Genomic DNA, 115,343 nt, shown 5'->3' on the forward strand with positions numbered 1-115,343 from the left:
AGCTTCTAATTGTTGTTTTTCACCATTTACTTCTACAACGAAACCTTTTTCGTTACAAGCAACAATTGGAGTAGCAATTTTGAATTCTACGCCACGATCTTCTAAGTAATTAACAGCATAGTTTACAAGTTCATCAGAGAACATTGGTAACATTTTTGGTGCTGCTTCAACGCAAGTTAATTTAACTTTACTTTGATCGATACCATATTTACTACATAATTCTGGAATTCTGTCAGTTAATTCACCTAAGAATTCAATTCCAGTAAATCCAGCTCCCCCTACTAAGATTGATAAGTCTTTATCATCTTTTTCTTTAGAAGCTGCATAATTAGCAAATTTATCTTCAATGTGACGAGATAATTTACGAGAAGTTAATACGTTCTCAATTTGGAAAGCATAGTCTTTCATACCTTCAATGCCAAATGTTTCACTTACGAAACCTAATGCTACTACTAAGATATCGTAGTCATATACACCTTTGTCAGTTTCGACACGTTTAGCATTGCGGTCAATTTTTGTTACTTCAGCAACTACGAAGTTAACTTTATCTTGTTTTACAGCGCTTTCAACTGGATATAATAAATCTTCATAATTGATTGTACCAGCAGAAGCTTCATGTAACCAAGTTGATTCATAGTGATATTCATTCTTATTAATTAAAGTGATTTCTGCTTCTTCTGCAGAAATTTCTTTTTGTAATTTAGTAACTGTTTGTAAACCAGCATAACCGGCACCTAAAACTAGCACTTTCTTACGATCTTGAGCCATCTCTAATTCACCTAAGCTTTCATAATATTTTAACCAAAATGAAGATAAAGGCTATAAACTTATGACAAGGTAAATTGCCCTATCGTTATAGACTTCGTCGACATCTTAAATTATTACGTCTTTTATTAAGGTTAAATCTTCAGTTGTTCACACAAAAGACAATTTTTAATCCAATTCTAATTTTATAGCTTTTACGCTACATTTTCAAGCTACAACAGAGCCAGATTGTGAAGTTTTTAATTTAAATAAAGTAGTTCTAAAAATTAATATAAAAACATTGTAGAGCATACAAAATACGTAATAAAAATAGGCACCCTGTAATAAGGAATGCCTATAATTCTAATACTATACTTTAATTTGACTTATTTAGCACTGTTCAGGGTTACCTGATACTTTAGCCGTTTTAAAAGAACTTCCACAACCACAAGATGCAATAGCATTTGGATTATCTATTTGGAAGCCACCACCCATAAGCGATTGTTTAAAGTCAATTGTTGTTCCATTTAAAACTGGTGCGTCATATTTATCGACAAGTACTTTAAGTCCGAAATATTCTAATACTTCATCATTTTCCCCTGGTGCTTCTTCAGCAGACATTCCATATGTGAGTCCAGTACAGCCGCCACCATTCACTTTAATTTTTAAATAGCCATCAGACATATCATTGCTTTCTAACATATCTTTTACTTCATAAGCAGCTGCTTCAGTTAAAATTACTGTTGGCATATCATTTACCTCCCAATTTCTCAATGAAGATTTAAAACTTCAACATCATTAAATTCCTAATTTATGTTATACATTAAAACATATTTGTAATATCGTTTTCTTCAATGTGTTTATAAATATTATTTAACAAATCGTCTGGTGTATCACCTTCAACGATATCACCATCTACAAGTACATACAACCCACTAGAGCACATGCCACAATTTTGCAAGCATCCATATTCTAATACATCTACGTCTGGATCATTTTCCAATTTTTCATAGACGATATCTCCGCCCTTAGCCATGTTCGACACACAAAATTCTACTAACGGAAACATAAGACACCTTCTTACTATTTATTAGTTTTAACATTATAACAAAGTTCCTAGCTATATGCCTATCGGTCAGCTTGATGATTTCTAGCATTGAATATATACCCTTATTTCTAAAAATTAAATTGTATTCTACATTTGTTTGTAGTCATTTTGAAAAACCGATATAATAATGACATATTCATATTTACTTTCAATTCAGGGGTTAAGAAAGTAAATCGTTAACTATCTATAGTGTAATCGGGCACGTTTTAGAAGATAGTCTAAAAAGGTCTCAATAATTTTAAAAAAATAAAATATATTGAATAAAGGGGTATAAAAAATGAAGAACTTAGTTTTACTAGGCGGGGGCTACGGTAATATGCGAATTATGTCACGCATCTTACCAAATTCAATTCCCGAGGGGTATCAAGTAACGTTAGTCGATCGAATGCCTTTCCACGGTTTAAAACCTGAATTTTATGCGCTAGCAGCAGGTACAAAATCAGATAAAGACGTACGTATGCAATTTCCAGATAATAATCAAATTAATACAGTATATGGTGAAATCAATGATATTGATTTAGAGGAACAAATCATTTCTGTAGGCAATTCTAAAATCGACTACGATGAACTCATTATAGGGCTTGGTTGTGAAGATAAATATCATAATGTCCCTGGTGCTGAAGAATATACTCACAGCATTCAAACATTATCTAAATCACGTGAAACCTTTCATAGTATCAGTAAATTACCTAGCGGAGCACGTGTGGGTATCGTAGGGGCTGGACTCAGTGGTATCGAATTAGCGAGTGAATTGCGTGAAAGTCGTTCAGATTTAGAGATTCTTCTATATGATAGAGGCCCTCGTATTTTAAGAAATTTCCCTGAAAAGCTAAGTAAATACATATCAAAGTGGTTCTCTAAACACGATGTTACTGTAGTACCAAATTCAGTTATTGATCGTGTTGAACCCGGTAAGATATATAATAATGGTCAACCCGAAGATATCGATTTAGTTGTTTGGACAGCAGGAATACAACCTGTTGAAGTTGTACGAAATTTACCTATTGATTTAAGCAATACAGGGCGTGTCATTCTTAATCAATACCATCAAGTTCCAACTTATAAAAATGTGTATGTCGTAGGAGATTGTGCTGATCTTCCTCATGCACCTAGTGCTCAACTAGCCGAGCTACAAGGTGATCAAATCGCCGATGTACTTAAAAAGCAATGGAATAATGAATCACTACCTGATAAGATGCCTGAAATTAAAATTCAAGGTTTCTTAGGTTCTCTTGGTGATAAACAAGGCTTTGCATATATTATGGATCGTACAGTCACTGGTCGTTTAGCTTCTATATTAAAATCTGGAGTGCTTTGGCTATATAAATATCATAATGGTTAAACAACTTATTAAAGGCAAGTTCTACTCATGTGAGAACTTGCCTTCATTTTCTATATTAAACTACTCTTTAAAATGTGCTTCTACAAAGCGCACTACTGGTTTCATTTGAATATAACCGTCAGCAACGTACTCATCGTTCATCGTCACTAATGGGTAAAATAACTCTTCCTCTTGAATCCTCTCAATAAATTGTTCATCATGGTCTGTTAAATTCTCTGTATCTTTATTAATATCAATATATGTAAATTCAAAATGATGTTTAGGAAACTTTCGTTTAAGCAAGGGTTGGAGCCATTCAAAAGTATCTTTCGAAGTTGGTGCGTTAACACAACTTGCGCAAACTACATCAGCTCCATACACCACGACACTTATCTTTGTCATTAAAATCCCCCATCTTGTTTTATAGATTTTTACTACTGAATCTATTATAATGAATTAATAATGATTATGAAATAAATGACTTGAAAGGAGACATGTCACATGCCTACTGAGAATGCAACGATGTTCGACCAAGTAGCTGAAGTCATTGAACGCTTACGTCCATTTTTATTACGCGACGGCGGTGACTGTACACTTGTAGATGTCGAAGATGGTATTGTTAAATTACAATTACACGGTGCTTGTGGTACATGCCCAAGTTCTACAATCACTTTAAAGGCCGGTATTGAACGTGCACTACATGAAGAAGTTCCTGGTGTTATCGAGGTAGAACAAGTATTCTAATTGAATATGTAAATATAGATTGAGGCTGGGACATAATTCTCAAAATAGCAGCAGTAAGATGATTTCAATTAGAAATTGTCTTACTGCTTTTTTATATTCAATACTTCGAATTAGCATATAATTTTAAATTGATGTACTTTCAAAGTTAAGTCAACGTTTATATTAAAAAAGCCAGAAACTACTATTCTGTAGTCACTGGCTTTATTATTATAAATTATTCTTCGTGATGTTTCTTTTCATGGTGGTCATGGGCTTTGTGGTCTTTATTTGGTGGCTGATTCTTAGAGTAATCAACTTTATGATTTTTAGGGTCTTTACCATTCATATGTTTAGCAATTTGTTGGTCTACATAAACCCAACCTTTCCATCCAATATGGACAGCATCACTAATAACATATTTCTCGTAATCTTTATTTGTCATATCATAAATTTTGCCACCATTATCTACTACAGTAGAATGGATTTTTTTATAAACAGATTCACGTCTGTCCTTATCTATACCAATATGGTCATACCATCTACCATTTGATGGAATACTTACATACTGAACATCTGCACCTGCTTCATGCAATGTCTGTACTAATAATTGTAAGTCTTGGAATTCTGGAGAATCAATATTGAATTCATAATCACGTTTTATTTTACGTTTATTTTCTTTAATTAACTTCCAGTATGGGTCTCTAATATCAAACTTGTTAGATTTAGTATTAGCCTTCCCAATATCAATAGCCTTATCTTTCATCTCATTCCAAGAAGCATCTTCCTTAGTAGCAGGTTTAACATGTGCTAATGGAGGCTTTTTAAATGAGAATAGAGATTTAATTGCTTCAATTTTTATAAGTTGGTTTTCTTTAAATGCTGAAATATAGTTACCTGAAACGTCTCCAGGATGTTTCGCTTGCTCTCTTAAGTATGGTTTATTGTGAGCATGCGGGAATTGTAATAATCTTTGAGCATAACGTTTCTTTAAGTCAGCAGGCATATTCTTTTGATTGAACATCTGGTTGATTTGAGTTTGAGACATACGAGCATCAAAGTTTTGATTTGTTAAACCATGATTAGTAAACCATTGAGGAGAAATAATAAATGTTAATTTCTTCCCTTTAAGGTTATCGTATTGTGATGCTAATTCAACAGCGTTAATCAAATCCGTTGATCCTCCAGTCCCGAGTAAAAACGTTTGTTTGCTTGAATTGTGTTTATTCAATGCAATACCTGGGTTAAAAGGATCATCTTTACCAAGTTCACTTGAACCGTATATAGGATAATACTTATCCGACTCAAATAGTTTATTTTGAATGAGCGTGCCTTTTAAAACTTGATCTGTTAAAGAAATTCTATTATCAGCCAGTGTTTTATCCGTTACTAATCCCGTAAACCAGCTTGCTGGTAATAGGACGAAGATTACGAATATCACACCACTGATTAAGATAGGTAAGAAAGGTTTAAATTTCATCGTAATTCTTCTAAAGCTTCTACAATTTTATTAGGAGTTGCCCACTCATCTCTATCAAAGTCCATAATTGATACTTCAATATCCAATTTATTTTGAATCTCTAAAAGTAAACCTACAGTTTGGAAAGAATCAATAATACCTTCTTCAAAAATTTCTACATCTGGTTTTTCTTTTACAATATCATTTTCAGCTACTTCTGCTAATAAGTCTAAAACTTGATCTCTAAATTCCATAATTAATTACTCCTTTATTAAATAAATTTACCTGAGAAAATTAAGAATCCAAATGTTACAAAATGGAAAGTAATGATAATACTTAAAGCTGTAGTAAATCCATTTTGCCAACGTGGTGGATGATTTTTACGCCAACGTTCATAGTAACCGTATCCGATGAACAAGGCCGCATGATATAAGCCATAAACAATGTAATATACTTCAAGACCATGCCATATGCCCATAATAAAGAAATTTAAGAAGAATGCCATATTAGACATTGCAAATTGGCTTTTTAACAACTTCTTACGAGACATATAAAATAATGATCTCATGTAAATACAATCTCTAAACCAGAACGATAATGTCATATGCCATCTGTTCCAAAAATCTTTAATATTTTTAGCCTTAAATGGTTGGTTAAAGTTAGGTGGTGTTTTAATTCCATATAAATAACTTACTGCAATCGCGAACAAGCTATAACCCGCAAAGTCAAAGAATAGGTATAAGCTGTAAGCATACATATAAAGCCACATATGTGTGAAACCGTGTAAGTTTAATTGTAATGGATTAACTGCATATACTTGGATAAAGTAAGCAATAATATACTTATACAGGAACCCTAACATAATCATGTGGATAGCTTTAAGAACAAGCTCTCTATACTCTCCACTAGTAGGCACCTTCTTATCGTCTTTAACAAAGCGTTTATAACGATCAATAGGTCCTGATGAAATTGTTGGGAAGAATGATATAAATTGAATCAACTTCCAAACTTTGATTTCTTTAATTGAACCATCTCTAATTTCCATAATAAGTTGAACGCTTTTAAACGTTACGTATGATATACCTAGGAAGCCGACAAATTCGATTAATTTACTTTCATGAAAATGAATCTGATGTCCGCCTAACCATGAACTTTGAAGAATCTTCACAATCGCTAAAGGTAGGATAGATAACACCATCACAGTGGTAAACTTAGTAAATGTATTATTCTTTTGACGAGACTTATAATAGAACATGATTAATGCGACTTGCCAAATCACATAAATAATAAAACTTAACAATTGTACACTTAAATACTTCTGACCTAGAAGGTTGTGTTTATCTGAAGAGAAGATAAGTACAATCATAATGGCAGTACTTATACCGTTATAAATATAACTACGCTTACCTAAAAATCCGAGTACAATAACAGGTATAAGCACGATAAAAGCAATTAAGAAGAAGGTAAACGTTCCATATGGAATCATCCGTTAACTACCTCTGCAATCTTTTTACGATCTAATTTACCATTTGAAGTAAGTGGTAATTGTTCCATCCATTCGAACTTTCTCGGAATCATATACTCTGGTAAGCGTGATTTAAGTTCGTGTTTGATGTTCGTTGTCATTTCTAAGTTGTCTTCAACTTTTTCATGAGGTACAACTGCACCAATGAGATGTACAACTTTACCATTTTTATAAACTGGTACGACAATTGTTTCTCTTACATATTGTGATTGACGTAATTGTGTTTCAATCTCTTCCAATTCCATTCGATAACCGTTTAACTTAATTTGGAAATCGATTCGTCCTTGAATAAACCATAATCCGTCTTCTTCTTTAGCTTTATCTCCAGTGTGATATGTTCTAACACAATCTTCAAAGTTGAATACCGCTGTGGTCTTCTCCTCATTCTTAAGATAACCTAAACTTACACTTTGCCCTTCAATAACAAGCTCACCTTCATCAGTAGTTGATAAAGTTGTACCTGGTCTTGATACACCTACTGGCAGAGGATTGTATTGCTCTAATACCTCTTGGGTGATTTGAATACTTGTTACAGCAACAGTGGCTTCTGTAGGTCCATACGTATTATAAATTGTGGCATTAGGATATCTATTTACTAAAGCTTTAGCTGTTTTATGAGGTAGAATCTCTCCGCAGAAGAAGAATTGATTTAAACTACTATATTGTTCCTCATTAAGATTAGGTAATAATAAGCACATTTCTATAAACGAAGGTGTAGATACCCAAACGTTTATTGGTGTATTCATTAGCATCTCATTTAGCAGTTTAGGTTTTTTAATCATATCTTTATCCACTAAATTAAGCGTACCACCAGATGTTAAGCATGGGTATATCGCCATTACAGATAAATCGAATGAGAAAGGTGCTTGGTTTAGCCATTCTTTACCTTGGCCTGCTTTATTTAGTGATACCATCCACTCTGCAAATTCAATAAGGCTTGCATATTCGATTTGTACTCCTTTAGGTTCCCCTGTCGAACCTGATGTAAAGATAGTATACACAACATCGTTATATTTCATTTGACTATCGAAAATAACTGGATCCTGTGATTCTTTAATATCTTTGATAGAAATTTCTTTACCAATAGATTGATTTAAAGTTTCATCTGATGTGTTAAAAATAAATTCTGGTTGAACTTTTTCGATAATCATTTTCACACGTTCTTCTGGTACTGATGTATCGATAGGTACATAACCACATCCCGCTTTAATTGCTCCGAACATCCCTACAATCATATATGGAGACATGTGCCCATATAATATCATTGGTTTTTTACCATCTTGTAATCGATGTGCCAATTTACTCGAAGCTTCATCTAATTCTTTATATGTTAAGACATCCTCTGTATGTCTAACTGCTATCTTATCTGGCTGTTCTTTAGCGAAATGGTTTAACGTATTAATAATTTCTGCCATCATTACTCTCCCTCATTAGAATTCATTATAAATGAAGTTATTATGTGTATCGCCACTACCATATATTAAGTATAAAGCTATAAATATAGCTAAATATAATAATGTAAGTAAGTAAGGCTTCATTTTTCCAAAATACTTATTAGGTTCTTTACTTTTAGTTTTCATATAGCACCTCTTAAACTTCAATTGCTTACTACATATATAATATATTCGTTAAAATTTAAAGCTCTCTCGAATCATTAACATAAAAATACAATGTTACTTCTATATTTTTGTTTTACGATTCATTATAGTCACAATTGAATTATAATTCAATTCTATTTTTTATAATTGTTGCATGTTCAACTTGGCTAGCAACTCATTGTAAAACATTTTTCGTTACATAATGAGAACAGCTTAACGTTCTCTTTTAATTAGAACAACATTATTTTAAGACTAAAGCATTTATTAAACAATTACAGACCGACTAACAAAATTGTTAGATTAGGTCACTAAAAACTCACGCAACCTAAAAAGGATCATCATCCCTAGTTTACGTGAGTTTAGATATCTTATTTAGTTATTAACTTTTACCGGTGTGATAGGTAGTTGCTTATTTAAAACAGCTACAATATTGTTAACACAAAGTTGTACCATTCGGTCTCTTGTGAGACGTGATGCACTTCCAATATGAGGTACAATAACAACATTGTCAAATTTTAATAGAGGATGATTCATATCAATGGGTTCTTGACGTAGAACATCAAGTCCACAACCTAAAATATCTTTATTCCGCAGCGCTTCGACCAAAGCAGTTTCATCAACAATTGCACCTCGACCAATATTAATAAATATGGCATCATTTTTCATCAATTTAAATGCATTTGATTCGAATTGATTCTCAGTTTGTGGCGTTAATGGTGCTGTACAAATAACGTAGTCACTTTCTTTTAATAAAATTTCAAATGAAACATATGTCGCATTTAATTCATTTTCAGCATCTTGATTCTGAGTACGATTATGATACAAAATACGAGTATTAAACCCTTTTAAACGACGCGCAAACGCTCTACCGATATCACCCATACCATATATACCAACTGTCGAATCGTGAACATCTTTACCAGAGAGTAGATAAGGCCCCCAACTCTGCCATTGACCTTCTTGCACATATCTTTCCGCTTCAACTATACGTCTAGCAACAGTTAACATAAGAGTAAAACCTAACTCAGCAGTTGTTTCAGTTAATATATCAGGTGTGTTAGTTACAGTTATGCCATTGTCATTCGCTTTTTGAACATCGATATTGTCATACCCTACAGCCATATTTGCAATGATTTTAAGCTTTGATGCTTCCTTTAAAACTTCTTCGTCTATGCTTTCACTTAAAGTAATAAAACAGGCAGTGGCGTCTTTAACTTCACTTAAGAATGCTTCTCTAGGCATTGGTGTTAATTCTTTATCCCACATGACAACATGGCCAATTTGTTCTAATTGTTCAATAAATTGATGCGAAATCTTTCGAGTAATTAGTATTTTTTTCATCCATTCACCCCAGTTTATCTTTACATTTTCCTTTATATAATGCTTACCATTGAAATTTATCACACGGCTTTAAGGGTTACTTTTCAAGTTCAGCGATAGCAACATTTAAATCTGCGAAAGAATATGTTGGTGGCACTTCTTTAGTTTGAATTTCTTCATAAGTAGTTACGCCTGTTTGAACGTGAATCGTATCAATGCCTACATTAATACCTGACATAATATCTGTATCATACAAGTCCCCAACCATTGCTACATCTTCTTTGTTTAAACCTAGTATGTCTAAAGCTTTATCCATAATAATCGTTTCAGGTTTACCGATAAATTGTGGTTGTACCCCAGTAGAGACACTGACCACACTTGTGATAGCACCATTTCCTGGTAAGAATCCTCTTTCTTTAGGAATAGAGACGTCAGGATTAGTAGAGAGGAATTTGGCACCATTCCTAACTCCTAATGTGGCTACTGCAAGTTTCTCATATGTAACTTCTTCATCTAAACCAATTACCACATAATCTACGTCTTCATCAGTTTTTACAGTTAGTCCTGCTTCAGTTAAAGCTGTTTTCAAGCCATTCCCGCCGAGCATGTAAACTGATGCATTTGGATGCTCTTCTGATATAAAGTCAGCAGTTGCAAGTGCTGAAGTCACAATTTCATCAGGGTTCGCATCGATTTTCATTTCACGAAGTTTCTTCACGACTTGTTCCGGAGTCTTCGTTGAATTGTTTGTTACGTATAAATGCGGTATATGATTACGATTCAAATAATCTATAAATTGCGCGGCCCCATCGATTTCATCTGTACCTTTGTACATCGTACCGTCTAAATCGATTAAATAGGCTTTATAATTCTTCACTATTGGTTCTCCCCTTTTCCAAATGCAGTAATTGGAACGTTCTCACTTTCAAGAAATTGTGCAACTTCTTGGATAAATTGCTTATAATAAGGCAACGCTTTATCAAATAGAGGCATAATTTCTTTTACATCCAATTCTGTATAGTTGTGCGCAAATTGTTTTCTAACATCTACAGTGTCATTAATATGGGTTTGAGTCTCTTTAGAAATTACATTTTCTAATTCTAAAATATCAATCACGTCTTTATAGTTGCCAGGATCTCTTAAAATAAACCCATCTATAATCATATTCCCAATATCTACAGATGATTCAATTAACATTTGAGCAATACGTTCATACGCATATCGATTATCTTTATTTTTATCATAATCTTTTGTTAAACCTTGTAAATAGGTCAATTTCTGAGTTAACTTTTCTTTATCTACGAAATACATTCCTTCGTCACCTCTTCATACATCTATCATGCTTATCATATCATAATTTTGCAGTCCTCTTCATTTGTCGTTATACTTAGACGTAACACTTTTTGGAAAATAAAGGAGCGCATAACGCATGATTGATATGTACTTATATGATGACGAAGAACAGAGCCAAGTTCAGTTCGTAGGTTTTGTTGGTGAACACAGTCGTTATGATTTAATGCTCGTTCAAACTGACAGACACTACGGGAAAACACTCGTATTAAATATGCAAACTAATAAATTCGGAATTATTGGAACAGATGATATTGAAGAAGAAGGATATATTGCGCATATACTAGGCGTCACTGAAGAAGAAGGCGATGAAATTATTGAATACTTGAACGAAGTGATTCACTAAATAAATCTGTTAACAGAATGAGATTTCTCTACAACAGTGAGTAAGAATTCTAAATATATCAACTTATAAAATGCATAAAAGTCCATTAAATCGAGGTAAAGTACTCGACTTAATGGACTTTTATTTATCTTTAGTATCATGTGGTTTCTCAGTATCTTGAATGGTGGGTTGTATTTTAACATCATGAAGTTTATCTATTAGATCCTCTTCATCCTCTACTTCATCTACGAGTTCATCTTCGGGTATGTGTCGTACTACAAAATATGGGCAACCAAAATTACAATATTCTAGCAAATAATCTTGAATACTTGAAAATCGTTTACTAATTTCAGCTTTCTTATTACTATCTTTATAAAAACCTTTTAAACGTAACTGATCATAACCAAAATCACCAACTACGTAATCATATTTATTTAAAATATCTGAGTATCTCGCTGCAAATGTTTCCTCATTAAAACAATCTCTATATTCTTCAATTAATTCAAAGTATTGTTCTTCTACTTTAATCATCGTTTCACCTAATTTAATTAATATAAAAACTTAGGTTGATGACGAACCAACCTAAGTTTCAGAATATATATAACATCTTATTTACTTAATTGTTCTTCACCTTGGCGTTGTCTTTCTTTAGCTGCTTCGTTAACTTGTTCATCTGCGTGATATGAACTACGTACAAGCGGACCTGCTTGGCAATGTTTGAAGCCTTTATCCATAGCAACTTTTCTCATTTTACCAAATTCTAGTGGTGTGTAATATTTCTCAACTTTAAGATGTTTACGAGAAGGTTGCAAGTATTGTCCAATTGTTAGGATGTCTACATCATTTGCACGTAAATCATCCATTGTTTCATAAATTTCTTCCATTGTTTCCCCTAAGCCGACCATAAGACTAGACTTCGTTGGAATATCAGGTTGTAATTCTTTTGAACGACGTAGAAATTCTAACGTACGATCGTACGTGGCACGCGCACGTACTCTAGGCGTTAAGCGACGAACTGTTTCAATATTATGATTTAAAATGTCAGGTCTTGAAGCCATTAGAGTTTCAAGCGCCTCATAATCTCCACCCATATCTGATGGTAAAATTTCAATCGTTGTAAATGGGTTTCTCTCTCTCACTTTACGCACTGTTTCAGCGTAAACATTTGAGCCTTGGTCTCTTAAATCGTCACGTGCTACTGCAGTAATAACCACGTGTTTTAAGTTCATTAACTCTACTGATTCAGCGACACGTTCTGGTTCATTTAAATCTAATTCATTTGGTAAACCAGTTTTAACAGCACAGAATCGACAAGCTCTTGTACAAACAGCACCTAAAATCATAAACGTAGCTGTACGTCTTGCTCCCCAACATTCGTGTATGTTTGGACACTTTGCTTCTTCACAAACTGTGTGTAAATTTTTCTCACGCATCATCTTTTTGAGACCAGTGTAGTTTTCGTTCGTGTTAAGCTTTATCTTCAACCAATCTGGTTTACGTAAAATTTCTTCATTTTTAGTCGCCATAACAACGCATACCCTCCTGTTTAATATCTCTCCGTTTATTATAACGAAATTAACAATAAATTAAAATCTAATATACGTTAAATTTAAAATCTAAGCAACTTTTCTTTAAAAATGTCTCTTAAAAATTCTGGCATGATATAATCTGTTGGCAAGCCTTTTAAAATCGGGAAATATCTACCAAATGTATACATATCAACAGTACCTAACGTGTATTGGCGATCTGTTTGAATTTCTTCACCATTAATGAAGTATCTATTTTCAGATTCTATAAAACCAAGATTGTAAAGAATATAACCACCGAAAATGTCCCCTCTAAAACCTAATCCTTGAGCATGTTCATGCATATATTCCTGTTCCTGGCTCTTTTTAATGACTCTTATTAATTCTTCACCTGTTAAACGAACCCTCACTAAGTTAATTGGATGCGGCAGCATACGATGAATATCATATTCTGTGACTTCATCAGCCTCTATACTATTCACAATTAATCCAGCATTAACTAATGCACAATCTGCATGTGTAAATTCATAAACACTCTCCGCTAATAAGTAAGAAGTTTCAGTAATAACATCCGTTTTTTTCTGTAATTTAACATGATGATCGATGACAGGTTCACTTAATAAAGCTTTACCTTCTTCGTCAAAGTGTGTTTCAACTTGTGGTAACGCATCGAGAGGATGTAATTTAGCTTTTTTATCAGTGACTCTACCATGTTCGATGGTTAAATTGACTTCCCCTAAGAAATGACCATATTTTCCAGCTGCAGCCATAAGTACACCATTATTAAGTTCACCATTTTCAAAGTAATGATGTGTATGGCTCCCGAAAATGACATCAATTTCTGGGATTTCTTGACATAATTTCTCATCAAAGAATACGCCAACATGGCTCATAACAATGAGAACATCAAACTGACCCTCATGAGCTTCAATTTCATCTTTAATTGCCGCTAATGGATCAGTCACTACCCAATCAAGCGCTCTATAAAAAGGAGTGAAAGGTGCGGTTGCTGCTACGAATAATATTCGGCTCTCTTCAATTTCTTTAATATACGAAGACGTAATATGATTAGGTAACTGACCCTTCTCATCAAACACATTTGCACATATGACTTTAAAATTCGCTTCAGTGTATAAATTTTGTAGTGCTTCATGAGAGATTGTCATACCTTCATTGTTACCAATCGTCGCAATATCACAATGTGCTTTGTTTAGTAATTCAATATTCTTTTTACCAATCGTTGCTTCTGTGACTGGAGCTGATAAATCGACATGATCACCAATATCTAAATAAAGGGAGGGATGTTGAAGTTGTGGTCGATGGCTAGCCATATAATCTTGAATACGAGCATATTCATTTAAGTGACTGTGAATATCGTTGGTATGATAAATTGTTAATTCCATGACACGTCCCCCTCTCAAATTAATAAATCAAATATACTTATTAGTTACTTTAGCATTTAAATTCTCTATCTAAAAGTAGAAGTGCTTAGTGTATTACAAGAGAGATTTAATTATTAAGTATGCGCCTAATAATAACATGACCGTTCTTAATAACATGACTACTGTATCTGATTTTAATGAACGATTCACTTTAACTCCTATTTGCGCGCCAATAATACTAGAAATAATCAATGCCACCGAATAGCCCCAAGCGACATGACCTTGTACAATATGTCCAACAGAACTCATTACACTTGAAAAGAAAATCATCATCATGCTCGTTCCTACGGCAACATGTGGTGGAAATCTAAATACAATGAGCATTAATGGAGTCATAAGTGCTCCTCCACCAATACCAAATAAACCTGTGAGTATGCCTATAAATAAAGTTGCTACAAATGCAAAAAGTGGTGGCACACTGTAATGATAGGTTTTACCTTCTGCATCAACGTATGTACGTTCATATTGTGGTTTATCGAATATTTTGAAAGGTTTAATTTTATGACGCACCATAAGCAATATTGCTACGCAAATCATAAAAATACCAAAGTATAAGTTAAATGAATCTAAAGTTAAGAATTGACTTAAAAACGATCCTATAAGAGACCCCGGTAATAAGCCAAAAAGAAAAATAGACCCGTTTTTTATATCAACCTGTTTCGTTTTTAAATAACCTAACGAAGATGATAATCCTGTAACGATAAGGATAACTGAAGATGTACCAATAGCAATCTGCGGTGTGATGCCATGAAGTAAGTGATGATTCACTCCTAAATATACAAGAGTTGGCACGATAATAATGCCGCCTCCTATACCTACAATTGACCCTAAGATTGCTGAGAGTCCACCTATTAAAACCAGTAAAATAATAGTTAATAACATGATATTCGCCTCTTAAAATAATTTTAATTGTTGCGGAGCTAAACCTTCATAATCAATACCTAGTATGTCTTGATATGTTTTAGCATTTTGAGCAGCATGCCCACCTGAATTATTATTAAAAATTACATAAACCTTTTTAGCTTTTTGATTTAAGATTTTAACCTTTTGTGCTAAATCCTCAAGTTCTTCTCTACTGTAATCATACAAATATCTAACATCTCGCCATTCTTGATCTGTCATATCTTTTTTCGTCCAGCCATGACGATTACGTCCATGATAACGTACAAAAGCAACTTGATTTGTAATTCTGTTAACGAGAGGGATACTACCTTCTTTGACTTGAGGTTCATCAACTACAGAATGTATGATTTGATGGTCCGTTAGAAATGATAACGTTTGCTCTTTAAAACGTTCGTCGAACCATGATTGATGTCTGAACTCCACGCACATAGGCACATTTTCTAATTGCTTTCTAACATATAGTATGTAGTTAATATTTTGAGCGTTGCAATCAAACCATGGTGGAAATTGAACCAAGACCATCGCAAGTTTATTATGTTCTTTAAGAGGCTCGAGCATCTCTTTAAATTGTACGAATAATTCACTACGTGTTTCAGCGTATTCTTTATAATCAGCATGAAGCGTCAATGCTTGATGTATTTTTACGATAAATTGAAAACGTTTAGGCGTTTCATTTATCCATTTCATTATGTTTCGTTCTGGTTGAATTGCATAATATGAGGCGTCTAATTCCACTATGGGAAAATGGCTAGCGTAAGTCTTTAACTTATCATTCTTACGTTCTAAATCCTCATATAATGTATCATGGTCTCCCCAACCAGTAAGACCTATTTCTATCATTTTTATCACCATCAACATGATACCACACTATAATAGAGTGGTTCACTCTAACAATATAAACTTTACATATTCTTTAATATTATAAAAATCAATGATTAATATATAAAAAGAGAAGGAACATCCGTTAATATTTAAGGACGCTTCCCTCTCCTAATTTATCTATGATTATATAAGTTGTAATTTCTTTTCCACTTGTGATATTACTTTATCCATTACCATTGAAGCATGCATTCTTTCAGCAAGACGTGGAGATTGTCCGCTCCACATATGTGTAAGTTCTCGACTACCATTTTGCGCCGCAGCTTTTCTGATACTATTTGTCAGTTGATTTTGAATTGGGTAATCTGGGATTTCACCGTCATATTGATTCATTTCATGAATAAACTCATTATGAATTCCACGTGCAAACTTACCACTAAATACTTTAGTAACTACAGTATCTGTTTCTTTGCTTCCTAGTATAGCATTTTTCAATAAATCACTCGCAGCACTTTCGTCAGAAATTAGGAATGCTGTGCCCATTTGCACCCCTTGGGCACCAAGCATCATGCTCGCAAGTAAACCTCTACCATCCATTATACCTCCAGCAGCTACAACCGGTATAGATACATTATCTACCACTTGCGGTACAAGTGACATCGTCCCTATCATAGGTTCTTCATCACTATGATTTAAAAATGAACCTCTGTGTCCACCTGCTTCGCTACCTTGGGCGACAATGATATCCATTCCAGAACGCTCATTTTCAATTGCTTCATCTACACTAGTAGCCGTTCCAACTAAAGTGACATTCGCTTCTTTAAGTTTTTGAATTGTTTCTTCATCCGGAATACCAAATGTAAAACAACATACTGGCACATGATACTTAATAATTAAATCGATTGCTTGTTTAAACTGTTTTTCTTCAGTGACGTTGACAACAGGTTCTTCTAAATTAAATGCACGTCTATATGGTTTCAACCATGCATTCATATGTTCGATCTGATCTGGTAGATAACGATTTATACTTGGAACAAAAAGATTCACTCCAAAAGGTTTATCAGTCAATCGTTGCACTTCTTGAATTTCACTTTCCAACTTTTCAGCATTAAAATAACCAGCACCAATTGTACCTAAACCACCTCGTTCGCTTACAGTAGAAACAAGATGAGGCGTCGTACTACCAGCCATCCCCGCTTGGATAATAGGATACTGCACGCCCAATATTTTCGTCATTTCATTTTGATTCCACATCTTACTTCACCCTTCGTTATAAAGTTATCGACTTTTCACACTCTGAGGAAACCTTTGATTTTTCAACTTTTCTTCCTCTTCTTGGTCCATTTCATCCTCTATTTCCATGCCCAATAACTCTTCTATTAAATCTTCATGAGACACAATTGCATCGGTGCCGCCATACTCATCTAGCACAATCGCTAAATGCTTACGCGTCACAGTCATTTTACGAAGCACCCATTCCGCTCGATTGTGCTCGTTCACAAATAGTGGGCTTGATGCATAATTCGTAATCTTATCATCTTTATGTTTACTCCATGATAATAAATATTTTGAATGAAATACCCCGATAATATCATCAATGTCTTCATCATACACCGGATATCTTGTATAAGGTTCGTTCATAACTGTTTCATATGCTTCATCATAAGTGACTTCTTTAGAAAATGCCACCACCTTCACACGTGGTGTTGTATCTACATCAGTTATCTTTAATTTCTCAAAGTCCATAACATTTTGTAAACGCGCATTTTCAACTTCATTAAATGCACCTTCTCGCCCTGCAATATTTAATAAAGTACGTATCTCTTCTTTTGAAAAGCGCTTTTCAACAGGTTTCCCTCGGGAAAACAAATGGTTAATACCATCTGTCATTTTATTCAACACAAATGTTATCGGCTTTAAAATAATAACTAAAATATTGATGATAGGATATACCAATCGTGAAATTTGATCTGGAAATGTCGCAGCAATTGATTTCGGGATAACCTCTGAAATTAAAATAATTAATATTATTATAATTACAGATGCAACTATGATATTAACTCCCTTTTGTATGGCTAAAATAGTCACTAGAATAGGTAAAATAATATTTGCTACGTTATTGACTATAAGAATAGTTGTAATAAATTCACTAGGTTTATCAAGTAATTTCGAAAGTCCTTTAGCTTTTCTGTCACCATTCTTAGCATCAGTTTGAAACTTAGTACGATTTGCAGCAGTTAAAGCTGTTTCACTTCCAGAGAAGAAAAATGAAACTAGAAATAAAATGATAATCGAGACAATCATGATGTATTCTCCTTATAAATTAATCATTGTGAACGTTTATAAACTATTTCCCAAGAAATAAACATTCGAAACGATAAACTACAACGATATTAAAAGAATTAAATAAATAACCTGCCAACAACTCTGATATAAAGTTGCTGGCAGGTGTGAAATTCTTAATGATTCAACTCATAACTCTAGTATATGATTAACCGATTGAACCTTCCATTTCGAATTTGATTAATCGGTTCATTTCTACTGCATATTCCATTGGTAATTCTTTAGTAAATGGTTCAATGAATCCCATAACAATCATTTCAGTAGCTTCTTCTTCAGAAATACCACGACTCATTAGATAGAATAATTGTTCTTCTGACACTTTAGATACTTTAGCTTCATGTTCTAATGAAATATTGTCATTAAATACTTCGTTGTATGGAATTGTATCAGAAGTAGATTCATTATCTAAGATTAACGTATCACATTCGATATTTGAACGTGCACCTTTGGCTTTACGTCCAAAGTGAACGATACCACGATAGATAACTTTACCACCATTTTTAGAGATAGATTTAGAAACGATAGTTGAAGACGTATTAGGCGCTTTATGAATCATTTTAGCACCCGCATCTTGAACTTGACCTTTACCGGCGAATGCAATTGATAATGTACTACCTTTTGCGCCTTCACCTAGTAATACACAGTTAGGGTATTTCATTGTTAACTTAGAACCTAAGTTACCGTCTACCCATTCCATGTTACCATTTTCATGAACAAAGGTACGTTTTGTAACTAAGTTATAGACATTGTTTGCCCAGTTTTGGATAGTTGTGTAACGAACATGCGCATCTTTATGCACGATAATCTCAACTACAGCTGAATGTAATGAACTTGTTGAATATACAGGTGCAGTACAACCTTCAACATAGTTTACTGATGCACCTTCGTCTGCAATGATTAAAGTACGCTCAAATTGCCCCATATTTTCAGAGTTAATACGGAAGTATGCTTGTAAAGGTGTATCTAATTTAACGTTTTTAGGTACGTAGATAAATGATCCACCTGACCATACTGCTGAGTTTAATGCTGCGAATTTATTATCTGCAGCAGGTACAACAGAAGCAAAGTATTCTCTAAATAAATCTTCATTTTCGCGTAATGCACTATCAGTATCTTTGAAGATAATACCTTTTTCTTCTAATTCTTTTTCCATGTTGTGATAAACAACTTCTGATTCATATTGCGCAGATACACCTGCTAAGTATTTTTGTTCAGCTTCAGGAATACCTAATTTATCAAACGTACGTTTAATTTCTTCAGGAACTTCATCCCAAGAACGTTCTGTGTGCTCTGATGGTTTAACATAATAAGTAATATCATCAAAGTCTAATTCTGATAAGTCTCCGCCCCATTGAGGCATTGGCATTTTATAGAATAATTTCAATGCTTTAAGACGGAAATCTAACATCCATTGTGGTTCTTCTTTCATTTTAGAAATTTCAGTAACGATATTTTCTGTCAAACCTCGCTCTGATCTGAAAATGGACACATCCTCATCGTGGAAACCATATTTATAATCTCCAACATCAGGTGCTTTTTTAGCCATTTTAATCACTCCTTGAATTTATAATTAATAAACAACGTGCGCTTGAGATTTTTAATTTTATATAGTTAAAAGTGTAATACTTAAAAATGACTATTCTTTAAAGTTGTAATATATATTATAACAACATACTATAGCCTTCTAAAGACTATACAGTTATTATAGTTTAAGTTTACCCGATTCATTTCAAAACACACTGAAGATTACATTGATAATAAATTATTCTTCTTCAGTTGTACCTTCTGCTTTACCTTCTTTTTCGACTGTCCCTTTTTCTAAAGCTTTCCAAGCAAGAGTTGCACATTTAATACGAGCTGGGAATTGAGATACACCTTGTAGTGCTTCAATATCACCCATCTCTTCCGTGATTTCATAATCTTCACCAAGCATCATCTTAGTGAATTCTTGACTCATTTGCATGGCTTCAGCAAGAGAATGACCTTTAACAGCTTCTGTCATCATTGATGCGCTTGACATAGAGATTGAGCAACCTTCTCCTTCGAACTTCGCATCATTAATTATCCCATCTTGAATATCAAATGTTAGACGAATACGGTCACCACATGTAGGGTTGTTCATATCCACTGTCACTGAGCCGTTATCTAAAACACCTTTATTTCTAGGGTTCTTATAATGATCCATAATTACAGATCGATATAGTTGATCTAAATTATTAAAATTCATAAGAGAAAAACTCCTTCGTTTGTTTCAATGCTTGAACTAATTGATCAATATCCTCTTTAGTGTTGTAAACATAGAAACTTGCTCGTGCAGTTGAGGATACATTAAGCCATTTCATTAGCGGTTGAGCACAGTGATGTCCAGCTCGTACAGCAACACCTTCGGTATCAACTGCTGTCGCAACATCATGAGGATGTATATCTGATAAGTTGAAAGTAATAACACCTGCTCGACGATCTTTTGGAGGACCATAAATTTCTAAACCTTCAATTGCGGACATTTGCTCATATGCATATTCAGTTAGCTCTTTCTCGTGTTTGTGAATAGCATCAAAGCCAAGTTCTTCAATATATCGAATCGCTTCACCTAAACCAATTGCTTGAGCAATGAGTGGTGTTCCTGCTTCAAATTTTGTCGGTAAGTCAGCCCAAGTAGCATCATATTTACTAACAAAATCAATCATATCTCCACCGAATTCTACAGGTTCCATATCTTTAAGTAATTCGCGCTTACCATATAAAACTCCAATACCTGTAGGTCCTAGCATCTTATGTCCACTAAAACTATAAAAATCAGCGTCAATATCTTGCATATCTAAAGCCATATGTGGTGCTGCTTGAGCGCCATCAACACTAATAATTGCACCATGTTCATGTGCGATGTCTGCAATCGTTTTAACATCATTAATAGTGCCTAAAACGTTTGAAACATGTGCAATAGCTACAATCTTAGTTTTTTCATTTATTGTTTCTTTAATGTCATCAATTCTAAGTTCGCCTTCATCAGTCATTGGGATAAATTTTAGAGATGCATTTTTACGTTTAGCTAATTGTTGCCAAGGAACGATATTTGCGTGATGTTCCATCTCAGTAACAACAATTTCATCGCCTTCTTCAACATTTGCATCCCCATAACTACGAGCAACAATATTAATTGATGCTGTTGTTCCTCTAGTAAAAATAATTTCTTCAAAATATTTAGCATTTATAAATCGACGAACTGTTTCACGTGCACTTTCATAGCCATCTGTTGCTAATGATCCTAAAGTGTGAACACCACGATGGACGTTAGAGTTATAACGTCTATAATAATCATCTAATACATTTAACACTTGAACAGGCGTTTGACTTGTAGCAGTTGAATCAAGATACGCTAAGCGCTTTCCGTTAACTTGTTGTTCAAGAATTGGGAAATCTTTGATGACGTTGTTCACATCAAAAGTTTTTTCGTCCACAATATTCACGACCTTTCTGTAATTAAAGATCTCGTTTTATTTAGGTTTTACCTTTTGAAAATATAAATTAAAGATTTATTTAGATACTTTACGTTCAATAACTTCTCTTAATTGACGTTTAACGTCTTCAATTGGTAATTCACGAACCACTGGGTCTAAGAAACCATGTATAACTAGACGTTCAGCTTCAGTTCTTGAAATACCACGACTCATTAAGTAATAAAGTTGTTCAGGGTCAACTCGACCTACTGATGCAGCGTGACCTGCTTCAACATCATCTTCATCGATTAATAAGATAGGGTTAGCGTCACCACGTGCATTTTCAGATAGCATGAGTACACGTGATTCTTGATTGGCAATAGATTTAGTACCGCCGTGTTTAATATAACCAATACCGTTAAATACTGAAGATGCATTTTCTTTCATTACACCGTGTTTTAAGATGTAGCCGTCAGTTTCTTTACCATACTGAACAATTTTAGATGTTAAATTAATTTTTTGATCACCTGTACCAACTACAACAGATTTCAATTCACTTGTAGAACGGTCACCAATTAAGTTAGTAGTGTTATCAATAATTTGACTACCTTCATTCATTAAACCTAATGCCCATTTAATAGAGGCATCTGCTTCAGTTGTGCCACGGCGAATAATGTGACCAGTAAAACCTTTATCTAAGTAATCTACAGAGCCGTAAGTGACGTTTGAATTAGCTCCTGCAATTACTTCTGAAACAATGTTAATTTGATTATCTTCACCATTAGCGTTTGATAAATAGTTCTCAACGTAAGTAACTTCTGCGCTTTCTTCAGTAACAAGAATAACGTGATTGTAGAAACTTGCATTATCATCATCGTGAAGTACAACGTATTGAATTGGATGTTCAACTACAATATTCTTAGGTACATATACGAATATACCACCATTCATTAACGCTGTGTGTAGCGCTGTTAAACGGTGTTCATCAATATCTACAGCTTGAGTCATATAATATTTTTGAACTAATTCACTGTGATTGACCAATGCTTCATGTAAACCTTCAATAATTACACCATCATTCTTAGCTTGCTCTGACACTTGACTATAAGCTAAATCATTATTGTGTTGAATCACTAAGTTTTCAGAGTTTTCAATATCAATGATTTGTTTTACTGATTCTGGTAATTCATTTAGGTTTTCGTATGCACTGCCTTTTGTTTCATGTTGTTTAAATGTATCAAAGTTCCATTTTCGTAATTTTGTTTTATCAGGTTTTGGCATTTCTAAAGTTTCTGTTAATTTCAACGCTTTTTTACGTAGTTCTGTCATCCAAGAAGGTTCATTGTGCGCTTTTGAATAATCAACAAGTTGTTCTTCAGAAATGTTCAAAGTTTCAGTTGTCATAACTTTCTTTGCCTCCTACTTGATGAAATATATTTTTGCTTAGTATGTTCATTTTCATCATTAAAAGTGAACATCTCATTGTAATAAGTCTTATTGACGACTATTCAGCTGCACCAAAGTCTTCTTTAACCCATTCATAACCTTCTTCTTCAAGGCGTTTAGCTAGTTCAGGGCCACCAGATTTAACTACTTTACCACCATACATAACATGTACTTTGTCAGGAGTAATGTAGTTTAATAAACGTTGATAGTGCGTAATCATTAATGCACCAAAGTCTTCACCGCGCATTTGGTTAATTCCTTTAGATACAACTTTTAAAGCATCGATATCTAAACCTGAATCAATTTCATCTAAAATAGCGAATTTTGGTTCTAACATCATTAATTGTAGAATTTCGTTACGTTTTTTCTCCCCACCAGAGAAGCCTTCATTTAAATAACGTTGAGCCATATCTTGATCAATATCTAAGAAATCCATCTCTTTATCCAATTTCTTGATAAATTGCATTAAATTAATTTCTTGTCCTTCTTCACGTTTAGCATTAATAGCAGAACGCATGAAATCGGCGTTTGTCACACCAGTAATTTCTGAAGGATACTGCATTGCTAGGAATAAACCTGCTTTAGCTCTTTCATCAACTTCTAATTCTAAAATATTAACGCCGTCTAATAATACTTCCCCTTGTGTCACTTCATAACTTGGGTGTCCCATGATTGCAGATGATAATGTTGATTTACCAGTTCCGTTAGGTCCCATAATTGCGTGTATTTCTCCTGTATTAACAGTTAAGTTTACACCTTTTAAAATTTCTTTATCCTCAATAGACACATGTAGGTCTTTGATTTCTAATGTTGATGACATTTATATTCCCTCCGTAAAATATAAAGTTTTCTTAACTAGTTTATAATAATTTTAATGTGTAGTCAAAAAGACTTAGTGAATTTCAATTCTCTTTATTATAACGCACTTAAGCACTAATATAAACTTTTTAAACCGTTTATTTAGATTAATTCTTTAAATAAAATTATTTTTATTTATCTCGTAAAATTTCATTAAATGATAAAGATGTGCTTAATTTCTCAATAGCCAATTTTTAGACATAATAAAGGTTTTCTTTCCCTAAAATTTGAATTTTGTGATATTATGCAGTTTAACCTTTAAATCTTTAATGAAAGGAGCTATTCATGAACAACTTCAAATGGATGAATATATTTAAAGGTTTTGGCATGGGTACGAGTGATTTAATTCCTGGTGTAAGTGGCGGAACAATAGCTTTACTACTTGGTATCTATGATGGGTTTATAAGTTCTATAAGCGGGCTGTTTTCGAAACGTTTTTGGCCAAGTTTCAAATTTTTACTTCCTATTATAATAGGAATGGGTTTAGCCATCGCTATATTAAGTAACTTATTTAACTATTTATTAAGCTATCACGAGATTCCGACCATGTTTTTTTTCACAGGATTGATTATTGGAATCATTCCATACTTACTAAAGATTTCTAACTTTAAGCGAACGTTTGAAACTAAACACTATCTAATGATTGTATTGGGAATTTTTATTTTGGTCATTATTACACTTTTAAATAATGGTGATAAACATTCTGGCGAAACATTAACTTTATCTTTTGGTCTTATTATTAAATATTTTATAGCTGGTATATTCGCCTCAAGCGCAATGTTATTACCCGGAATTTCAGGATCGTTTATGTTATTAGTATTTGGTGTTTATGGTACAGTTATGTTTTCAATTTCTGAACTCATGAAATTAAATTTCGCAGCATTACCTATCTTAATCATCGTTGGTTTAGGTATATTGACGGGATTTATGTTGTCTAGTCGTATTATTCAGTATTTCTTACACCATCATACTACGATGACGTTCGCATTGATCATTGGCTTAGTGATAGGTTCAATTTATGCAGTTTTCCCAGGCTATCCTGAAAATGGCTTAGCGTGGATAACTTCACTTTTAACAATGATTATTGGCTTTGTTGTTAGTTTTACCTTAGGGCAAATCACAGCAAAGTCTGAAAATCATTAGGTTTTACTTTATCTAAACAAAACAAAGCCCTCATGTACGTTACAGTACTTGAGGGCTTCTTTGATGCAACTAGATAATCTTATTTATCGCCTTTAAATTTATCAATTACATCGTTTGCTTTTTCTTTAGCGTTATCAACAACTTCTTTAGCTTTACCAGAAGTTTTATCTTCTTTACCTTCTTGTTCTAAATTTTTATTATCTGTAGCGTTACCTACTGTTTCTTTAATATTACCTTTAGCTTGTTCAAATTTATTATCTTCAGCCATTGTAATTTCCTCCTTTTGACTTTTATCTTTATAATTTATACCCTCTAAAATCTGAAATAAACATCTTTATACCGTTAATAGCTTAATTTTTATTTTAAAAAGATTGCTTTATACTTTGATTGTCATATACTAAAAGTATTAAAAATGATTTAAGGAGTGTCATTATGAATTTTGTTAATATTACATCTATGAGTGAAAGTGGACTCAATAAGAAAGTAAATCGTTTTTTAGAACACAATCCAAATATAGAAATTCTAAAATTTGATTATCAAATGGGATATGGTGGTGTCGGTGTAGGTATTCTATATAGAGCATTATAAGATTTAATTAAAAAATCACTCTCCTAACGCATACGTTAAGAGAGTGATCTATTGTTACTTAGCCGGTACTACTGCACCATCATATTTTTTATCGATATAATCTCTAATTTCTTTAGATTGAAGTACTTCCATTAAAGCTTTAATTTTCTTATCGTCTTTATGTCCTTTTTTAACTGCAATTAAGTTGGCATAAGGATTATCTTTAGCTTTTTCTAAAGCGATAGAGTCTTTTTTAGGACTTAATTTTTGATCAATTGCGTAGTTAGAATTAATGATGACTGCATCAGCTTTTTGGTTTTGATAAATTTTTGGTAAGTATTCAGCTGATTGTTTGTTATTAAATTTAATATCTTTTTTGTTTTCTTCAATATCGCTAAATTTAGCGTCTTCAATCTTAACGCCTTTTTTAAGTTTAATTAAGCCTTCATCGACAAAGAATTTTAAGAAACGTCCTTGTTCAGCTGGGTTATTTGAAACGTAGACAGTTGCACCCTTAGGTAGATCTTTTAAACTTTTGTATTTTTTAGAATAAACTGCCATAGGTTCTAATTCTACATCTCCAGCAGATTCAATTTTGTATCCTTTTTCTTTACTTTCAGTTTTTAAATATGGAGTATGTTGGAAGAAGTTCGCATCAATTTCACCTTTATCTAACAATTTATTAGGTGTAGTGTAATCGTTAATTGTTTTAATCTTTAAGTCATAACCTTTTTTCTCAAGTAATGGTTTTGCTTTCTCTAAAATTTCAGCGTGAGGTGCTGGTGACGCACCTACTGTGATTGTTTTTTCTTTGTCACCACCGCCACCACAAGCAGCTAAAGCAACTGTTAATGCTAAAACTAAAATAATACCTAAAATCTTTTTCATTGAACCTTATCCCCTTTTCTTTAGCGTTTATCAATTTTATTTGTAAGCCAATCCCCAAGGAATTGAATTATAAATACAATAATTAAGATGAATACAGTAGAAACTAATATGACATCATTTTGATTTCGAGTAAATCCTGTTAGGTATGCTAAGTTACCTAAACCACCTGCACCAATCACACCAGCTATAGCAGTTGAACCAACCAAAGCAATAGCAGTTACTGTAATACCTGAAACTAAAGCTGGCATCGCTTCAGGAAGTAACACTTTTCGTACTACAGTCCATGTGTTAGCCCCCATTGACCAAGCCGCTTCAATTACACCTTTATCAATTTCTTTAAATGCAATTTCTACTAAACGAGCATAGAATGGAGCTGCACCGATTATGAGTGCAGGTAATGCACCTGTAGGTCCGCTAATAGTACCTAAGATGACGCTCGTAAATGGTATAAGTAATAAAATTAAAATAATGAATGGTATTGCTCTAAATAAGTTGACTATAAATGAAACAATTGTATAGAAAATTCGAGCTGCCGGTGAATGACTTTTCGCAGATAGGAAAAGTAACACACCCAGAATCAAGCCAAATATAAAAGCAAAAATAGTAGAAACAATTGTCATATAAAGCGTTTCTAAGATAGCTTGCCAAACATCCGGCCATTGAACGTTAGGCATTGTAAACATTTCTTGAAAAATTTCGCCATAAGACTTACCCATGTCTCAACACCTCCACATTCACACGTTGTTCATGAAGATCATTTTTAAAATGTTCAAAACTATCATTATTAATATGTGGAATATGAATGACTAAGAACCCTATAGAACCATTTCTAGTATTTTTAATATTCGCCTCAAGAATATTTACATCTATATTGTGTGTTTTCGTAATGTACGAAACAATAGGTTCGGTCGTATTATCACCAGTAAAGTTTAATCTCACTATGTAAGAATCACTCGCTAATGGTTCTAATTCATCTAGAGACTCTTCGAAATCATCATTTAAATCATCTTTGACGAACCGTTTTGTAACTGAGTGTTGAGGATTCTCAAACACTTCACTTACTTTGCCTTGTTCTATAACTTTACCGTTTTCCATTACTGCTACTTCATCACAAATGCGTCTAATCACGTGCATTTCATGTGTAATTAAAACGATAGTAAGATTCTGTTGTTCTCTTACCTTCAGTAATAAATCTAAAATTTCATCAGTGGTTTGAGGGTCTAAAGCACTTGTAGCTTCATCACATAATAAAACATCAGGATCATTTGCTAGTGCTCTAGCAATACCTACTCTTTGTTTTTGTCCCCCTGATAACTCTGATGGATAAGCACTTTCTCGTCCTTTCAAACCTACCAATTCTACAAGCTCAAGTGCTTTTTGCTTCGCTTTATTACTAGGTACGCCTGCTATTTCTAGCGGGAAGGTAATATTTTTTAAAACGTTTCTTGACCATAATAAGTTGAAATGTTGGAAAATCATACTTACTTTTTGACGTTTTTTACGTAACTCTGATTTAGATAACTTACTAATATTGTCCCCATCAATAATTACATCTCCTGAAGTTGGAGCTTCCAAGTTATTGAACATTCTTATTAGTGTACTTTTACCAGCACCAGAGAAACCAATAACGCCAAAAATTGAGCCTGATTCAATATTTAAATCAACGTGATCAACTGCAAGAACATCTTTGTTCTTAGTATGATATCGTTTAACAATTTGATTTAACTCAATCACGTTAATAGCCTCCTTAAATTGCATATGTAAATTAAAAAATGCTTTCTCAACTTATAGAGAGTTGAGAAAGCATTCAAAAATCTTCTTTCTCTCATCTTCTAAAGTTGAACTTTATGTGAATTGGCACCATTTCTATATCAGACGGTTGCCGGGCTTCGTAGGGCACATCCCTCCACCTCTCTCGATAAGAGTTGTCGCATCATTTAATTTGTATTAATCCTACCATCGTACTAGAGTTTCGTCAATAATTATTTTAAATTTTCTAACAAATAAGGAACTGACTGAAACGCATAAATTCTATTTTCCTCTTGATCCTTATTCATTACCAATAACACAGGAACTGACATTATTTCTTTTTCTTTACTAAAATCCGGATGGAAATTTAAATCTACTTTCTTAATAGGTAGCTGAACGATATCGTTAGCAATATCTAACATTCTTTCAGAGACCTTACAAGTCCCGCACATAGGAGTATATCCGAATATAAGATGTTTATCTTCATTATAGTTTTCTGTTATATCTTCGAGATCGATTGTACTACTCATTAACTAAAACTAACCTTTCAGTGTTTAAATTAGGCATTAGATTCTTCTCTTTCCGCACCGCGAAACCATATCTATTTAAAACATTAGCTAAATAGTTTTTAGGACATTTAGCTACTTCACAGTATGTTTTATCAACATATATATGTTCACTTTCACTTAAATATCGCTTAAACCATTTTCTAATTTTTTCTCCTTCATCATCAGAATCTGCAAGAACATAAACTTGTTTGCCATAAAGTGATTCTATCATATCATCGATTTTATCTATACTCATGGTCCCATGGGTACAAATAATACTTACTGGTTCTGCAATAACTTGTTGCACGCGTTTCTTATCCGACTTACCTTCAACAATGATAACTTTATTCACAATAGTCATGTCAATCCACCTTCTAAGAGTCGATAGTTAACTGTCACTTACATCATTCACAGAATCCTCAAAAACTAAACATTTTAGAAACACTTAGCATTTTTAATGCTTAGTGTTTCTTATGCATGAGCTTTAGCTCAGGCGTTCCTTAATTCACTTAGCATTTTTAGTGCTTAGTGTTTCTTATGCATGAGCCTTGGCTCAGGCGTTCCTTTACTCACTTAGCATTTTTAAGGCTTAGTGTTTCTTATGCATGAGCCTTGGCTCAGGCGTTCCTTTACTCACTTAGCATTTTTAAGGCTTAGTGTTTCTTATGCATGAGCCTTGGCTCAGGCGTTCCTTTACTCACTTAGCATTTTTAAGGCTTAGTGTTTCTTATGCATGAGCCTTGGCTCAGGCGTTCCTTTACTCACTTAGCACTTCAGTGCTTAGTGTTTCTAAGGTAATCTAAAAAAACTCCTTGATTATATAAATCGAGGAGTTTAAACATACTATTCACCAATCATTTCAGAATATTGCTCTGCTGATAATAATTGATCTAATTGACTTTGATCACTAATTTCTACTTTAACCATCCATGCTTTTTCATATGGTGATTCATTTACAAATTCAGGACTATCTTCTAATTCTTCGTTAACTTCAACGATTTTACCTGAAATAGGCGCATATAATTCAGAAACAGTTTTAACTGATTCAACGCTACCAAAAGTATCGCCTTCATTTAATTCTTCATCTTTTTCAGGTAATTCAACGAATACGATATCACCTAATTCATTTTGAGCATATTCTGTGATTCCAATAGTAGCTACATTATCTTCTACTTTGACCCATTCATGTTCTTTAGAATACTTAAATTCGCTCGGTACTGCCACGAGAATCCCCTCCTAATTATTAATTACATTTTAATGATGCCACACTGATATTATTCAATCAACTAATATCTAAAAGATTTAATATGATAAAATTCGTGTTTATTTATGTAAAATAACATATTCGCATCATTTCAGTTTATAATGTTCACTTTTAAAATAAATATTTAAATACTATAACCAAATATCTTTATACTGATCTTCTTTAAATCCTAAAGTGATTTTTTCTCCAGAGATAGCTAATGGACGTTTTACCAACATTCCATCAGATGCTAATAAATCTAATTTTTCATCATCTGACATGTCTTTAAGTTTATCTTTCAAATTAAGTTCACGATATTTAGCGCCATGAGTGTTAAATAATTTATTAACTTCAACACCTGTTTTCTCAATAATATCTTCAAATTCTTTTTTAGTTGGTGTATGTTGTACGATATCAATAGGTTCATAGCTCACACCATATTCATTTAAAAATTTAGCGGCTTTCTTACAAGTCGTACAATTTGAATATTGATAAAATTTAATCATTCGTTTGTTACCTCCTTCTCTTTATTAAGACAAATATATCATTTTCTTTAAGAAAACGCTCTACTTTTTAAGCTAATATTTTTATAAAAAAGATATCATTCGTTATAATAAATTTACTAATGACGAAAAGGAGCATATAACGATGCAAGGTATTCATAAAACAGAAGACTTTAATTCAACAATAAATAGTAAAGAACCAGTTATTATCAAATTCGAGGCAGATTGGTGCCCAGATTGTAAAGCAATGGATATGTGGATTGACCCTATTACAGAAAAATATAATAACTATGATTGGTATGTAGTTGATCGCGATGAGTTAGAAGATGTTACTACTGAAAATGATGTTATGGGTATACCAAGTATTTTGATTTTCCAAAATGGTGAAAAATTAGCGCATTTACATTCAGCTAATGCGAAATCACCAGAACAAGTTGAATCTTTCCTAGATGAAAATTTAAATAAATAAAATTAGAGCTTTCTCTACAAAATTATAGTAGAGAAAGCTCTTTTATATACTTTGTTGAATTTAAAATGATTACTCGAACTTAGTAATTAAATTTTTATTCTTACGTTTAGCTTTAGTTGGCTCAACTTCTAAATCTGTTAAATACATGAAACCAGCTAACATTTCATCGTCTTGAATATCCAAAGCTCTACGCACTTTAGGTTCAAAAATATAGTGCGGTGACTTCCAACACGTACCAATACCCGCTTCATAAAGCAACAGCATTAAGTTTTGGGCAAACGCACCAAATGCAAAGTAATTTTCTCTATTTTGTCTTTGTCTAGGATCACCTTTCAAGATGAGTAGTAATAATCCACCTAAATTTGTAACTGCATTATAATGGTCTTCTCTCTTTTCAGGATGATCTGGAAATGCAAATCGAGTGATGTCATGACTAAAATCACCTAATTTATCCTTTGAAACATGAACGACTCTCCAAGGTTCACGCATTCCATGATTTGGAGCGTCTGTAGCTTTTTCGATAGCATCATATAATGCCTTATCGTCAATCACCATATCATGTTTAAATTTTTTAATACTTCTTCTATTAGATATAGCTTCTTGTAATTCCACTTTAATTCGCTCCTTCTACGTTCGTTGATAACAATTATCAATTATAAGTCACAAAACTATTAAATTCAACTTATTCGTTTATAATTGATAAAATTCAAGTTGTTGTTTCAAAGCCTTTACATGAATCTGACCAGGAGCTTGCGGCTCACCCAAGCAACCGTATGTAATTGATCCTCCAAACACCCCTTGTGCAACGCGACTTACTAAACCAAGATGAGACATAGATATCCCGATAACTTTATAAGGAATATTATCAGAGGTCACACTCATCGCTTCTAATAAATGCAGAACATCCTCTTTGTTATTTGGCATTACTGCTAGTTTTAAATATTGTGGTGCTAATTTTTGCATTTTGAAATAAATGAATTTAATCTCCTCTAACGTTGGAGTTTCTTGAAAATTATGATGCGATAACACTACATGTAAATTTTTTTCTTGAGCGTCACTGATTATTTGAGCATATTGCTCTATATCTATAGCTCCGCTCCATTCAATATCGAGTAATTCAAATTGAGCATATTCTATCAATAGCTTAAGAATATTAACATATTCTGTTTCTTCAATATTTCCTTTACCACCTTGATTATAGGTACGATAAGTCACTAGAATCTTAAAATCTAAATTTAATCCTCTTAATTGTTGAATTACAGCACCAACATTTTGAATAGTAAAGTGCGCCCACTGATCTATACGTAATTCTACAATATCTATATAGTCTTTATTTTTTATTATTTCGTCTAAACATCTTTGTGTTATTGTTTCCTCTGGAGAAATTGTGACTGCAACATCTACTTGTGTCATGGTATCCCTCGATTCATAAGAATGATATTAAGATTATTTTATATTAATTTATTTATCACTTACAAATGATGTTTAGGAGGTTGATTTTCAATTTAAAAATTCAATCATGATTTAAAAAATCTACCTCCGGGTACTATAAGAATATATAAAGATTTAGGAGGTAATAATAATGGCAGTTCAATATGAAACTAAAGCTACAAACGTTGGTGGACGTAAGGGACATGTCCATACTGACGATAATGCAATTAATGTTGATGTATTACCACCTCAACAAGCTGATGGGAATGCTACAAATCCTGAGCAATTATTTGCAGCAGGATATGCTTCATGCTTTAATGGTGCGTTCGACCTTATCTTAAAACAAAATAAAGTTCGCGACGCTGAACCAGAAGTTACGCTTACAGTCCGTTTAGAAGACGATCCTAACGCTGAGAGTCCAAAATTAGGTGTGGACATTGATGCAAAAGTGAAAAATGTTTTATCTCAAGAAGATGCTGAGAAATATTTACAAGATGCACATGAATTCTGTCCATATTCAAAAGCAACTCGCGGTAACATTGATGTCAACCTAAACGTAGAAGTTGTCGACTAATCATTCGTCACATCAATTAAATATTTAAGTGTTAAGTTAAAGCTACCAACATTGTTATAGAATTGTTGGTAGCTTTTTTTCATCTTCTAAATGGTTCATTTGTACAAAAATTTTTGAGTTTAAGTTTAATTAAAATTTTTTATTAAGATTCAGTAAACATAATTGTTTATTTACACTATCTGATAAAATAGTATGTAGTTAAACCCTTTTTAAATATTTGTATAGATGAAGTTTCAAAATAATATTTTTATAATTTGAATTTCCGCATAATTAAATTACTACAAATGCTTTTTGTTAATATAAAACGATTATTGCGTATTTTTAATAATTCTTTTATTATGTATTTGATAAGTATCTTTATCTAAAGATATAATATATTTTCTTTGAACCTGGAGGTCAACATGAAAAATATCCGTGTATTAAATATTGATGATTTAGAATCTTATAAAGAATTAATGTCAAACGGCTATCATAATTATGCTTGGGATCAATTTTATTTAGAACATGTTACTGAAGAGTGTTTGAAATCTATTCTCTCGGAAGAAACTAAGTATTTAAACGTTTTCGGTGCATTTGACAATGATCATCTTGTTGCAACATGCACATTAAAACAAATAAAATTTGTTGGAAAGCGTCATAAAGCGGTTTTAGAGAATAATTTTGTAAAAGATAATGATGAAATAATTAATAGAGAACTCATTAATCACATTATTGAATTCGCTAAAACACAAGGTATTGAAATGTTGATGACCACAATCGCTTCAAATAACATTAGCGCTAAAATATTTTTCAGTTCACTCGGGTTCGAAAATTTAGCTTTTGAAAAAAATGCCAGTAAAATTGGTGACGAATATTTAGATGAAAACTGGCTAATTTACTACATTTCTGAAATTCCATCAAACTCTTAATGAAATATACTCTAAACATGCGTACATGGGGTATTAAAGATTTATACCCTATCTACGGGAGTATGTTTCCTCTACAATCTAACTTTTCTATTCATTTTTAAAAGCTATTGACATTGTGATTTTTATCAATTATATTGATTCTAAATTATCAGAATTTTCATCTTTTTAAAGACTGGCGATGATATTATGAGCGAAGCAATAATACACGGTTTTCTATTAGCTATAGGATTAATTCTACCCTTAGGCGCACAAAATGTTTTCGTGTTTAATCAAGGAGCAAATCAATCTAAGCTAATTAAAGCTTTTCCAGCAGTTATCACAGCTGGAATATGCGATTCCATACTGATTAGCCTAGCAGTTATCGGTGTCTCTTTAGTACTTATGTCACTACCTCTATTACAAATCGTAATCTACATAATTGGACTTATTTTTTTACTTTATATGGCGTGGACACTTTGGAATGCAAACCCTGATCCTGTTAAACAAGAAGGTGGACTCTCAACAACACAACAAATAAGTTTTGCTTTATCTGCCTCTCTATTGAATCCACATGCAATTATGGACACTATTGGCGTTATTGGTACAAATGCGTCTACTTACGAAGGTAATGACAAATTTGCTTTTACTTTGACATGTATATTTGTTTCATGGCTCTGGTTTATCATCTTAGTTTTATTAGGTAGAACAGTTGGAACTATTGATAAATCAGGTAAATTATTAATGGTGATAAACAAGTTATCTAGCATTATCATAATCATTGTTTCAATAATAATAATTAAAAAATTATGTCAACTTCTTTTTTAATGCAAATAAGCTCAAATCCGTATTAATTTACCGATATATATACGGATTTGAGCTTATTATTCTATACGCTCGGGTTAATAATTTCTATAAATCTAAAATGATTACCATCATATTCGAATTTTAAGATATGACAATTACCTATATCATAAGTGCTGCCTTCTCGCTTGCCTAATACCTTTCTAATAAATAAACCAATCGTACTACCATGACTTACTGCTAAGGCTGTTTGATTTGTTTGATTAACAATGACATCTTCTAGCGTTTCAAAAACTCTAGATTCCACCTCTGATTTTGATTCGCCACCAAATGGCACTACATGATCACCATATAAATTTTCTGGCTCTTTAATTGTCTTCAGTAATTCAATACTTTCCCCTTCAAATAGACCAAAACCCCATTCTTTAATACCTTTTAATCTTTTATAATTTTGATTGGGCACTGCATTTTCTAAAGTTTCACAAGCACGTTCTTGTGATGAAGAAACTAACGTATCAAAAGTTATATGATGTTTTTCAAAATATTCTTTAGCAGACTGTGCTTGCGCTACTCCTAATGCTGTTAATGGTGAATCACTAGCCCCTTGAATTCTCCCTTTTAAATTAAAAACTGTTTGACCATGTCTCATTAAGTATAATGTTTTAGTCACATTAACCACCTCTTCACTACAATGACTTACTTTTCCTATTTATGGGATTCCTTCAACTTCTTTTTCAATATTCATTTAATCACTATGAAAATGAGATGTAAATAACTTCTAGTAATATACAAATTTGTTTAAATGCATATTAAATAGTTTGAAATTTGTGAGTATGGGTATAACTTAACATCAGATTTACATTTACTAAAGGAGTGTCTATAATGGATAGTCATAATCAATGCAATTATGTAAATCCTAATTCAGTCTCATTAGATTGGGAATGTTTTATTATTAGTAAAACTGACATGCTATTAGATGGCGTTCCAAGAGAATTGATTAATGCATGGTTAGATAAAGATCTTATCGAACCTTTTTCTATTAGAAATAACGAAGTTAATTTTAAAACTAAAGATGTATGGAAAGCGCTTAATACCCATAATTGGTATTACTCAAATTAATTTATATAAACTAATTGCTCTATTCGTACTTTCAATTAACTGATGATCTCTATAGTGATCTAGCACATATGCTCGAATGACTTTATTATTTTTTTCTTCTCGGGGAAAATGGATATCATCTAAAATGTAATTTGCTAAACTACCTAAAGGTGTATCATCATTTAAAAAACCTAAAATAAAATCATAAAAGGTCATTTCCTCTCAACCCCTTTTACTTATTAATAGCTAAGTTATATAGTCTTACTTTTTATCATACCAAATTACTCGAGATTGTCTATGTGCAAAATTTTACTTTTGCACTTTTTTTGATATACTTTTTTAAAATTCTTCACATATGATTACATTAAAAATATATTTCACAATCGAAATTATTTCCTTTTAGTAATAATTTGTTATTAGATTTCTTTTAAATTTTTATGTCATAAATGACTCCAAATCTTCAATATGACTTTGTATCATTTACAAACAAAGTAAACCTTCTAATTCATTTGTTTTACAATACCTCGTAATTATGAGTAAATTAAAATGTAAATTGTATATAATTAAAAATAATTGATTTACCTGTGAGTATTTAATGATATTATAGTATGTAAAAGATTTTGTGCTATACGTGTCTAATGAGGTGGCCACCTATGAAAGTATTTAGTATCAATGTGATTAATATTATATTAACCATATTATTTGTAGCCTTTAATGTGCTTATAACATATAACGCTAATGTTGATAATCAACTATGGTTGATACCAGGACTATGTATTTGTGGCGTCGCTTTATTCACTAGTCTAATCATAGCTATTATTTACACTGACTTACTAAGCGAAATATTATTTTTCATAAATATTGTATTAGCACTTTACTATATTTATCCTATTTTTTACGACTTCTTGTAATTAAGTAACTTTTAGATAAGGAGGGAATAAATGTGAGTTTGCATTTTCAAATATTGTTGTGGCTAGCAATTATATTTATTGTCGCTGGGGCTATAATTTTGACAATCATGCTTAAAACTAAGAAAGCAGAAAGAAAAGAATCTTATTTAGGATTTACTGTAATATTCTTGATTTTTGGATTCGCTATGCTTATTTACACACTGATTTTTGGGTTATAAGTAAGGTTTAAGTAGAATAATATTAATTTTAGCTAAGTCTTTAATTATTGACTTAGCTTTTTTATATGCTTTTTAAAAATGAAGTTTATTTTACATCAACAGTCATTTATTATAATAATTAATTTAGTATATTAATTTAAGGAGTTTTCACTACAAATGAAAACAAAATATAAGCTAATCATGTTATTAATAGCTTTGTTTATAGTACTTGCAACTTTATTTTCAATAAAAGTTTTTAATAAAGACAAAGAATCTTTCGAAACCATCAATACTAAAGACTTTAAGCTTCAACCTGGCGATATTATAATTACAAAAGGACCTGTATTATTCGGTTTCTTTGGTCATTCAAGTATAGCCATCGATGAAGATACTGTACTTCAAATCGAAGGGCCTGGCGATAAACCTATAACAGAATCCTTTGAATCATATCAACGTCGTTTCGGTACTGGAAAGGACGATTGGATAAAAGTGTATCGTAGTGTAAAACCAAATGCTGGCCAAAAAGCAGCAAATTGGGTGAAACGTAATTATGAAAATAGTGATAGTCGTTATCTTGTTACGCTGAATTTGAAAAGTCAAAAATTCACTTATTGCACTAAAATAATTTATCAAGCTTATAAATATGGCGTAGATAAAAACGCCGTGAGTGATCATGGATTATATATCATTTCACCATATGCATTAAAGGACAACTTTACTCATGACTATCGTTTAAAGTTAGTTAAAAATATTAAAAATTGAACCCTCCATAAAACAAAGTGAGCGACTCACCTATTGTTCAAGGAGGGTTTTTAGAAAGCTAAACTTCTTTAAAATAATTAACGAATTGTTCATTTCTATCTAATAAATCTAAATAAGAAATTGAGCTAAATGGGATAATTCGCGTGCAATTCTTAAGTGGATAGATGATGATTTCATTTTCATAATCAACGTGAATATCATTCTCTAATACGATTTTCTTATTCCCAACGACCACTGCTACTGCTTTAAAACTATCATCATTCAAATATCTTCTCAATAATTCTTTATCCATAACAACATCACATCCCTTTATTATAAAAATAGCACATTATTGTTAAGGGAGTGTGAAAACAATCTAATTATTTAATTAATTCATAATATTTTTAGAAAATATTGCTATAGTGTGCATGTGACTTAGAGCGTTCACTTAAGATTTTTTCTCATTTTAAATAAATAAAATGGCGATTGGTTGATTTCTCCTACAATTGAAAAGCCAAATTTCTTATAGACACTCAGAGCTTTCTTATTATCTTGAACTACTGTTAGTGATAATTTGTCAAAACCATTATTTATAGCAAGGCGCTCAGCAAATTTTAATAATTTTGTTCCAACGCCCTTACCTCTTGCTTCGGGAAGAGTTGCAAGCATACTCACATGAAATTCATCTTTCTCTCCCTCATCCATTGTAATTAAAGCATATATTTTTTTGAGATTGGATAAAATAATTTTTAATGATTTCAATTTTTTCATTTTAATTATTTCAATTACAGTTTGACACATTGATTTTTCTAATTTAACTAGAGAAGTACATGTAATGGCACCTAAAACTTGCCCCTCTTCTTTAGCTACATAAGAAATATCATGACTAAATCGGTTCCCCTTCTTTTGCCATAAATGTTGCAACTGTTTATTTAACCGTTCATTCGATGTTTCTCCTAAAAAGACTTGTGCCATTTCATCAATCGCTAAGTGAGTTAATTTTCCTCCTTCCTTATCACTTGATTGAGCGCGTTTAATCTGAATATCCTCCACTTTATCACCTTCGTAAATTATTTTTAAAATAAAAAATACATTGAATTAACAATAATTGTTTACCCTATTAAAGTAAGTTCAATTATTTTTATATAGAAATTAAAAGATGAAATACTTGTTTATTTAATAAAATCATTGTTATCATTTATGAGTTAAATTATTGAAAATAAAGGAGATAAAATGAGCAATAAGGGCAGTCTATATTCAAAACTTTATTATTTAGCTATAGCGTTAATTATCATCGCTATCATAGTAGTGGTTTTGATTTTTTATAACACTAGAAAATCAGCTTCTAAACCCTCAAGCGACCGCTATAGTGATTTCGAAGAATTAAAAAAGAATACTACTAAAAATAAGGATTGGAGAATTGTAACGAAATATAGAAAGGATAATAATATTTTACTTACAGCCATTCACGGTGGCGGCATAGAACCAGGTACAACTGAACTTGCAAGACGTGTATCGAACGTAGGTAAATATAACTTTTATTCATTTGAAGGTATACGTAAACATAATAATGATCAACTTCACGTGACTTCAATGAATTACGATGAACCAAAATTGATTAAAATGTTAGAAAAATCTAAGGAAACAATCTCTATCCATGGTTCTTCCGGAGATGATCCTATCGTGTATATAGGTGGTAAAGATACCAAAATGTCAAAATCTATTGCAAAGGCATTACGTAAGAAAGATTTTACTGTTAAAGAAAGTCCGAAAGAACTTAACGCACAATCTGATGATAATTTTGTAAATAAAAATGATACAGATTCAGGAGTACAACTTGAATTAACCACTGCGCAGCGTGAGGAATTTTTCAAGCATCATAAACTAGACTCAACAACCCGAGGTAATCCTAAAAAATATACTAAAGATTTTTATAAGTTTGCTAACGCTGTAGAAAAAGGTATAAAAAGAGCTAAATAAATCTTAAATCATCTTCTATCTACACATAGAAATTTTATTAAAAATCATTCTTTTTAGCGTTACTACAAGTACGTATCTAGGGTATAAAGTGATATGTATTTTGTGTGGAGGGATAAATTTATGGATGAACTAACTAAAGAACAAAAATATACAGTCGCTAAGTTTTATAAATTATATATGGAACGATCAAATGAAGGATTATCTGAAGAACAATCTAATGACTTTAAAGATTCCGTAACTACTCAAGATGATTACTTCTGTGACCGCAAATATGATGATTTTATTCATAACTGTAAAGTGCTTATAGACGAGGGCTACCTAGAAGGAAATATTGAAGGTCACACAATATATAATATTAAATTAACTACCAAAGCTTTTACAGAAATTGAAAAAAGCTTTGGTTAATATTTTTAGTAAGGTGATTTTTAATGGATAATTGGAAAATTGATAATCATTCAAGTCGTAAATTTTTAATTCAAAAAAATGATGGTGAATTATCAATTGTAGAACCATTAGATAATGGTGCGTTTAAAATACTTGCTGAAATTAATTTATCTAATGAAAACGATGTAAATATTTATGACAATAATTTGTATGTTTCAGTGAGATTAGAACAAGAAGAAATTAGTATATTTGATATTCAAAAAATGTGATCTTAAAAATTGTGATAATTCTATATTTAATGAATTATCAATTTATGTTAACAAAACTTTAATAATCATTTTATTATTGTTAAACGAATAAAATAGCCATAAATATAGTTTTATGGTAATCTATATGTGTTGCACTCTGTGAGTGTTTAACATTACTTCTTGTTGTCGCCGTACAGACTTTAATTTTCGTCATTATTAAAGTACTGTACAGGCGATTTTTTATTTGTAATAAAGACAAAGCTACTCAAAAAATGTTCTTTTTGCTCTAAGTCATAAGAAATAAAAAAAGCTGCACTTTGCAGCTCTTCCTATAATATCTCATCTAATTGTTTTACTAAAATAGGCGTATACAAGTAACGGTATCCTTTTTTGGTTGGATGAGAATCATCTGCCATCATTTCTTTATCACTTTTAGCTAATTTATTAAGTTCATCATTATTATAAACATCAATAATATGTATATCCCATTTTGTTTTAAGCCGATAAAGATGATTAACTAATTGCTTGTAAGTCACATCATTTTCTCTAATACAAGTATAAAAAATGACTGGACAACACCATTTAGTCTGAACATACTTAATAATATATTCAATCGCACCTAATGTTGTCTCAGTATCAAAACTTTCAAGATTAAAAGACTGACTCATTTCACCTATTTCATAACCAAATCTTGCATCATTAGTAGATAACTGACATACAACAGCATCAATTTTGGTATTCACAAAGTTTAATTTTCTTAGTCGATTTAAATAACTATTTTTATTTTTTCCAGCTAATGTTGTTCCAGATTTAGCCTCTTTAATTCCCTTCACTTCATATTCTGTTGTAAGATATTCAACAAAAGAAATCCCTTTCGAAGCCGCCCCATAAGTTATAGAAGATCCTAAGAAGATTATTTTTTTCCCATTAAGATTATCGTCATCTTTTTTCATATCAAGTTTGGGATTATAATAGTCTTTATTACCATTGATTATATTGAAAATATTTTTTAAAGACTTCAACATAGTTGGTACTTCATTCAATAACATTTTTGCTTTATACATGTACTCCTCCTTATATTTATATATCCGTAAAATTTACTATTTTATATATTTTATCATTTTATTAGATTATGGCTATTATTTTTTTACAAATTAAAAAAGCCCTCCTAAGAGCGCTTAAAAATTTATAATTACATTTTAACAACGTTTGCTGCTTGTTCACCACGTTCGCCTTCAACGATGTCGAATTCAACGTTTTGGCCTTCTTCTAAAGATTTGTAACCGTCTTCTACGATTGCTGAGAAATGAACGAATACATCTCCACCATTTTCTCTTTCAATAAATCCAAAGCCTTTTTCTGAATTAAACCATTTAACTGTACCGTTATTCATATAGAATACCTCCGTGTGCTATTGCCCTAAATATTTGTAACAAATCCATTAATTAAAAGAGAATATTCTATAAAAATAATTCCACAATCAACTTCACGTTCTTTATTACTTAATAACCACTATACGCTTATTTTGAAATAAGTAAAGTCTTTTCCATGATTTTATTAAATTAATTGGTTCTGTTGCAAAGTTGAATTTATAGTATAATTTTAACAAAAAGGAGTCTTCTGTATGAACTATTTCAGATATAAACAATTTAACAAGGATGTTATCACTGTAGCCGTTGGCTACTATCTAAGATATGCATTGAGTTATCGTAATATATCTGAAATATTAAGGGAACGTGGTGTAAACGTTCATTATTCAACGGTCTACCGTTGGGTTCAAGAATATGCCCCAATTTTATATCAAATTTGGAAGAAGAAGCATAAAAAGCTTATTACAAATGGCGTATTGATGAAACGTACATCAAAATAAAAGGAAAATGGAGCTATTTATATCGTGCTATTGATGCAGAGGGACATACATTAGATATTTGGTTGCGTAAGCAACGAGATAATCATTCAGCATATGCGTTTATCAAACGTCTCATTAAAAAATTTGGAAAACCTCAAAAGGTAGTTACAGATCAGGCACCTTCAACGAAGGTAGCAATGGCTAAAGTAATTAAAGCTTTTAAACTTAAACCTGACTGTCATTGTACATCGAAATATCTGAATAACCTCATTGAACAAGATCACCGTCATATTAAAGTAAGAAAGACAAGATATCAAAGTATCAATACGGCAAAGAATACTTTAAAAGGTATTGAATGTATTTACGCTCTATATAAAAAGAACCGCAGGTCTCTTCAGATCTACGGATTTTCCCCATGCCACGAAATTAGCATCATGCTAGCAAGTTAAGCGAACACTGACATGATATATTAGTGGTTAGCTATATTTTTTACTTTGCAACAGAACCGGTTATTTTAAAGAAAAGGAGTGCGCAGTAGTTTAAACTACTGCGCACTTTGTATCACATGTTAAACCTTTTAATTACTTAAGACCTGCTGCTGTTAAGAAAGCATCGATTAATTGTGCACCATTATTGACAATATCTGAAGCACCATTTCCAAGGAAGTGTGTAATTGCTTCTTTGGCACCAGATACAGATCCGAAAATGTTACCAATTGCTGAACCTAAATTTTGAAATTGTTCTTGCATGACAAATGCCTCCTAAAAATAGATTTTATGAAGTTTTATATCGCTTCACACCTTAAATGTAATAAACTTTAGAGACAATGTCAAAGATTTAAAATCATTATGTATTATATATTTCTTAGTAAAAGTCCAAAATACAAGAACCAAAAAATTCTTTAGAAATACCATAACTTAAGTAAACTTAATATTAACTGCTTTATATTGAACTTTTTAATATCTTTTTATAAACCTTTTCAAATATGATTTAATCCTTAGAGCGACAGCAAATTTCATAACATAAAAATAATGATCTTTTTGGAGTGATATATGTCGAACGGAACTGTTATTTATCATAATGAAATGAATTTGGTTCCTTTGAGAAAATTTACTTCTGTTGAAATAGATTTATTTTTCGCTATGTGTAATAAGCTAAAAGAACAAGATACTAATAAATTATATTTAAGTTTTGAAGAACTTAAATATTTAAGTAATTATAACTATGAAACTAGAAATCTTAATCGTTTTATTGGAGATTTACAAAATATTTATAAAAAGATGCTCGAGATAACTTATCGAAGAGAAGATGAGGATGTAATAGAGTTTTTTGTACTTTTCAATCACTTTAAAATTCATAAAACGGAGAAGTATCTTGAAATTTCCACTAATCCTGACTTAAAGTTTGTTTTAAATGATATTACTCGTAATTTTACAAAATTCGAATTAAAAGAACTGACTAATTTAAAATCTTCGTACTCTAAAACCATGTTTCGCTTACTTAAACAATATAAACATACTGGATATTTAAAATTATCAATGGAAGATTTTAGAACTCGATTAGACGTATCAAAGTCTTATCAAATGTGTGACATTACTAAACGTGTATTAAAGCCAATATCTAAAGAGCTTACACCTATTTTTAATAATCTTAATATTAATAAAGTTAAAGCTAAAAAAGGTCGAAAAATTGAATACTTAGAATTTATCTTTGACGCTGAGAAACGTATTTACAACAAACGACAACCACAAATAACTAATATAGGTAAGTCGCGCTAATATACTAATCGTGAGAAAACACCTAGATGGCTTGAAACTGGTTTATATAAGGGACAACATGCTCATACAGACTATGACCCTCAATTAAAAAAAGATCGAGAAGCATTTCAACGTCAATTAGAAGAAAAATGGGAGGATAATTAAAAACTACATGTAGCAAAAGTAGTTCTTAAGAGACTCAACCTCTTGATATAACAAGGAAATTAAATTTTATCTCATGGTTTACAACAAAAATGACTTTAGGTAAGACGTTTAAATGCCTCTATACCGTATCCTATCATAAAAGATTTATTATTATATAATATATAAGATATTTAAGAAAAACAACATTCAATATACTTTTTATACATGTCTATACTAAACAATTGCATATTTAATACAATACTTATAAATACACTTGTTAAAATTGCGTTTCACTATTTACATTTAAATTCTCCTATACATTTACAGCTATTAGTCTTTTTTGACTATGTATTTTTATGGCATGCTCCAATTTTAAGTACTATCTTTCTCTGGTATCATGCTTTATATAGCAAATAAAGAAGAGGTGTGAAAATGGGTATAGCAGGTGTATTTGTAATTTGGTTGTTTCTTACTATATTTTTTATTATTGAATTCATACAATGCATTATTAAGGGAATAGTTTTTCCTGTAGAAAGTCTATGGATGCTAATAATATTATGGTTTATTGTGTTTATGATTATTGTTGGTTTTATTTTATATAGAAAGTCTACACAAAAAAGGTTTTCAAAAGTTTTAGAAAATGATTATTCTAATAATTTTAATAATTATAGGGAAGGAGAATATTTTTATCAGTCTCCTTTAATAACTTTGGATAGCCAATATATTACAATTCATGGTAATAAAAAAATGTATTATGTACCTAATTTTAATAATTTTTTACAAAAGTGGATGAGTATAACGGGATTTTTCCCATTGTTTGGAGTTTTTTTAAAATCAAACGATAATATAGTCAAAATTCAACGTTTTAAATTATGGTCACTACGACCACATTACCAAGTTTTTTTAAATGAAAGCAAAATTGGAGTACTAAAAAGACAAAAATTAGTTACAGAAAAAGGAATGACTCAACAGTTACCTTACATATTTTATACAGAAAATGAAGAATATAAATTTAATAATCCATATTTAAGTTTAAATACTGTTATTAAAAGTGGAAAAGAAGAAATATTAAATGCACATAGAAGTTTTTTCGATTTATCGAAAAATCAATTTACTAAACAACGAGGAGAAAAGCATAATATTGAAGTTGAAAGTCGGATTAATAAACCTTTTCCTGATGAAGTATGGATTGCTTTATATATCCAAATTATGATAACTAAACGTACAAACAATTAAACAAAAATAAAATCTTTATTGTCGCACCAATATATCAATCGTGAAAAAAAACACCTAAATGGTTAGGCGAAAAGATATATAAACAATCCCAAGAGTTACATAACGAAGATGCAAATTAAGACAAGATCGAGAGGCATTTCAACGTCAATTAGAAGAAAAATGGGAGGAATAATAATTTAAATGAGCTACATATATATTTTATTCTTATTTCCATTAATAATGGGATTTATCGTATCAATAAAAAAGAAAAAACATGACTAAGGAGAAATAAAAAATTATGAGTAATAAATATAATATACATCCAGTACTATATATAGGCGGATTTGCGGTATTTTTTAGTTTTATATTTGGATTTCCTGTAGGGACATTAATGGGGCTAGCTATAGGAATAGGAGTTAGTAAAAAAAATGAAAATTTGTAAAAGAGTTTACAGATGAAGGAGTTACAAGATATACTAAAAATAACAAACAGACAGACACATCATTGGATGTGAAAACCCCAGCATGCCGACCAAAGCATATGCTGGGGTTTCTTTTTTATCGTTGTTCTTGATTTATTAAATAAAGAACACGTCCAACAATAATTGGACATATGATATATTTCACAACAAACAGAACGACAATCACTAGATGTGGCACCTCCTTTCTGCACGGGAAGTGCTTTTTTAGTATAACAGAATCTGATTTTAATAAGATTTTTTCTTTTGAATAAAGATACAAAAGTTCACGTGATGAAAACTCATGAAAGCGCGTGAAATCAATGATGTATAAAACCTGAATAAACGATAATCACAAGACAAAGGCTTAAACGTTGATTTAACAGCGTTTAAGCCTTTATTGTTAGTTAACATAATTAGTTATTATAGGTAGTGCTTTTGTATAGATTATGCATTTTGAACATCTAAATCAATTAATTCTGTACCTATATCAAAAAAGTTTTGACTGTGTGTAGCCATAATGATTGTGACACCTTGTCTATTTAAATATTGGAAAATATTGATAACATCATGAGCGTTTTTCTCATCCAAATTACCCGTGGGTTCATCAGCAAATATAACGGTAGGATTTTTAAGAATCGCTCTTGCAATAGCAATACGTTGTTGCTCTCCACCACTACAAGTATAAACTTTTCGTTTAAGTATCTCTTTCGGTAATCCGACAGATTGAATAATTTCGATAATTTTAGGCATATCTTTTTTAGAAATATTTAATGGTAACATAAGATTTGCTAATACTGTTTTATTTTCTAATAAGCCATAATTTTGATAAATATAGGCAATATCTTCTTTTTTAAACTTTCTAATTTGTGACTTTGAAGCAATAGATTGATTTTTATAAATTATTTGACCCTCAGTAGGTGTTTCTAATAAACCTAAAATATTTAGCAATGTAGACTTTCCTTGACCACTTTTTCCTTTAATTACAACAAATGCTTTTTCTTTAATAGTAAGGTTTATATTTTTCAAAATATAGATATCTTTAAATGATTTAGATACATTCTTTAATTGGATCATGATTACTCTTTTCCTTTCAAAATAGCATTGTTATTCTTCTGATTGAGTATTAAAAATTCTATAGAGATGACGATCATTTCAAAAATAAGCAAACTAATAAAGATCAATAAACTGGTTATAGGATACTTTTGTAAAAACATACCAAGTAACAGTATGTTAACAAATGCTAATAATAGAAATGCATACTTGTGGTTATTCCAAACGGAATATCCTAGATTATATTTAATAAATATTGCATGCTTCCAATTAACAAAATATAAATGGATAGCTGTAAATATAGCAATAATAAATGAAATTAACGTAATAAGTGCTAGTAGAACATACTTAATAATTTCTTTCTTGATATCGTTAATATCATCGACCTTCGTGTCATAGACCGAATTAATAGAAATTATATCGTCCAGTAAACCATATTTTTTTAATAGTGGTTTCAAAGTATCATAAGGATTATCTTTTTTACTCTCAAAGAAATAGCAGTCATCCATATAATGTGCATTGTTTCTGACATGCGTATTACCTGTTTCAACTATCGCAATAGGAGCCTCTATTTTATTGTTCTTGCCCCCTGCATCACTATTATACGTAGGATACTTTGAATTGTTTTTTACATAAATAATATTAATATGCGCAGGGGCATGATCTTTTCGGATATCATCATATAACGTGCGCTTAAATTTAAAATCTTTTGTAAAGTTCTTTCTAATCTTATGTTCATAACGTTTGAACTTAATAGGTACCAATATATTTCTCGTATATTTATCATGTTGAATGTATCTCAAAACATCTTCACTTTGAGGCGTAACCATATGATGTCGTTTAAGATAATTGGGATCGACGATTATTGTTTTACCATCGGGTTCTATACTGTTATTTTCCTCTTCATTCATTTTATATAATGGAAGTTCTCCGCCTTCACTTGTAAAATTTTCAGTATCTATTAAAAAACCTGGATTTTCTTTACTTTTTAATAAACGATCAAATCTTTTATCCTGTGCTATTTCAATTTCCTTGTTATACACTGCCCCATTGTCTTGAACATTAGGTTGATATACATCTTTCGTATTTTTCCAACCCTTAAGTGAAGGAATTTTAGACTGAAAATCATGACTATTTTTTATGACTTGATGTGTTGAAGTCGTTAAAAAGACACCCATTACGATGGCAAGTAAAATATAAAGATAGATTATTAGGTTGACATTAGGTTTGACTTGATTTTTATAAAAATCTTTTTGATATATCATTAAAAGAAGTATTGTAATGCAACTTAGTGCAATCAATGTTAAAACCATAACGGAACATACGACAGCTAATAATTGTAAGATATGTAAGTCTTTATAAATCGCTAAGTAAGTGATCAGCGTAGTTCCAATAGATAGTAAAACATAACTTAAAAATATCCATTTCAAATCTCGCATTACAAACATAAAGTGATGAGTTAGGTCATATCCTAAATCTGAAAGCATTTTATAATTTTGTTTATTACGTTGTAAGTAGTGACAATAAACGATAAAAATTAACAGACTTAATAAGAAAATTAATGCTAAAGTATATTGATCTAAAGTTAAATAAGATAGCAAGCTAGGATTTTCCTGTTTGATCGTGTCCCCCGCATATTTGTTCATGAGTGAAAGCACAGTCGCTTTATCTTTAGGATCCCCTTTTATATAATACATTCCTACTGCAGACAGATGTTTTGTAGTTGTTATATTTTCAACATCGATATGCATTTTACTATCAAATATATGTAACTGATGATGATTATCTCTTTGATTAAGTAATCTTTTTTCATTTGTATTAAAAAGAATACGATTATCGTTGAAATATGTAACTTTAGTTAAACCAACATGATGATTTTTGGCAATTTTATTAAAGTATTGAGGCGCATCCCGAGTATGTTTCTTTTCTTTTCCCGGAACATTATAAACGAAATGATCATGGTCTTTTATGATGGTTTGATAAAAAGAAAGGTTTTTCGCCGAGTTTGCGATGCCTAAACTGAATATCAACGTGATTGAGACCAATAAAAATAATAATAATTTTTTCATATGTATAAATACCTTTCATAGCATGAATTAAGACAGAAAATTCTCTATAAAACGAATTTTCTGTCTTAATTTCTTGCTTATTTAATAATATGATTATGTGTGATCATAAAAAGCTTTGTTTCCAGACCATGTTTTTTTCACAGAAGATTTAGACCAATGCCCCGGCTTCTTCCAGCCGCCACTATTTCCATTTCCACTTCCATTTATAACTGAAGCATGGCCTTTGTGGCTATAATGTTTATAATTTGATTTAACAGTTTTGCTTGTAGTCCCTCTTACCCAGTATCCTCCTGACTTTTTACCTTGTTTTATTGAACGAGTAGAAACATTATTATCATAGGTTTTTGAAGCTTTTAAACCATGAGAGTTATCTACATTTTCAGAACCTCCATGAGCGTCTGTCATAGATGCCTGTGCATAGCCTATAGTTCCTAAGCCACTAATGCCAAGAGTAAGAGCAGAAGCAAGTAAAAATTGTTTCTTCATCAACTTAATCCTCCTTTGAATTCATTACATTTAAAACATATCATAGATATATTTTACTTCACTTAATTTTACAAAATATTAATCGAATAAATAAATTTAATTAAAGATTTAAATATCTAGCGATTAAATATTACTTTTTATCATAGAAAATCTATTACAAAGTAGATTTTAAAGTGTAATTAGAAACAGTAAAAGAGACTAGCCAAATCGCTAGTCTCTTTTACTGTTTCTAATTTGATTAAGCAATAACCGATCATTTTTATAACTCCCAAAATTAATATATCCTGTACTATCGATATGCGTTAACATACGTTTGAATGTGTCTACTTGAGGTTGATAATGTTTGACTGTTTGCTCTAATTCTTCTATATGATGTGATTGAGCTTGTATAAGCTCCTCATATTCATTGATTTTGCTTTCTAATTCACTAACCTTTGAATCCTCTTCATAATCTTCTAATGTCGTTTGTTCTTTTGGATATTCAATGACCGTCGGTTTAATCCGATTACCCACAGCTTTTATTAAAATTATTACACCATAAGTCAGAAGCTACTTAATATAATAAAAGCAAGTGATTTATAAAATTATAAATCACTTGCTTTTATACTGTTCTTTTAATCGTTTAATCGCATTTTTCAGTTGACGATCATCACGATATGTATTGAAGTTTAAAAATGCTGTACTATCAAAATGTTGTAATAAGTGATGAAAGACGTCATTTTCTTGTCTCAGTTGGTCGATTTCATCTTCCAATTGATGAATATGGCGTTGAAGTGCCTGATTGTTCGATTTGAGTGCCTCGTTGTCTTTTTTAAACAATTCACTGACTTCACTGGATTCTTTAATTTGTTCGATGACTGTCGGTTTAATACGATTACCAATGGCTGTATGACGTAGATGTTTTGTATTATATTTTCTGATATATTTAGATACATAGGTTTGTTTTCACAATTAATTAAATCTTTCATATAAACCCTACTTTCACTTATTTTTTTAAATCAATATTTTATTTCTTATATTTTTATAAAAATTATAAAAAGGAGAGCACAATGAAAATATCAGATATTACTAAGAAGTACAAAGATAATACGGTATTAGATCATTTAAATTTTTCATTTGATTCTAGTCATATCGTTGGATTAATTGGGAAAAATGGAGTCGGAAAAACTACCATTATGAAAATTATGAACGGCAATATTGTGAACTTTAAAGGCAAAGTTGTTTTTGACCAAAATCAAAAAATTGGTTATTTAATTGAACATCCTAAGTTATATCAAGACCTATCGGGATTAAAAAACTTAAAAAATTTTAGTAATATATTAGGTGTAAAGTTTGATAAAGACTATGCTAATAAAATTATAAAAGCATTTGATATGGAAAGTTATATTAACAAAAGAGTAAAAAAATATTCTTTAGGAATGAAACAAAAACTAGCAATCGCTGTGTCTTTAATAAACAAACCACATTACTTAATACTTGATGAGCCTACGAACGGTATGGATCCAGATGGTTCAATAGATGTATTGAATACTATTAAAGATATAACTAACGAATTCAATATGAGAGTACTAATATCTAGTCATAAATTAGAAGATATAGAACTCATATGTGATAGAGCTGTGTTTTTACGTGATGGAAAGTTTGTTGAAGACATTGATATGAAAAATACATCATCACAAGAGTATACATCTATCTCATTTAATGAAAATGATGTGGAAAAAGCGAAACATCATTTAAGTTCGAAATCATATGATTCGATCAAGAAAAATGGAAACATTTTGATAATTCCAAAGCTCGATAATTATCAAAATTTACTAAAAGATTTAGCTAATATTAATATATTTCCAATTAAAATTGAAGATAAAATAAGTACACTTAGGGATACTTACTTTAATATTAATAAAGGAGAATAAATAATGAGTATATATCATTTAACAAAATTTAATATATCAAGATTGCTAAAAAATCCTTTCAATTATATTGGTTTACTATTTGTTCTAATAATCCCCATATTTTATACAATGACTCAGGTTCATAATAACCATAAAGTTTCTGGAGAAACTATTTTAACTCTTTCAACATAGCTATTTGCATTTTGGGGAGTGATGATTATTACTAGCTTTTTAGTCAGAGACTTTTCTCAGGGTACATCACAATTGTATTTGAATAGTTTAAAAAATAGAGCGAAATACTTTATATCTCAACTGATATCCATCTTAATTGCTAGTGTCATAGTATTTCTAACATTATATGTATTCGTTTTAATAATGCAGAATATTGGCGATGGTCAACCTATAAAAAATGAAGTGGTTGGAAAAACTTTAGGAATATACATCCTATTATTTTTGTTCTATGGTCTATTTTTATTTCTAATCACTTTATTAGTAAAAAGTTCTTCTTTAGTATTTTCAATTGGTGTTTTTCTTATATTAATCATACCTATAGCAACCAATTTAGTTCCATTAATTCCAGAATATGGTGATGAAGTTAAAAAAGCCTTAAAATATATACCTTTTAACTTTTTAATTGATAATGTTTGGCTTGGATCTCTCAAATTAAATGGATGGCAAACATTTATCTCAATAGCTTCAGTAATACTACTAGCTATCATTGACTTCTTCACTATTTCTAAAAGAGATTATTAAAAAGTAACAATTCTATATAAACATATAAGAAAAGCTTAAACGTTGTTTAAAAACGTTTAAGCTTTTCTTACTTAATTAACATAAATTACGATTATAGGTAGTACTTTTGTATAGGTTATGCATTATGTACTTTTCTATCTTTAAAGTTCAACTCTTTCTCTATTGTTAGTGGTTTGCCTGCTGGTGTACAAAATATCATCATAATAATACCTGTAGCTAATAATAGAAAGAAAGAATTGAACCACGAGTGAGTTAAATCGTGTAAAAGACCAAAAAACAAAGGACCAATAGCAGCAATAAGATAACCTAAGGATTGTGACATTCCTGATAATTTAGCTGCTGTCATACTACTCTCTGTTTTAAGTGAAAAAAATGTATTAACAACTCCAAAAGAAATACCACTAGCAATACCAACAAGAATGACTCCTAGAATGACAATATGCGTATCAATTAATATTAAAATAGTTCCTATAAAAAATAATAAACCCGATGAAAATACCACCCATTGTTGTTGTTTCATACGTTCAACTATAATTGGAATAATAAAAGTCATCGGAATTAAACAAAGCTGTAAAATAGTTAAGTAGGTTCCAGAAGTATTTAAACTGACTTGCTTAGCTTTTAAATACTCAGGCAACCAATTAAGAAAGGAATAAAAAATAAGAGATTGACTTCCAATGAATATTGTAATACGCCACGCCACTTTAGATTTCCATACATTTGTAGTAAATTTTTCCATACCTCTAACTTTAAGTTGGTCATGATTTATCTGAAAAATCCATACTATCAAAGTACTAATACTCACTATGAAGATAAGATTTATAACAATACTATAATGCCAATGCGAGAGCAATGGTGCGGTGATAAATGAAGAAAGAGCCCCACACAAATTCATAATAACCGTATAGAGACCGGTCATAATTCCTATTCGCCTAGGGAAACGCCCCTTTATTACTGCAGGCGTAAGTACATTACCATAAGCGTTACCTATACCAATCATTAGTGTACCAATTAGTAAAAAATATATATTAGCAATTGAACGCGTGAGTAATCCTAAACAAATAAGAATTAAGGCACAAAAAATAGTACGCTCTAAGCCAAAGGAGTTTCCGGATTTAGCTGCAAATAGTGAAGCAATTGCAAAGGCTAATAATGGCATTATAGTTAATAAGCTAATCAAACCATTGGATAAATTTAAATCAGACTTAATATAAGGAATAGCTACACCTATTGATGTTATAGGAGCACGTAAATTTGAACCAATTAGCAAAATACCTAAAATAAGTATTATTTTTTTTTGTTTAATTTTCATGAGTTATCCTCCTTCAAATAACACTTTAAAGGAATTTTATACAACTATAAAGTATGCGTGTTAAAATTAAACAAATTACAAATATCGAAATTTGGAGATGCAAATATGGAAGATATTAAACATGTAGTAGCTAATAACATTAAAAAGTATAGAAAAGAAGAAAGACTTACTTTGCAACAATTATCTTATCTTACAGGTGTGAGCAAAACCATGCTTAATCAAATAGAAACAGAAAAATCCAGTCCTTCTATAACTATTTTATGGCGTATATCTAGCGGCTTAAAAATCCCTCTAAGTAAACTTATTTCATCACCCCATAAAGGTGTAGAAGTGATTGATAAATCTGAAATTCAAGCTATTTATGATAATGAAAAAAGATCTGTCAGCTATCCTTATTTTTGGTTCTGTTGCAAAGTTGAATTTATAATATAATTTTAACAAAAAGGAGTCTTCTGTATGAACTATTTCAGATATAAACAATTTAACAAGGATGTTATCACTGTAGCCGTTGGCTACTATCTAAGATATGCATTGAGTTATCGTGATATATCTGAAATATTAAGGGAACGTGGTGTAAACGTTCATCATTCAACGGTCTACCGTTGGGTTCAAGAATATGCCCCAATTTTATATCAAATTTGGAAGAAAAAGCATAAAAAAGCTTACTACAAATGGCGTATTGATGAGACGTACATCAAAATAAAAGGAAAATGGAGCTATTTATATCGTGCCATTGATACAGAGGGACATACATTAGATATTTGGTTGCGTAAGCAACGAGATAATCATTCAGCATATGCGTTTATCAAACGTCTCATTAAACAATTTGGTAAACCTCAAAAGGTAGTTACAGATCAGGCACCCTCAACGAAGGTAGCAATGGCTAAAGTAATTAAAGCTTTTAAACTTAAACCTGACAGTCATTGTACATCGAAATATCTGAATAACCTCATTGAGCAAGATCACCGTCATATTAAAGTAAGAAAGACAAGATATCAAAGTATCAATACGGCAAAGAATACTTTAAAAGGTATTGAATGTATTTACGCTCTATATAAAAAGAACCGCAGGTCTCTTCAGATCTACGGATTTTCCCCATGCCACGAAATTAGCATCATGCTAGCAAGTTAAGCGAACACTGACATGATATATTAGTGGTTAGCTATATTTTTTACTTTGCAACAGAACCATGTATAAAATATGAATAATCGATAATCCAAACAACAAGGGACAAACGCTGTCATTTCAGCGTTTGTCCCCTTTCTTTTGTCGTTATCTTCTATACACCTTATTTAATAGTTAACAATGATTGTAAAGATTTATATTTTATTATTCATTTGTTTTACGTTTGCGATTAACAAATAATGTCGCAAGTCCGCTTAAACCTAATATACTTGCAATGCTAGCTAATAAGCCCTTGCTTTCTTGGTTTTCTTCACCTGTTTCAGGAAGTTCATTTGCACTGTGTTCAGTTTTTTCGCCATGTGTTACTTCTTTTTTATCTGGTGTTGTTTCAGTTGTGCTTGTTGTTATTGTTTTTGGAGTTTCAGTTGATTCCGAAGCAGAACCTTGACCATAACCTTGACCATAACCTTGACCATAACCATGTGCATGTGTCATAGCTGGTGTTATTGTAGCAGCTGTAATGGGTGCTACTGGACTTTTGCCATTGTGTTTACCGTCTTTTGATGTTGTATTGTGATTGCCTTTATTGTCAGTGTCTTTAGATGGTTCTGATTTTGAATCATCTTGACCATCATCTTTACCTTGGTGGTGATCATCTTTGTCAGATTGATCTGGTTTTTTAGTATCATCATCTTTTGAACCTTTGTGATGATCTTTGTCGTTATGGGCTTTATCTTTTTTGTGGTTATCTTGACCATCATCTTTACCTTGGTGGTGATCATCTTTGTCAGATTGATCTGGTTTTTTAGTATCATCATCTTTTGAACCTTTGTGATGATCTTTGTCGTTATGGTCTTTATCTTTTTTGTGGTTATCTTGACCATCATCTTTACCTTGGTGGTGATCATCTTTGTCACCTTTATGATGATTGTCTTTACCGTCATCTTTTGGGTCGTCACTGTGATCTTTATGATCATTATCTGAAGGCTTTGATGCATCTTGGTGATCACCTTTATTTACGTTGGATTGGCTCCCACCATTTAAAATACCATTGCCTTTATTTGTGTTTGATTGATCAGCTTTTCCGCCTTCATTTTTGTTACCTTGTGAGCCACCGTTAGCTACGCCATTACCTTGGTTGTCATTTTTTTGAGTAGCGTCGCCGCCTTCATTTTTGTTACCTTGTGAGCCACCATTAGCTACGCCATTACCTTGATGAGCGTTTGTTTGATCAGCTTTTCCGCCTTCATTTTTGTTACCTTGTGAGCCACCATTAGCTACGCCATTACCTTGATGAGCATTTGTTTGATCAGCTTTTCCGCCTTCATTTTTGTTACCTTGTGAGCCACCATTAGCTACGCCATTACCTTGATGAGCGTTTGTTTGATCAGCTTTTCCGCCTTCATTTTTGTTACCTTGTGAGCCACCATTAGCTACGCCATTACCTTGATGAGCGTTTGTTTGATCAGCTTTTCCGCCTTCATTTTTGTTACCTTGTGAGCCACCATTAGCTACGCCATTACCTTGATGAGCATTTGTTTGATCAGCTTTTCCGCCTTCATTTTTGTTACCTTGTGAGCCACCATTAGCTACGCCATTACCTTGATGAGCGTTTGTTTGATCAGCTTTTCCGCCTTCATTTTTGTTACCTTGTGAGCCACCATTAGCTACGCCATTACCTTGGTTGTCATTTTTTTGAGTAGCGTCGCCGCCTTCACTCTTATTGCCTTGCGCACCGCCATTTAGTACACCGTTACCTTGATGAGCGTTTGTTTGATCAGCTTTTCCGCCTTCATTTTTGTTACCTTGTAAGCCGCCGTTAGCTACGCCATTACCTTGGTTGTCATTTTTTTGAGTAGCGTCGCCGCCTTCACTCTTATTGCCTTGCGCACCGCCATTTAGTACACCGTTACCTTGATGAGCGTTTGTTTGATCAGCTTTTCCGCCTTCATTTTTGTTACCTTGTAAGCCGCCGTTAAGGAAACCATTACCTTGATTCTCGTTACTTTGAACAGTCTTTTGTTGTCCTGAATTGTCATTTGTTTGTGCTGCGTGAGCTGATGCATTACCGAAAGCTAAAGGAGCAGCTAGAGCTAGTGAAGAAATAGTAACTGCTATTAACTTGTTGTTATATTTTCTTAAACCTTTCTTTTGTATAGTGTTATTTTGAATTTTTTTCATAAATAAATTCCCCTTTCTAAAATAGTGTTTCTATTACATAAAATAACATTACCGTTTTTCAAGTATCAAGTATATCAAACATTTTTAGAAAATTTGTTCAAAAAAATGTAAAATATCCCTATTTTTTGTAAAGAGATAGAAATATCTTTTTCTGATTTTAAAACAGAACCGTTTATTTAAAGATAAGGTTAAGCATGTCGGTATGACTCATAGTATATCTCTAGTAGGAAAGTGCAATGACAATGATTCTATGGAAGGCATATGGAAAATTATGAAATGCAAATTGCATTTAAAGATTTCAATGAAGATAAACAAATTATTAATGAGTATATTCATTTTTGGTTCAGAGAGAATTACATTGAAAATGGTTGATTCTGTTTTATACAAAATCAACCATCTCATTTATTTATTAATATTAAGTAATGTCTTTAACTATGAAATAATTCTTTGATTAGATTTACAATTCCTCCACCATTACTTTTATTGCCTTGTAATCCGCCATTAAAGAAGCCTTTACCTTCATGGGCATTGCTTTGAGCAACTGATCCACCATTATTTTTGTTACCTTGAGCACCGCCATTTTTGAAGCCATTACCTTGATCTTCATTTTTTTGAGTAGCGTCACCGCCGTTGCTCTTATTACCTTGTAGTCCACCGTTCTTTATACCATTACCTTCGTGGGCATTGCTTTGATCAGTTTTTCCACCATTATTTTTGTTACCTTGAGCACCACCATTTTTGAAGCCATTACCTTGATCTTCGTTTTTTTGAGTAGCGTCACCGCCGTTGCTCTTATTACCTTGTAGTCCACCGTTCTTTATACCATTACCTTCGTGGGCATTGCTTTGATCAGCTGATCCGCCATTATTTTTGTTACCTTGAGCACCACCATTAAGGAATCCGTTACCTTCATGATCATTTTTTTGGTTAGCGTCACCGCCGTTGCTCTTATTGCCTTGAGCGCCACCGTTTAATATGCCATTACCTTCGTGGGCATTGCTTTGATCAGTTTTTCCACCATTATTTTTGTTACCTTGAGCACCACCATTAAGGAATCCGTTACCTTCATGATCATTTTTTTGGTTAGCGTCACCGCCGTTGCTCTTATTGCCTTGAGCGCCACCGTTTAATATGCCATTACCTTCGTGGGCATTGCTTTGATCAGCTGATCCGCCATTATTTTTATTACCTTGTAATCCACCATTAAGGAAACCATTACCATGGTTTTCATTACTTTGAACAGTCTTTTGTTGCCCTGAATTATCATTTGTTTGTGCTGCATCAGCTTCTGCATTACCAAAAGCTAGAGGTACAACTAAAGCCAGTGAAGAAATAGTAACTGCTATTAACTTGTTGTTATATTTTCTTAACCCTTTTCTTTGTACAATATTAGTTTTAGTATTTTTCATAAATAAAATTCCTCCTTAATTAATAATTAATGTCTTTCCTATAACAATGTTTAACCACTAGTCGAATATATTAAACATATTTTCTGAATTTAAAAATTTGAAAAAACAACCTACTTATACCGAATGTGAATGCCATATTAAATAATATAACTGGATAATAAATAATATATGAATTGCTCCCTACCTTCAATAATAATAAAACATCTTGAAAATCATACTAGGAGAACAAAAGGTTCAAATGAAACAAAAAATTGATGGTTCTGTTGCAAAGTTGAATTTATAGTATAATTTTAACAAAAAGGAGTCTTCTGTATGAACTATTTCAGATATAAACAATTTAACAAGGATGTTATCACTGTAGCCGTTGGCTACTATCTAAGATATGCATTGAGTTATCGTAATATATCTAAAATATTAAGGGAACGTGGTGTAAACGTTCATTATTCAACGGTCTACCGTTGGGTTCAAGAATATGCCCCAATTTTATATCAAATTTGGAAGAAGAAGCATAAAAAAGCTTATTACAAATGGCGTATTGATGAAACGTACATCAAAATAAAAGGAAAATGGAGCTATTTATATCGTGCTATTGATGCAGAGGGACATACATTAGATATTTGGTTGCGTAAGCAACGAGATAATCATTCAGCATATGCGTTTATCAAACGTCTCATTAAACAATTTGGAAAACCTCAAAAGGTAGTTACAGATCAGGCACCTTCAACGAAGGTAGCAATGGCTAAAGTAATTAAAGCTTTTAAACTTAAACCTGACTGTCATTGTACATCGAAATATCTGAATAACCTCATTGAGCAAGATCACCGTCATATTAAAGTAAGAAAGACAAGATATCAAAGTATCAATACGGCAAAGAATACTTTAAAAGGTATTGAATGTATTTACGCTCTATATAAAAAGAACCGCAGGTCTCTTCAGATCTACGGATTTTCCCCATGCCACGAAATTAGCATCATGCTAGCAAGTTAAGCGAACACTGACATGATATATTAGTGGTTAGCTATATTTTTTACTTTGCAACAGAACCAATTAATTTATATTTCAAACTTTTGAAGAACACTAATAATTACTATAGTGATCTTAAATATTTAATAATATGATTGCCAAAAACAAGAAGAAATAGTTGGTGTAACTTTTAGATTTCATGAAATAGCTTATTAAATTAACGAAATCATACAGTTAGGAATTCAAAATTATCTCAATTTTTTATTTTTTCACACAAAAGAACCATATATTATAATTTACGCATTAACCACCAAAATCTCCAATACATACTATATGATATATACATAATCAATTAATTGGAGGTGCTTTTAAATGTTCATCTTTGATTTATTAAAAAAAGGAATTCAATTCTTTAAAGACGTATTTGGTAAATAATATTTTTGAGTAGTAGCGGTACCCTTCTTCAATGAAGGGTACTTTTTTAGATAATAAATTCCTAGTATTCTTATAATGTATATTGAATAAATTTGTTATTATTTTTCAAAATTAACAGAAAAGAATTCAAAGTTATGAATTATAAACTAAAAAAGTACATTTATGAATGTTTTTTTACTACTTTTGAAATAATTAACTAAAATAACTCAGATAATAATATACTACAGTTAACAAATACATAGGAGGTGAGTCAAATGTTCATCGTTAACTTAATCAAAAAAGCAATCGAATTCTTCAAAGGTTTATTCGGTAACAAAAAATAATTAATTATCTTCCCCTCTTTTAATAGAGGGGCTTTTTTATTTCATTTATAAATAACTCTTATAAAAATTTACGTTAATTTTAAATTAGATTTAAAGATTTTGGGTAAAGAAAAGTTGTCACAATAAAAACATTAATTTAGTAGTGAAATTTTAATGAAGAAATTTTTTGCCGTATTGTTATCAAGCTTTTTGGTACTAAGTGCATGTGGTCATAGTGATCATTCTGATAAAAAAGATTCAGATAAGAGTAGCTCAAAATCAGAATCTAAAAAGTCGAATAAAAAAGATTCAAAGGGAGATAAAAAAGTTAATAATGCTAAAGATGACATTAAAGATAGTAAATTAGGTAAGAAAAACCAAGATAAAAGTTCAAAGAGTAAAGATTCAAAACCTAAGAATAAACAAGCTAATCAACAATCATCTAAAAGCTCATCACAAGCAAATAATACTTCAAATCAACCTCAAAACAATAATAATGCTAATAACGCTAACAATAGTAACGGCAACAATCAAAATTCTTATAACAATCAAGCTAATTCACAAAATCAACAACAAAATCAAACTAATAATACGCAACAAAACAACCCACAAAATCAACAACAATATTCAAATGGCAACAACCAAGCTACAAATAATAGCCAAGGCATGAATAACTCACAAGGACAAACAAATACTAATAGAGGATTTTAGAATCATAAAAAGTCATGAATGCTATAATTTTACTTAGCATTCATGACTTTTATTATAAATAAATTAATTTTTCAATTTAAAATTAACATTCATTATTTAAGCCGAACCTAAAAATCACTTAATTATATCTTCAGATAATAAATAGGATAGTCTCTGCCTTGTTCATCTTTAAGAGCTTCTTTATGTTTTTTGAAACCATTCTTTTGATAGAACTTAACCGCGTTATTATTATCTTTATTAACTTCGACATACCTTACTTTATCCTCATGAATTAGAGTTTGAAGTATTTTAGTTCCATAGCCCTTTCTAAAATACTTAGGATCTATAAATAACATTTCTAAATTTTGGTCATTTGTACCTGAAAATCCAATAATTTCATCTTCATCACACCAAAAATAAGCTTCAACATAATTTAAGTAATTTGGTATTTCAGTTTTCAACTCTAATCTATCTTTTTCTTTTAAGAAATCATGAGTACTTATTACAGACTTCTCCCAAATATCTAAGACCTTATGATAATCTTTTTGCCCAATTTTTCTTCTAATTAATGTCATATGAATTCCTCTAATCTTTTAAAAAATACAGTTAATTAAAATATTACATATAACAAACAAAACCCACAACCATATAGGCTGCGGGTTCAATAATATGGAGACGGCGGGATTCGAACCCGCGTCCAGAGGTCCTGATACACACCTTTCTACGTGTGTAGTCTATTGATTCATTTCGCATAATAGTAAGCAATAGACAACCAGTATTATGCTAGTTTGATTAGTATTCATCTAAACAGACTTCAAACGGCAGTGTTTAGCATATCCTACTAGGGTTGAATCGCGTTAACAGCACGTAGGAGATGCTGTTAGGCGATGCAGTGTGCTATTACGCAGCTACTGCGAAATTATTGTTTGATTTGTCAGTTATATTTACTGAAATGTGTTGATATCGGAGACAACCCTCCGACACGCTTAGTGTGCTCGAGGGACCCCTGTCGAATCCAAAAACGCCCCCGAAATAATATTAATGACAACTTTTAATACAAACAATTTGGTATGACTCTATGTGTCATCATTTAAATAACAACATTATTAATCATACCAAATGGCACCCGTTTAAGCAATACACTTGCTTAGTAACGGGCTTTTATCGCACGATCAACATCACGTTTCATCGCTTTATCTTTTAAAGCTTGACGTTTGTCATGAATTTTCTTACCTCGCGCAACACCCAATAAAACTTTACATTGTCCATGTTTTAAATAAAGTTTTAATGGGATTAATGAATAACCAATCTCTCGTGTACGTTCTCCCAATTTAATAATTTCTCGCTTATGCAATAATAATTTACGAGAGCGCAAAGGATCATGATTAAATCTATTACCTTCTTCATATGGGGCAATATGCATATTATTTAAATACATTTCACCACGTTTAACTTGAGCATAACTATCCTTCAAGTTCGCACTACCACTACGTATAGACTTGATTTCGGTACCTTGCAATGCAATACCCGCTTCAACCGTAGCTTCAATATTATAATCATGTCTTGCTTTACGGTTCTCCGCTAATGTGCCTGGTGATTTAGTTTTTTTCTTAGCCATTCATATTCACCTCATCTTTGATGACTATTTTTTCTTACGACGTGATTTCTTTTTCACGCTTTTATCTTTATAGAATGGTTTATGATTTGTTTTACCTTGTTTATCTTTTTTACGTGCATTCTTACCTTTACGTTGTTTACGTTTCTTTTTATTGCCTTTGCTATTATCGTCTTTAGACTTATCTAATGACTTACCACGTGTTTTAGCCTGAATTGTTTTACCTCGTGCTGGACGTTGGGATTTATCATTTTTAGGTAAAGGCATACCCACAATTTGAAAATCAATCATCCGTTCGTCTACATCAACATGAGTGACTTTAACTTTCACTTCATCACCAATACGGAATACCTTCGCTTGGCGTTCACCTATTAGAGCCATTTGACGTTCATCAAAATTATAGTAATCATCAGACATATTAGCAATATGAACCATACCTTCAATTGTATTTGGCAATTCAATAAACATACCAAAGTTAGCAACTGAACTAATGATACCTTCAAATTCATCACCAATATGTTGAATCATATATTCAGCTTTTTTCAATTCATCTGTATCACGTTCTGCCTCGATAGCACGACGCTCTCGTTGAGATGTGTGTTCAGCAAGTTCTGGCAACGTATCTTCCCAATGGCGTAATTCCTTCTTATCCATAGAGTTCTCAATTAAATATTTACGAATTAATCTATGAACCGTTAAATCAGGATAACGACGAATTGGAGATGTAAAGTGTGTATAGTACTCGGCAGATAAACCGAAATGTCCTAGATTTACATCATCATAATGTGCTTGTTGCATTGAACGTAACATCATCGTTGAAATCACCATTTGCTCTGGTCGACCTTCAACTTCTTCTTGAATATTTTGTAAAGTAGTAGGATGAATATCTTCACCAGTACCTTTAATCATAATACCGAAATTAGTAATAAAGTCGAAGAATTGTCTTAAGCGATCTGACTTAGGTTGTTCGTGTACACGGTAAATAAATGGTACTTCCATTTTATTAAAATGTTCCGCCACTGTTTCATTAGCGGCTAGCATGAATGATTCAATTAAACGTTCACCTTCACCACGTTCACGCATTTGAACATCTGTAGGAATACCTTCTTCATTTACAAGCACTTTAGCTTCGTTAATATCAAAGTCAATTTCACCACGGCGACGGCGCATTTGGATTAAACGATGAGATAAATCTTGCGCTAAATCAAGCATTGGCGTCAACTCTTTATATTGTGCACGTACTTGAGGATCTTGGTCTGTAATAATCTTATTTACAGCATCATAAGTCATACGATAATTAGAATGAATCACGCTATCGAATATTTCATGTTTAACGACTTCACCGCGAGCATTAATTTCCATACGACAACTTAGCGTTAAACGATCAACTTCAGGATTCAATGAACAAATACCATTACTTAGACGATGAGGAATCATTGGAATAACTCGGTCTACTAAATATACGCTTGTCGCTCTAACATATGCTTCCTTGTCTAAAGCTGAATCTTCTTTCACGTAGTAACTTACGTCTGCGATACTTACAGTTAACTCAGTATTACCGTTCTTCAATTTCTTAACTGCTATGGCATCGTCCAAGTCTTTAGCATCTGCGCCATCAATCGTTATAGTTAAATCATTTCTTAAATCACGGCGACCTTCAATTTCAGATGGTGCAATTTCTTCAGGCACATCTTCCGCTTCTTTAAGCACGTTATCTGGAAACTCAATCTCAATTCCATGTTGGTAAATAATAGATAAAATATCTACACCGGGATCATTTTTATGACCTAGTATTGCTGAAATATGACCTTCTGGGTTATCTGTACCATCAGCGTATTTAGTAATCTGAACAAGTACTTTATGGCCATCTACAGCGCCCAAACTTTGACCTTTAGGAATAAAGATATCTTGCATAATTCGTTTATCATCTGGGATAACAAAACCGAAATGTTTAGCTTCACTATATGTTCCTACCACTTGAGTGACAGAATGTTTCTCAATAGATTTAACTTCTCCTTCAACTTTACCTTTATGTTCCCCTCTAGATTTTTGAATCTCTACAATGACTGTATCGCCATCTAAAGCTCTGTTAATTTTAGTTGGAGGAATGAAGATATCTTCCATTTCATCATCTTCAGGTCGAAGAAAAGCGAATCCTTTCTTATTCTGACTTAATGTTCCTTTAATTAATTTTGAATTGGACTTACTTGATTCTTTTCTTTGGTATCTATCTGTCTTAGTTCGTTCGATTAAACCCGTTTGTTCTAGTTCAACGAGCACCTTAATTAAATCTCTAAATGAGTCGGCACTATTTAAACCTAACGCATCTTGAAAATCTGACACTGACATGGGTTCATAGTCAGGTTGTTTAATTATTTCTTCGATGGATTGCTTTAAATTCATTATGCCCCTCCTTTCTTACTTTTAAATTTATTATTCTGTCCAATCTAATGATTCTAAAAATTGATATACATCTTCAAAAACTTGTTCTTTTTCTTTATCAATTGTAATCACATGCCCTGATTCATGATACCATTTGATATCTTTTTCTTCAGAATCAACATGTTCAAATATATAATTTGCTGATTGAGGATCAATCATTTTATCTTGCTCTGCTTGAATAACAAGGATAGGTTCAATAACCTCGTCCACTTGTTCCTTACCACGAAGTAAAGTTTCACTTAGTTCTTTAAGCGTCTCAGTAGGATGGAAGTCTTCCATTTCTTTATCAATCGTTTCTTGATCTTTGCCTTCATATTTTTTAAAATTACGCGCATAATCAAGGAAACCATCATAAATAGTGTCTGCCGTTTTACCTTCCATAGGAGCGCACATCGTTACAATACCCTTCACATCTCGATTTAAGCTTAATTTCAATGCGAAGACCCCGCCTAGTGATAAACCAGCTACTGCTATTTCATCATAGCCTTGTTCAACTAGGTAGTCATAACCATCTAAAACATCCTTAAACCATACATAAGGGCTAGATTTTAAAATTTCCTCCGGCGGTGCTGCATGCCCTTCATATTGAGGTGCATAAGATGTATAACCCTTTTTCTGAAGATAACGACCTAATTGTCTCACATCAGCTGAATTGCCAGTGAAACCATGTAACAATAACACAGCTCGTTTTCCTTCTTCAAAAAAGAATGGTCTTGGTAGTTTAATTTGCATGGTTAGAATCCCTCTCCCTTTTTATTGAGAACTCATTACTTTATTTCAATCTTGTCTAATTTCAACTTGCTATTAGCAAATTTCTCACTTAACTAAAAAATTTAATGATACATATTAAGCGTCTTTGAACTATTCCCTTATATATGGGTATCAAAAACATCAATATTATATATTATAAAATAAAAAAGCCCGACAAGTATATCGTCGGACTCAGGCTGATAGCATATGTGAATGATTGCACTTCTTAGTTAATCACATCTTCTATCAGACTTGGTTAAGATTCATTTACTTCATTAATACATTATCTTATGGCTTACATACCTAAGTAACTGATACAGAACATAAGTACGAAGAAAATAATAGCTAAAATAATTGTTAATCTATGCAAGAATAAATCGACGCCACGTTGTTTTTGTTTCCCAAATAACTGTTCTGCGCCACCACTAATAGCACCTGAAAGTCCATTACTTTTACCTTCTTGGAGTAATACAACAGTCACTAATGCAATACAATCTATAATTAATAAAACGATGATTAATGTATGCATAAAAATTGTCCTCCGTTCATTATATACAAGACGAATTATAACACATCTCTATTAAAGTTATCAAACTTCTATCTATTAAAAGTACTTTTTCTAGCTATCGAAACAACTAGCATATAAATTGCTAAAATTATAGAGCCAATCACAACAATGAGTATAGGTAAGACTGCGATAACATTTTTAACATCTAAAATCGCTTGAACAAACATATATAAATTAACAAGTGTGAATAATGCATTGGAAACATATACTGCAAACATGAACCACCATAAATATGGATGACGATTCCAAAGTGCCACTACTCCCGCTAAGTAGGCAAGAATGTACATTACACCTGTATATCTATCACTATTTAAAATATTATGTACTGCATTGTTAGAAGTCTTTTGACCGGCTAAAGATAACAATGATTTAGCTGTTGTCTCATCTAGAACTACAAAATGATGAATAATCAATAAAATACAAAATATGAAAGAGCTAATTGCTATTAAACGTCCAGATCTTTTTTCTCTCGCGTTTGAGTCTGTGATATCTGTCATAATGGTACTCCTTTTTAAATTACTTTAACTATTATATCAGTTTAAGGAGGTAAATTAAACGTGAAGCTACGTAATTAAAGTATTAAAAAGACCCGCTACAGCCTCAACTCTGTAACGGGTCTACAAGTTCTTTAGGGCGTGAAACCTAAAGATTAAAGCGTGAACTCATTTATTTAATGATAGAGATATTATTTATCTAAATTATAGAATGATTTAATTCCATCAAATTTAGCTGTTTCGTATAATTCATCTTCAATACGTAACAATTGATTGTATTTAGCAATACGGTCAGTTCTTGATAATGAACCAGTTTTGATTTGACCTGCGTTAGTAGCAACCGCAATGTCAGCAATAGTAGTATCTTCAGTTTCACCTGAACGGTGTGAAACTACAGCTGTGTAACCAGCTTTTTGAGCCATTTCAATTGCTTCAAATGTTTCAGTTAAAGTACCGATTTGGTTAACTTTAATTAAGATAGAGTTACCAATACCTTGTTCGATACCTCTAGATAAAATTTCAGTATTTGTAACGAATAAATCGTCACCTACTAATTGTACTTTATCACCAATACGATCAGTTAATTGTTTCCAACCTTCCCAATCGTTTTCATCCATACCGTCTTCGATAGTAATGATAGGATATTTACCAATTAATTCTTCTAAGTAGTCAACTTGTTCAGCTGCGCTACGTTTAGCACCGTGTTCACCTTCGAATTTAGTGTAATCATAAACACCATTTTCATAGAATTCAGAAGAAGCACAGTCAAATCCTAAGAATACATCTTCACCTGGTTTATAACCAGCTTTTTCGATAGCTTTGATGATTGTTTCAACAGCATCTTCAGTACCTTCAAATTTAGGAGCGAAACCACCTTCGTCACCTACTGCAGTTTCTAAACCACGTTCACTAAGGATAGATTTTAAGTTGTGGAAGATTTCAGCACCCCAACGTAGTGATTCTTTGAATGATTCAGCACCAACAGGTAAAATCATAAACTCTTGGAAAGCGATTGGTGCATCAGAGTGAGAGCCACCGTTAACAATGTTCATCATTGGAACTGGTAATTGTTTACCATTGAATCCACCTAAATTTTTATATAAAGGTTGACCTAATAGGTCAGCTGCTGCACGTGCTACTGCGATTGAAACACCTAAAATAGCATTAGCGCCTAATTTACCTTTGTTGTTTGTACCGTCTAATTGAATCATCATTTTGTCGATAGATACTTGATCTAATACTGAAAATTCACCTTCAACGATTTCTGGTGCGATGATTTCGTTAACGTTTTCAACTGCTTTAGTAACACCTTTTCCTAAATAACGTGATTTATCTCCATCACGTAATTCAACTGCTTCATGTTCACCTGTAGAAGCACCTGATGGTACTAATGCACGACCGAAAGCACCACTTTCAGTTAAAACTTCAACTTCAACTGTTGGATTACCACGTGAGTCTAAGACTTCGCGAGCGTAAACATCTGTAATAATTGGCATGTTTAATATCTCCTTTAAATATATTATAAAGCTATTATAGCCCTATTTATAACTTTATTAAAATAATTTATTAGCAAGAATGTGAAATTCGGGAGTACTCAATTTCCTCCCTAAATTTAACACTTAAAAATCTGAATTAGTGATTAATTAATGATTCACCAGTCATATCAGAAGGTTGTTCTACATTTAACAAGTCTAATAATGTAGGAGCTAAATCTCCTAAACGACCTGTTTCACGTAATGTTACGCCTTCTTTAGTTACAATCACTGGAACAGGGTTTGTAGTATGTGTAGTCATTGGTTCATCATCATCTGTTAACACTTGATCAGAGTTACCATGGTCTGCAGTGATGATTGCATGACCATCCATTTCAAGAATTTTATCAACAACTTCTCCTAGACATTCATCTACAGCTTCAATTGCCTTAATTGTAGGTTCAAGCATACCACTGTGTCCTACCATATCAGGATTAGCAAAGTTTAAAAGAATTAAATCTAAATCACCTTTGTCTAATTCCTCTAAAAGAGCATCTTTAACTTCATAAGCACTCATTTCAGGTTTTAAATCGTATGTCGCAACTTTTGGAGAATCAATTAATCTACGACGCTCTCCTTCGAATTCATCGTTACGACCACCACTCATAAAGTAAGTAACATGAGGATACTTTTCAGTTTCAGCAATACGTAGTTGTTTTAAGTTATTATTCTGAGCCACTTCACCGATGGTATTGTGTAAATCAACTTTTTCAAAGACGATCTCAGCATCTACATCATCGTTGTATTTAGTGAATGTTGCATAGAATAAATCTTTAACTTGTTCAACTTCGAAACCATCAAATGCTTGATTAGTGAAAATTTCTGAAAGTTGAGCTGCTCTATCAGGACGGAAGTTATAGAATACAACTGCATCACCATCATTGACACCATTATTTTGATTCTCAATGATAAATGGTTCAACGAACTCATCAGTAACATCATTGTTGTAATTAGCTTCTACACCTTCTTTTGCTGAAGCATACGTTGGACCTTCAAAGTTACGGATAGCATTATAAGCTTTTTGTTCACGATCCCAACGTTTATCGCGGTCCATTGCATAATAGCGTCCTGATACTGAAGCGAATTGGCCAACGCCTAATTCTTTGAACTTAGCTTCAGTTTCTTCAATATATTTTAGTGCAGATTTTTGATCTACATCACGTCCATCTAAGAAAGCATGAACATAAACTTTGTCTACACCTTGTTTTTTAGCTAATTCTAAGATTGCAAATAAATGTTTATAGTGACTGTGAACACCGCCATCTGATAATAGACCAAATACGTGTAGTGCTGAATTGTTATCTTTAACATGTTTAACAGCGTTATTTAATACATCATTTTCGTAGAAATCTCCATCTTCGATAGATTTATTAATGCGAGTTAAACTTTGATAAACAATACGACCGGCACCAATATTCATATGACCTACTTCTGAGTTACCCATTTGGCCTTCTGGAAGACCAACATCTAAACCACTTGCTTCAATTTGTGTGGTTGGATATTTATCATAATAGCGATCAAAATTAGGCTTGTTTGCTAATTTTACAGCGTTACCATGTTCACTTTCACGATTTGCAAAACCATCTAAAATGATTAAGGCAGTTGGTTTTTTAGCCATAATTATTTTGCACCTTCCAATAATTGTACGAAATCTTCAACTTTTAATGATGCGCCACCTACTAATGCACCATCAATATCTGATTGAGTCATGTATTCTTTAATATTGTTTGGTTTAACACTACCACCATATTGGATACGAGTTGCTTCAGCAACATCTTGGCTAGATAAGTCAGCTAATGTTTTACGTACGTGTGCACACATTTCGTTAGCATCTTCTGAAGTAGAAGATTTACCAGTGCCGACAGCCCAAATCGGTTCATAAGCAATAACAACTTCTTTAAGTTGATCTTCAGATAAGCCTTCTACAGCTTTTTTAACTTGATTACCTACAACTTCATTTGCTTTACCTGCTTCACGTTCTTCATCTGATTCACCTACACAAATGATTGGTGTCATACCATGATTGAAGATTGCGTGAGCTTTTTTGTTTACTTCTTCATCAGTTTCATGGAAATAATCACGACGTTCTGAATGACCAATAACGACATATTTAACACCTAAATCAGCTAAAGCTACAGGTGATGTTTCACCAGTGTAAGCACCACTTTCTTCAAAGTAAGCGTTTTGAGCACCGATTTTTAATCCTTGTGCTTTACCTTCTTTGACAGAAGTAACCAAAGCATCTAATTGGATTGTTGGTGCACAAATTACTGATTCTACTTCTTTAGGATCAGGTAATGTTGGTAATTCGTTTACGAAATCTTTAGCTTCTTGAACTGTTTTATTCATTTTCCAGTTTCCGGCTATAATTGGTGTTCTCATTCATTACACTCCTTAATAATTAGTGTTAAATTTAAAAATTTGTATGATAATAAATTTTAGTAACGATTGATAGGTTAGATAGAGAAAGCATACAAAAGCTTTCACTTATCTTTTTACCACATCATTGCATTTAAAAACTTGCACCTTGACTAGGCTAGGTAAATTTAATTATTTATCATTAATTGCTTTAATACCTGGTAATTCTTTACCTTCTAAATATTCTAATGAGGCACCGCCACCAGTAGAAATATGGGTAAAGTCATCTTCGAAACCTAGTGAGATAGCTGCTGCTGCAGAATCACCGCCACCAATAATTGTAGTAGCATCTTTTAAGTTAGCGATTGATTCACATACACCGATAGTACCTTTTGCAAAGTTACTGAATTCAAATACACCCATAGGTCCATTCCATACTACTGTATGAGCACCTTGTAGTTCTTTATTAAATAATTCAACAGTTTTAGGACCAATATCCATCGCTTCTTGGTCTGATGGGATTTCATCAATTGAAACTTCAGTGATTTTCGCGTCATTAGAGAATTCTTTAGCTACTTTACAATCTACTGGTAAAACGATTTGATCGCCATTGTTTTCTAATAAATCTTTAGCGAAATCAATTTTATCTTCTTCTAATAATGAAAGACCGATTTCTTTACCTTGCGCTTTCATAAATGTATAAGCCATACCGCCACCAATTAAAATTTTATCGGCGATATTAACTAAGTTTTTGATAACATTAATTTTATCTGAAACTTTGGCACCACCAAGGATAGCTACAACTGGTTTGTGTGGATCATTTACAACTCCACCAATAAATTTAATTTCTTTTTCCATTAAGTAACCAGCAGCTGTTTCTAAATGAGTAGAAATACCTACGTTAGAGGCATGTTCACGGTGAGCTGTACCAAATGCATCATTAACAAATACATCACCTAATGATGCCCAATATTTACCTAATTCAGGATCATTTTTAGATTCTTTTTTGCCATCAATATCCTCAAAACGAGTATTTTCAACTAATAATACATCGCCTTCTTTTAAATTTTTGATAGCAGTTTCAAGTTTTTCTCCACGTGTTTCAGGCACGAATGTAACATCTTTACCTAATTTTTTAGATAAATCATCTGCTACAGGTTTTAAAGATAAACCTTCTTTATCACTTTCTTCTTTCACTTTACCTAAGTGAGAGAATAATACTAATTTACCGCCTTGCTCAATAATGTATTTAATAGTAGGTAAAGCTTGAACAATTCGGTTATCATTTGTAATTTCTCCATCTTTTAATGGAACATTGAAGTCTGCACGTTCGAGAACTACTTTACCTTTTAAATCTAAATCAGAAACGATTTTTTTAGCCATTATTAATTTCCTCCTTTAAATTAGGAAAACTTTATATAAAAATAAGCGGAGAAGCGTTTGTGCTCCCCGCTTACTCATAAGCTTATATATCTAATTAAACAGTACAGAGCACTAATCAAATTATGAACGTTTGAGAGAGCCACTCTCTCGACATGTGTACTTTAAATAACTTGAATAACGTGCTTATACACCATGCTTCAATTATTTAGAAAGTTCAGCTAAGTGAGCTAATGTACGAACTAATTGAGAAGTGTAAGACATTTCATTGTCGTACCAAGCTGCAACTTTAACTAATTGACGGTCACCAACAGTCATTACACGAGTTTGAGTAGCGTCGAATAATGAACCATAAGTCATACCTACAACGTCAGAAGATACGATTTCATCTTCAGTGTAACCGAATGATTCGTCAGAAGCTTGTTTCATTGCTTCATTTACTTGATCAGCTGTTACATCTTGTTTATCTAATACTACTGTTAATTCAGTTAATGAACCTGTTGCAACTGGAACACGTTGAGCTCCACCGTCTAATTTACCATCGATTTCTGGAATAACTTTACCAATTGCTTTAGCAGCACCTGTAGAGTTAGGGATAATGTTTTCTGCTGCTGCACGAGCACGACGTTTGTCGCCTTTTCTGTGAGGAGCATCTTGAGTATTTTGGTCACCAGTATAAGCGTGGATAGTAGTCATTAAACCTTCAACTAAACCAAACTCATCATTTAAAACTTTAGCAACTGGTGCTAATGAGTTAGTTGTACAAGAAGCACCTGATACAACTGTTTCAGAACCATCTAATTCATCATGGTTAGTGTTGAATACGATTGTTTTTAAATCACCTGTAGCTGGAGCAGAGATTAATACTTTTTTAGCACCTGCATCGATGTGAGCTTGTGCTTTATCTTTGTCAGTGTAGAAACCAGTACATTCTAATACTACGTCGATGTCTAGGTCTCCCCAAGGTAATTTGCTTGCATCTGGTTCATCGAATGATTTAATTTCTTTACCGTTAACACGGAATCCACCATCGATGACTTCAACTTCTCCAGTGAAGCGACCTTGCATAGTGTCATATTTTAATAAGTGAGCTAACATTTCATCATCTGTTAAGTCGTTAACTGCAACTACTTCTAGACCTTCTACATCTTGGATTCTTCTGAATGCTAAACGACCAATTCTACCAAAACCATTAATTGCTACTTTAATTGCCATTATAATGGCCTCCTTTAAAAATGATATTTAAAAAGTATTAAACTTTTTATTACTATTGTAAAATAACTTTCGCTGCAGCTTCGTCTGTGATTAATACAGTATTTTCTGGAGCAATTGAAAGATAAGCTTTAATTGCTTCTCCCTTAGATTGTCCACCTGCTACAGCAAAGATAAAATCTTTACTCTCAAGATCTTCTAATTGTAGTCCAATTGTTTTAACTTTATGAACTACTTTACCTTGAGCATCAAAATAATATCCAAAAGCTTCTCCAACGGCTTGATGATGTTGAAGTTTATCAATCACTTCTTTTGGTGATTGACGTCGATGCGCCATCTTCAGCGCATCACCAATACCGTGAATTGTAACATTTGCTTGTTTAATTTTATCTAGTGTATGAATTACTGATGGCTCTAACATCAAAGTATCATATGTAGACTCACTTACATTATCTGGTACGTATAATGTTGTGTAGTACCCACCAGCTTGTTGCGCCATACTAGAAGAAATAGTATTTGCTTGGTAGACCATATTTTCACCTAGTCCACCACGAGCTGGCACAAAGAAAACATTGAATGGTAGCAAATGAATAGATTCACTTACATATGCCATTGTAGATCCTCCAGTTACAGAAACAATCGCATCTTCATATAAGATACTTTCTAGTAACTGACCAGCCTGTCTTCCTATTTCTCTTTTTACTGTTTGATTTGAGTCTGAATCACCTGGAATGACGTGAACATCTTTAATGTCGAACTTTTTCTTAATCGCTCTAGCCATTCTATGATCATCACTATAAACATTGAAGTAATCACTAAGTTGTGATAAGACTTCTGTACCTTCATTAGTGATTTCCATACCAGTTGATTTGACTTTAATTAATTCTTGTTTTTTTAACATGTCTGTTTCAGATCTCAAGACCCTTTCAGTCATGTCCATGTGTTCACTTAAACTTCTTCTACCCACTGGTTGGTTTTGAGAGATAGTAGTTAAAATTGAAAAACGTCGATACATTTTGTCAACAAGATCAGGAACGAGCTTTTGCTGAACTTTAATTAAGTCTTTCACTACTACCTTCCTCCTTATATCTTTATAAAAAGGTAATCGAGGGGCTACTCACAACCATGGGTTGACTTTTTAAGTCCCGCCTGGGACAAAAATTAACCTCTTTACACTTGCAATAGTACTATTGCGTATAATAAATTGCAAGCAAATTAACTCAAATTTTCTTTAATATTTATTAAAGTTGATAATAAAACGTTTACATCCTTGTAGCGTCAACAACGAGCTCCAAAAGGTTCATAATATTGTTTTATTACCTTTACGAGATAATTTTACCCAAGCTATATTAAATATAATCATCTATTTTAAATCTATGAATAATTCAATTATAATTGTATTGTTACAAAGCATTTCATAAAGAGGGATACAAAAAATGACGAATGAGAATAATAAAGACCCAAAGAAAAAAGTAGAAGTGATAGACCCAAGCGATTTACGTTATAAAGATGATGACTATTTTAAATCAAATCCTAACACGAATGGATACCATCAATTTGAGGATGAAAAGATGATTAGGAAAACATATTCTTATGGATGTACACATACTGGTTGCGGTTGTACTATAGGGTGTTTCTCAATCATGTTCATATCCTTTTTATTATCATTATTAGTATATTGGTTATTCTAAATAAAATATCAAAAGTCAACGTCCGTAGCAGTGGACGTTGGCTTTATTTTTAATCTTCATTTGAGCTTTGTGAGCTATTATTTGATGAATTTTGATTACTTGAGCTTTGATTGCTTGATCTTTCCTGAGTACTATTGCTTTGGTTACTAGATTGTTGAGACTGACTCGTATTTCTTTGAACAGATTGATTATTACTATTGCTATTATTTGATTGCGATTGTTGTTTACTATCATTTTGTTGAGAACTTGGTTGTTGTGAACTAGGCTGTTGAGATGATGATTTTTCTTCCGAACTTGGTTGTTCTTGAGTTTTATTATCACCTTTATTTTCTGATTTGGACTTCTCAGTTGTCTTCTCTTCGGTTTGTGCTTCTTGAGTTTGTTGAGATGATCGTGGTTCTGCCTTGTGTTGTTGAGTTTGCTTTTCTTGAGTATTTCGTTGTTGTGTAGGAGTCTGTTGTGTCTTCTTAGATGTATTTGGTGTTTGTTGCGTTGACTGCTTCCTTTGTTGTGTTTGCTGTGTCTGTTGCGTCTGTTGTGTTTGTTGTGTTTGACGCGCTTGTTGTGACTGTTGTGTTTGCTGCGTAGCTTGTTGAGTTTTGTTTACTTTAGTGTCTTTTGAATTATCTTTATCTTTCTTTTTATCTTTATCCTTATCTTGATCTTTATCTTTCTTATCATTTTTCTTTTTATCATTTTGTTCAGTTTTATCACTGTTAAGACGCTCATTAGCTTTTTTAGAACTGTCTACAAAAGAGAATATTCCAAATGCTAAGCCAATTAATAAAAGTAATACTATAGTGGTACTAATTATTTTTGCCAAACCACTCATTCCTTACTTACCTCTCTTTCATTTATTAGGAATTCATATATAATAAAATTTAAGTTTGTTATGATTATCCATTCTCACTAAAATGATTATTCAATGATTAACTTTGGAAAATAAAACACATCTATTGAACATAGTCGAATGAAATATTTATTTATAATTCAACTTTATATAATGAACTAACTATAAGACAAAAGCAATTAATTATAATTCTCTAAAAACTGTAAGTTTACATATTTCTATTCTATTTATGATAACATCATACTAATAAGTAAACACTATATTTTTAATATCTTAATCTAAACTTAACACGAATGGGATGTGATTAAATGTATGACTTTAATAAATATATGTCATTTAATAAACAATCTCAAAATAATTTGAAATACATGATGATTGAAAATGATAATTATGAAGACGGTAAGTCAAACCATCTTGCTGGATTTATAATCACATTATTAATCATAGCTCCTATTGTTATATTTAAATGGTTACTTGGGTAATAGTAGAATATATTAATCTAGTAGATAATAACCTCAAATTAGACTAACCAAACAATTATTGAAACTTTTAAATCTGTTGGTTAATTTTCTGTAAAAAGTGATTTATGTATTTTAAAATATAAAAAAGGACCCATACGTTGCTCGCATGGATCCACTACTAAAGGGAGTCAAAATTTACCTTCGTTAGTATATTATGGGGTATACTCATACTAATTAAGAGATGTTTAATTAATTATCGAAGGTACAATTTCATTATAACTTAAATGTTTTAATTTTAAATGCAAATTCACAAAAGTATTTGACATCTTATTGGCTAAAAAATGTATAATTTTTGAATATTAATAATCAATATCAATAAGGTAAGCGCTTATATTTTTTCAAAATGAGGTGAAATGATGAAACAATATTTAATTACTGGTGGAACTGGAATGGTAGGTTCACATTTAGTAAATGAAATTAAAAAAACAGACGCACATATTACTATCTTGACTAGACAAGATAAAACTTCTAATGAATCAAAAATCACCTACGTCAATTGGTCCAAAGAAGGTTGGCAAAATGAAGTTCCTGATATAGATGTAGTTATCAACTTGGCAGGTGCAACACTCAATAAACGTTGGACAAAATCACACAAACAAGTCATGATGGTTAGTCGTATTCAATCTACACAAGCTTTATATGAGTTGTTTGAAAATCGTACGCAAAAGCCAGAAGTTTTATTTAACGCAAGTGCAATGGGATACTATCCTCCTGACTTATATTACAGTTATACAGAATTATATAAAACTTTACCTTTTGATTTTCTATCAGATATTGTTTACCAATGGGAACGTTTTGCAAATAAATTTAAAGACTTTGGAACACGAGTAGTTCTAGGAAGATTTGGACTTATTCTTTCTGATACAGGTGGCGCATTACAAATGATGGAATTACCGTATCGTTTTTACGTAGGTGGTAAATTAGGTTCTGGTCAACAGTGGTATTCTTGGATTCATATTGATGATTTAATCAGAGGTATTTTATTCACTATAGATAATGAAGATGCACAAGGTCCTTTCAATTTAACTGCACCAATCCCTGAAAGACAGAACTTATTTGGATATACTTTAGCTAGAGCAATGCATAAACCACATGAAACTTGGGCACCAAAATTAGCAATGCGGTTAGTTCTTGGGGAAATGTCAACGGTCGTTCTAGACACTCAAAAGGTTTTACCAAATAAGTTACACGCACTCGGCTTTGAGTTTAAATTTAACAATTTAAAAAATGCGTTAGATGATTTAGTTAAAGCCTAAGAATTTACAACGTACGAAGAAGGTTTACAAAATGAAAGACAACCAATTAACTTATATATTGTTAATTATTGCTAGTATTTTATTAATATTGAATGGAATATTTGCATTTGATCACACAATAGCAATGATATTAATGTCACTACTCTTTACTATTGTAGGTTTAATATTATTCTTTGTGGTTTTGCGATTATTTATAAAAGAAAAGAAGCGCTAAGCAATAAAATAATCAAGAGACATGAATTGTGATTTAAAAAAGTTGAACATGTTAATTTGACTTTTAGTTTTCACATTATCATTGTCTCTTTTTTTATTGTTACATAGCCATCCTTAGTGGTATTATCAAAAACTTTTAAGATCCTACAAGAGGAAAAATATAAGCAAAATCCATAAAAAAAATGCCTACAAAGTCAGTAACTTTGTAGACAATTCAAGACATAATTAATCAAATGATTCTCTCTTTTAATTATTTACCTTCTGGCTCCATTACTTCATCGATTAAACCATATTCTTTTGCTTCTTCAGCAGTTAAGAAGTTATCACGGTCCGTGTCTTGTTGAATTTTTTCAATTGATTGACCTGTACGCTCAGCTAAAATACGATTTAATTTTTCACGAGTTTTTAAGATATGGTTTGCAGCAATTTCGATTTCAGTTGCTTGACCTTGTGCACCACCTAAAGGTTGGTGAATCATTACTTCAGCATTAGGTAATGCAAAACGCTTACCTTTAGCTCCTGCAGCTAATAAGAATGAACCCATAGATGCTGCCATACCAATGCAAATTGTTTGAACATCCGGTTTAATATGTTGAATTGTGTCATAAATAGCGAAACCTGCTGTTACACTACCACCTGGTGAATTAATATATAAGTAGATGTCTTTTTCAGAGTCTTGAGCTTGTAAGAATAACAATTGAGATACAATTGAATTAGCTACATTATCATCAATTTGAGAACCTAACATAATAATACGGTCTTTTAATAAACGTGAATAAATATCATATGCACGTTCACCGCGATTTGTTGTTTCAATAACTGTAGGAATTAAATTCATCTATTTTTCCTCCTTGTAATAACTATTATATTTTATTTTACCTTAAAAGTCAAAAATGGTCAAAACATTAACTTAACTATTTAAAAATTCAGTTTGACGCTTAACTATAAGATTTGTAAACTAGAATTATCGTTTTTAATTGTACTGTTATCATTATTATTAGTACAGAAAAATGTTTCTATTCTCATTTACCCCTCGTAGTGTAATGGATAACACATGAGATTCCGGTTCTTATAATAGAGGTTCAATTCCTCTCGAGGGGGTATATAATTTAAAAATTCATACATTTTAAAATGAGGAACGCTGTAATGACGGCGCTCCTTTTTTATTATGTATTATAATTGAATCCCTATATCAAACTAATTTTTAAGGGTCTGAGTCCCTAAACATAAATTAGGTATTTTTGAACTCTTTCAAAAATACCTATTTGTTACATTTCAATTTGTTCTCCATTACGTATTTTATCTGCAAGTTCATTGAGCTTTCTTAATCGATGGTTCATACCTGATTTAGATATTGGTCCAGTAGAAACCATTTCACCTAATTCTTTCAATGATATCTCTTGATGTTCAACACGTAATTTAGCTACCTCTCTTAAGCGATCTGGTAAGTTATCTAAACCAATCTCTTGATCAATAAGTTGAATACTTTCAACTTGCTTCATAGCTGCGCTCACTGTTTTATTTAGATTTGCTGTTTCACAGTTTACTAATCGATTAACAGAATTCCTCATATCTCTCACAATACGCACATCTTCAAATTTAAGTAATGCTTGATAGCCACCTATTAAACTAAGAAAATCTGAAATTTTTTCAGCCTCTTTTAAATAAGCAATACTACCCTTTTTACGTTCAAGATGCTTTGCATTTAATTCATAACTATTCATTAATTTAGTCAAACCTTCTGAATGACTTTCATATTGCGAAAAGATTTCGAGGTGGTAAGACGATGTCTCAGGATTATTTACTGAGCCACCAGCAAGAAAGGCGCCTCTTAAATAACTACGTCTCATTTCATCATCTTTAATCATGTCAGGATCTATTTCATGAGTAAAGATGCCCTCTTTAAGTATTCCGAGATCGTTTAAGATTTCTTTCGCTAACATTTTTGTACGACAAATATAGATGTTGTTTTTCTTTAGTTTCATCTTTTTTCGAACTAATATTTCAACTTCTACATTAAAAATCCGTTTAATAAGAGAGTATATTCGTCGTGCTGTCGTTGCATTTTCAGTCTGTACATTAATTACGAATTGTTGATTCGATAAACTAAGCGCGCCATTCATACGAATTAATGCACTGAGCTCTGCTTTTGCATTTGCTTCATCAACTTCAATACGTGTTAATTCATTTTTCATGTCTGATGCAAAGCTCATAGAATACTCATTCCTTCCTAAATCAACTCTATTTTGATCTCTGTATGGTCGACATAGAGATTACGTTACACTACTTTGATAAACACACGTAAGCTATCATATCATAACAAATATTCTACTAACACTATTTATGTTTATCATTAGGATTAAACTGAATTGTGCTTGTTAATTCTAATGCAAGCTCATATATCATACCTGATAAAACTTTAGTATTATGACGTACCAAATGTTCGTCAGAAATTTCAATTAAATTTGAGGCTGTTAACACTCTTATACCTTTATTTTTAAGCTCTTCTTTATGAACTTCTACAGGTTTTGAGTTTTTTTCTTCATATCTACGTAAAACGTCTTTGCTATAATTTTCATTACTGCAAATGACAAAATCAATAAAATCTTCGCCGACTTGTTGGCAGATAGCATCTATATGTTCTTTAACATCGTAATTATCAGTTTCTCCTGGTTGAGTCATTACATTAGAAACATAGAGTTTTGGCGCTTTAGAGCGAAGTAATGCTTCAGAAACCCCTTTAACACATAAATTAGAGATAACACTTGTATATAATGAACCAGGCCCAAGAACAATTAAATCAGCATGTTCTAAAGCTTCAACCGCTTCTTCCATAGGTTCAACGTCCCCTGGTTCTAAAAAGACACGATCTATTTTTTTATTTGTTTTAGGTATATTAGTTTCGCCACGAACAATTTCTCCATCTTCCATGACTGCATTTAGTTGTACACTAGTATTAGTTGATGGAATAACTTGACCTTTAATATTGAGAACTTTACTTAGCTCTTTAATCGCATGACCGAAATCATTTGTTATACTAGTCATTCCTGCAATAACTAAATTCCCTAGTGAGTGACCGTCGACTTGGTTTTCATTAAAACGATATTGAAAAAGTTGAGTTAATATTGATTCTGAGTCACTAAGCGCTGCAATAACATTGCGTATGTCACCTGGAGCAGGTATATCCATAACGTCTCTAATCTTCCCTGTGCTTCCGCCGTTATCAGCGACAGTAACAATAGCAGTAATATCTATAGGGAATTCTCTTAATCCTCTTGCTAGAACAGATAAACCTGTTCCTCCTCCGATAAGTACTACTTTCATTTGCTTCATTTTTTCTCTCCACTTTCAATATGGGCATCTCTATGATGCACATAAACATTGTAATCAAAAATCTCATTAAGATATTCGCCTAAACGTTTCGCTAGCGCAACTGATCGGTGTTGACCACCTGTACATCCTATAGCAATAACTAACTGTGATTTTCCTTCTTTTTTATAACCTGGAATCATATATTTTAAAAGGTCTGTTAATTTGTCAAAGAAGATTTCAGTTTCTTTCCATTTCATTACATAGCTATAGACCGGCTCATCAAGACCAGTTAACGGGCGCAATTCTTCTACGTAGTATGGATTTGGTAAAAATCTTACGTCGAATACTAAATCAGCATCCATTTGAATGCCATGTTTAAAACCAAAACTTGTAACATTAATCGTAAATGTTTCAAAATTATCATCTAAATAAAATTTAGCGATGCGATGCTTTAATTCTTTAGGTTTTAATAGTGTCGTATCTATAACAAAGTTTGCAATGCTTCTAATTTCAGAAAGATGTTCTCTCTCTTCATTAATTGCTTCAATAAGAGAACGTTGTCCATTTTCATTCAATGGATGTGCTCTTCTAGATTCTTTATAGCGAGAAATCAATTTTTCTGTTTTGGCTTCTAAAAACATTACGTCTACGATAACATCATTACGACTTTTAATAATATCAATTTCTTTAATTAAAGATTTAAATAACTCCTTCCCTCTTAAATCAATAGCAATTGCCACCTTTTGTAAAGAAGGATTCCCTTGTTCCATAAGTTCTACAAATTTTGGTAATAAAACTGGTGGTAAATTATCTACGCAGAAGAACCCCATATCTTCAAGACTTTGTATCACTAGTGATTTACCCGCTCCTGACATGCCTGTAACAACTAATAATTCACTTTTACTAATTTCATTTTCGCTATTATTCATTTTTTAAGTCACCACCATTTAAGTTCTTCTCTTTATCCTTCATATAATTAAATTAATCTTATCATATTAGTATATCTAAAGGCATCTTCTTTAATAATTAAAAAAGCTAGAACAATTGAGTGCGACTACTTATCGACATCAATGTCCTAGCTACATATGATTGCGTGGATTAATTTTCTAATTTATCTTTAAGCTCTGTGATATAATCCGCTGCACTTTGAGCTGCAATACTACCGTCTCCTGTTGCAGTAACGATTTGACGTAATCCTTTATCACGAACATCTCCTGCTGCAAAGATTCCAGGCACATTCGTACTCATATCAGCATTAGTAACAATATATCCTGTTTCATTAGTAATTCCTAAATTAGTAAACGGCGCTGTTAAAGGTTTCATACCAATATAAATGAAAACACCGTCAGCATCATACGTTTGTTCAGACCCATCTTTAGTAGATTCTAAAGTTACTGATCCTACTTTGCCATCTTTCTCGTTAATTGTTTTTAAAGTATGACTCCAGATGAAATCTACTTTTTCATTTTTGAAAGCACGTTCTTGTAAAATATTCTGTGCACGTAATTCATCTCGTCTATGAACGATTGTTACTTTATCAGCGAATTTAGTTAGGAATGTTCCTTCTTCAACTGCTGAGTCGCCACCACCGATAACAAATAATCGTTTATTTTTAAAGAAGGCACCGTCACATACAGCACAGTAACTTACGCCACGACCACCAAGCTCTTGTTCTCCAGGTACGCCAATTTTTTTATATTCTGCACCAGTTGAGATAACTACTGCATGCGCAGTAATCTCTTTATTACCTAAGTCAATTACTTTGTAGTCACCTTTATCTTCTACAGATTTAATATCTCCATATTGATACTCTGCACCAAATTTTTTCGCGTGTTCAAACATTTTCGTAGACAAATCTGGACCCGTAATCATTTCAAATCCAGGGAAGTTTTCTACCTCTTCAGTGTTGGCCATCTGACCACCTGGCATACCACGTTCAATCATAACTGTTTTTAAATTTGCACGAGATGCATAAACTGCTGCTGTCATACCGGCAGGACCTGCGCCGATAATGGCTACGTCAAAATCTACTTCAGTCATTTTTAAAATGCCTCCTAGTTATTAATCATTATCGCATTATATACTATACCATTTATTTCATAAATTTATATGCTCAAAATAAAGGCAATCGTTTTATCTAATTTATATCGCGTGACTTCGAAAGAATCAATAATTTGTTTCTTAGTCATAGCATGATTGGTATGTTTATAATGCATATATACAAATGCAGCTAAATATCTGTCTACCTCTGCCAAATCAACTTTTTCAGAGATAACCGCCTCAGCTTGATCAATCCAATCAATAAATAGTGAGGTATCATTTTTAAAATAGTCTATTTCATATAATTTCAACATACCTCTATGGATAAAATCTAATTTATTTAATGTTAACCCTTGTACAAGGTACGTAAGGTATAATTTTTCATAATCATTCATTGATTCTAAGATAGACCAAATCTCTTCTGTCATAAGAATTTCTTTACCATTGAGTTGGTTTAATAAAAATATTCCATATAGTCTATAATGACTATCGTCATCTAACAAGAGCGGAAGAATACGTTGGTTAAAGACCGATTTGCTTTCTTCAAGCACCCAAGGCGCATAACCAACATCGACTTTTGATATTTGTAATAGTTTATTCCAAAATTCTACACTTTCATCTTTATTTCCGAGGTAATAAAAATTAAAGCTCAATGCATTATACATTTGAATCGATAAAAACTTCCCTTTTTTATATAAAGGATAAAGTAAATTTTGAGATGCTTGATACTGTTTTAAATAACTTAAAACAATTCCAAGCTTAAAACTTTCATCATCGTTCATAGGTACAACTTTGTTTAAAATTTTAAGATACCTCTGATATTTCTCCATTTCATTTGTGTTATAAAGTAAAAGTGTATAGTGGCATAAGGCATGAACGTCCGAATTATCTTCACTTAATAATGCTTCAAACATTTCTTTTGCTGTCTCATATTCACTTAGATAAAGATAACACATCGCAAGCAAATTACGAATGACACTATGTGATTGTATATGTTCTTCTTGACTCAAAATGTATGCTCGCGCGTTATTTAGACGTCCTTGAGAAAATAAGTATTGAAATAATAATTGTGTGGCAAATAGTTGCGCTTCTAATTCTATTTTATGTTCACTTGTATAGGTCACTTCAAATGTCTTTTCTAGCACTTCTCTAAAATCTTGATCATCTGTTAAAAGTACATAATTAATACCAAACAAGAATGCCTTGTTTGGTTCATTCAATTCTATATTTAATTGACTTAACTCATAGAAGCTATCTGCAACATGAAAATCATTCACAATATTTTCGTAGAATATATGCTCCGCTTTTCTACCTAAATTTATTTTCGTTAAACATTGTGCATAATGTAATTGAATATCATAATCTTCAGGTGACAATTCGAGCACTTTGCTATAATAATTTGCCGCTTTATTATAATCTTGTTGTTGCCATTTTTGGATAGCCATTTTACGGTAAAAAGTTTCATCGAAAATCATTGGTATAATCTTATTGTCTTCTTGTGCCATTAATTGTCACCTCCTCTATCAACTTCTATATGCATAGGATTACCAATTACAAAGCTATAATCAGGTACATCTTTAGTGATGACAGTACCAGCTCCAACTTTAACATGGTTTCCTATTGTAACTCCTGGTAATATCGTTACGTTCGCACCAATTAATGTATGATGGCCTATGGAGACTCTACCATATCTCCACTCATCAACAAGTACTTCATGCGTTAATATTGTTGTATTATAACCAATAACACTATTGTTGCCAACAGAAATTAACTCTGGATAAAACAAGTCAGGTGAAACTTTATATGCAAATGATGTATTCTGACCTATAGTCATTTTTAAAAACTTACGATAAATATAACGTTTTAAACTCATACTTGGTATAAAACGAGAAATTTCAATAATACAAGTTTGTTTAAATACCTTAGGAAACTTCACTATTTTATAAACTTGCCACAAAGGATTTATGGAAAATCGATTTTGTTTATTTAATCGTCTCACTATAAACACTACGCCTTTTTACCTGGCCATTGAAGTGGTCCAGAATTTTTAAAAGTTGAAGGATGAAACTTAACTCTTCTATATATTATAAGCATAATACTAACAATGATTAGAATAATTGATACGAGCTGTGCAACTCTAATATGACTTGTAAGCATTAAACTATCAGTTCTCAGGCCTTCGACGAAGAAGCGGCCAATTGAATACCAAATAAGATAAATAAAGAACGTTTCCCCTATTTTTAGATGCTTCCTCAAAGTAATTAAGATTATAAAACCGAGAACATCCCATACAGATTCGTATAAAAATGTAGGATGATAATACTGACCTTCGACGTACATATTTCTAATAATAAAATCCGGTAAATGTAAGTGCTCTAAAAATGCTTTTGATACAGGACCACCATGAGCTTCATGGTTCATAAAATTACCCCATCTACCAATACCTTGAGCTAATATAATACTTGGCGCTACAATATCACCGATTTGTAACGGGTGTAAATTTTTAGACCTACATACGATAACACCTGTTATAAATCCACCAATTAAACCACCATGGATAGCTATACCTCCATGCCATATTTTCGGTATTTCACCTGGATTTTGCATGTAATACGGCCATTGGAAAATCACAAAGTACAATCGTGCGACAATAAAACCGAATATAGCACTATAAAATATAATATCTATTAAAGTATCTTTATGTAAACCAACTTTTTTTAGTGCTGCTTGTGCAATAAAATAACCCAATAAAATACCACATGCGATAATAATTCCATACCAACGAACGTGAATAGGTCCAATACTAAATGCAATTGGATCAATATATCCTAGAGTTAAACCCATTTCGTACTACTCCTCACTTTTATGACTATTGCGAACGATTTCTTCATTTAAACGTTCACTAAACTCTTCTGCTGTATTAATTCCCATGATATTTAATCGATAATTCATCGCTGCAACTTCAATAATCACGGCAACATTTCGTCCAGGTCTGACAGGAATTGTTTTTTTAGTAATTTCAGTATCGAGAATTTTTAAAGTTTCCTCGTTAAGTCCAACTCGATCATATAATTTATCTTTGTTCCAATTCTCTAAATTGATATTTAAGCGAATTTGTTTCTCAGTCAAAATAGATCCCGCACCAAATAGAGTCATTACATTAATAATTCCAAGTCCTCGAATTTCCAGTAAATGTTCAATTAATTTAGGTGGTTTTCCTATTAATTCATCTTTAGTGATTTCTTTAATCTCAACATTATCATCAGCAACGAGTCTGTGACCACGTTTAACTAATTCTAATGCAGTTTCACTTTTCCCTATACCTGAATCACCTGTGATGAGTACACCTACACCATATACATCAACAAGTACTCCATGTAATGAAGTAGTTTTAGCTAATTCATGTTCTAAAAATGTAGTTAATCGACTCATTAAACTTGTCGTAGCATCTTTAGCAATGATAATAGGCGTATTTAATTCTTTTGCAGCAGAAATTAATTCTTCAGGGGGCTCCAATCCTCGCGTCACGATAATTGCAGGAGTTTCAGGTCGGCATAATTTTCTCATTCTTCCTTCTTTCTCATCATCAGGAAGTAAATTATAGAAAGATAGTTCAGTTGTTCCTAATAATTGAATTCTATCTGAAGCATAGTGAGAAAAATAACCTGCCATTTCTAAACCAGGACGCGATATATCCGTATTTTTTATCGGTCTATTTAAGCCCTGTTCCCCGGCGATTAACTCTAAATTAAGTGTATTAACCAGTCTTTCTGTTGTTAACATGGGTTCACCTCAAATTATAATATCCCTTCGTATCTATTCTCTATTCTATTATCATATCAAAAATGAACTCACAATCTATATTAAAATGGTGATTTAAATTTTAAAATATTCTTAAATAACCATTAACTCAAATATGTGAATGTCAAATCTTTTTAACTTCTAACAGTGACTATCTTAATTAATCACGTATTGTAGAACTGAATTCGTGTCTATTCTTTTATTTTATAAAGAAAAACACAAATTTTAACATGCGTATCTTGTTAAATACTTTTTAAAATCAATCCCATTAGCAAAGTATGAATATATTACAATAGTAGGATAGTGTTGCATGAATATAATAAAAAAATTTAAAAAAGTTATCAATTTAAACAAGAATTAAGACCGGGACAAGATTCATGTCCCAGCCTATCGAAGTTGGTTAGCGTTAGTAATGGGTAACTAAAGCTTTGAAGTTTTGCTTTTACTAACTAACTATTTAATTATTCAATAGTATCTCTTTTTAAAACAGGTTTTAAATACGCTCCCGTATAAGAGTCTTTATTTTCAGCGATTTCTTCTGGAGTACCAGTTCCTACTATTGTACCTCCGCCTTCTCCACCTTCAGGTCCGAGATCGATAATGTGATCTGCTGTTTTAATCACATCTAAGTTATGCTCAATAATCACAACTGTATCACCGTTTTCTACTAATCGATTTAAAACTTTTAACAAGCGACTAATATCATCAACATGCAATCCAGTTGTAGGTTCATCAAGGATATAAATAGAACGTCCTGTAGAACGCTTATGCAATTCAGAAGCTAATTTTACACGTTGAGCTTCACCACCTGAAAGAGTTGTCGCTTGCTGTCCTAGAGTGATATAACCTAAGCCGACATCAACAAGTGTTTGAAGCTTTCGATTTATTTTTGGAATATTTTCAAAGAAATGTGTTGCTTCTTCAACAGTCATTTCTAATACATCAGCAATATTCTTTCCTTTGTATGTTACTTCTAAAGTCTCTCGATTATAACGTTTACCGTCACATACTTCACAAGGGACATAAACATCTGGTAAGAAATGCATTTCTATCTTAATGATACCGTCACCTTTACAAGCTTCACAACGTCCACCTTTAACGTTAAAACTAAATCTACCTTTTTGATATCCTCGAATTTTAGCTTCATTCGTTTGAGCGAAGACATCTCTTATATCGTCGAAAACACCAGTATAAGTAGCTGGATTTGAACGTGGAGTTCTACCAATTGGAGATTGATCAATATCAATAATCTTATCTAAGTGATCGATACCATCGATTTTGTCAAAATCTCCAGGTTTTACTTTAGATTTATTAATTTTTTGAGCAAGAGATTTATATAAAATTTCATTAACTAATGAACTTTTACCTGAACCAGACACTCCAGTAACAACAGTCATCACTGATAATGGAAAATCAACATCTACATTTTTGAGATTATTGCTTCTAGCACCTTTAATGCTAATTTTTTTATCAGTTACTTCTCGTCTATGCTCTGGAACGTCAATGCGTTTTTTTCCACTTAAATATTGACCAGTTAATGATTTTTTATCTTTCATTACTTTAGCAGGTGTGCCGCTTGAAACAATTTCTCCACCATGATTACCTGCTCCCGGACCAACATCTACCAAATAATCTGCTGCTCTCATGGTATCATCATCATGTTCAACAACAATTAACGTATTTCCTAAATCTCTCATCTCTTTTAATGTACTTATTAGGCGATCATTATCTCTTTGATGTAACCCAATAGAAGGTTCGTCTAATACATACAATACGCCAGTTAATCTTGAACCTATTTGGGTTGCAAGACGAATACGCTGTGCTTCCCCACCTGATAAAGTACCAGACGAACGATTCAAGGTAAGATATTCTAAACCTACATTATTTAAGAAAGATAATCTTGAAATAATTTCTTTAAGGATTTGGTTCGCTATCGCTCTATCTTGCTCACTTAATTCAATATTTTCATAGTAATTCAACGCATTTTTAATGGAGTACTGCACGACTTCACCAATGTTAAAACCACCAACATAGACAGATAAAGCTTCCTGACTTAATCGTTTACCATGACACGTTTCACATGGAAGTTCTGTCATATACTTACTCATCATTTCACGTGTATATTCAGAAGGAGACTCATGGTAGCGTCGATTGATATTAGGAATGACTCCTTCGAATACCATTTTGCGTTTACGTGTTCCACCGTTACGTTGAGTGAAAGTAAACTCAATTTCTTTATCTCCAGAACCGTGCATCAAAATATTTTTTTGTCTATCTGTTAGTTTTTTATATGGTTTATCCATATTAATCTTATAAACTTCACATACACGTTTTAACAATGTTGGATAAAAGTCAGAACTTGTTGGCTCCCATGGTTCAATTGCACCTTCATTTAATGATTTATCTTTATCAGGAACTACTAAATCCATGTCTACTGTTAGTTTTTGACCAAGACCATCACATGTTGGACATGCACCAAATGGACTATTAAAACTGAACATTCTTGGCTCTAACTCACCAATTGAGAATCCACAAATTGGACATGCATGATTTTCAGAAAATTTCAGTTCATCACCATCTATTACATCAACAGTTAAGTTACCTTCCGCTAATTCTAAGGAAGTTTCAATTGAATCTGCTAAGCGTGTTTCAATTCCATCTTTAACAACTAAGCGGTCAACAACAACTTCGATAGTATGATTTTTATTCTTATCAAGTTCAGGTACTTCATTTACATCTACGATTTCTCCATCGACACGTAAGCGTACATAACCTTTTTTACCAATGTCCTCAATTAATTTTTCGTGTGTTCCCTTTCTATGAGAGACTACAGGTGCAAGAAGTTGTATTTTTGTACGTTCTTCAAGTTCTAAAATTCTATCCACCATTTGTTGAACAGTTTGAGATTCTATTTCTATTCCATGATGTGGACAATAAGGTTTACCTACGCGTGCATAAAGCAGACGTATATAGTCATAGATTTCAGTTACAGTTGCAACAGTTGACCGTGGGTTTTTACTAGTTGTTTTTTGATCTATAGAAATGGCAGGTGATAAACCTTCGATTGTATCAACATCTGGCTTATCCATTTGACCTAAAAACTGACGTGCATATGCACTTAAAGACTCCACATATCGTCTTTGTCCTTCCGCATAAATCGTATCAAACGCTAACGAAGACTTACCAGAGCCTGAAAGCCCAGTCATTACAATAAGTTTATTTTTGGGTAGTTCAATATCTACTCCTTTTAAATTGTGTGCACGTGCGCCTTTAACGACTATTGACGGTCCTTTCATTTAAACGTCACCCTTCTGCTTTTAATTCAAATAACATATCTCTTAATTCCGTTGCTTTCTCAAAGTCTAAATCTTTAGCTGCTTTTTTCATTTCTTTTTCTATATTTTCAATCGTTTTTTGTCTTTCTTTTTTAGTCATTTTCTTAGGTAGTTCTGTTTGTTTCTGATCGTTCGTCTCATCACTTTCCACTGTAGCACTAATAACATCGTGTATTTTCTTATTAATAGTTTTAGGAGTTATGCCATGTTCCTTATTATGAGCTGTTTGAATATCTCGACGTCTTTGTGTTTCATCAATTGCATATTGCATTGAATCAGTAATTTTATCTGCATACATGATTACTTCACCTTTATCATTACGTGCTGCACGACCTATTGTTTGAATTAAAGAACGATCTGAACGTAGAAATCCTTCTTTATCAGCATCAAGTATAACTACTAGAGATACTTCAGGTATATCAATACCCTCTCTCAATAGATTGATTCCTACAATAGCGTCATAAGTTCCCATACGTAAATCCCGAATAATTTCTATTCGTTCTAATGTTTTAATCTCAGAGTGTAAGTAGTTAACTTTAATACCCGCTTCTTTCATATATGTTGTTAAATCTTCACTCATTTTTTTAGTTAATGTAGTTACTAATACACGTTCATCTCTATCTATTCGTTCTTGAATCTCACTGAGTAAATCGTCTATTTGATTTTCAGTCGGACGAACATCAATTTTAGGATCAAGTAATCCAGTTGGACGAATAATCTGTTCAACCATTTCATCAGTGTGTTCTAATTCATAAGGTCCTGGCGTAGCAGAAACATAGACAAGTTGTTTAGTTTTATCCTCAAACTCTTCAAATTTTAAAGGTCTATTATCAAGTGCACTTGGTAGACGGAATCCATGATCTACAAGCACCTGTTTACGTGCTCTGTCACCGTTATACATACCACGAATTTGTGGTAAAGTAACGTGTGATTCATCAATCATCACAAGCCAATCGTCACCAAAATAATCAAGCAATGTAAAAGGCGTTGAGCCTAGAGGTCTCAATGTAAGATGAACAGAATAATTCTCGATACCTGAACAGAACCCCATTTCACGCATCATTTCTAAATCATAATTTGTGCGCTGTTCAAGGCGTTGAGCCTCTAATAATTTATTTTCATCGCGTAATTCTTTAAGTCGTTCTTCTAATTCTTTCTCAATGCGTTCAATTGCAACTTTCATTTTTTCTTCACGAGTTACGAAGTGAGAAGCTGGGAAGATAGCAAAATGTTCACGTTCTCGAATTACTTCACCAGTTAAATAATTGACCTCTCTGATACGATCAATTTCATCCCCAAAGAACTCTACTCTAATACACATTTCTTCTCTAGAGGCAGGGAAAATCTCTACAACATCTCCACGCACTCTAAATGTACCACGTTGGAAGTCAATGTCATTACGTGTATATTGGACATCTACTAATTTTCTTAGCAATTCACTACGATCCATTTCCATTCCAACTCTAACGCTAACTACTAAATCTTTATATTCTTCCGGATTACCTAAACCATAAATACAACTTACACTAGCAATAATTATTACATCATCGCGTTCAAATAATGCACTTGTAGCCGAATGACGTAATTGGTCGATTTCATCATTGATGGAGGCGTCCTTTTCTATGAAAGTATCTGTCGATGGGACATAAGCTTCTGGTTGATAATAGTCATAATAACTTACAAAATATTCTACTCTATTTTCAGGGAAGAATTCTTTAAACTCACTATAAAGCTGTCCAGCCAATGTTTTATTATGGGCAATAATTAATGTAGGCTTCCCAACTTCTTTGATGACGTTACTCATAGTGAATGTTTTACCTGTTCCCGTCGCACCAAGTAAAGTTTGATGTCGCTTCCCATTATTAACACCATCAACAATTTTTTGTATCGCTTGGGGTTGATCCCCCTGTGGTTCAAATTCAGAATTCAACTTAAATGGAACATGTTCAACCATTCTGACATACGCCTCCTATTTGATTTCTCACTCATTTAGAGTTTAACATTCACGTTTATAAACTTAAGTTTTATTATATTCTATTCTAACAAATTTATAACACTCAAAGCAAACGTTTGTTCGCTTAGGATTTTTTGAAAATAAAAACAAACATAGCGAGACACCATGCTTGTTTAAAAAAGTTATTTAATTTAAGTCTTTGTTGTTTAAAGATACTATAAAACAATCTTCTTGAACCTTCAAAAGATTTGTTTGTCCTTATACATATTGATAAAACCCTAACGAGAATCATCTTGGTTCTTATGAAATTTCAATTTATCAATGATGAGATAGCCTGCTAGAAGACTCACTACATCTATAAAAATAATCCATTCATTATGGAAAAAACCTTTATAAATCGAAGTACCTATTAATATTAGTGTTAATAATGTACCTATCCATTTACTTCTAGTGACAACACTAAATAATACCACTAATATACAAGGAAAAAAGGCGGCACATGCATACCAAATCATTATCGTCACCCATTTCTTCTGTTTAAGATTGTCATAGTCGTTTCACGTAACTCAGTTCTTGGAATGAAGTTTTCCGTAAGCATTTCGGGAATAACATTGTCTATGAAGTCTTTCACTGAATTTAAATGATCAAATTGAATAATTGTTTCTAGGCTCATTTCGTAAATTTCAAAGAATAAAGGTTCTGGATTACGTTTTTGAATTTCTCCAAAAGTTTCATATAATAAATCAATTTTGTCTGCCACAGAGAGAATCTGACCTTCTAAAGAATCATCTTTACCTTCTTGAAGTCGTTCTCGATAAACATTTTGATATTGTTTAGGAATCTCTTCTTTAATAAATGTATCTACCATTTCTTCTTCGACTTGGGAGAATAATTTCTTTAATTCTCTACTGGCATATTTAACAGGGGTTTTAATGTCACCGGTAAAAACTTCAGCAAAATCGTGATTTAACGCCTTTTCATATAAACTTTTCCAATTTATTTCATTTCCATGGTATTCTTCAACAGTTGCTAAATACTGGGCAATTTTAGTCACTTTAAACGAGTGTGCAGCGACATTATGTTCAAAATATTTAAACTTACCCGGTAGTCTTATTAACTTTTCTAAATCAGAAAGCCTTTTAAAATATTGATGTACACCCATATCACGATACCTCCCTGTAAACGAAGTTTGTCTATTTACTTATAGTTATTATATCAAGCCATACTATTATTGAAAGTAAATTCATATTTTTATATATTAATTTTCTATAAAGATAAGAGATTCTAGTTTATACATACCTAAAACTCTCGATTTCTGATAATTAAATTTCATTGAGCGTTTAAGTAGCCTTCTTAATACGTTGATGACATAGTATTTATCCCTTAATATACAAAAACAAGGCTGAAACAATTAACATTGTCTCAACCTTGTTTAGCATAATTACACTAATAATCTAATCCATAAATAAGTGTTTTAATCTTTTATTTAATACTTAACATCCCTATTTGGATGAACTTATTTCTCTTTCACTTATATCAATTATTCTTTTAATGAATATAATTATAAGAACCTGGATTATAAATTGTTCTATAAGATTTAACGTTTACGCCACCGTTCCAGTTCATTTCAGAAACAGTTAATGTGCCATTAGGATTTACTGACTCAACTACTCCTACATGTCCATATGCACCTGCACCATTTTGTCCTGGAGCACTTTGGAAGATCGCTCCTACTTCAGGTGTATTGTTTACATTGAATCCAGCTTGGCTAGCTGATGCTGCCCAGTTACTAGCATTACCCCATAAACTACCAATTGGTCTACCTAATTCAGCACGACGATTAAATGCGTAGTAAGTACATTGACCATCAGTATACAAGTTACCCGCATTCGCAACACTTCTTAAACCGTTATAAGAAGTTTGTGATACATTGATTGGTGTTTCATAATTTTCATAAGTAACACCTGACTCATCAATTGAAGTCGACTCATTAGTAGTTTGAGGAATAGCGATTTCCTCGCTTTCAAATTGCACTGGTTGAGCACCATTCTCTGAAACAACTATTTTATCACCAGGGAAAATAAGTGGTTTAATTCCCGGGTTTAATGTATATAATTACTCTAAAGTGATACCGTGTTCTACTGCGATATTATATAAACAATCTCCTGCTTTAACTATATACGTTCCTAAGTTAGATTGATTCGTTGAAACAACGTCTGATGAATTTACGTCCTGTTGAGACGCCTCTGATTCTTGAGCGTTAGCTGCAGTGTTGATTGCAAAAAATGCTGCAATCGAACTTAAAGTTACAGTTAGCGTTTTTTTCATCTAGTTGTCATTCCTTTGCTGATTTGTTCTTAAATTTACAAGTCTAAATATAGCACATCATATCCTCTAGATGTTTAATGTTATAACGATTTAATATAACAGTAAAAAGAGAATGATTACAAAAATACTATATAAAACGCTAACTATCTTTACAATAACGGTGTAAAGGGTTACTTTTCCGAATATAAAACTCTATCTGGTAATATATTAAATTGCAAATTACATATTATTAATAAAAATTATAATACGCAAAATATTTCTGGCTAAATACTCATCACATTAAAAACCTCATTTACTAATCGTGAAGACTAATAAATGAGGATTTTAAACCATTAACTTTCTTGATTGTCCATTTCTTTTCTTAAATATGCCTCTATAAATGGCCCAATATCGCCGTCCATAACAGCATCAACCTTACCAGTTTCTTCATTTGTACGATGGTCTTTAACCATAGAATACGGATGGAAAACATAAGATCGTATTTGACTTCCCCATCCAATTTCTTTTTGTTCGCCGCGAATTTCAGCCATTTCACGTTCTTGTTCATCTAGTTTTAGTTGGTATAACTTAGATTTTAACATCTTCATTGCCGCTTCTCGGTTTTTAATTTGTGAACGTTCATTTTGGTTATTTACTACAATACCTGATGGATGGTGAGTAATTCTGATAGCTGATTCTGTTTTATTGATGTGCTGACCACCGGCTCCTGAAGCTCTAAATGTGTCAACTGTTATATCATCTGGATTAATTTCTATTTCGATTTCATCATTATTGAAATCTGGAATCACATCACAAGAAGCAAATGACGTATGACGTCTACCTGATGAATCAAATGGCGAAATTCTAACTAATCGATGCACGCCTTTTTCTGCTTTAAGGTAACCATAGGCATTATGACCTTTAATCAATAACGTTACACTTTTCACGCCAGCTTCATCACCGGGTAAATAGTCCACTGTCTCAACATTGAAACCATTTTGTTCACAGTAACGTTGATACATTCTTAATAACATACTCGCCCAATCTTGTGATTCTGTTCCTCCAGCTCCAGGATGAAGTTCAAATATGGCATTATTTGCATCATGTGGCCCGTCTAGAAGCAACTGTAATTCAAATTGATCCATTTTATCTTTAAATTGAATCACATCGCTCTCAAGTTCTTCTTTCATATCTTCATCATATTCTTCTTGTAACAATTCTCTGGTTGCACTCATATCATCAACTTCATTGGCTAAATCACGATACCCATTTACTATCGATTTTAAGGCGTTATTTTTATCTATAATTTCTTGGGCTTTACTTTGGTCATTCCAAAAGTCTGGGTCTGCCATCATTTCTTCGTATTCTTGAATATTAGTCTCTTTATTTTCTAAGTCAAAGAGACCCCCTAATTTGATTTAAATTATTTTGGTATTCATCAATATTACGTTTAATTTCAGATAATTCCATTGATTTTCTCTCCTATTACTGAATCTTTAGCGCTTTTAGTATTTATCATACTATATCTTACATGAAATTCGTCTTCATGAAAATTAACCTTCAAACTTTTAAAACTTTGAAGGTTCGAAATCAATATCAATAAATAATAATAAAGACCGAGCCATTTGTATGCCTCAGTCTTCATTATTAAACAATACACTATTTAGTGCTTAATTATGCTTGGCCATGGCAATTTTTGTACTTTTTACCACTACCACATGGACAAGGGTCATTACGCCCTACTTGGTAACCTTTTACAATAGGTTGAGATTTTACTTTTTCTTTACCATCTTCAGCTGTAAGGTGTTTACCCTCACCTAAATCTTTTGTTTTTTCACGTTCAATATCATCTTCAAATTGAACTACAGATTTTAAGATATATTTACAAGTATCTTCTTCAATATTTTGCATCATGATATCAAACAATTCATGACCTTCGTTTTGATAGTCACGGAGAGGGTTTTGTTGTGCATATGAACGTAGATGGATACCTTGACGTAACTGATCCATTGTATCGATATGGTCTGTCCAATGACTATCGATAGAACGTAATAAAATCATACGTTCAAATTCGCTCATTTGATCACCTAATTTTTCTTTCTGACGGTCATAAGCTTTTTCGATTTTTGCCCATACAACTTCAAAGATGTCTTCAGAATCTTTACCATTAATTTCAGACTCCGCTAAGTCTCCCTCTTGTAAAAAGACATCATTCACGTAGTTAATAAATGGTGCATAATCAGGGTTGTCATCATCTTCATTAACGTAATAGTTGATAGCTCGTTGAAGTGTAGAACGTAACATAGCATTGACTACTTGTGAACTATCTTCATTATCTATAATTTCGTTTCGTTCATTATAAATAATTTCACGTTGTTTACGTAGTACTTCATCGTATTCAAGGATACGTTTACGCGCATCAAAGTTATTACCTTCTACGCGTTTTTGAGCAGATTCAACAGCTCTTGATACCATTTTAGATTCTATTGGAGTTGAATCATCCATACCAAGTCTATTCATCATTTTTTGTAAACGTTCTGAACCAAAACGAACCATTAATTCGTCTTGAAGTGATAGATAGAAACGACTGTCACCTCTATCACCTTGACGTCCTGAACGACCACGTAACTGGTCATCAATACGACGTGATTCATGACGTTCTGTACCTATTACAGCAAGTCCGCCAAGGTCTTCAACACCATCGCCAAGTTTAATATCTGTACCACGTCCAGCCATGTTTGTCGCAATTGTAACAGCACCTTTTTGACCAGCGTTCGCAATGATTTCTGCTTCACGTTCATGGTTTTTCGCATTTAATACATCGTGTCTAATACCACGTTTTTTAAGTAGATTTGAAATATATTCTGACGTTTCTACTGCCACTGTACCTAATAAGATAGGTTGTCCTTTTTTATGCTTATCAACAACATCTTCAACTACAGCGTCAAATTTACCCTTTTGACTAATATAAATTAAATCTGCCTTATCAATACGTTGGACAGGTTTATTCGTAGGAATTTGAGTTACTGTCATATTGTAAATATTACGAAACTCTTCTTCTTCAGTTTTCGCAGTACCAGTCATTCCAGCTAATTTATTATACATTCTGAAATAGTTTTGGAATGTAATAGATGCCATAGTCTTAGATTCATTTTGAATGGTCACACCCTCTTTAGCTTCGATAGCTTGGTGCAATCCTTCAGAGAAACGACGTCCTGGCATCGTACGTCCTGTGAATTGGTCCACAATAAGTACTTCACCATCTACAACCATATAATCCACATCACGTTGTAACGTTACATGCGCTCGTAATGCAGTATTAATATGGCTAATGATTTCAACGTTTTGAACATCATATAAATTGTCCACTTTAAACATACGCTCAGCTTTGTCAGCACCTTGTTCGGTTAGATGAACAGCTTTTGTTTTTTCATCATAATTATAGTCATCTTCTGCTTTAAGCATCTTAGCGAATACATTAGCTTGAGTGTATAATGATGTAGATTTTTCTGCTTCACCAGAAATAATTAAAGGTGTTCTCGCTTCATCAATTAAAATAGAGTCGACCTCATCAATAATTGCAAAATGTAATGGACGCATAACTCTTTCTTCAGCGTAATTCACCATATTATCTCTTAAGTAGTCGAAACCAAGTTCATTATTTGTACTATAAGTAATATCTTGTGCATACGCTTCGCGTTTTTCTTCAGTAGATTTACTATTTAAGTTAAGACCGACAGATAAACCTAAGAAATTATATAATTCGGCCATCTCTTCACTTTGAAAACTTGATAAATACTCATTGACTGTAATAACGTGAACGCCTCGACCAGCCAAAGCATTTAAATAAGTTGGCATTGTCGCTGTTAAAGTTTTACCTTCCCCAGTTCTCATTTCAGCGATATCGCCTTTATGAATCGCAATACCACCCATAACTTGTACTCTATACGGAATCATATTAAATACACGTTTAGAGCCTTCACGTACGAGTGCATATGCTTCAGGTAAAATTTTATCTAAATAATCATTTTGTTTTTTAACATCATCAATTTCGGATAATTCTTTTTGAAACGCTTTAGTTTTTTCACGAATTTCTTCATCAGTTAATATAGCAGTGTCTTCCTCTAACGCGAGTACTTTATCTGCTAGTTTACCTAAGCGTTTTGTTTCTTTTTTATTGCCGTCAACAATTTTCAATAAAAATCCCATTACATGCGTCGCTCCTTTAGCTAAAACTGTTTGGCTTACAACAATTTATCTTATCATTAATACCATTAAAATTATACTTATATACTCATACTTTGAGTCTTTCGATTATCTTCCTTGTTACTCTCTTTACTAAAAATGAACTTCAGATTAGCTATTACAAGTTTGAATTAATGGTTCAATAAATCCCTATAAATCAACAACATATTTATTTTAACACGATAGAAACAATTTTTTCTCGTCATAAATAAATAATTTTCGAATATATTATAAAAAGCGTAGTTTAGACAACTGAAAATGAAATTATACAATTTTAGAATCGTCAAACCACGGTAGCATAATCAAAGATATGTGTCCATCAATAAACAATTGAATGATTGAGTGTAATAGAAGATACATTAATAATAATGAAATTGTTTATTTTAAAAAATATAATCTTATAGTAAGAGCAAACAAACGAATAAGGCTAGAAGCCTAATATAAGCTCCTAGCCTCGTCTAATGCATGTATTACGGTTATAAAATCTTACGCCATATTATCATAGTAATATTGGATTAATTCAAACATTTGATGCATATCATAACCCCATCTTGCATAGTACTCATACGGATCAACATGATCGGTTCCACCCCAATATCTGCTTACTGCGTTGTGACTGATAACAGAACCTTTACCTTCATTTTCATCAGCAAGTGTTGGAGTAATTCCATTTTGTTTTAACATGAATGCTGCAAGCCATGCTTGGTTATTCACTGATTTCGCAAAATCTTCAAAGTTATACATTCTTACTAGTTCAATTTGATAGAAGTAAGGATTTGCTTTAGGTCCAGCACCCCATACATAATATTTTGAAGGTGCAGTAAGATGTATTTCTTGATTATCAACGAATGCGTGTACAAATGCTGTATTGTATGTTGCATACATGTTATCAACCCATTTTTGTAAAGAGCGATGATCTTCTCCTACCTCATGGATTACAACACCAATATATGTACCTTCCTTATATTCCAATTTTGGAAGAGTGTTCATACGTGGGTCATTGACCACATGGGAATGTTGAAGATGATTTTTAATAATATATTGATTTACTTTAGAGTCTTCAAACGTAGGTTCCTCATCAGTATTAGCTTTCTTCAATTTATCAGTATTCCCTGAGAATTGTGTAGTAGCATTATTTTGATTTTGTGGATTCACCATTGTTTGTTTAGAGGATAGACTTTGGGCATGACTCACAGGTGTATAAAATAGCGACATAGACATCAACATAATACATGTAGAAAAAAGAATTATCATTTTAGGCATAAATTTTCACCCCTTTCTTTTCGTTGTAATTATTAAAATTATTATTTAATAATTTCACTTATAGTATTAATCTAATAACAAATTAAAATAAAGTATTTATTTGCATTAAAAATGAAATATTTGTGTATATTATTAAGAATTTTCTAAAAAATAAATTTCTATACAATTAATTAGATAAAAAACCTCAAATCAAAAAAGAGTAGCCTGTTTAGCCACTCTTAAACTTATACAATTAAAAAAGAGACTTCCTATTACTATAAATAGAAAGCCTCTATAATCGCTTCACATATTACTAAATATGTCTGTACAATTTTTATTCAGTTGTTTCAATTAATCCGTATTTACCGTCTTTACGTCTATAAACAATACTTGTACCGTCTGTCTCTCTATCTGTAAAGATGAAGAAATCATGTCCTAATAAGTTCATTTGTAATACTGCTTCTTCTGAATCCATAGGTTTTAAACTAAATTGTTTTGAACGGATAATTTCAATATCGCTATCGCTTACAGGTTCTTCTGCACCACTGACTTCTTCAGGTGATGCTTCTTGTACTTCAGCTACAAAAACTTCTTGATCTCCACGATCTCTATGTTTACGATTTACACGTGTTTTATATTTACGTACTTGTCGTTCTAATTTACCAGTGATTAAATCAATGCCAGCGTATAAATCATCATGTCTTTCTTCAGCTCTTAATGTTACATCTTTTAATGGAATAGTAACTTCAATTTTAGTAGCTGAGTTAGAATAAGTTTTAACTTTAACATGTGCTACTGCATTAGGCACATTATTAAAATAACGCTCCAACTTACCAATTTTGTCCTCAATATAGTTGCGAATTGCATCTGTGATAGTGAGGTTATCTCCATGAATTTCAAATCTAATCATAGTAATCTCTCCTTTAACCTCTTATATTGGTAATGCTTACTTATATTTTACCACGTTTGGTTTATCGTGCAAACTCAAACACTTTGAATTTTCTGACATTTAATGATAATAATTTACACCCTGCATGATGTATTGTTAATCCTGTTGTATAAATATCATCAATGAGCAGTATTACTTTATCTTCTAAGTCGATGTCTACTTCCTTTACATAAAACGGATTGGAGGCATTAGCACGCTCTAATTTACCTAATTCAGATTGTTTAGGACGTATATTGGTTCCTAAAACATTCACATAATCAACGCCCATTTTATCTAAAACTGTAACAACTGGATTATATGTTCTTTCAGCATCGCGTTCAAATGGCGATGGTATAGGAACAATTAGATCATAATCTGTTTGAGGCAACTGCAATTTTTGTGATAACACATTAGAAAGTTCATAATCCCGCATGAATTTATATTGTTGTAACGTATCTTTCATTATACCTTGATATCGATATTGGCAATATAATTGATCCATCAATTTGAATTCCTTTTCCAAAAATTGGCAATCTAGACAGACATTTGAATTGGAAGTTTTTATGTTTAGGCATTTAGAACATCTATCCTCATGATTTGTGATTGTTATATTATTCCACAACTGTTCACAACGTTCACAAAATTGAGAGGGTGGTTTGAAGATATTATATACATGAATGACTTCTTTCAATGGCGTCATACATTGAATACATCTAGGCATCTAGCCATCCTCTTTCATAGCCTAAACGATTCATCTCAGTAATATCCTTTTTAGCTTTTATCATTGATAGACTTACACCCTCATGAAGAAATAATACAAGGCCTTTGGGTTCTTCCATTTTACGTCCTACACGTCCTGCTATTTGTATTAACGCTGCTTTAGAAAATGTTTCGGCATTTATGACGATAACGTCTAGTCTTGCCATGGTGAATCCTCTTTCCAGTATAGTCGTTGTAAAAACAATTGAGTGCTCACCTCGACGAAGTGCTTCTACCTTGTCAAATCTATATACGTCTTCACTATAGACACATATGAGATTAGGAATATGAGCCCGATACTTATGATATGCATCTTTCATAGTTTCGATATGATTAAAAAATACCAAAGTGTACCGTTGTTGTTTAATTTGTGCTTGAAAAAGATGAATTAACTGAGATTGGACGCGAGAAGTATTTAATTTGAAATGTTTAAAGTGAGGTACGGGTAGTGGTTGTCTATGAAATCGTGCTGGAAGTTTAATCACTTTATGAGAGGACATTTGTTTAATAAGTTGACGCGGTGGTGTTGCTGTCATATAAATATGAGAATGAATTGCTTTAGAAGCGGTTTGTATTGCTAACGAGAGGTTGGGATCCATAGATAATGGAAAGGCCTCGACTTCATCAATGAACACAGTGTCAAAGTGTTGTTTGAATCTATATAATTGATGCACTGTTGCGATAACAAAATGCCCATTATACTTTTGTGATTGTTTCTGATGCAAAATATCTATTTGTTCATCTTTAAAAGCCTCTTTGATACGATGGCTAATTTCAATCACTACATCTACTCTAGGTGATAATATAGCCACATTGTGTCCGAGTTGTCTTGCCAAACTAATTCCATCAAACATCATTTCTGTTTTACCTGCACCTGTTACTGCATATAGTAAGAGATCTTCTGCATTTTTAATTGCTTTAATTATAGCGTCAGATGCATACTGTTGTTGCTTAGACAATGTAAAAGGTAATTCAAACTTCCCTTTAGTAGCTACTTGTACACTTTCAGTAATTCTATAATCTGTGATGCTATCCATCCTTCCTAATTGAATACATCGCCTACAGTAAATGATTTCTTTTTCTAAAAAGGAAGAATAGTACTTTGACATATAATTATGATCTTTATTACCACATTGAATACAATAACTGTAACCTTCTTTTTTAATAATGCCGAGCAATTTTTTCATCATTTAACTGAATTGTTGGAAAGATGAGTTTACCGTAATGTTTAATCATATATTCCTACTTTCTAACTAAAAAAGCCTAAAACACTTTAGAAAATTCAGTTCTTTAATAATTACATGCCGTAATCACTAAAGTTCTCATTCTCTTAAATGTTTCAGACTTTAATTGAACATATTTATTAATTAATTTCAATTTTTCTAGGGAAGTAACCTAGTCCTAAACCACCAGAACCTAAATGCGATGCAATAACTGGGCCGAATTCGGAGTATTGAATATTCACATTAGGGTAGTCTTCTTTAAGTTGTTGTAAAAATGCTTGTCCATCTTCTTTTTTATCTCCGTCAATGACAAATACAGTTACTTCATCCAAGTCTTTAATCAATTCAAAGATATTTGATTCTAAAGATTTAAAAGCACGTTTTTTCGTACGCACTTTTTCATGCGGATGAATTTTACCATCTTCTTCTAAGCGAAGTACAGGTTTCATTTTTAACAACGTACCTACCCACGCTTGAGCACCAGTGATACGCCCACTTTTTTGCAAATTCTTAAGGTCATCTACAATAAGATACGCACCTATATGCTCTCTTACTTCTGTTAATTCATTTATAATTTCTTCAGCTGTGTAACCTTTTTCTACTAATTGAATTGCATAGATCACAAAGCTTCCTTCAATCATCGCAGCAAGACGGCTATCGAATGTGTGCACGTTTACACCGCCAACCATTTCTCCAGCTTGTGTAGCGGATTGATGACTTCCGCTAATACCACTCGATAAGTTAATAACAATGATATCTGTGTATCCTTCATCTCTGAGCTTTTCATAGTTTTTTAACCATTCTCCAATAGCGGGCTGGCTTGTCGTAGGTATTGTTTTAGATGAAGCCATTTTCTTATAAAAATCATCTATTGAAAATTGGTCATTCTCAGTAAATGTATGCCCATCATCAAATGTCACACTTAATGGAGCAATCGGTATATTATATTTGTCAATGATTTCTTGTGGTAAATAGCCTGTTGAATCGGCCATTACTGCAACCTTCATAGTAGTCCTCCTCAATTATACTCATTGTCATAATACAATATTTTTATGAAAAAGAAAATCTTATTTAAATGATTTAGACTCTGCATATATATGTGTATAATAATAATATTGATAAACGTACGAAATTGTAGGTGACAAAAATATATGGTAAAACCGATAATTACTATCAAAGAAGAACATCAAATTGAAAATATCATTAATAAATCTCATTTTATTGCTCACATTAGACCCGTTCAAAACGAAGAGGATGCAAAAGCATTTATTAATGAAATCAAATCTTCTCATAAAGATGCGACTCATAATTGTTCAGCCTATACTATTGGCTCTGAAATGAACATCCAAAAGGCAAATGATGATGGCGAACCAAGTGGTACAGCTGGTGTACCCATGCTAGAAATTTTAAAAAAATTAGAGATTCATAACGCATGTGTAGTTGTCACGCGTTATTTCGGTGGTATTAAATTAGGTGGTGGCGGTCTTATCCGTGCATATAGCGGTGCTGTCAGAGATGTCATATATGATATTGGGCGAGTCGAGCTAAGAGAAGCTGTCCCCGTAACAATCACTATAAGTTATGATCTAACCGGAAAATTCGAATACGAGCTTGCTTCAGCACCTTATATGTTAAGAAATCAATTTTATACCGACAAAGTAAGCTATCAAATCGATGTTGTAAAAGAGGACTACGAGGAATTTATACAGTTCCTTAACCGTAATACAGCTGGTAATTATGATTTAGAAGAAGAAGATATCAAATTATTACCTTTTGATATCGCAACAACTTAATTTAAATAATACGTAAAAAAATATCACGTATGAGAAGTTACAACTTTTATCCTCACACGTGATAGTGATACTAGTGTTTAGGGGGCTGTTGCTCATCATAACGATGTTGCTTATGGTCCCCTTTTCGAGTAATTAAATTTAAAATTGGACGATAATTATCATCAATCAAACCAGTAAATTCTACAATTAATTCAATCGTAAATATTATTAAGATAAACATCATGAGTGCACCAAGAGGCTGTGATAAGTATAGAATCACACTTGATAAACTAAACATGATTGCAATTGAATAAATAAGTAATACGGTTTGTCTATGTGAATATCCCAAAGCTAATAATTTATGATGTAAATGAGATTTATCAGCTTGCATGATATGTTGACCTTTCTTCATACGGCGAATCATCGCGAATAAAGTGTCTATGAAAGGCACTGCTAGAATAACAATCGGGAAGAATAGCGCAATAAATGTAATATTTTTAAAACCAAGTAACGATAAGAACCCTATAATAAAACCTATCATGAGTGCACCACTATCACCTAAAAATATTTTAGCTGGATGGAAATTATAAAATAAAAATCCTAGTAGCGAACCTAATAGCACACAACATATCATAATGATAAAGATATTCGCTTGTAAAATGGCAATAAACCCGATAGTCATTAATCCAATTGCAGATACACCAGATGCTAAACCATCAAGTCCATCAATAAGGTTGATAGCATTTGTTATCGCAACAATCCAAATAACTGTTATCGGAATACTTAAAAATCCAAAATGAATGGTTGGTCCCATAGGTAATGAAATAAAATCTATAGTAATACCATATAACGTTACAACTAACGCAGCTACGATTTGCCCCGTAAGTTTAATGTATGGTTTCAGATCATATATATCATCAATAAGTCCTACAAGGTACATGATAATAGCACCTAAAATAAGAGGCTTCACTTCCCTTTCAATAGGGTGGCCTAACCAAATACCTATTAAAAAGGAAAATAATATGACTGTACCACCCATTACTGAAATCGGTTTGGTATGCACCTTTCTAAAATTAGGACGATCTACCAAGTCTAATTTCTTTGATATTGCAATGATAATGGGCGTAATTATTAAACTGACTATCATGGTAAATGCTATGAGTAGTAAAGTATACATCAGTTCACCTTCATCAAATAAGTTAATCAATTTCTTAAAATTTATAGTGTAATCATCTCAATCAAATTAATTTTATACATATATGGATGCTACACAGAATTTTTTTTAATATATCTAGACGTATTTTATACGCTACCTTAAGACGTAACGCTCCCTCCCTCAATCGTCTAGAACAAATGATACCGGAATGCCCTTTCCGATAACGTGTATTATATATGTTATAAGCATTGATAAAAAATTTATCATACTTTAACCTTTTTCAATTCAAATACATTTTTTCTATCATACCATTTAAGCGACTATTTTAACATTAAATTCCATTTTGTAAACGAAATTTCTAAGTCTAAGTGATGACAAATTGTAAGTTTTCACTTACAATAGCTAATGGTCAACGAAGGAGTCGGTTTAGAAATGTTTGAAGCAATCATTTACAACATATCTGTCATGGTCGCAGGTATTTATCTATTTCACAGATTACAGTATTCAGAAAATAAAAAAATGGTATTTTCAAAGGAATATGTGACAGTTTTAATGACACTCGTTTCTCTACTCTTAGCTGCATACCCTATTCCATTTAAGAGCGAATATCTCGTTCATTTAACTTTTGTACCGTTACTATTTTTAGGGCGCTATACGAATATGATATACACTCTGGCTTCTGCATTCATTGTTGCGTTAGTTGATGTATTAATATTTGGAAATTCGATTATTTATGGCATTACTTTAGTCGTTATTGCTGGCGTCGTAAGTGCTGTGGGACCATTTTTAAAACAAAACGATATTGTTTCTTTACTGATTTTAAATTTCATTAGTATTATCATTTTATTAATATTGGCATTTGCAAGTCCAATTTATGACTTAGTAGAAATTTTAGTACTTATACCTATTTCTTTAATTATTACTATTGCTTCTGCCATTACATTCGTTGATATTTGGCATTTCTTCTCATTAGTTAACCGTTATGAAAATGAGGACAAATACGATTACCTCACAGGTTTAGGAAATGTTAAAGAATTTGATAGACACTTAAATGAAGTTTCACGTATTGCTGAAGAAAAAAATCATAGTCTAGCTTTACTATTAATCGATATCGATGGATTTAAAGATGTAAACGATAGTTACTCACACCAATCAGGTGATGCTGTACTTAAACAAATGTCACAGCTATTAAAAAATTATGTGCCAAATCAATTTAAAATCTTCAGAAATGGCGGAGAAGAATTTTCAGTTGTCATCAGAAATTATTCTCTAGATCAAAGCGTAAAATTAGCAGAAAATATTCGCTCTGGTGTAGAGAAATCTTCCTTCCATCTTCCTGGTAAAGAAGTGATTAAACTTTCTGTTTCAATTGGTGTCGGATACTTAACTCAAGATGATCGCAAATCACAACGTAAAGTATTTAAAGATGCCGACGATATGGTCCATGTTGCTAAGAATGAGGGACGTAATAAAGTTATGTTTAACCCAATTGTTAAACTATAAGTTTTAATACTGCTATCATAGATGTAGACTATTTAATCTTATGATTATGATACATCTATGTATGGCAGTTTTTTATTTATTTTCAGGGAAAATAAAATATTCTATCAATAAACTTTGAAGCAACAATATCAATAGAAAAATTAAAATTCAGTCCTCAATAATATAGTGTCTATTGAAAGTTAAAGGCGCAAGTTGTAAACTTCAATTGTTCATTAAAAAAATAAAATTGTCTTGGAGGTGAAGGTGTATGTCGGATTCCATCACGATAATAGATGAAAATAAAGTTATCGATGTAGTATTAATTGCAGGTAGAATTTTACTTGAAGCGGGTGCGGAAACTTATCGTGTTGAAGATACAATGAACCGTATCGCACATAGTTATGGTTTGCATGATACATATAGTTTTGTGACATCTACTGCGATTATATTTTCACTCAACGATCGTACCAGTACACGATTAATACGAATTCGTGAACGTACAACTGATTTAGAGAAAATTGCTCTTACAAATAGCTTATCTCGTAAAATTTCTAATAATCAACTTACGATTGATGAAGCTAAAACAGAATTAATTCACCTGAGACGTGCATCTCTACAGTATTCATTCTTTATGAACTTTATCGCTGCATTCGTAGCTTGTGGCTTCTTCTTATTTATGTTTGGAGGTACCGCTTCTGACTTTTGGATCGCATGTTTAGCTGGAGGTGCTGCATTTTTAACTTTTAGTTTTGTGCAAAAGTACATTCAAATTAAATTCTTCTCAGAGTTTGTAGCCTCAGCAGTAGTTATTAGTATTGCCGCAATATTCACTAAAATTGGAATCGCTAAAAATCAAGATATTATTACAATTGCAAGTGTTATGCCCCTAGTTCCTGGTATCCTCATAACCAATGCCATTCGAGATTTACTAGCTGGAGAACTGTTGGCTGGTATGTCACGCGGTGTTGAAGCTGCACTTACCGCCTTTGCAATAGGTGCGGGTGTCGCAATTGTATTATTACTATTATAAGAAAGGCTGTTAATAATGTTATTTTATTTATTCCATTTTACAATTAGTTTCATTTCCACAGTCCTTTTTTCAATTATATTTAATGCGCCCAAAAAGTTACTCGTAGCTTGTGGTTTCGTAGGTGCAGTAGCTTGGACAATTTATCAATTTACAGTTGGGATGGACTTAGGAAAAGTAGGCGCTTCTTTCCTAGGAAGTTTAATTTTAGGTTTAATGAGTCATACTATGAGCAGACGATACAAACGACCAGTTATTATCTTTATCGTTCCAGGAATCATTCCTTTAGTACCTGGAGGCGCTGCATACGAAGCGACTCGCTATTTAGTCTCTAATAATTATACATATGCAGTGAATACATTTTTAGAAGTAACTTTAATTTCTGGTGCCATCGCTTTCGGTATACTTGTTTCTGAAATCATCTATTATATTTACACTCGTATTAAACAGTCTTATGGTAAAATCAAAGGTAAAACTTATAAAAAATCATACAATATGAATAATAGAGTTTAATCTTAAGGGGATGATTACAATGAAAGAGCAAATTATTGACCGATTAACAAGATACGTAAAAATCGATACGCAATCTGATCCAAATTCTCAATCCACACCATCTACAGATAAACAGTGGGATTTATTACGTTTATTGGAAAATGAGCTTCAAGCATTTGGTTTATCTACAGATATTGATGAATATGGATATCTATTCGCGACTTTAGAAAGCAATGTGGATTATGAAGTGCCTACAGTAGGTTTCTTAGCCCATGTCGATACATCTCCAGATTTCAACGCGACGAATGTCCAACCACAAATTATTGACAACTATGATGGACAAGCACTCCAGTTAGGAGAGACGAATCGTGTACTTAACCCAAACGTTTTCCCTGAGTTAAACCAAGTTATAGGACATACATTAATGGTTACAGACGGTACATCATTACTTGGCGCTGACGATAAAGCAGGTGTAGTCGAAATTATGGAAGGTATTCAATACTTAATTGAACATCCTGAAATTAAGCATGGTCGTATTCGAGTAGGTTTTACACCTGATGAGGAAATCGGTAGAGGCCCTCACAAGTTCGATGTTTCTCGTTTTAACGCTGACTTCGCATACACAATGGATGGGAGCCAATTTGGTGAACTTCAATTTGAAAGTTTCAATGCAGCGGAAGCTACAGTTACTTGTCACGGTGTGAATGTTCATCCTGGTTCCGCTAAAAACGCAATGGTGAATGCAATTAGTTTAGGTCAACAATTTAATAGTCTTCTTCCACCTAGCGAAGTGCCTGAACGTACAGAAGGATATGAAGGATTTTATCACCTAATGAGTTTTGAAGGTAACGTTGAAAAAGCGACGCTCCAATATATTATTCGTGATCATGACAGAAAGCAGTTCGACTTACGAAAAAAACGTATGATGGAAATTCGAGATGACATTAATACGCACTATGAGGATTTTCCTGTAAAAGTCGATGTTCATGATCAATACTATAATATGGCAGAAAAGATACAACCCTTAAAACACATTATTGATATTCCTAAACGTGTATTCGCTAAACTAGATATTGAACCTAACACTGAACCCATACGTGGTGGTACAGATGGTTCACAATTATCATTTATGGGATTACCTACACCTAATATTTTCACAGGTTGTGGCAACTTCCACGGTCCATTCGAATATGCGTCTATAGATGTTATGGAAAAAGCAGTTCAAGTTGTTGTTGGCATTGCTGAAGAAGTTGCTAAAAAAGAATAGTCATTAAAGATTTTGACTTTAATATACAAATGGGCTAGAAATATAATTTGGTATAAATTATATTTCTAGCCCATTTTCAATTCTTCTTATCTATAGATAATTTATTGATTAAGACTCGTTTTAAGTAATTTAAGTGCTTGAACAGTGTAATGGCGAATTTGAATACCCATTCTAAAATCTGTATACGTTTCAGGCATGTCTATAAATGTATTAAACATTGCAGTGACACCTTGCGATTCGAATAAATCAAACTTATCACTTGTGGCACAAATTGCAATTGCAGGTTTATTATATTTCTGAGTTAAATCGGCAATACGTAATGTAGTTGTTTCTAGAATTTGATCTTTTTCTTTAAGCCCTTCCCCGAAAATAATTAAGTCGGCTTGCTCAATTAAATCTTCTAAGTGTGTAATTTGGTTAACAAGTTCATGGCTTGTTAATATTTCAGCCTGATATAACCCTTTTAACACTGCAGCAATGCCTCCTCCAGCACCACCACGTTCTATAGGACCTATTGCTAATTTAAGTTCACTTTTAAATAATTCACTAAAGTACCAAACTAAATTATCAATTTCAGCAGCTTCGTTTTGATTTAAATGAAACGTTTGATACGTTTGCATAATCTCACTTTGCTTTCCATATAATCGACTTGAAAAATCAGACATTAATTGTAATTTGGCATCGGCTAGCCTAGGATGTACATTAGATAAATCAATACGTCTAATATATTTAATTTTATATGCACCATCACTTACATCTACAATGTTTGCTTCATCATCATAGAACTTTGCACCAAGCGCTTGCAACATACCTGCACCAGCATCAAAGCTTCCAATCCCTCCTAGAGACATAACAATATGTTCTGCCTGATTATCCAGCGCTGCTTTTAACACTTCACCTAAACCGTAACTTGAACGCTGATCAATCGGTTTATTACCGTTTAAGAATAAATTCCCCTCTATTACAGTCATTCCACTATCAGTTTGGCCGTATGTCGCTTCTACTTCATTCATATCAGCGTCATGTGCTTTAACACGGTATTTACTTCCAGATTGCCACAGAAATACAGAATCCATTAATTCATGACGTCCATTAAATAGAGGAACCTGTACAATATCTGCATGTTCAATTTGACTTGCTACCGCTTCTTCAACATATCTATTCGCTTGATAACTGGAAATAATTCCATTGAACTCATCCATGGCTACTAAAACCTTCATTGTCTTAACCACCTTATATCTTTTACTCTTTTTTAAAATATCATGGTTTACTTATCTTTATAAATTTGACGATAATTATGTACTTATACGTAATTCACTAACACATTATACATATTTTCTTAAAATTTTTCATAACATACGAAAGGCTTGCCATACATCTTCACTTACCGATGTCTATGACAAGCCACTTAAACATTTAAATTATTTCGATTTATTCCTCAGCTTGTGCAAGTTGAGAAACATTAATATCATCATGATCCGCATTCCATTTCATCTCACCATTTACAAAGTAAAAAGCTTGCGGAGATTCATGCTTCACATTCGTTTTTTCTGCAATATAGTCCGATAACTTACGCTCCTGTTGAACGATTAAATAATAACCATCAATATCTCTTTCATATAAAAATTTATTAAATTGATCATACGCATTTGCAGAAATTGGACAAGTTTCACTATGTTTTAATACAAAAACATATTTATTTTCTTCTAAGACTTGTTCAAACTGGTCAATTGAACTCAGCTTAATAGCCATTCTATTCACCTCTAAAAATATTTATCACATTTTATGAGCATATGCGTGATATTCATATCCCAAAAATCATCTCAGTGGGTACAATTATACACATTCTGCTGTGTAATGTTAACCATCAATTTTTATTTTATTTAATTCAAAAAATAACTATTTAACATTTTCTTTGAACTCATAGTATTGCTTGTTAAATTCTTTATCCTTACTTGAAATGTCTTTACCCTCTTTTGGTAATTTATCCACATCAATTTTAGATAATTTTTCACTAATTTCAATAGTGTCTACTCGCGTATCATAGTAATTTTGTAAACTATAATACATTTCAATCGCATTTTTTCTAGCATTATCAACGTGTTGATCTGAAATATTAGTTTGGTTAATATCTTTAATTTGTTTATCAATCAGCGGTGAGATATGATTATTGATTGCTTTTTTTGCTGAATCTGAATTTGTAGTAGAAGAATTTAAATATTTCTTAGCTGTAGATTTGAGTTGCTTATTATTTTCTTCTAACTTAGACGTAAGTTGATCCGCGTCATTTTTATTAGTAGCTTTATTAATATCCGATTCTACCTCTGATCTATTTTTTTCGAAAAGTTTCGTATAATCTAAAATATCTTCATTATCTTTGATAGAACGATTACATAAATCAACAAATGATTTTAAATCATTAATTGAATTTTCCTTCTCTTTAACAGTATCTAAATACGAGTTACGAAGGTTTTTAACATCGTTTGTATCAGCGGGTAATCGATTAGCAGCCTTTTTATATTTTTTAAATTCTGGCATGAGATAATTATTTATATCTTTTTGAAGTGCAATAAATTCTTTTTTATTTTTGTCTGTCGTATCCGTTTTACTTAAGTTATCTAACTCTTTTAAATGAATTTTATCTATAACTTCTTCAACGTTTTTTTGCTTTTGCTTAACATCACTTAGTTTATTGTCAAAATCATTAAAATCTTTGTTTGTTTTGTTGCCACAAGCTGTTAGCGCTATCATAAATATGACAATTGTTGCAATAAATAGTAATTTTTTCATATCTGCACTCCTTATCATTAAACATTATACATAAACGTATTTATTATGAAAATGAATTGTGTTATAGTATGTCAGACTTTACTGTAAAATTGAGAAATTATAATTCACAAGGAGTAAATCATGTATACTTATGTTCAACCTTTAGTCAAAGAGGACTTAAATGAATCATTTGCTAAGGAATATCAAAACGTCAAAAATATATTATTTAATTTATTAGATTCTCCAGTAAAATACACTCAACATATTGGTGGCACGCGTCATTTTAATTATGCTACCGAACCCATATTAGATGTACTTGTAGGAGTTAATAATTTACACGATATTACTGCTTTAGATGAAAAACGTTTGAATTACGCTGGTTTTTATCGCCTTCATCATTCCTATAAAAAGAAAGTAGTAATGGCTCGGTTTAATAATCTTAGTGAACTCAAACAAGAAGTAAGATTACATATTATACAGTTAGACACCCCTCTTTTTGAACAATATCAAAAGGTTGATCAATTATTAACACAAGATAAGGAAATTTCTCAATTATTTTCAACGAAAAAGCAAAACATATTAAAACACGTTCATACTATTCGTATGTATGAAAACCAAAAACAAAGTATATTTGAAGATTTAAGTAAAGAGTTAAAATAATTAGAGAACTTACTAAACCTTAATAAGAGATTCCCTGCTTTGTCTATTTAATGGTAAAATAATATATTCAAATTTCGCAAATAACTATTAAAGTTGATATAATAATAATGATATTAAGAAGATGAGAAAGGATGTTCAAAACGTTGAATAAAAGTGACATCTTAAGTGATTTAAAGTCGATTATTCCCGACAATATAATTAAAGTTGATGAACCTCTCAAACGTTATACATATACTGAAACTGGTGGAGAGGCTGATTTCTATTTATCCCCAACAAAAAATGAAGAAGTGCAAGCAATTGTATCTTACGCTTACAATAATAATATTCCTGTAACATACTTAGGTAATGGTTCAAATATTATCATTCGTGAAGGTGGAATAAGAGGCATAGTTCTAAGTCTACTCTCATTAGATCATATTGATGTTTCTGACGATGCAATTATCGCTGGTAGTGGCGCTGCTATTATTGATGTTTCAAGAGTGGCACGAGACCATGTTCTTACTGGTTTAGAGTTTGCTTGTGGTATCCCAGGTTCAATCGGTGGTGCTGTATTTATGAATGCTGGAGCATATGGCGGTGAAGTGAAAGATTGCATCGATTATGCCCTTTGCGTTAATGAAAAAGGCGATTTAATCAAGTTAACTACTGAAGAACTAGAGCTAGATTACAGAAATAGTATTGTTCAAAAGAAACACCTCGTTGTGCTTGAAGCAGCGTTTACTTTAATGCCAGGTAATTTAGATGAGATACAAGCTAAAATGGATGATTTAACTGAAAGAAGAGAATCAAAACAACCATTAGAATACCCTTCTTGCGGAAGTGTATTCCAAAGACCGCCGGGCCATTTCGCCGGTAAATTAATTCAAGATTCTGATTTACAAGGTCACCGTATCGGTGGTGTAGAAGTATCAAAAAAACATGCTGGCTTTATGGTTAATGTGGATAATGGTACAGCGACTGATTACGAAGATTTAATCCACCACGTACAAAGAACTGTTAAAGATAAATTTGATGTAGAACTAAATACAGAAGTACGTATTATTGGTGAACACCCTGAAAGTTAATTTTATAAGGAGGTACATCTGTGACCGATATTCACGGTTCAGTCATTGATAAAGAGACAAGATGTACTCACTATCACTCTTTTTTAGATGTTATTGCGATAAAATTTAAATGTTGTGACAAGTACTACCCTTGTTATAAATGTCATGATGAACATGAGTCACATCCTATACAGAGATGGACTGAAAAAGAATTTGATCAAAAGGTCATTATGTGTGGTGTATGTAATCATGAAATGAGTATACACGACTACATGATGGTTGAAGTTTGCCCTAAATGTAAAGCACATTTTAATAGTAGATGTAAATTTCATTATCATTTGTATTTTGAAATATAATTTACTTTAATAGTCTTTTTAAAATAGACATTATGTTAATATTACAAAGGTTAAGCAATTGAATTTTGCTTAACCTTTTTTATTATCAAAATAAAAAAGCCTTTAGTTATACAACACAGTAAGTATTGTAAACTAAAGGCTTTTCCCCTATTAAGTTAATATTTACTATTCATCGAATACAAAGTCTTCATCACGTAGTGCTTCAACATTTAATGCTAATGTGTAGCCATCACCTTTTACTGAGAAGAAGTCATGGTTCTTAGTAGATGTATCCAAAGCATTTTCGATAATAGGATTAAATTCACGTTCTTCAAAATATGGTTCAAATCCTAAATTAGATAATGCTTTATTACCATTATATCGTACATAGTTTAGAACATCTTCAGTTAACCCAATATCATCATATAGAAGATGTGTATATGAAACTTCGTTATCATAAAGTTCATTTAACAACTTATACATTTCTTGATCGGCTTTTTGCTTTTCACTTTCTGAAAGTTCATTACGTAAACTTTGAGCATCTAAACCAGTGAAAACCCCATGAATTGATTCATCCAATAAGATTTTACGAATAATTTCACCAGAAGTTGTCA

Annotated in this window: 122 protein-coding genes, 1 tRNA gene, 1 other RNA gene, 6 pseudogenes and 1 riboswitch (2 of these 131 only partly in view); of the genes and pseudogenes, 41 read left to right on the plus strand and 89 right to left on the minus strand. The window is 32.3% G+C overall.

Annotated elements, in window-relative coordinates; genetic code table 11:
* The 3 genes from V6C74_RS09095 to V6C74_RS09105 all read right to left on the minus strand — a co-directional run.
* Positions 1 to 768, minus strand: partial view of an NAD(P)/FAD-dependent oxidoreductase gene (locus tag V6C74_RS09095; RefSeq protein WP_002452825.1) — the 5' portion only. It extends 441 nt beyond the left edge of the window; the window shows 768 of its 1,209 coding nt (coding positions 1-768); the start codon lies at positions 766 to 768; the stop codon falls past the left edge of the window.
* 366 nt (positions 769 to 1,134) lie between these two features.
* Complete coding sequence (locus V6C74_RS09100) at positions 1,135 to 1,494, minus strand: iron-sulfur cluster assembly accessory protein (protein WP_002452824.1); 360 nt, start codon at positions 1,492 to 1,494, stop codon at positions 1,135 to 1,137.
* A gap of 73 nt (positions 1,495 to 1,567) precedes the next feature.
* The gene (locus V6C74_RS09105; RefSeq protein ID WP_002452823.1) at positions 1,568 to 1,813 is read right to left on the minus strand and encodes a YuzB family protein; all 246 of its coding nucleotides are present in this window, start codon (positions 1,811 to 1,813) and stop codon (positions 1,568 to 1,570) included.
* 316 nt (positions 1,814 to 2,129) lie between these two features.
* Here V6C74_RS09105 and V6C74_RS09110 point away from each other — a divergent pair, with 316 nt between their 5' ends.
* On the plus strand, positions 2,130 to 3,194 hold the full coding sequence (locus tag V6C74_RS09110) for an NAD(P)/FAD-dependent oxidoreductase (protein ID WP_103175561.1): 1,065 nt from the start codon (positions 2,130 to 2,132) through the stop codon (positions 3,192 to 3,194).
* A 60-nt stretch (positions 3,195 to 3,254) separates the two neighbouring features.
* Here the strand turns inward: V6C74_RS09110 and V6C74_RS09115 are convergent, their stop codons facing one another.
* Positions 3,255 to 3,575, minus strand: coding sequence for a YuzD family protein (locus V6C74_RS09115; RefSeq protein WP_002452821.1), 321 nt, complete (start codon positions 3,573 to 3,575; stop codon positions 3,255 to 3,257).
* A 99-nt stretch (positions 3,576 to 3,674) separates the two neighbouring features.
* Here V6C74_RS09115 and V6C74_RS09120 point away from each other — a divergent pair, with 99 nt between their 5' ends.
* Positions 3,675 to 3,917: a NifU family protein gene (locus V6C74_RS09120; protein ID WP_002433501.1), complete on the plus strand. Its 243-nt coding sequence runs from the start codon at positions 3,675 to 3,677 to the stop codon at positions 3,915 to 3,917.
* A gap of 214 nt (positions 3,918 to 4,131) precedes the next feature.
* Here the strand turns inward: V6C74_RS09120 and dltD are convergent, their stop codons facing one another.
* The 8 genes from dltD to V6C74_RS09160 all read right to left on the minus strand — a co-directional run bounded on the left by dltD (position 4,132) and on the right by V6C74_RS09160 (position 11,106).
* Positions 4,132 to 5,373, minus strand: coding sequence for a D-alanyl-lipoteichoic acid biosynthesis protein DltD (gene dltD, locus V6C74_RS09125; RefSeq protein ID WP_049388673.1), 1,242 nt, complete (start codon positions 5,371 to 5,373; stop codon positions 4,132 to 4,134).
* Positions 5,370 to 5,606 carry a D-alanine--poly(phosphoribitol) ligase subunit 2 gene (gene dltC, locus V6C74_RS09130; RefSeq protein WP_002452819.1) on the minus strand — a complete coding sequence of 79 codons (237 nt, stop codon included), beginning with the start codon at positions 5,604 to 5,606 and terminating at the stop codon, positions 5,370 to 5,372. The genes dltD and dltC overlap by 4 nt, the downstream gene beginning before the upstream one ends.
* Before the next feature lie 17 nt (positions 5,607 to 5,623).
* Positions 5,624 to 6,838, minus strand: a complete 1,215-nt coding sequence (gene dltB / locus V6C74_RS09135; protein WP_002452818.1) for a D-alanyl-lipoteichoic acid biosynthesis protein DltB — start codon at positions 6,836 to 6,838, stop codon at positions 5,624 to 5,626.
* A complete protein-coding gene (gene dltA, locus V6C74_RS09140; protein ID WP_002452817.1) occupies positions 6,835 to 8,292 on the minus strand; it encodes a D-alanine--poly(phosphoribitol) ligase subunit DltA in 1,458 nt (485 codons plus the stop codon). Before dltA ends, dltB begins: the two co-directional genes overlap by 4 nt.
* A gap of 15 nt (positions 8,293 to 8,307) precedes the next feature.
* A complete protein-coding gene (locus V6C74_RS09145; protein WP_002452816.1) occupies positions 8,308 to 8,457 on the minus strand; it encodes a teichoic acid D-Ala incorporation-associated protein DltX in 150 nt (49 codons plus the stop codon).
* A gap of 390 nt (positions 8,458 to 8,847) precedes the next feature.
* Positions 8,848 to 9,816, minus strand: a complete 969-nt coding sequence (locus tag V6C74_RS09150; protein ID WP_002452815.1) for a D-glycerate dehydrogenase — start codon at positions 9,814 to 9,816, stop codon at positions 8,848 to 8,850.
* A 76-nt stretch (positions 9,817 to 9,892) separates the two neighbouring features.
* Positions 9,893 to 10,672, minus strand: a complete 780-nt coding sequence (locus V6C74_RS09155; RefSeq protein ID WP_002452814.1) for a TIGR01457 family HAD-type hydrolase — start codon at positions 10,670 to 10,672, stop codon at positions 9,893 to 9,895.
* Complete coding sequence (locus V6C74_RS09160; protein WP_002452813.1) at positions 10,672 to 11,106, minus strand: DUF86 domain-containing protein; 435 nt, start codon at positions 11,104 to 11,106, stop codon at positions 10,672 to 10,674. Before V6C74_RS09160 ends, V6C74_RS09155 begins: the two co-directional genes overlap by 1 nt.
* A 118-nt stretch (positions 11,107 to 11,224) precedes the next feature.
* Between V6C74_RS09160 and V6C74_RS09165 the strand changes: the two genes are divergently transcribed.
* Complete coding sequence (locus V6C74_RS09165) at positions 11,225 to 11,491, plus strand: DUF3055 domain-containing protein (protein ID WP_002433513.1); 267 nt, start codon at positions 11,225 to 11,227, stop codon at positions 11,489 to 11,491.
* Between the two features lie 120 nt (positions 11,492 to 11,611).
* Here V6C74_RS09165 and V6C74_RS09170 read toward each other — a convergent pair whose 3' ends face one another.
* From V6C74_RS09170 to sufC, 12 genes are all read right to left on the minus strand, one after another.
* Positions 11,612 to 12,001, minus strand: a complete 390-nt coding sequence (locus V6C74_RS09170) for a YutD-like domain-containing protein (RefSeq protein WP_002452812.1) — start codon at positions 11,999 to 12,001, stop codon at positions 11,612 to 11,614.
* A 77-nt stretch (positions 12,002 to 12,078) separates the two neighbouring features.
* A complete protein-coding gene (gene lipA / locus V6C74_RS09175) occupies positions 12,079 to 12,996 on the minus strand; it encodes a lipoyl synthase (RefSeq protein WP_002433269.1) in 918 nt (305 codons plus the stop codon).
* Between the two features lie 83 nt (positions 12,997 to 13,079).
* Positions 13,080 to 14,399 (minus strand): bifunctional UDP-sugar hydrolase/5'-nucleotidase, encoded by a 1,320-nt coding sequence (locus V6C74_RS09180; protein WP_002452810.1) that lies wholly within the window; start codon positions 14,397 to 14,399, stop codon positions 13,080 to 13,082.
* A gap of 93 nt (positions 14,400 to 14,492) precedes the next feature.
* Positions 14,493 to 15,320 carry a sulfite exporter TauE/SafE family protein gene (locus V6C74_RS09185; RefSeq protein ID WP_002452809.1) on the minus strand — a complete coding sequence of 276 codons (828 nt, stop codon included), beginning with the start codon at positions 15,318 to 15,320 and terminating at the stop codon, positions 14,493 to 14,495.
* A 12-nt stretch (positions 15,321 to 15,332) separates the two neighbouring features.
* Positions 15,333 to 16,181, minus strand: a complete 849-nt coding sequence (locus tag V6C74_RS09190; protein WP_002452808.1) for a DUF72 domain-containing protein — start codon at positions 16,179 to 16,181, stop codon at positions 15,333 to 15,335.
* A 165-nt stretch (positions 16,182 to 16,346) separates the two neighbouring features.
* Positions 16,347 to 17,414: a nitronate monooxygenase family protein gene (locus V6C74_RS09195; protein WP_002452807.1), complete on the minus strand. Its 1,068-nt coding sequence runs from the start codon at positions 17,412 to 17,414 to the stop codon at positions 16,347 to 16,349.
* A 24-nt stretch (positions 17,415 to 17,438) separates the two neighbouring features.
* The gene (locus V6C74_RS09200) at positions 17,439 to 18,464 is read right to left on the minus strand and encodes a CNNM domain-containing protein (RefSeq protein ID WP_002452806.1); all 1,026 of its coding nucleotides are present in this window, start codon (positions 18,462 to 18,464) and stop codon (positions 17,439 to 17,441) included.
* A 187-nt stretch (positions 18,465 to 18,651) separates the two neighbouring features.
* Positions 18,652 to 20,049 carry a Fe-S cluster assembly protein SufB gene (gene sufB / locus V6C74_RS09205; RefSeq protein ID WP_002433495.1) on the minus strand — a complete coding sequence of 466 codons (1,398 nt, stop codon included), beginning with the start codon at positions 20,047 to 20,049 and terminating at the stop codon, positions 18,652 to 18,654.
* A 216-nt stretch (positions 20,050 to 20,265) separates the two neighbouring features.
* The gene (sufU, locus tag V6C74_RS09210; RefSeq protein WP_002452805.1) at positions 20,266 to 20,730 is read right to left on the minus strand and encodes a Fe-S cluster assembly sulfur transfer protein SufU; all 465 of its coding nucleotides are present in this window, start codon (positions 20,728 to 20,730) and stop codon (positions 20,266 to 20,268) included.
* Positions 20,720 to 21,970: a cysteine desulfurase gene (locus V6C74_RS09215; RefSeq protein ID WP_171002253.1), complete on the minus strand. Its 1,251-nt coding sequence runs from the start codon at positions 21,968 to 21,970 to the stop codon at positions 20,720 to 20,722. The genes sufU and V6C74_RS09215 overlap by 11 nt, the downstream gene beginning before the upstream one ends.
* A gap of 66 nt (positions 21,971 to 22,036) precedes the next feature.
* Positions 22,037 to 23,344, minus strand: a complete 1,308-nt coding sequence (gene sufD / locus V6C74_RS09220; protein WP_103175562.1) for a Fe-S cluster assembly protein SufD — start codon at positions 23,342 to 23,344, stop codon at positions 22,037 to 22,039.
* Between the two features lie 100 nt (positions 23,345 to 23,444).
* Positions 23,445 to 24,206 (minus strand): Fe-S cluster assembly ATPase SufC, encoded by a 762-nt coding sequence (sufC, locus tag V6C74_RS09225; RefSeq protein ID WP_002452802.1) that lies wholly within the window; start codon positions 24,204 to 24,206, stop codon positions 23,445 to 23,447.
* 323 nt (positions 24,207 to 24,529) lie between these two features.
* On the opposite strand from sufC, the gene V6C74_RS09230 reads away from it, so the two are divergent.
* Positions 24,530 to 25,387: a DUF368 domain-containing protein gene (locus V6C74_RS09230; RefSeq protein ID WP_049388666.1), complete on the plus strand. Its 858-nt coding sequence runs from the start codon at positions 24,530 to 24,532 to the stop codon at positions 25,385 to 25,387.
* Between the two features lie 79 nt (positions 25,388 to 25,466).
* On the opposite strand, the gene V6C74_RS09235 is transcribed toward V6C74_RS09230, so the two are convergent.
* Positions 25,467 to 25,655, minus strand: a complete 189-nt coding sequence (locus tag V6C74_RS09235) for a CsbD family protein (protein WP_002433364.1) — start codon at positions 25,653 to 25,655, stop codon at positions 25,467 to 25,469.
* 164 nt (positions 25,656 to 25,819) lie between these two features.
* On the opposite strand from V6C74_RS09235, the gene V6C74_RS09240 reads away from it, so the two are divergent.
* Positions 25,820 to 25,975: a hypothetical protein gene (locus V6C74_RS09240; protein WP_002452801.1), complete on the plus strand. Its 156-nt coding sequence runs from the start codon at positions 25,820 to 25,822 to the stop codon at positions 25,973 to 25,975.
* Between the two features lie 54 nt (positions 25,976 to 26,029).
* Here V6C74_RS09240 and V6C74_RS09245 read toward each other — a convergent pair whose 3' ends face one another.
* The 7 genes from V6C74_RS09245 to V6C74_RS09275 form a co-directional block, all read right to left on the minus strand.
* Positions 26,030 to 26,842, minus strand: a complete 813-nt coding sequence (locus tag V6C74_RS09245) for a MetQ/NlpA family ABC transporter substrate-binding protein (protein WP_002452800.1) — start codon at positions 26,840 to 26,842, stop codon at positions 26,030 to 26,032.
* A 20-nt stretch (positions 26,843 to 26,862) separates the two neighbouring features.
* A complete protein-coding gene (locus V6C74_RS09250; RefSeq protein ID WP_002452799.1) occupies positions 26,863 to 27,558 on the minus strand; it encodes a methionine ABC transporter permease in 696 nt (231 codons plus the stop codon).
* Entirely contained in the window at positions 27,551 to 28,576 is a 1,026-nt protein-coding gene (locus V6C74_RS09255; protein WP_016898825.1) for a methionine ABC transporter ATP-binding protein, read from the minus strand. Before V6C74_RS09255 ends, V6C74_RS09250 begins: the two co-directional genes overlap by 8 nt.
* Positions 28,577 to 28,664: 88 nt before the next feature.
* Positions 28,665 to 28,767, minus strand: a riboswitch (SAM riboswitch).
* Positions 28,768 to 28,824: 57 nt separating this feature from the next.
* The gene (locus V6C74_RS09260) at positions 28,825 to 29,121 is read right to left on the minus strand and encodes a thioredoxin family protein (RefSeq protein ID WP_002452797.1); all 297 of its coding nucleotides are present in this window, start codon (positions 29,119 to 29,121) and stop codon (positions 28,825 to 28,827) included.
* On the minus strand, positions 29,114 to 29,500 hold the full coding sequence (locus V6C74_RS09265) for a toprim domain-containing protein (RefSeq protein WP_002452796.1): 387 nt from the start codon (positions 29,498 to 29,500) through the stop codon (positions 29,114 to 29,116). Before V6C74_RS09265 ends, V6C74_RS09260 begins: the two co-directional genes overlap by 8 nt.
* Before the next feature lie 482 nt (positions 29,501 to 29,982).
* The gene (gene gcvH / locus V6C74_RS09270; protein ID WP_002452795.1) at positions 29,983 to 30,363 is read right to left on the minus strand and encodes a glycine cleavage system protein GcvH; all 381 of its coding nucleotides are present in this window, start codon (positions 30,361 to 30,363) and stop codon (positions 29,983 to 29,985) included.
* Positions 30,364 to 30,534: 171 nt separating this feature from the next.
* Complete coding sequence (locus tag V6C74_RS09275) at positions 30,535 to 30,888, minus strand: arsenate reductase family protein (RefSeq protein ID WP_002452794.1); 354 nt, start codon at positions 30,886 to 30,888, stop codon at positions 30,535 to 30,537.
* 142 nt (positions 30,889 to 31,030) lie between these two features.
* On the opposite strand from V6C74_RS09275, the gene V6C74_RS09280 reads away from it, so the two are divergent.
* A complete protein-coding gene (locus V6C74_RS09280) occupies positions 31,031 to 31,354 on the plus strand; it encodes a thioredoxin family protein (protein ID WP_002452793.1) in 324 nt (107 codons plus the stop codon).
* A gap of 69 nt (positions 31,355 to 31,423) precedes the next feature.
* Here the strand turns inward: V6C74_RS09280 and V6C74_RS09285 are convergent, their stop codons facing one another.
* A complete protein-coding gene (locus V6C74_RS09285) occupies positions 31,424 to 31,966 on the minus strand; it encodes a nitroreductase (RefSeq protein ID WP_002452792.1) in 543 nt (180 codons plus the stop codon).
* A 78-nt stretch (positions 31,967 to 32,044) separates the two neighbouring features.
* Positions 32,045 to 32,767 (minus strand): type I 3-dehydroquinate dehydratase, encoded by a 723-nt coding sequence (gene aroD, locus V6C74_RS09290; protein ID WP_002452791.1) that lies wholly within the window; start codon positions 32,765 to 32,767, stop codon positions 32,045 to 32,047.
* Between the two features lie 169 nt (positions 32,768 to 32,936).
* Here aroD and V6C74_RS09295 point away from each other — a divergent pair, with 169 nt between their 5' ends.
* From V6C74_RS09295 to V6C74_RS09305, 3 genes are all read left to right on the plus strand, one after another.
* A complete protein-coding gene (locus V6C74_RS09295; RefSeq protein ID WP_002452790.1) occupies positions 32,937 to 33,359 on the plus strand; it encodes an organic hydroperoxide resistance protein in 423 nt (140 codons plus the stop codon).
* A gap of 401 nt (positions 33,360 to 33,760) precedes the next feature.
* Entirely contained in the window at positions 33,761 to 34,267 is a 507-nt protein-coding gene (locus V6C74_RS09300) for a GNAT family N-acetyltransferase (protein ID WP_002452789.1), read from the plus strand.
* A gap of 186 nt (positions 34,268 to 34,453) precedes the next feature.
* Positions 34,454 to 35,071, plus strand: a complete 618-nt coding sequence (locus V6C74_RS09305) for a LysE/ArgO family amino acid transporter (RefSeq protein ID WP_002452788.1) — start codon at positions 34,454 to 34,456, stop codon at positions 35,069 to 35,071.
* A gap of 61 nt (positions 35,072 to 35,132) precedes the next feature.
* Here the strand turns inward: V6C74_RS09305 and V6C74_RS09310 are convergent, their stop codons facing one another.
* Positions 35,133 to 35,717 carry a histidine phosphatase family protein gene (locus tag V6C74_RS09310; protein ID WP_002452787.1) on the minus strand — a complete coding sequence of 195 codons (585 nt, stop codon included), beginning with the start codon at positions 35,715 to 35,717 and terminating at the stop codon, positions 35,133 to 35,135.
* Between the two features lie 212 nt (positions 35,718 to 35,929).
* Between V6C74_RS09310 and V6C74_RS09315 the strand changes: the two genes are divergently transcribed.
* Positions 35,930 to 36,166, plus strand: a complete 237-nt coding sequence (locus tag V6C74_RS09315; protein ID WP_002452786.1) for a hypothetical protein — start codon at positions 35,930 to 35,932, stop codon at positions 36,164 to 36,166.
* Here the strand turns inward: V6C74_RS09315 and V6C74_RS09320 are convergent.
* A complete protein-coding gene (locus V6C74_RS09320; RefSeq protein ID WP_002452785.1) occupies positions 36,158 to 36,361 on the minus strand; it encodes a sterile alpha motif-like domain-containing protein in 204 nt (67 codons plus the stop codon). The two genes, V6C74_RS09315 and V6C74_RS09320, sit on opposite strands and share 9 nt — an antisense overlap.
* 437 nt (positions 36,362 to 36,798) lie before the next feature.
* Here V6C74_RS09320 and V6C74_RS09325 point away from each other — a divergent pair, with 437 nt between their 5' ends.
* From V6C74_RS09325 to lnsA, 3 genes are all read left to right on the plus strand, one after another.
* Entirely contained in the window at positions 36,799 to 37,056 is a 258-nt protein-coding gene (locus tag V6C74_RS09325; protein ID WP_016898827.1) for a hypothetical protein, read from the plus strand.
* A gap of 32 nt (positions 37,057 to 37,088) precedes the next feature.
* Positions 37,089 to 37,274 (plus strand): hypothetical protein, encoded by a 186-nt coding sequence (locus V6C74_RS09330; protein WP_002452783.1) that lies wholly within the window; start codon positions 37,089 to 37,091, stop codon positions 37,272 to 37,274.
* Positions 37,275 to 37,430: 156 nt separating this feature from the next.
* A complete protein-coding gene (lnsA, locus tag V6C74_RS09335; RefSeq protein ID WP_002452782.1) occupies positions 37,431 to 38,015 on the plus strand; it encodes a lipoprotein N-acylation protein LnsA in 585 nt (194 codons plus the stop codon).
* 58 nt (positions 38,016 to 38,073) lie between these two features.
* Here lnsA and V6C74_RS09340 read toward each other — a convergent pair whose 3' ends face one another.
* Positions 38,074 to 38,307 carry a hypothetical protein gene (locus V6C74_RS09340; protein ID WP_002433190.1) on the minus strand — a complete coding sequence of 78 codons (234 nt, stop codon included), beginning with the start codon at positions 38,305 to 38,307 and terminating at the stop codon, positions 38,074 to 38,076.
* Between the two features lie 131 nt (positions 38,308 to 38,438).
* Positions 38,439 to 39,047, minus strand: coding sequence for a GNAT family N-acetyltransferase (locus tag V6C74_RS09345; RefSeq protein ID WP_002452781.1), 609 nt, complete (start codon positions 39,045 to 39,047; stop codon positions 38,439 to 38,441).
* A gap of 180 nt (positions 39,048 to 39,227) precedes the next feature.
* Here V6C74_RS09345 and V6C74_RS09350 point away from each other — a divergent pair, with 180 nt between their 5' ends.
* The 3 genes from V6C74_RS09350 (at position 39,228) to V6C74_RS09360 (ending at position 40,627) form a co-directional block, all read left to right on the plus strand.
* Positions 39,228 to 39,974 (plus strand): poly-gamma-glutamate hydrolase family protein, encoded by a 747-nt coding sequence (locus tag V6C74_RS09350; RefSeq protein WP_002452780.1) that lies wholly within the window; start codon positions 39,228 to 39,230, stop codon positions 39,972 to 39,974.
* Between the two features lie 120 nt (positions 39,975 to 40,094).
* Positions 40,095 to 40,379 (plus strand): hypothetical protein, encoded by a 285-nt coding sequence (locus V6C74_RS09355; RefSeq protein ID WP_002452779.1) that lies wholly within the window; start codon positions 40,095 to 40,097, stop codon positions 40,377 to 40,379.
* Positions 40,380 to 40,402: 23 nt separating this feature from the next.
* The gene (locus V6C74_RS09360; RefSeq protein WP_002452778.1) at positions 40,403 to 40,627 is read left to right on the plus strand and encodes a hypothetical protein; all 225 of its coding nucleotides are present in this window, start codon (positions 40,403 to 40,405) and stop codon (positions 40,625 to 40,627) included.
* A gap of 308 nt (positions 40,628 to 40,935) precedes the next feature.
* Here the strand turns inward: V6C74_RS09360 and V6C74_RS09365 are convergent, their stop codons facing one another.
* Entirely contained in the window at positions 40,936 to 41,670 is a 735-nt protein-coding gene (locus V6C74_RS09365) for an SGNH/GDSL hydrolase family protein (protein ID WP_002452777.1), read from the minus strand.
* Positions 41,671 to 41,798: 128 nt separating this feature from the next.
* On the minus strand, positions 41,799 to 41,999 hold the full coding sequence (locus V6C74_RS09370; protein ID WP_002433447.1) for a cold-shock protein: 201 nt from the start codon (positions 41,997 to 41,999) through the stop codon (positions 41,799 to 41,801).
* 231 nt (positions 42,000 to 42,230) lie between these two features.
* Between V6C74_RS09370 and V6C74_RS09375 the strand changes: the two genes are divergently transcribed.
* Positions 42,231 to 42,904 (plus strand): IS6 family transposase gene (locus V6C74_RS09375; protein WP_229716909.1). Its coding sequence is split into 2 segments (ribosomal slippage): positions 42,231 to 42,435 and positions 42,435 to 42,904, totalling 675 coding nucleotides; the frame shifts between segments, so codons are not numbered across the junction.
* A 132-nt stretch (positions 42,905 to 43,036) separates the two neighbouring features.
* On the opposite strand, the gene V6C74_RS09380 is transcribed toward V6C74_RS09375, so the two are convergent.
* On the minus strand, positions 43,037 to 43,204 hold the full coding sequence (locus tag V6C74_RS09380; protein ID WP_002452554.1) for a hypothetical protein: 168 nt from the start codon (positions 43,202 to 43,204) through the stop codon (positions 43,037 to 43,039).
* Positions 43,205 to 43,507: 303 nt separating this feature from the next.
* Between V6C74_RS09380 and V6C74_RS09385 the strand changes: the two are divergent.
* The 4 genes and pseudogenes from V6C74_RS09385 to V6C74_RS09400 all read left to right on the plus strand — a co-directional run bounded on the left by V6C74_RS09385 (position 43,508) and on the right by V6C74_RS09400 (position 46,013).
* Positions 43,508 to 44,377 (plus strand): annotated as a pseudogene (locus tag V6C74_RS09385) (replication initiation protein).
* 411 nt (positions 44,378 to 44,788) lie between these two features.
* Positions 44,789 to 45,592 carry a hypothetical protein gene (locus tag V6C74_RS09390; RefSeq protein WP_029625776.1) on the plus strand — a complete coding sequence of 268 codons (804 nt, stop codon included), beginning with the start codon at positions 44,789 to 44,791 and terminating at the stop codon, positions 45,590 to 45,592.
* 21 nt (positions 45,593 to 45,613) lie between these two features.
* Positions 45,614 to 45,764 (plus strand): annotated as a pseudogene (locus V6C74_RS09395) (RepB family plasmid replication initiator protein); the annotation flags it as partial.
* 105 nt (positions 45,765 to 45,869) lie between these two features.
* Positions 45,870 to 46,013 (plus strand): hypothetical protein, encoded by a 144-nt coding sequence (locus tag V6C74_RS09400; protein ID WP_002477837.1) that lies wholly within the window; start codon positions 45,870 to 45,872, stop codon positions 46,011 to 46,013.
* Between the two features lie 462 nt (positions 46,014 to 46,475).
* Here V6C74_RS09400 and V6C74_RS09405 read toward each other — a convergent pair whose 3' ends face one another.
* From V6C74_RS09405 to V6C74_RS09425, 5 genes and pseudogenes are all read right to left on the minus strand, one after another.
* The gene (locus V6C74_RS09405; protein ID WP_002456295.1) at positions 46,476 to 47,105 is read right to left on the minus strand and encodes an ABC transporter ATP-binding protein; all 630 of its coding nucleotides are present in this window, start codon (positions 47,103 to 47,105) and stop codon (positions 46,476 to 46,478) included.
* A 2-nt stretch (positions 47,106 to 47,107) separates the two neighbouring features.
* Positions 47,108 to 49,150: a DUF1430 domain-containing protein gene (locus V6C74_RS09410; protein ID WP_002503833.1), complete on the minus strand. Its 2,043-nt coding sequence runs from the start codon at positions 49,148 to 49,150 to the stop codon at positions 47,108 to 47,110.
* A 93-nt stretch (positions 49,151 to 49,243) separates the two neighbouring features.
* A complete protein-coding gene (locus tag V6C74_RS09415; protein WP_002489797.1) occupies positions 49,244 to 49,636 on the minus strand; it encodes a lactococcin 972 family bacteriocin in 393 nt (130 codons plus the stop codon).
* A gap of 210 nt (positions 49,637 to 49,846) precedes the next feature.
* A complete protein-coding gene (locus V6C74_RS09420) occupies positions 49,847 to 50,149 on the minus strand; it encodes a hypothetical protein (RefSeq protein WP_002440652.1) in 303 nt (100 codons plus the stop codon).
* 78 nt (positions 50,150 to 50,227) lie between these two features.
* Positions 50,228 to 50,557 (minus strand): annotated as a pseudogene (locus V6C74_RS09425) (hypothetical protein); the annotation flags it as partial.
* Between the two features lie 128 nt (positions 50,558 to 50,685).
* Here V6C74_RS09425 and V6C74_RS09430 point away from each other — a divergent pair.
* Both V6C74_RS09430 and V6C74_RS09435 read left to right on the plus strand, forming a co-directional pair.
* Entirely contained in the window at positions 50,686 to 51,549 is an 864-nt protein-coding gene (locus V6C74_RS09430) for an ABC transporter ATP-binding protein (protein ID WP_016898833.1), read from the plus strand.
* A 3-nt stretch (positions 51,550 to 51,552) separates the two neighbouring features.
* Positions 51,553 to 52,281: pseudogene (locus tag V6C74_RS09435) on the plus strand (ABC transporter permease).
* A gap of 115 nt (positions 52,282 to 52,396) precedes the next feature.
* On the opposite strand, the gene V6C74_RS09440 reads toward V6C74_RS09435, so the two are convergent.
* Positions 52,397 to 53,593 carry an MFS transporter gene (locus V6C74_RS09440; protein WP_016898831.1) on the minus strand — a complete coding sequence of 399 codons (1,197 nt, stop codon included), beginning with the start codon at positions 53,591 to 53,593 and terminating at the stop codon, positions 52,397 to 52,399.
* A gap of 105 nt (positions 53,594 to 53,698) precedes the next feature.
* On the opposite strand from V6C74_RS09440, the gene V6C74_RS09445 reads away from it, so the two are divergent.
* Both V6C74_RS09445 and V6C74_RS09450 read left to right on the plus strand, forming a co-directional pair.
* Positions 53,699 to 54,025 carry a helix-turn-helix transcriptional regulator gene (locus tag V6C74_RS09445; RefSeq protein ID WP_103175452.1) on the plus strand — a complete coding sequence of 109 codons (327 nt, stop codon included), beginning with the start codon at positions 53,699 to 53,701 and terminating at the stop codon, positions 54,023 to 54,025.
* A 24-nt stretch (positions 54,026 to 54,049) separates the two neighbouring features.
* The gene (locus tag V6C74_RS09450) at positions 54,050 to 54,724 is read left to right on the plus strand and encodes an IS6-like element IS257 family transposase (RefSeq protein ID WP_002456293.1); all 675 of its coding nucleotides are present in this window, start codon (positions 54,050 to 54,052) and stop codon (positions 54,722 to 54,724) included.
* 198 nt (positions 54,725 to 54,922) lie between these two features.
* On the opposite strand, the gene V6C74_RS09455 is transcribed toward V6C74_RS09450, so the two are convergent.
* The gene (locus V6C74_RS09455) at positions 54,923 to 56,899 is read right to left on the minus strand and encodes a hypothetical protein (protein ID WP_172601876.1); all 1,977 of its coding nucleotides are present in this window, start codon (positions 56,897 to 56,899) and stop codon (positions 54,923 to 54,925) included.
* A 428-nt stretch (positions 56,900 to 57,327) separates the two neighbouring features.
* Positions 57,328 to 58,308, minus strand: a complete 981-nt coding sequence (locus V6C74_RS09460; protein ID WP_143978100.1) for a hypothetical protein — start codon at positions 58,306 to 58,308, stop codon at positions 57,328 to 57,330.
* A 312-nt stretch (positions 58,309 to 58,620) separates the two neighbouring features.
* Here V6C74_RS09460 and V6C74_RS09465 point away from each other — a divergent pair, with 312 nt between their 5' ends.
* The 3 genes from V6C74_RS09465 (at position 58,621) to V6C74_RS09475 (ending at position 60,719) form a co-directional block, all read left to right on the plus strand.
* A complete protein-coding gene (locus tag V6C74_RS09465) occupies positions 58,621 to 59,295 on the plus strand; it encodes an IS6 family transposase (RefSeq protein ID WP_143978101.1) in 675 nt (224 codons plus the stop codon).
* A gap of 665 nt (positions 59,296 to 59,960) precedes the next feature.
* Entirely contained in the window at positions 59,961 to 60,029 is a 69-nt protein-coding gene (locus V6C74_RS09470) for an epsilon family phenol-soluble modulin (protein ID WP_095658921.1), read from the plus strand.
* A 153-nt stretch (positions 60,030 to 60,182) separates the two neighbouring features.
* Positions 60,183 to 60,719 (plus strand): hypothetical protein, encoded by a 537-nt coding sequence (locus V6C74_RS09475; protein ID WP_002452774.1) that lies wholly within the window; start codon positions 60,183 to 60,185, stop codon positions 60,717 to 60,719.
* Between the two features lie 122 nt (positions 60,720 to 60,841).
* On the opposite strand, the gene V6C74_RS09480 is transcribed toward V6C74_RS09475, so the two are convergent.
* The 13 genes from V6C74_RS09480 to V6C74_RS09540 all read right to left on the minus strand — a co-directional run bounded on the left by V6C74_RS09480 (position 60,842) and on the right by V6C74_RS09540 (position 74,118).
* Positions 60,842 to 61,273, minus strand: coding sequence for a GNAT family N-acetyltransferase (locus V6C74_RS09480; RefSeq protein ID WP_002452773.1), 432 nt, complete (start codon positions 61,271 to 61,273; stop codon positions 60,842 to 60,844).
* Between the two features lie 92 nt (positions 61,274 to 61,365).
* Positions 61,366 to 61,727, minus strand: a transfer-messenger RNA (tmRNA) gene (gene ssrA / locus V6C74_RS09485).
* A gap of 118 nt (positions 61,728 to 61,845) precedes the next feature.
* On the minus strand, positions 61,846 to 62,316 hold the full coding sequence (gene smpB, locus V6C74_RS09490; RefSeq protein ID WP_002452772.1) for an SsrA-binding protein SmpB: 471 nt from the start codon (positions 62,314 to 62,316) through the stop codon (positions 61,846 to 61,848).
* 24 nt (positions 62,317 to 62,340) lie between these two features.
* Positions 62,341 to 64,716 carry a ribonuclease R gene (rnr, locus tag V6C74_RS09495; RefSeq protein ID WP_103175519.1) on the minus strand — a complete coding sequence of 792 codons (2,376 nt, stop codon included), beginning with the start codon at positions 64,714 to 64,716 and terminating at the stop codon, positions 62,341 to 62,343.
* 30 nt (positions 64,717 to 64,746) lie between these two features.
* Complete coding sequence (locus V6C74_RS09500) at positions 64,747 to 65,487, minus strand: carboxylesterase (protein ID WP_002452770.1); 741 nt, start codon at positions 65,485 to 65,487, stop codon at positions 64,747 to 64,749.
* 313 nt (positions 65,488 to 65,800) lie between these two features.
* On the minus strand, positions 65,801 to 66,034 hold the full coding sequence (gene secG / locus V6C74_RS09505) for a preprotein translocase subunit SecG (RefSeq protein WP_002433475.1): 234 nt from the start codon (positions 66,032 to 66,034) through the stop codon (positions 65,801 to 65,803).
* Positions 66,035 to 66,102: 68 nt separating this feature from the next.
* Entirely contained in the window at positions 66,103 to 66,561 is a 459-nt protein-coding gene (locus tag V6C74_RS09510; protein WP_029625722.1) for a hypothetical protein, read from the minus strand.
* Between the two features lie 197 nt (positions 66,562 to 66,758).
* The gene (gene eno / locus V6C74_RS09515; RefSeq protein ID WP_002452768.1) at positions 66,759 to 68,063 is read right to left on the minus strand and encodes a surface-displayed alpha-enolase; all 1,305 of its coding nucleotides are present in this window, start codon (positions 68,061 to 68,063) and stop codon (positions 66,759 to 66,761) included.
* A 136-nt stretch (positions 68,064 to 68,199) separates the two neighbouring features.
* A complete protein-coding gene (gpmI, locus tag V6C74_RS09520) occupies positions 68,200 to 69,717 on the minus strand; it encodes a 2,3-bisphosphoglycerate-independent phosphoglycerate mutase (RefSeq protein WP_002452767.1) in 1,518 nt (505 codons plus the stop codon).
* A gap of 2 nt (positions 69,718 to 69,719) precedes the next feature.
* Positions 69,720 to 70,481: a triose-phosphate isomerase gene (gene tpiA / locus V6C74_RS09525; RefSeq protein ID WP_103175518.1), complete on the minus strand. Its 762-nt coding sequence runs from the start codon at positions 70,479 to 70,481 to the stop codon at positions 69,720 to 69,722.
* A 168-nt stretch (positions 70,482 to 70,649) separates the two neighbouring features.
* Positions 70,650 to 71,840: a phosphoglycerate kinase gene (gene pgk / locus V6C74_RS09530; RefSeq protein ID WP_002452765.1), complete on the minus strand. Its 1,191-nt coding sequence runs from the start codon at positions 71,838 to 71,840 to the stop codon at positions 70,650 to 70,652.
* A 201-nt stretch (positions 71,841 to 72,041) separates the two neighbouring features.
* Positions 72,042 to 73,052, minus strand: a complete 1,011-nt coding sequence (gap, locus tag V6C74_RS09535) for a type I glyceraldehyde-3-phosphate dehydrogenase (protein ID WP_002432992.1) — start codon at positions 73,050 to 73,052, stop codon at positions 72,042 to 72,044.
* A 52-nt stretch (positions 73,053 to 73,104) separates the two neighbouring features.
* Positions 73,105 to 74,118 (minus strand): sugar-binding transcriptional regulator, encoded by a 1,014-nt coding sequence (locus V6C74_RS09540; RefSeq protein WP_002452764.1) that lies wholly within the window; start codon positions 74,116 to 74,118, stop codon positions 73,105 to 73,107.
* Positions 74,119 to 74,485: 367 nt separating this feature from the next.
* Here V6C74_RS09540 and V6C74_RS09545 point away from each other — a divergent pair, with 367 nt between their 5' ends.
* Positions 74,486 to 74,740, plus strand: a complete 255-nt coding sequence (locus V6C74_RS09545; RefSeq protein ID WP_002452763.1) for a hypothetical protein — start codon at positions 74,486 to 74,488, stop codon at positions 74,738 to 74,740.
* Between the two features lie 49 nt (positions 74,741 to 74,789).
* Here V6C74_RS09545 and V6C74_RS09550 read toward each other — a convergent pair whose 3' ends face one another.
* Positions 74,790 to 75,572 (minus strand): DUF4887 domain-containing protein, encoded by a 783-nt coding sequence (locus tag V6C74_RS09550; RefSeq protein WP_002452762.1) that lies wholly within the window; start codon positions 75,570 to 75,572, stop codon positions 74,790 to 74,792.
* 326 nt (positions 75,573 to 75,898) lie between these two features.
* Between V6C74_RS09550 and V6C74_RS09555 the strand changes: the two genes are divergently transcribed.
* From V6C74_RS09555 to V6C74_RS09565, 3 genes are all read left to right on the plus strand, one after another.
* The gene (locus V6C74_RS09555) at positions 75,899 to 76,072 is read left to right on the plus strand and encodes a hypothetical protein (RefSeq protein WP_002452761.1); all 174 of its coding nucleotides are present in this window, start codon (positions 75,899 to 75,901) and stop codon (positions 76,070 to 76,072) included.
* Between the two features lie 395 nt (positions 76,073 to 76,467).
* The gene (locus V6C74_RS09560) at positions 76,468 to 77,367 is read left to right on the plus strand and encodes a TIGR01777 family oxidoreductase (protein WP_002452760.1); all 900 of its coding nucleotides are present in this window, start codon (positions 76,468 to 76,470) and stop codon (positions 77,365 to 77,367) included.
* Between the two features lie 31 nt (positions 77,368 to 77,398).
* The gene (locus V6C74_RS09565) at positions 77,399 to 77,581 is read left to right on the plus strand and encodes a hypothetical protein (RefSeq protein WP_002452759.1); all 183 of its coding nucleotides are present in this window, start codon (positions 77,399 to 77,401) and stop codon (positions 77,579 to 77,581) included.
* 249 nt (positions 77,582 to 77,830) lie between these two features.
* Here the strand turns inward: V6C74_RS09565 and clpP are convergent, their stop codons facing one another.
* Positions 77,831 to 78,418 carry an ATP-dependent Clp endopeptidase proteolytic subunit ClpP gene (gene clpP / locus V6C74_RS09570; protein ID WP_002452758.1) on the minus strand — a complete coding sequence of 196 codons (588 nt, stop codon included), beginning with the start codon at positions 78,416 to 78,418 and terminating at the stop codon, positions 77,831 to 77,833.
* A 191-nt stretch (positions 78,419 to 78,609) separates the two neighbouring features.
* Between clpP and V6C74_RS09575 the strand changes: the two genes are divergently transcribed.
* Positions 78,610 to 78,681: transfer RNA gene (locus V6C74_RS09575), tRNA-Arg, on the plus strand.
* Between the two features lie 167 nt (positions 78,682 to 78,848).
* On the opposite strand, the gene whiA is transcribed toward V6C74_RS09575, so the two are convergent.
* The 20 genes and pseudogenes from whiA to fakB1 form a co-directional block, all read right to left on the minus strand.
* Positions 78,849 to 79,793 carry a DNA-binding protein WhiA gene (gene whiA / locus V6C74_RS09580; RefSeq protein ID WP_002452757.1) on the minus strand — a complete coding sequence of 315 codons (945 nt, stop codon included), beginning with the start codon at positions 79,791 to 79,793 and terminating at the stop codon, positions 78,849 to 78,851.
* Positions 79,794 to 79,917: 124 nt separating this feature from the next.
* On the minus strand, positions 79,918 to 80,913 hold the full coding sequence (yvcK, locus tag V6C74_RS09585; protein ID WP_002452756.1) for a YvcK family protein: 996 nt from the start codon (positions 80,911 to 80,913) through the stop codon (positions 79,918 to 79,920).
* Positions 80,910 to 81,821 (minus strand): RNase adapter RapZ, encoded by a 912-nt coding sequence (rapZ, locus tag V6C74_RS09590; RefSeq protein WP_002452755.1) that lies wholly within the window; start codon positions 81,819 to 81,821, stop codon positions 80,910 to 80,912. The genes yvcK and rapZ overlap by 4 nt, the downstream gene beginning before the upstream one ends.
* A gap of 169 nt (positions 81,822 to 81,990) precedes the next feature.
* Positions 81,991 to 82,932, minus strand: coding sequence for a thioredoxin-disulfide reductase (gene trxB / locus V6C74_RS09595; protein WP_002452754.1), 942 nt, complete (start codon positions 82,930 to 82,932; stop codon positions 81,991 to 81,993).
* A gap of 65 nt (positions 82,933 to 82,997) precedes the next feature.
* A complete protein-coding gene (locus tag V6C74_RS09600) occupies positions 82,998 to 84,437 on the minus strand; it encodes a tetratricopeptide repeat protein (protein WP_367141506.1) in 1,440 nt (479 codons plus the stop codon).
* Positions 84,437 to 84,931, minus strand: a complete 495-nt coding sequence (locus tag V6C74_RS09605) for a DapH/DapD/GlmU-related protein (RefSeq protein ID WP_016898326.1) — start codon at positions 84,929 to 84,931, stop codon at positions 84,437 to 84,439. Before V6C74_RS09605 ends, V6C74_RS09600 begins: the two co-directional genes overlap by 1 nt.
* A gap of 8 nt (positions 84,932 to 84,939) precedes the next feature.
* A complete protein-coding gene (lgt, locus tag V6C74_RS09610) occupies positions 84,940 to 85,776 on the minus strand; it encodes a prolipoprotein diacylglyceryl transferase (RefSeq protein WP_016898327.1) in 837 nt (278 codons plus the stop codon).
* 6 nt (positions 85,777 to 85,782) lie between these two features.
* Complete coding sequence (gene hprK / locus V6C74_RS09615) at positions 85,783 to 86,715, minus strand: HPr(Ser) kinase/phosphatase (RefSeq protein WP_002452750.1); 933 nt, start codon at positions 86,713 to 86,715, stop codon at positions 85,783 to 85,785.
* A 479-nt stretch (positions 86,716 to 87,194) separates the two neighbouring features.
* Positions 87,195 to 90,029, minus strand: a complete 2,835-nt coding sequence (gene uvrA, locus V6C74_RS09620) for an excinuclease ABC subunit UvrA (protein WP_002452749.1) — start codon at positions 90,027 to 90,029, stop codon at positions 87,195 to 87,197.
* A gap of 7 nt (positions 90,030 to 90,036) precedes the next feature.
* Positions 90,037 to 92,022 (minus strand): excinuclease ABC subunit UvrB, encoded by a 1,986-nt coding sequence (uvrB, locus tag V6C74_RS09625; protein ID WP_002433232.1) that lies wholly within the window; start codon positions 92,020 to 92,022, stop codon positions 90,037 to 90,039.
* Positions 92,023 to 92,300: 278 nt separating this feature from the next.
* Positions 92,301 to 92,537, minus strand: coding sequence for a CsbA family protein (locus V6C74_RS09630; protein WP_002452748.1), 237 nt, complete (start codon positions 92,535 to 92,537; stop codon positions 92,301 to 92,303).
* 5 nt (positions 92,538 to 92,542) lie between these two features.
* A complete protein-coding gene (locus tag V6C74_RS09635; RefSeq protein ID WP_002452747.1) occupies positions 92,543 to 93,184 on the minus strand; it encodes a YfbR-like 5'-deoxynucleotidase in 642 nt (213 codons plus the stop codon).
* A 386-nt stretch (positions 93,185 to 93,570) separates the two neighbouring features.
* A pseudogene (locus V6C74_RS09640) lies at positions 93,571 to 94,350 on the minus strand (CHAP domain-containing protein).
* Between the two features lie 332 nt (positions 94,351 to 94,682).
* A protein-coding gene (gene prfB, locus V6C74_RS09645; RefSeq protein WP_100209050.1) for a peptide chain release factor 2 occupies positions 94,683 to 95,799 on the minus strand; the annotation gives its coding sequence in 2 pieces (ribosomal slippage) (positions 94,683 to 95,726 and positions 95,728 to 95,799; 1,116 coding nt in all).
* Positions 95,800 to 96,003: 204 nt separating this feature from the next.
* A complete protein-coding gene (secA, locus tag V6C74_RS09650) occupies positions 96,004 to 98,538 on the minus strand; it encodes a preprotein translocase subunit SecA (RefSeq protein WP_002452744.1) in 2,535 nt (844 codons plus the stop codon).
* 522 nt (positions 98,539 to 99,060) lie between these two features.
* Positions 99,061 to 99,837 (minus strand): N-acetylmuramoyl-L-alanine amidase, encoded by a 777-nt coding sequence (locus tag V6C74_RS09655; protein WP_002452743.1) that lies wholly within the window; start codon positions 99,835 to 99,837, stop codon positions 99,061 to 99,063.
* A gap of 313 nt (positions 99,838 to 100,150) precedes the next feature.
* Positions 100,151 to 100,726, minus strand: coding sequence for a ribosome-associated translation inhibitor RaiA (gene raiA, locus V6C74_RS09660; protein ID WP_002452742.1), 576 nt, complete (start codon positions 100,724 to 100,726; stop codon positions 100,151 to 100,153).
* Positions 100,727 to 100,787: 61 nt separating this feature from the next.
* The gene (locus V6C74_RS09665; protein WP_029625723.1) at positions 100,788 to 101,465 is read right to left on the minus strand and encodes a ComF family protein; all 678 of its coding nucleotides are present in this window, start codon (positions 101,463 to 101,465) and stop codon (positions 100,788 to 100,790) included.
* Positions 101,458 to 102,739, minus strand: a pseudogene (locus tag V6C74_RS09670) (DEAD/DEAH box helicase family protein). The gene V6C74_RS09665 and the pseudogene V6C74_RS09670 overlap by 8 nt, the downstream one beginning before the upstream one ends.
* Before the next feature lie 127 nt (positions 102,740 to 102,866).
* Positions 102,867 to 103,733, minus strand: a complete 867-nt coding sequence (gene fakB1 / locus V6C74_RS09675) for a fatty acid kinase binding subunit FakB1 (protein ID WP_002452739.1) — start codon at positions 103,731 to 103,733, stop codon at positions 102,867 to 102,869.
* A 144-nt stretch (positions 103,734 to 103,877) separates the two neighbouring features.
* On the opposite strand from fakB1, the gene V6C74_RS09680 reads away from it, so the two are divergent.
* Complete coding sequence (locus V6C74_RS09680) at positions 103,878 to 104,519, plus strand: YigZ family protein (RefSeq protein WP_002452738.1); 642 nt, start codon at positions 103,878 to 103,880, stop codon at positions 104,517 to 104,519.
* Between the two features lie 70 nt (positions 104,520 to 104,589).
* Here V6C74_RS09680 and V6C74_RS09685 read toward each other — a convergent pair whose 3' ends face one another.
* Positions 104,590 to 105,675, minus strand: coding sequence for a glycosyltransferase family 4 protein (locus V6C74_RS09685; protein WP_002452737.1), 1,086 nt, complete (start codon positions 105,673 to 105,675; stop codon positions 104,590 to 104,592).
* A 411-nt stretch (positions 105,676 to 106,086) separates the two neighbouring features.
* On the opposite strand from V6C74_RS09685, the gene V6C74_RS09690 reads away from it, so the two are divergent.
* From V6C74_RS09690 to pepT, 4 genes are all read left to right on the plus strand, one after another.
* On the plus strand, positions 106,087 to 107,157 hold the full coding sequence (locus V6C74_RS09690) for a GGDEF domain-containing protein (RefSeq protein ID WP_002452736.1): 1,071 nt from the start codon (positions 106,087 to 106,089) through the stop codon (positions 107,155 to 107,157).
* 247 nt (positions 107,158 to 107,404) lie between these two features.
* Positions 107,405 to 108,166 carry a threonine/serine exporter ThrE family protein gene (locus V6C74_RS09695; protein ID WP_016898335.1) on the plus strand — a complete coding sequence of 254 codons (762 nt, stop codon included), beginning with the start codon at positions 107,405 to 107,407 and terminating at the stop codon, positions 108,164 to 108,166.
* Between the two features lie 15 nt (positions 108,167 to 108,181).
* A complete protein-coding gene (locus V6C74_RS09700) occupies positions 108,182 to 108,676 on the plus strand; it encodes a threonine/serine exporter family protein (RefSeq protein ID WP_002452734.1) in 495 nt (164 codons plus the stop codon).
* Positions 108,677 to 108,695: 19 nt separating this feature from the next.
* Positions 108,696 to 109,922 carry a peptidase T gene (pepT, locus tag V6C74_RS09705; RefSeq protein WP_016898336.1) on the plus strand — a complete coding sequence of 409 codons (1,227 nt, stop codon included), beginning with the start codon at positions 108,696 to 108,698 and terminating at the stop codon, positions 109,920 to 109,922.
* A 101-nt stretch (positions 109,923 to 110,023) separates the two neighbouring features.
* Here pepT and V6C74_RS09710 read toward each other — a convergent pair whose 3' ends face one another.
* The 3 genes from V6C74_RS09710 to V6C74_RS09720 form a co-directional block, all read right to left on the minus strand.
* Positions 110,024 to 111,142, minus strand: a complete 1,119-nt coding sequence (locus tag V6C74_RS09710) for a glycerate kinase (RefSeq protein ID WP_002452732.1) — start codon at positions 111,140 to 111,142, stop codon at positions 110,024 to 110,026.
* Positions 111,143 to 111,353: 211 nt separating this feature from the next.
* Entirely contained in the window at positions 111,354 to 111,674 is a 321-nt protein-coding gene (gene ytxJ / locus V6C74_RS09715) for a bacillithiol system redox-active protein YtxJ (RefSeq protein WP_002433080.1), read from the minus strand.
* A 147-nt stretch (positions 111,675 to 111,821) separates the two neighbouring features.
* Positions 111,822 to 112,712: an EMYY motif lipoprotein gene (locus V6C74_RS09720; protein WP_002452731.1), complete on the minus strand. Its 891-nt coding sequence runs from the start codon at positions 112,710 to 112,712 to the stop codon at positions 111,822 to 111,824.
* 120 nt (positions 112,713 to 112,832) lie between these two features.
* Here V6C74_RS09720 and V6C74_RS09725 point away from each other — a divergent pair, with 120 nt between their 5' ends.
* From V6C74_RS09725 to V6C74_RS09735, 3 genes are all read left to right on the plus strand, one after another.
* Positions 112,833 to 113,351: a GrpB family protein gene (locus V6C74_RS09725; protein WP_002452730.1), complete on the plus strand. Its 519-nt coding sequence runs from the start codon at positions 112,833 to 112,835 to the stop codon at positions 113,349 to 113,351.
* A 131-nt stretch (positions 113,352 to 113,482) separates the two neighbouring features.
* A complete protein-coding gene (gene murB / locus V6C74_RS09730; RefSeq protein ID WP_002452729.1) occupies positions 113,483 to 114,415 on the plus strand; it encodes a UDP-N-acetylmuramate dehydrogenase in 933 nt (310 codons plus the stop codon).
* A 20-nt stretch (positions 114,416 to 114,435) separates the two neighbouring features.
* The gene (locus V6C74_RS09735) at positions 114,436 to 114,750 is read left to right on the plus strand and encodes a CHY zinc finger protein (RefSeq protein WP_002452728.1); all 315 of its coding nucleotides are present in this window, start codon (positions 114,436 to 114,438) and stop codon (positions 114,748 to 114,750) included.
* 165 nt (positions 114,751 to 114,915) lie between these two features.
* On the opposite strand, the gene nrdF is transcribed toward V6C74_RS09735, so the two are convergent.
* Positions 114,916 to 115,343 carry the 3' end of a class 1b ribonucleoside-diphosphate reductase subunit beta gene (gene nrdF / locus V6C74_RS09740; RefSeq protein WP_002433452.1) on the minus strand. Its footprint extends 541 nt past the window's final position, so only the last 428 of its 969 coding nucleotides appear in the window; the start codon falls outside the window, past its right edge; it ends in the stop codon at positions 114,916 to 114,918.

This window comes from Staphylococcus capitis subsp. capitis, from assembly GCF_040739495.1.
In the GTDB taxonomy this organism is placed as follows: domain Bacteria; phylum Bacillota; class Bacilli; order Staphylococcales; family Staphylococcaceae; genus Staphylococcus; species Staphylococcus capitis.

What these genes read in the sequence shown, in the direction of transcription:
- V6C74_RS09100 (WP_002452824.1), bottom strand. Translation starts at nt 1,494, where the DNA reads ATGCCAACAGTAATTTTAACTGAAGCAGCTGCTTATGAAGTAAAAGAT.
- V6C74_RS09105 (WP_002452823.1), bottom strand. Translation starts at nt 1,813, where the DNA reads ATGTTTCCGTTAGTAGAATTTTGTGTGTCGAACATGGCTAAGGGCGGA.
- V6C74_RS09110 (WP_103175561.1), top strand. Translation starts at nt 2,130, where the DNA reads ATGAAGAACTTAGTTTTACTAGGCGGGGGCTACGGTAATATGCGAATT.
- V6C74_RS09115 (WP_002452821.1), bottom strand. Translation starts at nt 3,575, where the DNA reads ATGACAAAGATAAGTGTCGTGGTGTATGGAGCTGATGTAGTTTGCGCA.
- V6C74_RS09120 (WP_002433501.1), top strand. Translation starts at nt 3,675, where the DNA reads ATGCCTACTGAGAATGCAACGATGTTCGACCAAGTAGCTGAAGTCATT.
- dltD (WP_049388673.1), bottom strand. Translation starts at nt 5,373, where the DNA reads ATGAAATTTAAACCTTTCTTACCTATCTTAATCAGTGGTGTGATATTC.
- dltC (WP_002452819.1), bottom strand. Translation starts at nt 5,606, where the DNA reads ATGGAATTTAGAGATCAAGTTTTAGACTTATTAGCAGAAGTAGCTGAA.
- dltB (WP_002452818.1), bottom strand. Translation starts at nt 6,838, where the DNA reads ATGATTCCATATGGAACGTTTACCTTCTTCTTAATTGCTTTTATCGTG.
- dltA (WP_002452817.1), bottom strand. Translation starts at nt 8,292, where the DNA reads ATGGCAGAAATTATTAATACGTTAAACCATTTCGCTAAAGAACAGCCA.
- V6C74_RS09145 (WP_002452816.1), bottom strand. Translation starts at nt 8,457, where the DNA reads ATGAAAACTAAAAGTAAAGAACCTAATAAGTATTTTGGAAAAATGAAG.
- V6C74_RS09150 (WP_002452815.1), bottom strand. Translation starts at nt 9,816, where the DNA reads ATGAAAAAAATACTAATTACTCGAAAGATTTCGCATCAATTTATTGAA.
- V6C74_RS09160 (WP_002452813.1), bottom strand. Translation starts at nt 11,106, where the DNA reads ATGTATTTCGTAGATAAAGAAAAGTTAACTCAGAAATTGACCTATTTA.
- V6C74_RS09165 (WP_002433513.1), top strand. Translation starts at nt 11,225, where the DNA reads ATGATTGATATGTACTTATATGATGACGAAGAACAGAGCCAAGTTCAG.
- V6C74_RS09170 (WP_002452812.1), bottom strand. Translation starts at nt 12,001, where the DNA reads ATGATTAAAGTAGAAGAACAATACTTTGAATTAATTGAAGAATATAGA.
- lipA (WP_002433269.1), bottom strand. Translation starts at nt 12,996, where the DNA reads ATGGCGACTAAAAATGAAGAAATTTTACGTAAACCAGATTGGTTGAAG.
- V6C74_RS09180 (WP_002452810.1), bottom strand. Translation starts at nt 14,399, where the DNA reads ATGGAATTAACAATTTATCATACCAACGATATTCACAGTCACTTAAAT.
- V6C74_RS09185 (WP_002452809.1), bottom strand. Translation starts at nt 15,320, where the DNA reads ATGTTATTAACTATTATTTTACTGGTTTTAATAGGTGGACTCTCAGCA.
- V6C74_RS09190 (WP_002452808.1), bottom strand. Translation starts at nt 16,181, where the DNA reads ATGATAGAAATAGGTCTTACTGGTTGGGGAGACCATGATACATTATAT.
- V6C74_RS09195 (WP_002452807.1), bottom strand. Translation starts at nt 17,414, where the DNA reads ATGTGGAATCAAAATGAAATGACGAAAATATTGGGCGTGCAGTATCCT.
- V6C74_RS09200 (WP_002452806.1), bottom strand. Translation starts at nt 18,464, where the DNA reads ATGATTGTCTCGATTATCATTTTATTTCTAGTTTCATTTTTCTTCTCT.
- sufB (WP_002433495.1), bottom strand. Translation starts at nt 20,049, where the DNA reads ATGGCTAAAAAAGCACCTGATGTTGGAGATTATAAATATGGTTTCCAC.
- sufU (WP_002452805.1), bottom strand. Translation starts at nt 20,730, where the DNA reads ATGAATTTTAATAATTTAGATCAACTATATCGATCTGTAATTATGGAT.
- sufD (WP_103175562.1), bottom strand. Translation starts at nt 23,344, where the DNA reads ATGACAACTGAAACTTTGAACATTTCTGAAGAACAACTTGTTGATTAT.
- sufC (WP_002452802.1), bottom strand. Translation starts at nt 24,206, where the DNA reads ATGTCATCAACATTAGAAATCAAAGACCTACATGTGTCTATTGAGGAT.
- V6C74_RS09230 (WP_049388666.1), top strand. Translation starts at nt 24,530, where the DNA reads ATGAACAACTTCAAATGGATGAATATATTTAAAGGTTTTGGCATGGGT.
- V6C74_RS09235 (WP_002433364.1), bottom strand. Translation starts at nt 25,655, where the DNA reads ATGGCTGAAGATAATAAATTTGAACAAGCTAAAGGTAATATTAAAGAA.
- V6C74_RS09240 (WP_002452801.1), top strand. Translation starts at nt 25,820, where the DNA reads ATGAATTTTGTTAATATTACATCTATGAGTGAAAGTGGACTCAATAAG.
- V6C74_RS09245 (WP_002452800.1), bottom strand. Translation starts at nt 26,842, where the DNA reads ATGAAAAAGATTTTAGGTATTATTTTAGTTTTAGCATTAACAGTTGCT.
- V6C74_RS09250 (WP_002452799.1), bottom strand. Translation starts at nt 27,558, where the DNA reads ATGGGTAAGTCTTATGGCGAAATTTTTCAAGAAATGTTTACAATGCCT.
- V6C74_RS09260 (WP_002452797.1), bottom strand. Translation starts at nt 29,121, where the DNA reads ATGAGTAGTACAATCGATCTCGAAGATATAACAGAAAACTATAATGAA.
- V6C74_RS09265 (WP_002452796.1), bottom strand. Translation starts at nt 29,500, where the DNA reads ATGACTATTGTGAATAAAGTTATCATTGTTGAAGGTAAGTCGGATAAG.
- V6C74_RS09275 (WP_002452794.1), bottom strand. Translation starts at nt 30,888, where the DNA reads ATGATTAAATTTTATCAATATTCAAATTGTACGACTTGTAAGAAAGCC.
- V6C74_RS09280 (WP_002452793.1), top strand. Translation starts at nt 31,031, where the DNA reads ATGCAAGGTATTCATAAAACAGAAGACTTTAATTCAACAATAAATAGT.
- aroD (WP_002452791.1), bottom strand. Translation starts at nt 32,767, where the DNA reads ATGACACAAGTAGATGTTGCAGTCACAATTTCTCCAGAGGAAACAATA.
- V6C74_RS09295 (WP_002452790.1), top strand. Translation starts at nt 32,937, where the DNA reads ATGGCAGTTCAATATGAAACTAAAGCTACAAACGTTGGTGGACGTAAG.
- V6C74_RS09300 (WP_002452789.1), top strand. Translation starts at nt 33,761, where the DNA reads ATGAAAAATATCCGTGTATTAAATATTGATGATTTAGAATCTTATAAA.
- V6C74_RS09305 (WP_002452788.1), top strand. Translation starts at nt 34,454, where the DNA reads ATGAGCGAAGCAATAATACACGGTTTTCTATTAGCTATAGGATTAATT.
- V6C74_RS09315 (WP_002452786.1), top strand. Translation starts at nt 35,930, where the DNA reads ATGGATAGTCATAATCAATGCAATTATGTAAATCCTAATTCAGTCTCA.
- V6C74_RS09320 (WP_002452785.1), bottom strand. Translation starts at nt 36,361, where the DNA reads ATGACCTTTTATGATTTTATTTTAGGTTTTTTAAATGATGATACACCT.
- V6C74_RS09325 (WP_016898827.1), top strand. Translation starts at nt 36,799, where the DNA reads ATGAAAGTATTTAGTATCAATGTGATTAATATTATATTAACCATATTA.
- lnsA (WP_002452782.1), top strand. Translation starts at nt 37,431, where the DNA reads ATGAAAACAAAATATAAGCTAATCATGTTATTAATAGCTTTGTTTATA.
- V6C74_RS09340 (WP_002433190.1), bottom strand. Translation starts at nt 38,307, where the DNA reads ATGGATAAAGAATTATTGAGAAGATATTTGAATGATGATAGTTTTAAA.
- V6C74_RS09350 (WP_002452780.1), top strand. Translation starts at nt 39,228, where the DNA reads ATGAGCAATAAGGGCAGTCTATATTCAAAACTTTATTATTTAGCTATA.
- V6C74_RS09355 (WP_002452779.1), top strand. Translation starts at nt 40,095, where the DNA reads ATGGATGAACTAACTAAAGAACAAAAATATACAGTCGCTAAGTTTTAT.
- V6C74_RS09360 (WP_002452778.1), top strand. Translation starts at nt 40,403, where the DNA reads ATGGATAATTGGAAAATTGATAATCATTCAAGTCGTAAATTTTTAATT.
- V6C74_RS09365 (WP_002452777.1), bottom strand. Translation starts at nt 41,670, where the DNA reads ATGTATAAAGCAAAAATGTTATTGAATGAAGTACCAACTATGTTGAAG.
- V6C74_RS09370 (WP_002433447.1), bottom strand. Translation starts at nt 41,999, where the DNA reads ATGAATAACGGTACAGTTAAATGGTTTAATTCAGAAAAAGGCTTTGGA.
- V6C74_RS09380 (WP_002452554.1), bottom strand. Translation starts at nt 43,204, where the DNA reads ATGCAAGAACAATTTCAAAATTTAGGTTCAGCAATTGGTAACATTTTC.
- V6C74_RS09390 (WP_029625776.1), top strand. Translation starts at nt 44,789, where the DNA reads ATGGGTATAGCAGGTGTATTTGTAATTTGGTTGTTTCTTACTATATTT.
- V6C74_RS09400 (WP_002477837.1), top strand. Translation starts at nt 45,870, where the DNA reads ATGAGTAATAAATATAATATACATCCAGTACTATATATAGGCGGATTT.
- V6C74_RS09405 (WP_002456295.1), bottom strand. Translation starts at nt 47,105, where the DNA reads ATGATCCAATTAAAGAATGTATCTAAATCATTTAAAGATATCTATATT.
- V6C74_RS09410 (WP_002503833.1), bottom strand. Translation starts at nt 49,150, where the DNA reads ATGAAAAAATTATTATTATTTTTATTGGTCTCAATCACGTTGATATTC.
- V6C74_RS09415 (WP_002489797.1), bottom strand. Translation starts at nt 49,636, where the DNA reads ATGAAGAAACAATTTTTACTTGCTTCTGCTCTTACTCTTGGCATTAGT.
- V6C74_RS09430 (WP_016898833.1), top strand. Translation starts at nt 50,686, where the DNA reads ATGAAAATATCAGATATTACTAAGAAGTACAAAGATAATACGGTATTA.
- V6C74_RS09440 (WP_016898831.1), bottom strand. Translation starts at nt 53,593, where the DNA reads ATGAAAATTAAACAAAAAAAAATAATACTTATTTTAGGTATTTTGCTA.
- V6C74_RS09445 (WP_103175452.1), top strand. Translation starts at nt 53,699, where the DNA reads ATGGAAGATATTAAACATGTAGTAGCTAATAACATTAAAAAGTATAGA.
- V6C74_RS09450 (WP_002456293.1), top strand. Translation starts at nt 54,050, where the DNA reads ATGAACTATTTCAGATATAAACAATTTAACAAGGATGTTATCACTGTA.
- V6C74_RS09455 (WP_172601876.1), bottom strand. Translation starts at nt 56,899, where the DNA reads ATGAAAAAAATTCAAAATAACACTATACAAAAGAAAGGTTTAAGAAAA.
- V6C74_RS09460 (WP_143978100.1), bottom strand. Translation starts at nt 58,308, where the DNA reads ATGAAAAATACTAAAACTAATATTGTACAAAGAAAAGGGTTAAGAAAA.
- V6C74_RS09465 (WP_143978101.1), top strand. Translation starts at nt 58,621, where the DNA reads ATGAACTATTTCAGATATAAACAATTTAACAAGGATGTTATCACTGTA.
- V6C74_RS09475 (WP_002452774.1), top strand. Translation starts at nt 60,183, where the DNA reads ATGAAGAAATTTTTTGCCGTATTGTTATCAAGCTTTTTGGTACTAAGT.
- V6C74_RS09480 (WP_002452773.1), bottom strand. Translation starts at nt 61,273, where the DNA reads ATGACATTAATTAGAAGAAAAATTGGGCAAAAAGATTATCATAAGGTC.
- smpB (WP_002452772.1), bottom strand. Translation starts at nt 62,316, where the DNA reads ATGGCTAAGAAAAAAACTAAATCACCAGGCACATTAGCGGAGAACCGT.
- rnr (WP_103175519.1), bottom strand. Translation starts at nt 64,716, where the DNA reads ATGAATTTAAAGCAATCCATCGAAGAAATAATTAAACAACCTGACTAT.
- V6C74_RS09500 (WP_002452770.1), bottom strand. Translation starts at nt 65,487, where the DNA reads ATGCAAATTAAACTACCAAGACCATTCTTTTTTGAAGAAGGAAAACGA.
- secG (WP_002433475.1), bottom strand. Translation starts at nt 66,034, where the DNA reads ATGCATACATTAATCATCGTTTTATTAATTATAGATTGTATTGCATTA.
- eno (WP_002452768.1), bottom strand. Translation starts at nt 68,063, where the DNA reads ATGCCAATTATTACAGATGTTTACGCTCGCGAAGTCTTAGACTCACGT.
- gpmI (WP_002452767.1), bottom strand. Translation starts at nt 69,717, where the DNA reads ATGGCTAAAAAACCAACTGCCTTAATCATTTTAGATGGTTTTGCAAAT.
- tpiA (WP_103175518.1), bottom strand. Translation starts at nt 70,481, where the DNA reads ATGAGAACACCAATTATAGCCGGAAACTGGAAAATGAATAAAACAGTT.
- pgk (WP_002452765.1), bottom strand. Translation starts at nt 71,840, where the DNA reads ATGGCTAAAAAAATCGTTTCTGATTTAGATTTAAAAGGTAAAGTAGTT.
- gap (WP_002432992.1), bottom strand. Translation starts at nt 73,052, where the DNA reads ATGGCAATTAAAGTAGCAATTAATGGTTTTGGTAGAATTGGTCGTTTA.
- V6C74_RS09545 (WP_002452763.1), top strand. Translation starts at nt 74,486, where the DNA reads ATGACGAATGAGAATAATAAAGACCCAAAGAAAAAAGTAGAAGTGATA.
- V6C74_RS09550 (WP_002452762.1), bottom strand. Translation starts at nt 75,572, where the DNA reads ATGAGTGGTTTGGCAAAAATAATTAGTACCACTATAGTATTACTTTTA.
- V6C74_RS09555 (WP_002452761.1), top strand. Translation starts at nt 75,899, where the DNA reads ATGTATGACTTTAATAAATATATGTCATTTAATAAACAATCTCAAAAT.
- V6C74_RS09560 (WP_002452760.1), top strand. Translation starts at nt 76,468, where the DNA reads ATGAAACAATATTTAATTACTGGTGGAACTGGAATGGTAGGTTCACAT.
- V6C74_RS09565 (WP_002452759.1), top strand. Translation starts at nt 77,399, where the DNA reads ATGAAAGACAACCAATTAACTTATATATTGTTAATTATTGCTAGTATT.
- clpP (WP_002452758.1), bottom strand. Translation starts at nt 78,418, where the DNA reads ATGAATTTAATTCCTACAGTTATTGAAACAACAAATCGCGGTGAACGT.
- whiA (WP_002452757.1), bottom strand. Translation starts at nt 79,793, where the DNA reads ATGAGCTTTGCATCAGACATGAAAAATGAATTAACACGTATTGAAGTT.
- yvcK (WP_002452756.1), bottom strand. Translation starts at nt 80,913, where the DNA reads ATGAAGCAAATGAAAGTAGTACTTATCGGAGGAGGAACAGGTTTATCT.
- rapZ (WP_002452755.1), bottom strand. Translation starts at nt 81,821, where the DNA reads ATGAATAATAGCGAAAATGAAATTAGTAAAAGTGAATTATTAGTTGTT.
- trxB (WP_002452754.1), bottom strand. Translation starts at nt 82,932, where the DNA reads ATGACTGAAGTAGATTTTGACGTAGCCATTATCGGCGCAGGTCCTGCC.
- V6C74_RS09600 (WP_367141506.1), bottom strand. Translation starts at nt 84,437, where the DNA reads ATGGCACAAGAAGACAATAAGATTATACCAATGATTTTCGATGAAACT.
- lgt (WP_016898327.1), bottom strand. Translation starts at nt 85,776, where the DNA reads ATGGGTTTAACTCTAGGATATATTGATCCAATTGCATTTAGTATTGGA.
- hprK (WP_002452750.1), bottom strand. Translation starts at nt 86,715, where the DNA reads ATGTTAACAACAGAAAGACTGGTTAATACACTTAATTTAGAGTTAATC.
- uvrA (WP_002452749.1), bottom strand. Translation starts at nt 90,029, where the DNA reads ATGAAAGGACCGTCAATAGTCGTTAAAGGCGCACGTGCACACAATTTA.
- uvrB (WP_002433232.1), bottom strand. Translation starts at nt 92,022, where the DNA reads ATGGTTGAACATGTTCCATTTAAGTTGAATTCTGAATTTGAACCACAG.
- V6C74_RS09630 (WP_002452748.1), bottom strand. Translation starts at nt 92,537, where the DNA reads ATGATTTGGTATGCATGTGCCGCCTTTTTTCCTTGTATATTAGTGGTA.
- V6C74_RS09635 (WP_002452747.1), bottom strand. Translation starts at nt 93,184, where the DNA reads ATGGGTGTACATCAATATTTTAAAAGGCTTTCTGATTTAGAAAAGTTA.
- secA (WP_002452744.1), bottom strand. Translation starts at nt 98,538, where the DNA reads ATGGGATTTTTATTGAAAATTGTTGACGGCAATAAAAAAGAAACAAAA.
- V6C74_RS09655 (WP_002452743.1), bottom strand. Translation starts at nt 99,837, where the DNA reads ATGCCTAAAATGATAATTCTTTTTTCTACATGTATTATGTTGATGTCT.
- raiA (WP_002452742.1), bottom strand. Translation starts at nt 100,726, where the DNA reads ATGATTAGATTTGAAATTCATGGAGATAACCTCACTATCACAGATGCA.
- V6C74_RS09665 (WP_029625723.1), bottom strand. Translation starts at nt 101,465, where the DNA reads ATGCCTAGATGTATTCAATGTATGACGCCATTGAAAGAAGTCATTCAT.
- fakB1 (WP_002452739.1), bottom strand. Translation starts at nt 103,733, where the DNA reads ATGAAGGTTGCAGTAATGGCCGATTCAACAGGCTATTTACCACAAGAA.
- V6C74_RS09680 (WP_002452738.1), top strand. Translation starts at nt 103,878, where the DNA reads ATGGTAAAACCGATAATTACTATCAAAGAAGAACATCAAATTGAAAAT.
- V6C74_RS09685 (WP_002452737.1), bottom strand. Translation starts at nt 105,675, where the DNA reads ATGTATACTTTACTACTCATAGCATTTACCATGATAGTCAGTTTAATA.
- V6C74_RS09690 (WP_002452736.1), top strand. Translation starts at nt 106,087, where the DNA reads ATGTTTGAAGCAATCATTTACAACATATCTGTCATGGTCGCAGGTATT.
- V6C74_RS09695 (WP_016898335.1), top strand. Translation starts at nt 107,405, where the DNA reads ATGTCGGATTCCATCACGATAATAGATGAAAATAAAGTTATCGATGTA.
- V6C74_RS09700 (WP_002452734.1), top strand. Translation starts at nt 108,182, where the DNA reads ATGTTATTTTATTTATTCCATTTTACAATTAGTTTCATTTCCACAGTC.
- pepT (WP_016898336.1), top strand. Translation starts at nt 108,696, where the DNA reads ATGAAAGAGCAAATTATTGACCGATTAACAAGATACGTAAAAATCGAT.
- V6C74_RS09710 (WP_002452732.1), bottom strand. Translation starts at nt 111,142, where the DNA reads ATGAAGGTTTTAGTAGCCATGGATGAGTTCAATGGAATTATTTCCAGT.
- ytxJ (WP_002433080.1), bottom strand. Translation starts at nt 111,674, where the DNA reads ATGGCTATTAAGCTGAGTTCAATTGACCAGTTTGAACAAGTCTTAGAA.
- V6C74_RS09720 (WP_002452731.1), bottom strand. Translation starts at nt 112,712, where the DNA reads ATGAAAAAATTACTATTTATTGCAACAATTGTCATATTTATGATAGCG.
- V6C74_RS09725 (WP_002452730.1), top strand. Translation starts at nt 112,833, where the DNA reads ATGTATACTTATGTTCAACCTTTAGTCAAAGAGGACTTAAATGAATCA.
- murB (WP_002452729.1), top strand. Translation starts at nt 113,483, where the DNA reads ATGTTCAAAACGTTGAATAAAAGTGACATCTTAAGTGATTTAAAGTCG.